87 protein-coding genes, 8 tRNA genes, 3 rRNA genes, 1 other RNA gene and 1 pseudogene (2 of these 100 running past the window's edge) are annotated in these 115,343 nt (G+C 23.1%); 21 read left to right on the plus strand and 79 right to left on the minus strand.

What is annotated here, in order from left to right:
• Positions 1 to 116: the 5' end (the start) of an IS3 family transposase gene (locus tag Q2306_RS01570; protein ID WP_323847559.1), read on the minus strand. 847 nt of this gene lie to the left of the window's left edge; only the first 116 of its 963 coding nucleotides appear in the window; its start codon is at positions 114 to 116; its stop codon lies off the left edge, out of view.
• A gap of 618 nt (positions 117 to 734) precedes the next feature.
• On the opposite strand from Q2306_RS01570, the gene infC reads away from it, so the two are divergent.
• The 8 genes from infC (at position 735) to Q2306_RS01610 (ending at position 7,037) form a co-directional block, all read left to right on the plus strand.
• Positions 735 to 1,235 (plus strand): translation initiation factor IF-3, encoded by a 501-nt coding sequence (infC, locus tag Q2306_RS01575; protein WP_323847560.1) that lies wholly within the window; start codon positions 735 to 737, stop codon positions 1,233 to 1,235.
• Between the two features lie 34 nt (positions 1,236 to 1,269).
• Positions 1,270 to 1,458, plus strand: a complete 189-nt coding sequence (gene rpmI / locus Q2306_RS01580) for a 50S ribosomal protein L35 (RefSeq protein WP_323847561.1) — start codon at positions 1,270 to 1,272, stop codon at positions 1,456 to 1,458.
• A gap of 34 nt (positions 1,459 to 1,492) precedes the next feature.
• Entirely contained in the window at positions 1,493 to 2,194 is a 702-nt protein-coding gene (rplT, locus tag Q2306_RS01585; protein WP_323847562.1) for a 50S ribosomal protein L20, read from the plus strand.
• A gap of 20 nt (positions 2,195 to 2,214) precedes the next feature.
• On the plus strand, positions 2,215 to 2,817 hold the full coding sequence (locus tag Q2306_RS01590; RefSeq protein ID WP_323847563.1) for a hypothetical protein: 603 nt from the start codon (positions 2,215 to 2,217) through the stop codon (positions 2,815 to 2,817).
• Positions 2,818 to 3,059: 242 nt separating this feature from the next.
• Positions 3,060 to 3,194, plus strand: coding sequence for a 50S ribosomal protein L34 (gene rpmH / locus Q2306_RS01595; RefSeq protein WP_323847564.1), 135 nt, complete (start codon positions 3,060 to 3,062; stop codon positions 3,192 to 3,194).
• Between the two features lie 295 nt (positions 3,195 to 3,489).
• Positions 3,490 to 3,825 carry a ribonuclease P protein component gene (rnpA, locus tag Q2306_RS01600; RefSeq protein WP_323847565.1) on the plus strand — a complete coding sequence of 112 codons (336 nt, stop codon included), beginning with the start codon at positions 3,490 to 3,492 and terminating at the stop codon, positions 3,823 to 3,825.
• A 21-nt stretch (positions 3,826 to 3,846) separates the two neighbouring features.
• Positions 3,847 to 5,436 (plus strand): YidC/Oxa1 family membrane protein insertase, encoded by a 1,590-nt coding sequence (locus tag Q2306_RS01605; protein WP_323847566.1) that lies wholly within the window; start codon positions 3,847 to 3,849, stop codon positions 5,434 to 5,436.
• Positions 5,437 to 5,666: 230 nt separating this feature from the next.
• A complete protein-coding gene (locus Q2306_RS01610; protein WP_323847567.1) occupies positions 5,667 to 7,037 on the plus strand; it encodes a 2-hydroxycarboxylate transporter family protein in 1,371 nt (456 codons plus the stop codon).
• Between the two features lie 3,241 nt (positions 7,038 to 10,278).
• Here the strand turns inward: Q2306_RS01610 and Q2306_RS01615 are convergent.
• The 6 genes from Q2306_RS01615 to Q2306_RS01640 form a co-directional block, all read right to left on the minus strand.
• Positions 10,279 to 11,277, minus strand: coding sequence for a Bax inhibitor-1/YccA family protein (locus Q2306_RS01615; RefSeq protein WP_323847568.1), 999 nt, complete (start codon positions 11,275 to 11,277; stop codon positions 10,279 to 10,281).
• 23 nt (positions 11,278 to 11,300) lie between these two features.
• Positions 11,301 to 12,494, minus strand: coding sequence for a hypothetical protein (locus Q2306_RS01620; protein WP_323847569.1), 1,194 nt, complete (start codon positions 12,492 to 12,494; stop codon positions 11,301 to 11,303).
• 981 nt (positions 12,495 to 13,475) lie between these two features.
• Positions 13,476 to 13,757 carry an effector protein gene (locus Q2306_RS01625; protein ID WP_323847570.1) on the minus strand — a complete coding sequence of 94 codons (282 nt, stop codon included), beginning with the start codon at positions 13,755 to 13,757 and terminating at the stop codon, positions 13,476 to 13,478.
• 1,586 nt (positions 13,758 to 15,343) lie between these two features.
• A complete protein-coding gene (locus Q2306_RS01630; RefSeq protein ID WP_323847571.1) occupies positions 15,344 to 15,724 on the minus strand; it encodes an SVM family protein in 381 nt (126 codons plus the stop codon).
• A 163-nt stretch (positions 15,725 to 15,887) separates the two neighbouring features.
• The gene (locus Q2306_RS01635; protein ID WP_323847572.1) at positions 15,888 to 16,241 is read right to left on the minus strand and encodes a hypothetical protein; all 354 of its coding nucleotides are present in this window, start codon (positions 16,239 to 16,241) and stop codon (positions 15,888 to 15,890) included.
• 124 nt (positions 16,242 to 16,365) lie between these two features.
• On the minus strand, positions 16,366 to 16,710 hold the full coding sequence (locus Q2306_RS01640; protein ID WP_323847573.1) for a hypothetical protein: 345 nt from the start codon (positions 16,708 to 16,710) through the stop codon (positions 16,366 to 16,368).
• Positions 16,711 to 17,420: 710 nt separating this feature from the next.
• Here Q2306_RS01640 and Q2306_RS01645 point away from each other — a divergent pair.
• From Q2306_RS01645 to Q2306_RS01655, 3 genes are all read left to right on the plus strand, one after another.
• Positions 17,421 to 18,008, plus strand: coding sequence for a hypothetical protein (locus Q2306_RS01645; protein ID WP_323847574.1), 588 nt, complete (start codon positions 17,421 to 17,423; stop codon positions 18,006 to 18,008).
• Positions 18,009 to 18,038: 30 nt separating this feature from the next.
• Complete coding sequence (locus tag Q2306_RS01650) at positions 18,039 to 18,302, plus strand: hypothetical protein (protein ID WP_323847575.1); 264 nt, start codon at positions 18,039 to 18,041, stop codon at positions 18,300 to 18,302.
• A gap of 276 nt (positions 18,303 to 18,578) precedes the next feature.
• On the plus strand, positions 18,579 to 18,902 hold the full coding sequence (locus Q2306_RS01655; protein WP_323847576.1) for an SVM family protein: 324 nt from the start codon (positions 18,579 to 18,581) through the stop codon (positions 18,900 to 18,902).
• Between the two features lie 871 nt (positions 18,903 to 19,773).
• Here Q2306_RS01655 and Q2306_RS01660 read toward each other — a convergent pair.
• The 19 genes from Q2306_RS01660 to pheS all read right to left on the minus strand — a co-directional run bounded on the left by Q2306_RS01660 (position 19,774) and on the right by pheS (position 39,951).
• Positions 19,774 to 20,325 carry an L-threonylcarbamoyladenylate synthase gene (locus tag Q2306_RS01660; protein ID WP_323847577.1) on the minus strand — a complete coding sequence of 184 codons (552 nt, stop codon included), beginning with the start codon at positions 20,323 to 20,325 and terminating at the stop codon, positions 19,774 to 19,776.
• Between the two features lie 2 nt (positions 20,326 to 20,327).
• Entirely contained in the window at positions 20,328 to 21,404 is a 1,077-nt protein-coding gene (gene prfA, locus Q2306_RS01665; RefSeq protein ID WP_323847949.1) for a peptide chain release factor 1, read from the minus strand.
• Between the two features lie 53 nt (positions 21,405 to 21,457).
• Positions 21,458 to 22,807, minus strand: coding sequence for a replicative DNA helicase (dnaB, locus tag Q2306_RS01670; RefSeq protein WP_323847578.1), 1,350 nt, complete (start codon positions 22,805 to 22,807; stop codon positions 21,458 to 21,460).
• Between the two features lie 62 nt (positions 22,808 to 22,869).
• A complete protein-coding gene (rplI, locus tag Q2306_RS01675; protein ID WP_323847579.1) occupies positions 22,870 to 23,319 on the minus strand; it encodes a 50S ribosomal protein L9 in 450 nt (149 codons plus the stop codon).
• A 252-nt stretch (positions 23,320 to 23,571) separates the two neighbouring features.
• The gene (gene rpsR, locus Q2306_RS01680) at positions 23,572 to 23,790 is read right to left on the minus strand and encodes a 30S ribosomal protein S18 (RefSeq protein ID WP_323847580.1); all 219 of its coding nucleotides are present in this window, start codon (positions 23,788 to 23,790) and stop codon (positions 23,572 to 23,574) included.
• 26 nt (positions 23,791 to 23,816) lie between these two features.
• Entirely contained in the window at positions 23,817 to 24,260 is a 444-nt protein-coding gene (ssb, locus tag Q2306_RS01685; protein ID WP_323847581.1) for a single-stranded DNA-binding protein, read from the minus strand.
• 12 nt (positions 24,261 to 24,272) lie between these two features.
• Positions 24,273 to 24,554, minus strand: a complete 282-nt coding sequence (gene rpsF, locus Q2306_RS01690; RefSeq protein WP_323847582.1) for a 30S ribosomal protein S6 — start codon at positions 24,552 to 24,554, stop codon at positions 24,273 to 24,275.
• A gap of 203 nt (positions 24,555 to 24,757) precedes the next feature.
• Positions 24,758 to 25,681, minus strand: coding sequence for a rhodanese-related sulfurtransferase (locus tag Q2306_RS01695; protein ID WP_323847583.1), 924 nt, complete (start codon positions 25,679 to 25,681; stop codon positions 24,758 to 24,760).
• A gap of 150 nt (positions 25,682 to 25,831) precedes the next feature.
• Entirely contained in the window at positions 25,832 to 26,542 is a 711-nt protein-coding gene (locus Q2306_RS01700; RefSeq protein WP_323847584.1) for a hypothetical protein, read from the minus strand.
• An 856-nt stretch (positions 26,543 to 27,398) separates the two neighbouring features.
• The gene (locus Q2306_RS01705) at positions 27,399 to 28,607 is read right to left on the minus strand and encodes an aminotransferase class V-fold PLP-dependent enzyme (RefSeq protein WP_323847585.1); all 1,209 of its coding nucleotides are present in this window, start codon (positions 28,605 to 28,607) and stop codon (positions 27,399 to 27,401) included.
• Positions 28,608 to 28,660: 53 nt separating this feature from the next.
• Positions 28,661 to 29,374 (minus strand): hypothetical protein, encoded by a 714-nt coding sequence (locus Q2306_RS01710; RefSeq protein WP_323847586.1) that lies wholly within the window; start codon positions 29,372 to 29,374, stop codon positions 28,661 to 28,663.
• Positions 29,375 to 29,503: 129 nt separating this feature from the next.
• Positions 29,504 to 30,670 (minus strand): extracellular solute-binding protein, encoded by a 1,167-nt coding sequence (locus Q2306_RS01715; protein WP_323847587.1) that lies wholly within the window; start codon positions 30,668 to 30,670, stop codon positions 29,504 to 29,506.
• Positions 30,667 to 31,464 carry an ABC transporter permease gene (locus tag Q2306_RS01720; RefSeq protein ID WP_323847588.1) on the minus strand — a complete coding sequence of 266 codons (798 nt, stop codon included), beginning with the start codon at positions 31,462 to 31,464 and terminating at the stop codon, positions 30,667 to 30,669. Before Q2306_RS01720 ends, Q2306_RS01715 begins: the two co-directional genes overlap by 4 nt.
• Positions 31,448 to 32,299 carry an ABC transporter permease subunit gene (locus Q2306_RS01725; RefSeq protein WP_323847589.1) on the minus strand — a complete coding sequence of 284 codons (852 nt, stop codon included), beginning with the start codon at positions 32,297 to 32,299 and terminating at the stop codon, positions 31,448 to 31,450. Before Q2306_RS01725 ends, Q2306_RS01720 begins: the two co-directional genes overlap by 17 nt.
• A gap of 5 nt (positions 32,300 to 32,304) precedes the next feature.
• Positions 32,305 to 33,621, minus strand: a complete 1,317-nt coding sequence (locus tag Q2306_RS01730; RefSeq protein WP_323847590.1) for an ABC transporter ATP-binding protein — start codon at positions 33,619 to 33,621, stop codon at positions 32,305 to 32,307.
• Positions 33,622 to 33,660: 39 nt separating this feature from the next.
• Complete coding sequence (gene lepA, locus Q2306_RS01735) at positions 33,661 to 35,484, minus strand: translation elongation factor 4 (protein ID WP_323847591.1); 1,824 nt, start codon at positions 35,482 to 35,484, stop codon at positions 33,661 to 33,663.
• A gap of 56 nt (positions 35,485 to 35,540) precedes the next feature.
• A complete protein-coding gene (gene rsgA / locus Q2306_RS01740) occupies positions 35,541 to 36,449 on the minus strand; it encodes a ribosome small subunit-dependent GTPase A (protein ID WP_323847592.1) in 909 nt (302 codons plus the stop codon).
• 30 nt (positions 36,450 to 36,479) lie between these two features.
• Positions 36,480 to 38,861: a phenylalanine--tRNA ligase subunit beta gene (gene pheT / locus Q2306_RS01745; protein ID WP_323847593.1), complete on the minus strand. Its 2,382-nt coding sequence runs from the start codon at positions 38,859 to 38,861 to the stop codon at positions 36,480 to 36,482.
• Between the two features lie 58 nt (positions 38,862 to 38,919).
• Positions 38,920 to 39,951, minus strand: coding sequence for a phenylalanine--tRNA ligase subunit alpha (pheS, locus tag Q2306_RS01750; protein WP_323847594.1), 1,032 nt, complete (start codon positions 39,949 to 39,951; stop codon positions 38,920 to 38,922).
• A gap of 696 nt (positions 39,952 to 40,647) precedes the next feature.
• On the opposite strand from pheS, the gene Q2306_RS01755 reads away from it, so the two are divergent.
• The 4 genes from Q2306_RS01755 to Q2306_RS01770 are packed head-to-tail and all read left to right on the plus strand — an operon-like array spanning position 40,648 to position 44,670.
• Positions 40,648 to 41,733, plus strand: coding sequence for a zinc ABC transporter substrate-binding protein (locus Q2306_RS01755; RefSeq protein ID WP_323847595.1), 1,086 nt, complete (start codon positions 40,648 to 40,650; stop codon positions 41,731 to 41,733).
• Positions 41,730 to 42,461, plus strand: a complete 732-nt coding sequence (locus Q2306_RS01760; protein ID WP_323847596.1) for a metal ABC transporter ATP-binding protein — start codon at positions 41,730 to 41,732, stop codon at positions 42,459 to 42,461. Before Q2306_RS01755 ends, Q2306_RS01760 begins: the two co-directional genes overlap by 4 nt.
• A gap of 35 nt (positions 42,462 to 42,496) precedes the next feature.
• Positions 42,497 to 43,567, plus strand: a complete 1,071-nt coding sequence (locus Q2306_RS01765; RefSeq protein WP_323847597.1) for a metal ABC transporter permease — start codon at positions 42,497 to 42,499, stop codon at positions 43,565 to 43,567.
• A 2-nt stretch (positions 43,568 to 43,569) separates the two neighbouring features.
• Positions 43,570 to 44,670: a metal ABC transporter permease gene (locus Q2306_RS01770; RefSeq protein WP_323847598.1), complete on the plus strand. Its 1,101-nt coding sequence runs from the start codon at positions 43,570 to 43,572 to the stop codon at positions 44,668 to 44,670.
• A 1,141-nt stretch (positions 44,671 to 45,811) separates the two neighbouring features.
• On the opposite strand, the gene Q2306_RS01775 is transcribed toward Q2306_RS01770, so the two are convergent.
• Complete coding sequence (locus Q2306_RS01775; protein ID WP_323847599.1) at positions 45,812 to 47,506, minus strand: DpnII family type II restriction endonuclease; 1,695 nt, start codon at positions 47,504 to 47,506, stop codon at positions 45,812 to 45,814.
• Between the two features lie 644 nt (positions 47,507 to 48,150).
• Between Q2306_RS01775 and Q2306_RS01780 the strand changes: the two genes are divergently transcribed.
• Positions 48,151 to 48,639 carry an SVM family protein gene (locus Q2306_RS01780; protein ID WP_323847600.1) on the plus strand — a complete coding sequence of 163 codons (489 nt, stop codon included), beginning with the start codon at positions 48,151 to 48,153 and terminating at the stop codon, positions 48,637 to 48,639.
• A 204-nt stretch (positions 48,640 to 48,843) separates the two neighbouring features.
• Here Q2306_RS01780 and Q2306_RS01785 read toward each other — a convergent pair whose 3' ends face one another.
• Positions 48,844 to 49,374, minus strand: a complete 531-nt coding sequence (locus Q2306_RS01785) for a hypothetical protein (RefSeq protein ID WP_323847601.1) — start codon at positions 49,372 to 49,374, stop codon at positions 48,844 to 48,846.
• 1,665 nt (positions 49,375 to 51,039) lie between these two features.
• Here Q2306_RS01785 and rnpB point away from each other — a divergent pair.
• From rnpB to Q2306_RS01810, 5 genes are all read left to right on the plus strand, one after another.
• An RNA gene (gene rnpB / locus Q2306_RS01790) (RNase P RNA component class B) lies at positions 51,040 to 51,453 on the plus strand.
• A gap of 274 nt (positions 51,454 to 51,727) precedes the next feature.
• Positions 51,728 to 53,215, plus strand: a complete 1,488-nt coding sequence (gene lysS, locus Q2306_RS01795) for a lysine--tRNA ligase (RefSeq protein ID WP_323847602.1) — start codon at positions 51,728 to 51,730, stop codon at positions 53,213 to 53,215.
• A 52-nt stretch (positions 53,216 to 53,267) separates the two neighbouring features.
• Positions 53,268 to 55,949 (plus strand): PHP domain-containing protein, encoded by a 2,682-nt coding sequence (locus Q2306_RS01800; protein WP_323847603.1) that lies wholly within the window; start codon positions 53,268 to 53,270, stop codon positions 55,947 to 55,949.
• Between the two features lie 49 nt (positions 55,950 to 55,998).
• Positions 55,999 to 56,448: a hypothetical protein gene (locus tag Q2306_RS01805; RefSeq protein ID WP_323847604.1), complete on the plus strand. Its 450-nt coding sequence runs from the start codon at positions 55,999 to 56,001 to the stop codon at positions 56,446 to 56,448.
• Between the two features lie 84 nt (positions 56,449 to 56,532).
• Positions 56,533 to 57,108 (plus strand): hypothetical protein, encoded by a 576-nt coding sequence (locus Q2306_RS01810; RefSeq protein ID WP_323847605.1) that lies wholly within the window; start codon positions 56,533 to 56,535, stop codon positions 57,106 to 57,108.
• Between the two features lie 245 nt (positions 57,109 to 57,353).
• Here Q2306_RS01810 and Q2306_RS01815 read toward each other — a convergent pair whose 3' ends face one another.
• The 51 genes and pseudogenes from Q2306_RS01815 to Q2306_RS02065 all read right to left on the minus strand — a co-directional run.
• A complete protein-coding gene (locus tag Q2306_RS01815; RefSeq protein ID WP_323847606.1) occupies positions 57,354 to 57,779 on the minus strand; it encodes a DUF2963 domain-containing protein in 426 nt (141 codons plus the stop codon).
• Between the two features lie 966 nt (positions 57,780 to 58,745).
• The gene (locus Q2306_RS01820) at positions 58,746 to 60,851 is read right to left on the minus strand and encodes a polyribonucleotide nucleotidyltransferase (protein ID WP_323847607.1); all 2,106 of its coding nucleotides are present in this window, start codon (positions 60,849 to 60,851) and stop codon (positions 58,746 to 58,748) included.
• 91 nt (positions 60,852 to 60,942) lie between these two features.
• Positions 60,943 to 61,018: transfer RNA gene (locus Q2306_RS01825), tRNA-Asn, on the minus strand.
• Positions 61,019 to 61,049: 31 nt separating this feature from the next.
• Positions 61,050 to 61,125 (minus strand) — tRNA-Val (locus tag Q2306_RS01830).
• Positions 61,126 to 61,132: 7 nt separating this feature from the next.
• Positions 61,133 to 61,247: ribosomal RNA gene (gene rrf, locus Q2306_RS01835) — 5S ribosomal RNA — on the minus strand.
• A gap of 44 nt (positions 61,248 to 61,291) precedes the next feature.
• Positions 61,292 to 64,156: ribosomal RNA gene (locus Q2306_RS01840) — 23S ribosomal RNA — on the minus strand.
• Between the two features lie 75 nt (positions 64,157 to 64,231).
• Positions 64,232 to 64,308, minus strand: a tRNA-Ile gene (locus Q2306_RS01845).
• Between the two features lie 80 nt (positions 64,309 to 64,388).
• Positions 64,389 to 65,922, minus strand: a 16S ribosomal RNA gene (locus Q2306_RS01850).
• The 16S, 23S and 5S rRNA genes sit together here with 3 tRNA genes alongside, the layout of an rRNA operon.
• A 176-nt stretch (positions 65,923 to 66,098) precedes the next feature.
• On the minus strand, positions 66,099 to 66,671 hold the full coding sequence (gene pth / locus Q2306_RS01855; protein WP_323847608.1) for an aminoacyl-tRNA hydrolase: 573 nt from the start codon (positions 66,669 to 66,671) through the stop codon (positions 66,099 to 66,101).
• Between the two features lie 95 nt (positions 66,672 to 66,766).
• Positions 66,767 to 69,547: a cation-transporting P-type ATPase gene (locus Q2306_RS01860; protein WP_323847609.1), complete on the minus strand. Its 2,781-nt coding sequence runs from the start codon at positions 69,545 to 69,547 to the stop codon at positions 66,767 to 66,769.
• A gap of 378 nt (positions 69,548 to 69,925) precedes the next feature.
• Positions 69,926 to 72,496 (minus strand): valine--tRNA ligase, encoded by a 2,571-nt coding sequence (locus Q2306_RS01865; protein ID WP_323847610.1) that lies wholly within the window; start codon positions 72,494 to 72,496, stop codon positions 69,926 to 69,928.
• A gap of 74 nt (positions 72,497 to 72,570) precedes the next feature.
• Positions 72,571 to 73,161, minus strand: a complete 591-nt coding sequence (gene yihA / locus Q2306_RS01870; RefSeq protein ID WP_323847611.1) for a ribosome biogenesis GTP-binding protein YihA/YsxC — start codon at positions 73,159 to 73,161, stop codon at positions 72,571 to 72,573.
• Positions 73,162 to 73,509: 348 nt separating this feature from the next.
• On the minus strand, positions 73,510 to 73,905 hold the full coding sequence (locus Q2306_RS01875) for a hypothetical protein (RefSeq protein ID WP_323847612.1): 396 nt from the start codon (positions 73,903 to 73,905) through the stop codon (positions 73,510 to 73,512).
• 342 nt (positions 73,906 to 74,247) lie between these two features.
• A tRNA-Ser gene (locus Q2306_RS01880) sits at positions 74,248 to 74,339 on the minus strand.
• A 70-nt stretch (positions 74,340 to 74,409) separates the two neighbouring features.
• Positions 74,410 to 77,109, minus strand: a complete 2,700-nt coding sequence (locus tag Q2306_RS01885; protein ID WP_323847613.1) for a cation-transporting P-type ATPase — start codon at positions 77,107 to 77,109, stop codon at positions 74,410 to 74,412.
• Positions 77,110 to 77,294: 185 nt separating this feature from the next.
• On the minus strand, positions 77,295 to 78,563 hold the full coding sequence (locus Q2306_RS01890) for a hemolysin family protein (protein WP_323847614.1): 1,269 nt from the start codon (positions 78,561 to 78,563) through the stop codon (positions 77,295 to 77,297).
• 245 nt (positions 78,564 to 78,808) lie between these two features.
• Positions 78,809 to 79,384, minus strand: a complete 576-nt coding sequence (efp, locus tag Q2306_RS01895; RefSeq protein WP_323847615.1) for an elongation factor P — start codon at positions 79,382 to 79,384, stop codon at positions 78,809 to 78,811.
• Positions 79,377 to 80,279 (minus strand): tRNA (adenosine(37)-N6)-dimethylallyltransferase MiaA, encoded by a 903-nt coding sequence (miaA, locus tag Q2306_RS01900; protein WP_323847616.1) that lies wholly within the window; start codon positions 80,277 to 80,279, stop codon positions 79,377 to 79,379. The genes efp and miaA overlap by 8 nt, the downstream gene beginning before the upstream one ends.
• Positions 80,280 to 80,531: 252 nt before the next feature.
• Positions 80,532 to 82,091 carry a ribonuclease Y gene (gene rny, locus Q2306_RS01905; protein ID WP_323847617.1) on the minus strand — a complete coding sequence of 520 codons (1,560 nt, stop codon included), beginning with the start codon at positions 82,089 to 82,091 and terminating at the stop codon, positions 80,532 to 80,534.
• A gap of 569 nt (positions 82,092 to 82,660) precedes the next feature.
• A complete protein-coding gene (locus Q2306_RS01910) occupies positions 82,661 to 82,831 on the minus strand; it encodes a hypothetical protein (RefSeq protein ID WP_323847618.1) in 171 nt (56 codons plus the stop codon).
• A gap of 774 nt (positions 82,832 to 83,605) precedes the next feature.
• Positions 83,606 to 83,881 (minus strand): hypothetical protein, encoded by a 276-nt coding sequence (locus Q2306_RS01915; protein ID WP_323847619.1) that lies wholly within the window; start codon positions 83,879 to 83,881, stop codon positions 83,606 to 83,608.
• A 396-nt stretch (positions 83,882 to 84,277) separates the two neighbouring features.
• On the minus strand, positions 84,278 to 85,465 hold the full coding sequence (tuf, locus tag Q2306_RS01920; protein WP_323847620.1) for an elongation factor Tu: 1,188 nt from the start codon (positions 85,463 to 85,465) through the stop codon (positions 84,278 to 84,280).
• 50 nt (positions 85,466 to 85,515) lie between these two features.
• Positions 85,516 to 87,585, minus strand: a complete 2,070-nt coding sequence (gene fusA / locus Q2306_RS01925; RefSeq protein ID WP_323847621.1) for an elongation factor G — start codon at positions 87,583 to 87,585, stop codon at positions 85,516 to 85,518.
• 31 nt (positions 87,586 to 87,616) lie between these two features.
• The gene (gene rpsG / locus Q2306_RS01930) at positions 87,617 to 88,087 is read right to left on the minus strand and encodes a 30S ribosomal protein S7 (protein ID WP_323847622.1); all 471 of its coding nucleotides are present in this window, start codon (positions 88,085 to 88,087) and stop codon (positions 87,617 to 87,619) included.
• A 43-nt stretch (positions 88,088 to 88,130) separates the two neighbouring features.
• Complete coding sequence (gene rpsL, locus Q2306_RS01935; RefSeq protein WP_323847623.1) at positions 88,131 to 88,550, minus strand: 30S ribosomal protein S12; 420 nt, start codon at positions 88,548 to 88,550, stop codon at positions 88,131 to 88,133.
• A 182-nt stretch (positions 88,551 to 88,732) separates the two neighbouring features.
• Entirely contained in the window at positions 88,733 to 92,839 is a 4,107-nt protein-coding gene (gene rpoC / locus Q2306_RS01940; protein ID WP_323847624.1) for a DNA-directed RNA polymerase subunit beta', read from the minus strand.
• 16 nt (positions 92,840 to 92,855) lie between these two features.
• A complete protein-coding gene (locus tag Q2306_RS01945) occupies positions 92,856 to 96,593 on the minus strand; it encodes a DNA-directed RNA polymerase subunit beta (RefSeq protein WP_323847625.1) in 3,738 nt (1,245 codons plus the stop codon).
• Between the two features lie 138 nt (positions 96,594 to 96,731).
• Positions 96,732 to 97,115, minus strand: a complete 384-nt coding sequence (rplL, locus tag Q2306_RS01950; protein WP_323847626.1) for a 50S ribosomal protein L7/L12 — start codon at positions 97,113 to 97,115, stop codon at positions 96,732 to 96,734.
• Between the two features lie 56 nt (positions 97,116 to 97,171).
• On the minus strand, positions 97,172 to 97,660 hold the full coding sequence (rplJ, locus tag Q2306_RS01955) for a 50S ribosomal protein L10 (RefSeq protein WP_323847627.1): 489 nt from the start codon (positions 97,658 to 97,660) through the stop codon (positions 97,172 to 97,174).
• Positions 97,661 to 97,690: 30 nt separating this feature from the next.
• The gene (rplA, locus tag Q2306_RS01960) at positions 97,691 to 98,377 is read right to left on the minus strand and encodes a 50S ribosomal protein L1 (protein WP_323847628.1); all 687 of its coding nucleotides are present in this window, start codon (positions 98,375 to 98,377) and stop codon (positions 97,691 to 97,693) included.
• Positions 98,378 to 98,420: 43 nt separating this feature from the next.
• Complete coding sequence (gene rplK, locus Q2306_RS01965; protein WP_323847950.1) at positions 98,421 to 98,846, minus strand: 50S ribosomal protein L11; 426 nt, start codon at positions 98,844 to 98,846, stop codon at positions 98,421 to 98,423.
• A 187-nt stretch (positions 98,847 to 99,033) separates the two neighbouring features.
• A complete protein-coding gene (nusG, locus tag Q2306_RS01970; RefSeq protein ID WP_323847629.1) occupies positions 99,034 to 99,642 on the minus strand; it encodes a transcription termination/antitermination protein NusG in 609 nt (202 codons plus the stop codon).
• 63 nt (positions 99,643 to 99,705) lie between these two features.
• Positions 99,706 to 100,095, minus strand: coding sequence for a hypothetical protein (locus tag Q2306_RS01975; RefSeq protein WP_323847630.1), 390 nt, complete (start codon positions 100,093 to 100,095; stop codon positions 99,706 to 99,708).
• Between the two features lie 21 nt (positions 100,096 to 100,116).
• On the minus strand, positions 100,117 to 100,257 hold the full coding sequence (gene rpmG, locus Q2306_RS01980) for a 50S ribosomal protein L33 (RefSeq protein ID WP_323847631.1): 141 nt from the start codon (positions 100,255 to 100,257) through the stop codon (positions 100,117 to 100,119).
• A gap of 105 nt (positions 100,258 to 100,362) precedes the next feature.
• Positions 100,363 to 101,076 carry a 23S rRNA (guanosine(2251)-2'-O)-methyltransferase RlmB gene (gene rlmB / locus Q2306_RS01985; protein ID WP_323847632.1) on the minus strand — a complete coding sequence of 238 codons (714 nt, stop codon included), beginning with the start codon at positions 101,074 to 101,076 and terminating at the stop codon, positions 100,363 to 100,365.
• A 56-nt stretch (positions 101,077 to 101,132) separates the two neighbouring features.
• Positions 101,133 to 103,430 (minus strand): HAD-IC family P-type ATPase, encoded by a 2,298-nt coding sequence (locus tag Q2306_RS01990; RefSeq protein ID WP_323847633.1) that lies wholly within the window; start codon positions 103,428 to 103,430, stop codon positions 101,133 to 101,135.
• 106 nt (positions 103,431 to 103,536) lie between these two features.
• Positions 103,537 to 104,853, minus strand: a complete 1,317-nt coding sequence (gene cysS / locus Q2306_RS01995) for a cysteine--tRNA ligase (protein WP_323847634.1) — start codon at positions 104,851 to 104,853, stop codon at positions 103,537 to 103,539.
• Positions 104,854 to 104,893: 40 nt separating this feature from the next.
• Complete coding sequence (gltX, locus tag Q2306_RS02000) at positions 104,894 to 106,231, minus strand: glutamate--tRNA ligase (RefSeq protein WP_323847635.1); 1,338 nt, start codon at positions 106,229 to 106,231, stop codon at positions 104,894 to 104,896.
• A 119-nt stretch (positions 106,232 to 106,350) separates the two neighbouring features.
• Entirely contained in the window at positions 106,351 to 106,743 is a 393-nt protein-coding gene (gene rpsI / locus Q2306_RS02005; protein ID WP_323847636.1) for a 30S ribosomal protein S9, read from the minus strand.
• A gap of 7 nt (positions 106,744 to 106,750) precedes the next feature.
• Positions 106,751 to 107,218: a 50S ribosomal protein L13 gene (rplM, locus tag Q2306_RS02010; RefSeq protein ID WP_323847951.1), complete on the minus strand. Its 468-nt coding sequence runs from the start codon at positions 107,216 to 107,218 to the stop codon at positions 106,751 to 106,753.
• A gap of 282 nt (positions 107,219 to 107,500) precedes the next feature.
• Positions 107,501 to 107,575 (minus strand) — tRNA-Gly (locus Q2306_RS02015).
• 13 nt (positions 107,576 to 107,588) lie between these two features.
• Positions 107,589 to 107,665 (minus strand) — tRNA-Pro (locus tag Q2306_RS02020).
• 22 nt (positions 107,666 to 107,687) lie between these two features.
• Positions 107,688 to 107,764: transfer RNA gene (locus Q2306_RS02025), tRNA-Arg, on the minus strand.
• 36 nt (positions 107,765 to 107,800) lie between these two features.
• Positions 107,801 to 107,876: transfer RNA gene (locus Q2306_RS02030), tRNA-Glu, on the minus strand.
• 293 nt (positions 107,877 to 108,169) lie between these two features.
• Complete coding sequence (locus Q2306_RS02035) at positions 108,170 to 110,392, minus strand: ATP-dependent helicase (RefSeq protein ID WP_323847637.1); 2,223 nt, start codon at positions 110,390 to 110,392, stop codon at positions 108,170 to 108,172.
• 39 nt (positions 110,393 to 110,431) lie between these two features.
• Complete coding sequence (gene tpiA, locus Q2306_RS02040) at positions 110,432 to 111,220, minus strand: triose-phosphate isomerase (RefSeq protein WP_323847638.1); 789 nt, start codon at positions 111,218 to 111,220, stop codon at positions 110,432 to 110,434.
• A 20-nt stretch (positions 111,221 to 111,240) separates the two neighbouring features.
• Positions 111,241 to 111,777 carry an XRE family transcriptional regulator gene (locus Q2306_RS02045; RefSeq protein WP_323847639.1) on the minus strand — a complete coding sequence of 179 codons (537 nt, stop codon included), beginning with the start codon at positions 111,775 to 111,777 and terminating at the stop codon, positions 111,241 to 111,243.
• Between the two features lie 889 nt (positions 111,778 to 112,666).
• Complete coding sequence (locus Q2306_RS02050; protein ID WP_323847640.1) at positions 112,667 to 112,879, minus strand: HNH endonuclease; 213 nt, start codon at positions 112,877 to 112,879, stop codon at positions 112,667 to 112,669.
• A gap of 447 nt (positions 112,880 to 113,326) precedes the next feature.
• A complete protein-coding gene (locus Q2306_RS02055; RefSeq protein WP_323847641.1) occupies positions 113,327 to 114,097 on the minus strand; it encodes an SVM family protein in 771 nt (256 codons plus the stop codon).
• A 960-nt stretch (positions 114,098 to 115,057) separates the two neighbouring features.
• A complete protein-coding gene (locus Q2306_RS02060) occupies positions 115,058 to 115,231 on the minus strand; it encodes a hypothetical protein (RefSeq protein WP_323847642.1) in 174 nt (57 codons plus the stop codon).
• A gap of 9 nt (positions 115,232 to 115,240) precedes the next feature.
• Positions 115,241 to 115,343 (minus strand): annotated as a pseudogene (locus Q2306_RS02065) (hypothetical protein); its annotated part runs 8 nt beyond the window's last position; the annotation flags it as partial.

Raw genomic sequence — 115,343 nt, forward strand, 5'->3', positions numbered from 1 at the left:
ATTAAAACAAAAATTAATTCTCTAAAATTAGGTTTTTGATAGTTAATAACTAATTGTAATAATTCAATTTCTTTTTGTCTTATAATTTCTTTTTTTTGTATTTCATATTTTTTCATATTTTTATTTTTCCTATTTTTAATTTGATTTTATAAAAAGAGAGAAAAATTTTGTAGAATTATTTTATATAAGTGAATATTATTTTGTAGAAAAAACTAAAAATAAATTTTATTGGGGATTTTTTTATTTTTGTTCGCATATATATAGTGAAAGATAATATTTCAATTGAATTATTTATTTAATTATATAAATTAATTATATTTTATTTTTTTATATAATTTTGAAAATTGAATATTTTTTTAATTATGTGGATGCAGTTCACATATATTTTTTGAATATAAAATATAATAAATTTTATTTTTTCATGTATAATAATGTAGTAATTTAAAAAAATAAAATTTATAAAATATAATAAAATGTGAAAAAGAAGAGTCTACTCTCCTCTACCTGAAAAATAATATTTTTATTCATTTTTAGGTCATATAGCACATAAAAAAATAATAAATCAAAAGATATTTATGAATAAAATTATCTTATCTTTATAATTTATTATATTCAGTAAAAGAGAGTGCTTATGTATAAGCGACTCTCTTTTTTATTAAAATTATTTGTTCAAAAGGAGTATATTTAATATTAAATACAACAAAACTAATAAAAAAGATTTAAAAATTAATGTTTTGTATAATGAGAGCATCCCACAAGGAGAATATTTAGTACTGGATGAAAACGGAGATAAATTAGGTATTTTAGAGAAAGACAAAATAGTTAAATTATCTGAAGAAAAAGAAACAGATGTAGTGTTGATTAATCCTAATTCTAATCCTAAAGTTGTTCGTTTAATGGATTATTCACAATTTTATTATAAGCATCAAAAAAAATTAAAAGAAATTAAAAAAAAACAATCAGTTGTAGTTTTAAAAGAAATTCGTATCAGTCCAACTATTGATGATCATGATTTAAATGTTAAAATAAAAAAAGCTTATAATTTTTTAAAACAAGGTGATAAAGTTAAAATTATTATGCGTTTTAAAGGTAGAATGATAACACATAGTAATTTAAGTAAAGGAACTTTTGATAAAATTTTATTTGATTTAAAAGATTTAGGTAATTTTGATATACCTCCAAAATTAGTATCTAATCAAATGATGACTCTCATATCACCTAAAAAAAATAAATAAAAATTTATAACTAAAAAGGAATTAATAAAACGCTATGATAAAGAAAAAAACTCATAAAGGTTTAAAAAAAAGACTTAAAATTACTGGTACTGGTAAATTCTTAAGAAGATACGCTTATAAAAATCATTTAGCTAGTTCCAAAACAACCAAACAAAATAGACAATTAAGAGGAATTACAAAAGTAGATATTTCTGATGTAAGAAGAATAAAATATCTTATTTAACATTTTTAAATAATATTAAGAAGGCAAAATAAATATGGTTAAAACAAGTTTTGTTAATGCGAGACATAAAAAACGTAAAAAAATATTAAAATTAGCCAAAGGTTATTTCGGTTCTAAAAGCAATCTTTATAAAACAGCTAATGAACAAGTAATGCGTTCATTACAATATGCTTATAGAGATAGAAGACAAAAAAAGAGAAATTTTAGAAAATTGTGGATCACAAGAATTAACGCTGCTTGTTTACAAAATAATATGCGTTATTCTAAATTTATACATGGTCTTTTATTGGCTAATATAGAAATTAATCGTAAAATGTTGTCTGATATGGCGTTTAATGAGCCTCATATGTTTGTTAATTATATAAATTTATCGCAAAAAGCTTTAAAACAAAAAGAAATAGAAAAACAAGAAAAACAAGAAAAACAAGAAAAACAAGAAAAACAAGAAAAACAAGAAAAACAAGAAAAACAAGAAAAACAAGAAAAACAAGAAAAACAAGAAAAACAAGAAAAACAAGAAAAACAAGAAAAACAAGAAAAACAAGAAAAACAAGAAAAACAAGAAAAACAAGAAAAACAAGAAAAACAAGAAAAACAAGAAGAAATGAAAGATAAAGAATTAAATAGCAAGTTAGTACCAGAATTAAGACAATTAGCGAAAAAAAATAAAATTCATAATTTTTCTAAATTAAAAAAATCTGAATTGATAGAATTGTTAAAAAAATTAAATTTTTGAGGAGCATAAATATATAAATTATGAAAAAAGAGATTACAAATAAAATTGTTTTGTTTTCATTGATTAAAACATTTTTTGTTTTAATAGTTGCTTTATCATGTTGGTTTCCTGATACATTTCAAATTTCTGGTGTACAACTTTATAAATCTTTATTAGGTTTTTTGGTTTTTTTTATTACTTATTTTTTGATATTTCCTAATTTTAAAAAAAATAAAAATGTTGCCAAAATTTTATTTTTTATTGAAACTTGTGTATTTATTTTAATTTCTTTAATACTGATTTTTCATTTTTGTATGCCACAAGAAGGAATTTTATTGAACATATCTAATTTAGATAATATTATTTTTTTAATTTGTATAATTCATAGTATTACGAAATTATATATTGAAACTATATTAGAAGATAAAAACAATATTTTATCTTTTTTTATCTTTTTTTTCTATATTTTTATATTAAGTACAAGTTGTTATTTATTAGGATTTCAAAGACAATTCGACCAATATATTAGAACTTCTTTAGCTATTATTTTTTCAATTATTTTTATATACTATATATATAGTAGTATGCATTCGATTTTGTTGTTGCAAAGCAAGAAAAATAGACAACAATATATTTCAGAATAAAAAATAAATTAAAAAGGTTCTCATTGTAATATTAGAGTTATTTGTTAAATAATTTTAAATTAATTTTGTAAAATAGTTATTTAATTATTTATATATTGAAATAATTATTATAATTTGAATATTTACGCTTTAATATTTTTTATTAATATAAACTATTCAAAAGTTCAATAAAATATATTTTATTTTCTTGAATAAAATAATTATAAAAGAATAAAACAAAATTGAAGAGGTTTTTGTTATTTATGAAAAGAACATATCAACCAAGTAAAATAAAAAGAGTTAGAACCCATGGTTTTAGAGCTAGAATATCTACTGTTGGAGGTCGTCGTGTACTTTCAGAAAGAAGAAGAAAAGGTCGTATAAAATTAACTGTTTAATTCTATCATAATTATTGAAATAAAATAGAAATGAATCAGTTATTTTTAAATATTTATAAAATTTTAAAAATATGTTTGTTACTCGATTGATAAAAAAATATTTTTAACAAAATTTTAAATTTATATTTTTTTATTTTATCAAATATTTTAATTCAAAATCCAATTAAAAAGGTTATTTTATATTCCTAGTTTTTATATAAATTTTTTTCATAAATTTATTGAATTTATATTAACTATTTTTCTTTGTCTAGTTATTATTTTTAATAAAATTTCAGGAATATATAAATTTTTAGATATGAAAAAAAAATTTATTTTAAAAAAAAAAAGTGAAATAGATTTTATTTTTAAATTTAAAAAAAATGTAAGAAGTTATTATTTTATTTTATATTATATTAAAAATGAAAATTTATCAAATTTTAAATTTGCTTTAAGCGTTGGCAAGAAATATGGAAAGGCTCATGAAAGAAATTTAATAAAAAGACGCTTAAGAATGATTATTCATAATAATGTCTTTTTAATAGATAATAATTTGTCTTTCGTTCTTGTTATTAAAGATGTTGCAAAGAAATTAAGTTTTTCTGATTTAGAAAAAAAATTTTTAATTTTAATAAAGAAATCCTATTTGGAATAATACAAAACAAGGTAATTAATTGTGAATAATATTAAAAATACAAATGAGAAGTTGTTTCAAAAATTTTTATTGATTTTTGTTTTAGTTGTTTTAGTCTATTTTCTTATAAAAAAATTTGGTCCTAACGAAGTTGTTCTTAATGAACGCGAAGAATTAAAAATTATTTTTAATAAAGATAAATTTGATGATAACAAAATAGATAACAAAATAGATGAAGAAAATGTTTTTAATTTTTTAAAAGAAAAAGATGCGGAAATATTCGATTCTAAAATCGATAAGAAATCAAAATCTATTATATTTGAACATTTAGATATATCTAAACCGATAGATGTTGAATTAAAAAAAAAAATTACAGAAGAAATTAATTTAATTTTAGAAGGTAACAAGATTTATTATTATTATTTAGATAAAGATAAATCTAATTTTAAAAAAGATTTCAAATCAAAAATTAAAGAATTTTTCACTATTAAAGTAGGCTCTAACATAGAATATTTTTTGGAAAAATATAAACAAGGCAATATAGAAAAAAATTTTTTAATAAAACTGGGTATTATAAAAAATAATAAAATAGAACCTTTGAATGAACTATCAATTCTTTCAGATCAAAAAGTTGATATAACAACATCATCGAGTAGCATATATAATCGCATTATTAGAGCAAGAAAGAATGAAGATAATATAAATAATTATTTTTATTTAAAATATAATAATGATGATTCTCTTAAATTAAAAATTTTTGTTGATGATTCAGGAGATTTACCTATTCAATGGCCTAATAAAAAAGAATGGAACTTTTTTTTAGGTTGGGGTTATATATGGAATGTTTTAATTGTTTTAATAGGTTCTTTTTTAGATTTTTTTTCAAATATATTTATTATTTCGGGTTCTAAAGGAGTTTTTTTTGGTAACCTAGGTTTAGGTATTATTTTAACTACTCTTTTGATAAGAACTTTATCATGGCCTATTTATACCAAAGCTAGTACTTTTAGCATGAATATGAGTTTAGCTCAACCAGAAATTAATAAAATACAAGAAAAATATATTTTGAAAAAAGATAAAGAAGACATTCAAAGAATGCAAATTGAGATTTTTAAAGTATATCGTAAACATAATTTTAGTGTTTTTAGTATTTTTATATCTTTTTTACAAATGCCTATTTTAATTGCGATGTATAGAGCATTAAATCGTTTTCGTATTCCTGGTGGTATTTTTAATGCTAAATATCATCAACCCTTTTTAGGATTTATAGAACTTGATTTATTTTCACCATCTTTTAATGAAACATTTCAAATTATTATTAGGATATTTTTATCTTTGATTGTTGCTGTAACTATGTTTTTTTTGAATAAAAATAATTTTAAAAAACCTTCTTATTTAAAAAATAATAGTTATAATTTAAGTATTGAACAAAAGTTAAAACAAAAAAATCAAGAAAAAACTATGAAAATAGTTAGTTATGTTACGATTGTTTTTATGTTTATAACTTCTTGTAAAGATTCGCTTTTGTCTTTATACTGGATAACAGGAAACATTTATACTTTATTTCAAATAAAAATTAATTTGAAAATGATGGAAAAAAAATATAATTCGTTAAAACAAAACAATTTGTAATATAATTTTTTGTTTATAACAAAATTTAAATAAACATATTTTTTTGATAAATAAAAAAAATATCAAAAATTAAATTTTTGATATTTTTAAGAAACAATTTAGTTTTTGTTATTATTATCGTAATAATTAACATATTATTATATTTTTAGTATAAAATAACAAAATGTTTGAGTTTATTTATTATAATAAATACTTGTAGTTGAAAGGTTTTCATAAAAATTTATGTTTTTATGTGGTTTGATAATATCAAGAAAATAAAAATTTGTAAATCACGTTTTTTAATATTTTTAATATTATTGTTGATCCTAGTTTTGAATATATATTTTATTGAAAAATATGATAATGAATTAGAAATAATTACAATATGGAATCCTTTTTTGATTTCGTTATTTTTCCTAATGGTGTTAGGCATGGGTTTAAATTTTGTTGGTAATAAAATTCCTTTTTTTAATAAATTAGGAATGGGTTTTTTTCTTTGTATCTTTGTTCCTTCTTATTTGGTATATAAACAAGTTATTATAACGCCTATAATATACAAACAATTAAAAATGTTTATTTCTCATTCGGATAATGGAATTAATTTTCCTAAGTTTTTTATTACTGTTGTTGTTGTAGGTGGAATATTAAATGTAGATCATAATTTATTAAAAAGATTTATTTTAAAATTTATTCCCTTAGCTTTATTAACTATTTTTTTCTCTTTTTGTTTTACAGGTTTATTAGGTTATGTAGTAGGATATTACACACCAGAATGTATTAATAATACTTCTACAAATTCTTTTAGAGATTCTATTTTTTTTATTTCTGTGCCTTTAACTAACGGCGGAACTAATTTAGGTATCAATGGTTTTTATAGCATTTATCAAAAATTTTTTGGTTCAGAAGAACAAAAAATAAAAAGCATTCTTTTAGCTCCTCTCCTTATAGCTAGATTTTTTAGTATTTTTTTATCTGGTTTATTATATTTGTTGTTAGATAAAACCGAATTAAGTGGCAAAGGAAAGTTGGAAAAAGATGCAAATAATTTTGTTAAAGAAATTAAAAATTCGGAATATACTTTAGATTATAATAATATTGGTATTGGTTTGTTAATTATTTTAGGTTTTTATTTCTTGGGAGTTGTTATTAATCAAAATATACCTTTTAGAATGGATGAAATGGTATATGTGATTATTTTATCTTTAATAGTTAAGATTTTTCGTTTGATTCCTGAAGAATATCAAAAGTATTCGGCACAAGTAGGTAAAATGATGGCTATGCATTTTACTGTTCCTATGATGGTTGCTTTAGGTTTAACTATTGATTTTCAAATTTTGATATCATATATGACTAATTACCAAACAATATTGTTAGTTTGCTCTTCGTTGCTGTTTTCTGTTTTTATCTCTTTTTGTTTAGCTTATTTATTTAATTTTTATCTATTTGAGTTTTCTTTAATTGTAGGTATTTCTTCTTATAGTATTGGAAGTACTGGAAATATTGGAGTTATGTCCGTAAGCAATAGAATGGAATTATTACCTTTTGCGATTATATCTACGCGAATTGTAGGCGCTTTAGTTTTTATTATAACTTCTTTTTCTTTTTGTAAAGTTTATCAATGAAAATTTTATTTTGTATTTTAATAATTAGTTCAAAATAATACTTTATGTGATGAATGATTTTCATTTTTTATAATTATAATATATTATTTAAATGTTTAATCATGTTTTTTATTTTTTTAATTTTTTTATTTAAATATTTTTTTCAATATTTTACCAAATTATAATAAAAATATTATATACTTTTTTTGTTTAATTAATTTTTGCTAATAAAATAAAATGTTGAAAATTAAAATGTTTGAATATAGGAAGTTAAATATAATTTATTAAAAAACTTTTAAGTTTTTTGGGAAATCAAATTGTATTTATAAGTACAACTACTATTAAAATTTTTTATTTTAACATTATGATTGAATTAAAAAATTAAAATTAAATTATTTACTAATTTTATAAAAACATTACAAATAATAAAATAAACTTTTTTATTTTTGAAATCTCCAAATCAAAATATTTATATTAAACTAAAAAAACAAGGAAATAACTTAAAAACAACTAATTTTAAGCATAATTACTTTTTTAGTTTAATATATTAATAAACTATTTATAATTATAGTAATTGATAGTTATCAAAATAATAAAAAATTTCTATTTGGATAACAGAGGTAATAATAATTTTTCATCTGTTAAAATCCTAAATAATTTTAAAATTAGAAAATGTAAGAAAAGATTTAGGAGAATGCTTTTTAATAAAGAAACATAACAATTAAATTCTTTTTTAAATCAAATAAAATTTGTACTGAGTTAAAAAATGTTTTATCAAACATATTTATCAAACATATTTATCAAACATATTTATCAAACATATTTATCAAACATATTTATCAAACATATTTATCAAACATATTTATCAAACATATTTATCAAACATATTTATCAAACATATTTATCAAACATATTTATCAAACATATTTATCAAACATATTTATCAAACATATTTATCAAACATATTTATCAAACATATTTATCAAACATATTTATCAAACATATTTATCAAACATATTTATCAAACATATTTATCAAACATATTTATCAAACATATTTATCAAACATATTTATCAAACATATTTATCAAACATATTTATCAAACATATTTATCAAACATATTTATCAAATGTCGAATTTTTATTCATATTTTTGTAATCAAAAATATATCTTAAAGATTCTAATTTAGTTAACTTTATGTTCTCTATTATTGCGTTCAGTTATTTTTTGTATAAAACAATATTATCATAAATTTTTTTAATTTAAATTTTTATTTAAACTTATTTTTATTAGTATTCATTAGCTAAGTATATAAAGTGATGTATTTATTTAATATGGTTTTATAAATCAGATAAAAATTTTTACCAATTTTTAGCTTCTAATGTATATTTTTCTTTAATTAAGTATTTAATGTTTTAATTTCTAAAGTTTATAGTTGTTATTGTTTTTGATTTATTCTTAATATCAAAATCTTTATTAAGATAAAATTGGTATTTTCTTTTTTTAAAGTCTTAAATAAAACTGTTTCAAAAGGATCATCAATATCATTTTTAACTCATTAAATTTATAAGAGTGTTAGAAGATAAATTATAATTATTAAAAAGGTTTTGCGGATATTGATAGAATATATTTTCTTTAAATATTTTCTCTGGATATTGATATTTATCAAGGCTGTTGAAAACGAAAGTTTTACATATATATCGAGAATATACTTTTCATTCTGACTATTTTTTTGATAAGATTTAATTTGTTTTCTTTGTATTTTTTATTTTCAAACCATTTTTTTATTGTTTTGATTTTATATAGGTAGCGAAAGGATCTCTATTTATGTTTTATTTCTCTTTGTCTAACTTGATTCATTGAGAAATTATGAGATAAAAAAACTAACAAAATAATTACGATAATATCATACTATTATTAAAATTTTTTCTTCTAATTTGATTTTTTTATTTTGTATAAATCGAATTAAGAGATAAAAACGAAAGCAAAAATAAATAATACTATCAATTATATACATTAACAAAAAATTTGTTAATGTATATATGCATTTGTGATAAACACTCCTTTGTTAAAATATAAAGTTATTTTAATATTTAATTTTTTAAATAACTTTATATTTTAACAAATTTCATTTTTATTATTAAAATTATAGATTTGATATAAATTTTCATATTCCACCTATAATTTGTGCATCTTTAAAACTGTTCTAATTTAATGAAATTATATTACAAACCTATGATTTTTGCTCTTTTAATTGTTTTAATTAGTAAGGTGAATATGCTTTTATATCTATTTTTTTGGAATATCACCAATTTTTTTATATTATATTAAGTGTATAATGTTTGTCTTCTTTATTTTCTTTGCTTTTTTTAAAACAATCGTTTGAAACTGTAATTTTATTTATTTATTCCAACATAAATTATTATTTTTTGCGAGATTATTAATGGTTCTATTTTTTTTGTGAGATACTATAAACTTAATTATGCTTTTCTTTAATGAGTTTTTAGGAGAATGACAGTTATTATTTTATTAACTATGTGTGAATTATTTAGTTATGAGTTTGGTGACTTTAAGTTTTAACCAATATTTTTACAATTGGGTATATTAACATCGTTTATAGCCTAAGGTAGTTCAAGAAAGTTGGTATTAAAATCAGAAATATTCTATTACTAAAATATAGATAATTAAATTAGACCAAAAACAAATTTAATTTATTCTTTTATGTTCGTTTCAGAGTTTATACATAGAATTTTATTATTCTTGTGATATCCTTTTTTTTGATAATAATTTCTCTTTAATTCTTCCGCTACTATTTATTTTCTGTTTTAATTTACTATTATTTCGTTTAAATGCGAACCTAGATAGTTATTGTTCTTCTTTTTTTGATTATCTTGTTTAGAGTTTGAACAATCAAATAAATAAAATAATTATATCGCTAATCATTAATATTAAAGTATTATAATTATTAATCTTTTTGTATATTTAGAGAAAAATTATTTAGACAATATTTTAGTTAAATGATTTTGTTCTATTTTCATTTATAAAAAAATAACTATTATATAAATAAATTTTATTTCTTTCATTTAAGATAATTTGCTGAATGATTATGATCCATTAAAAGCTCAATTTTCTAGAAATAACTTCGTTTTAAAAATATAATTTATAAAATAAAAAAATCTATCATGTCAACAAAATATGAGATTTTTGAACTATTGACTAAAATAAATAATTAATATTAACATTAAAAATTTGTATAGAGGTTTTATTTTTTATTTTTTTTTAGAAATATTTCATATAAATACCCATTCAAATACACCAAACCATAAAAAAGACCCAAAAGTATTTGTAAAAAAGATAAAAACAAAAGATAAACTAAAAGCCATTCGTATTTTTTAGGTATTTTCTCTTGAATAAAAGTATCAATGTCTTGCAAAGCCAAAACACAAATTAAAGAACCGAAAATTAAATGAAAAACAGCTGATATTAGATAAAAACCATACATCAAGTTTGTTATTGGTAAAGCGTATGCGCTGAAGATAAGTAACAATCCTAAAACAAAAGAAATCATATATAATATAATGATTAAATTACGATATTTTTCATTTATTTTAATTTTACGTGAATAATACAAAAAAGATAAAAAAATCATAATTAATAAAGTGATAAAAACAATAACAAATTCAAATAATACGAAATAATGTAAATATAATTTATATTCTTGTTTTATGAAGCAATAAGCTAAACCATGTAATAACCCATATGATATTCCAAAGACGAAAAAAAAAGCAGACAAAGCAAATTTAAAAATTGGATAATAACAATAAAGTCCTATATAGAATGGTATTGAAAAAATGAGCATAAAAATGAATCCTAAAGGATATATACTAAAAACGGCAATACCACGTTTTAAATTTTCTTCATAAGAAAATTTTAGCCAATCACATAATACATGGTTTATAATTTTAGAGTAAATGTCAAATTTTTGTTCAGTTTTTATTAAATAACATCCAATAAAAGAAGATATTATGAATATAGAAAATAAAACAGAAAACTTAATAAAAACACTTTTAGGAGTAATTAGTTTTAATTGGGTTTTAGATGATTCTATTTTTTTAATATTTTGGATTTTTTTTTTAATTTTTATTTTAGTTTTAATATTTGCTGCATTTTTATTTATAAAACGTTTTGCATTTTTACTAGGATTGAAAGGATATTCAACAAAATCTTTAAAAAAATTTTTAATATATTTAAATATTTTCATAATTTTCCTTTGTGTTACTTATTTTATTTTTTCATTTTACCATTATAAATAGATATGAATTCTGGATTACCATTGGATTTTTTTTTAGTTAAAATATCTATTAACATATGACTAGATTCAACAATATTTTCTTTTTGGATCAATAAAGAATATTCTTGCCCATTATCGTTATTTTTAATTTCATAAACTGCTGTTTCTTCTTCCGAAGGAAAATCAATACAAAAACCTATTGTTTTTTCATAACTATTGTTTTTGACATCAAAACTCATTTTTTTAACAATATATATTTCTGATTCGATTTTTTGTTCTGCTTTGTCAATTCCTATTTCGATCCCTGGCATAAAAATTTTACCAAAAGTATCACCGATAACTTTTTTAGTGGTTTTTTTCCAAACTTGTTTAGCTATTGTATGACCGACTTTTTTATTAATTTTTTTAACTATTTTGTCTTGTATTTGATTTTTAATCGATTTTAAAACTTGTTCAGATTTCACACCTAAAATACGTTTTAATTTTTCAATAAGAATATCTGTTTCAACATTTGCTTCTTCTTCGTTTAAGAATGATTCATCTGTTAAATTGTTTTTATTCTTTTCATTTTCTATGTTATTCCATAATTCTGAAGTAAAAACTTCGCTACTAGTGAATAAATCTTTAATTTGTTCTATTAAAGAATCTGAAGTAGTTGACATATTACATTTACAAAAGGTAATATTAAATTTTTTAATATTATTTAAATCGTAATTATTAAAAAAGAAAAATCCTCTGCCATGATTTAATTTTAAAGAATAACGAATCGCTTCATTGAACATCGCTATTTTATCGTTATTTTTTGGAAGGAAATCTTTTAACAAATAAGGTTTTACAAGATTCTTATAACCAAAATCATAAAATATTCCAGAGAAAGGAATAGGAATAAAATTAGAAGCTATAGATATACTATCCTCTGTTGCTTGTTGTTTATTCAACCATTCTTGATATGTTTTACAAGAAATCATCTGCACTCCTTTTATATTATAAAAAACTTTAGCATCAGAAGATAAAAAAGTTCCTTCTTCGTGTTTCCATTCTTCTCTGTTGTGATAAGAAGAAGAATCTTTTTCATAATTATTAGGATTAAAAGCATATACTAATGAATTTGATGAAAACAAAACAATTATGAAAAAAATAAATAAATAAAATAATTTAATTTTAAAATAAAAAGCAAATTTATTCATAAAACAACCTTAACTAATCCTATATTTTGAATATTTTAAAAAAATTTATTTTGATAACATAAATATATCTGGTTTATACATATTTTTCTTTCTAATTCATTTATTACTTAAATTTAAATAAAATTTAAATATTTTCTTGTAAAATATTTATTATTTTAATAATACGTTTTTTTTTTTTTTTTTTTTTTTTTTTTTTTTGTCAAGCGAAAGAAAAAAATACTTTTTTAATTAAAAAAAGTTTCTTTAGTTAAGTTGGGTATAAAAAAATAATTTAAGTAAGAGGATTAATTATATAAAAAGAAATTCTTTTTAATAATTGATTCTCTTAACTTTATTTATAGTAATAAATTATTATTTTTAATAAAGTTAAATGATTATTATAGTTTTATATTGATATTTAAATATTAAAATTTTTAAATATTGTAATTTTTTAAATTTTAATTATTTAAATTAAATTTCAAAATAAAAAATTTTTATAAATATTTATTTTTTATTAAAATTAATTTAAATATATAAACGCCTAACAATGGTAAATTATTAAAATTTTTTTGGTTCTTATAATGTATATTATGTAAACCATTATTTTATTTTAATAAAAAATATTAATAATTTAGATTATTTTTATTAAATTTTAAAAATTTTAATATTTAAATATCAATATAAAACTATAATAATCATTTAACTTTATTAAAAATAATAATTTATTACTATAAATAAAGTTAAGAGAATCAATTATTATTAAATAATATGGGATTATATAAATTAGGTGTTAATAATAAAATAAAGATGATATTTTTTTGTTAAACATAATAAAAGTTCCTTTATTTTTAAGGTTTTTGGGTAATAAAAAAAGACCCTAGAAAGAAGGTCTAAATAATTATGTAATATATTTAATATTTTAATTTCTTTTTATTATAGTTATTTAGTTAATTTTTGTTGTTTTGTCTTTTATGATTATATTTATTTCGTTCGGTTGATTATTTATTGATTTATAATTCGAATATTATCATAAATTATATCTAATCTTTCAGACATTTCATACATTCTACTTAAACGTGTTTGAGGATTTAAAGTTGTATCATTAAAAATGTTTGTTAATTGTTGTACCAAATTATTTTTTTCTTCTTCGATTTGGGTTTTTCTTATATCTAAATTTATTCCAGGGAATGAATATATTTTATTGTTAATAATAATTAAAAACAAAAATCCTAAAACAATAAATAAAAAAATTATTATTTTAAATTGATTATTTAATTTAAACATTTAAATTAAATCTCCTTTAATTTTTTATTATTCTTTTTTGGTATTATATTTCTCTTTGAAGATTGATAAAGTTTGGTGGATAGGAGAATTAAAGTAGAGATTGAATTTTTCGCGTTCAAATTTTAAATTATGTAATCTAGCACGACTAAGGTAGTATATTCTTTATCTTCTTCAAGGAAGTACATAAATTTGGACTTTTGGTATTTAAGAATGAGGTAAATTACCCTATTGGACCCCTTCGTGTTGTTGTTTTTTTGAAGTTAATGTAACGCCATAAATTTACTGTCGTCTTGTTTATAAAAATATGCGCTGTCGAAAACATTTAAAGTGGTAGTACGGTCATATGTTTTTTCCCATCTTTACCAACGATTGAAAGGGATGGAGGTCTTTGAGAAGTAAATAGCTAGGTTGTAAGATTCGGGTTGGGATTGGATATGGTTTTTTTATGTTATTTCTTTTATTATCAAATGATATTTTGTTTTCATTAAGATATTTATGGTCTATTTTATTAAATAAATCTTCACCGTAAGTAGTATTATAGTCAACCTCTTCTAGTTCATTTTTTAATTTAAAGGATTTCAAAAGGATTACTTTTTTAGTTTCTTGATCTATTTTTTGTTTTATTTGCGATATTTTTATCTCATGAATATCTAGTTTTTTTGATAATATCTAATCCTGTTTAATCCATCAAATTTATAATGGACTCGACCTTGTATATAATAATCTTAGCCGCTAAATTATTCTTCCCACTCTTTTTTTAATTCCTTTTCTGGTTTTTATTTAGGACAGGAATAGGAGATTTTTAGGGAGTTTAATAACTCCCGTTTTAGTTAAGATTATAAAACCAATAAAAACGATAATGATTAAAAAAATTATTAACAAAAACCATTTAAGTTTTTGTTTCATTTTAAACATGATTATTATTTTCTTTGGATAATATTTTTATATAAACCTATTTTAAAATATTTAATTAGCAAAAAGTCAATTAAAAATTTTTTTGAACCATGAAGTTGCTTGTGTAACTTGTCCGGGTTGTTTCTGATTTAATTTTATTATCAATCGGTTGAAAAGAACCTTTCCAATTTTTTTGACCTTCTATCGTTTCTTGCATTTTATCGTATCCAGTGATTTTGGTAGTTAAAAGTTTTTCTAATAAATCGTTTTTAGTTTGATCATTTTTCTTTTTTCTGTTTTTAATTTTTCTTTTAGTTTTTCGATTTCATGAAGGAGTTCAGCGATAAAATTAATTTTAAACTTTGTCAAGCTCAAATTTATAAATTTTTTAAAATTATCTTTAAAACAAACCTTTTATAGGCTAAAAAAATTAAAAAAATTTTTTAAAAACATTTGACAAGATTTTTAATTTTAATAATTTCAAAAAATAATTTATTTCTTAAAAAAAATAAATTTTATGTTATTATAAAATAATAATTAATAAAAAAATTTGATTTCTAAAAAATTACTTTTTAGAACAAAACGAGATTTCAGATTAGTTCAGTTTTTAAGAACACTTCAGTAAATAAAAAAAACCTGAAAAAAAGGTCTTATGAGTTAATGATTGGTTATTTAATTTCTTTTTAGTTATTTTAACGTCTTCGGCTATTAGTTCGATTTGATTGATTATGATTATTTTCGCGCGGCATAGCATTATGCAAAATAATTTGTTGAGCTGAAATACGTTGACTTAATTGCATATTTTGTCTTAAAAGATTATTAATAATTTCTTCAGAAGCATTATTACTCCTAGCATTAAAAATTTGTTGGACTATTCTAGCTTGTTCAAGGTTCATTTCTTGTAAAATGCGAGCTTGAGTTTCGAAATTATTATTATTATGATAACCATTATTTGGTGTCATATTACCATTATTCATCGCCATAATTTTATGATTATTCAAAAGAAAGACAAATCCTATAAAAGTAATTAAACAAAAATAAATTATGGTAAATTGTTTTTTTAACTGAACCATTAATTAAATCTCCTTTATTTTTTATTTTAAAAGAATTTTTTCATAATATTTTTTCATAATATAAAAAACAAATAAAATAAAAAAAACTTACTAATATAAATGCAGATATAAAAACATATTACTATCTATAAGTAATTTTTATTCACTTCTCTTTGTTGTATTTTTATCCCTCAGATGGGGTTATTTCATATAGGGATTTGATGGATTTTAAGTAGAATTGTTTGTCTTCTAATAATGTTTTATCATAATCGCGTTGTAATGAATCTCTTAGTTTAACAAAACTTGATAATGCTCTCTCGTAATATTCTTTTTTAGATTCTAATTTACCGATTTCAACCTTTATTTGACCTATTTGTTCAATTAGTTCAATACGTTCATTTTGGAATTTTAAGATGTTGTTATTAATTTGAGTTAATTCATCATTTTTATAAATTGATATACCTTGAGTTTGTAATTGTGTTTTTTTGTTTTGTCTTTCTAGTTTTAATTTACTTATTTTTTTATTTTTATCGGCCAATGCTTCTTCTTTTTGTTTTAGTTGTTCTTTTAATGGTGGGATTAGGTTTATTACTGAATCTTTTTGGGTGATTAAATCAATTTCATTGTCTTGTTTTTTGTTGATTTCTTTTTTATATTGTTTTCTATATTCTAAGTTTTTTTTTTTGCGAGTTCCTTATTTTTTCAATTGCGGTTATTTCTTGCGAAGAAAGATTGCTTAACGGTAAAATTTCATTTTCGTTTTCAGATAAAACATAATGTTTAATTTTATCAAAGTTTTCTTTAGTTATTTTAATTTTAGGTTTTAGCGGTTCTATTTCGCGCTTGGGTCTTGATAAGTAATTAGGTTGGGGATTATATTCTAACTCATTAGAATGATTTGCTAATGATTCTTGTTCTTTTTTAGTTTCAAAAAAACCTATAATAATAACTATACTAAAAATTAAAATAATCAAAATCACAATCCAATATTTTTTAAAAAAGTTCATTATTTCATTTCCTTTTCAATAATAGTAGTAATTTATATTATTTTTTAAAGAAATTAATTACTACTATTATACAATTTTATTTGTTTTAAATTTAAAGAAAAATTTTTTTAGGTCGTGATACGCGTTAATTCTGGAATTTTACCACAATGGCGTTTTTGTAATCTTTCTTAGAATTTGGCGTAATTTGGGGATTTTTGTTTTAATTCTTCTTTTATTACGTTGATTTATTTGTTTTTTATTTCTAATTGTTTTTCTAGGTCGATTTTAATATTTTCTAATTTATCAACATTAGAAACTTCTTTTCGTTTATCATATAACTCTTCAATAATCTTGTTATATTCTAAAATATATAATGTATCTTGTGTTTTAAATCCTCACAATTGGTTTTTATCTACTTTCACTTCATTTTTTAAATTATCGGTTTCTATACGTTTATTATATTCTTTTAGTTTCTTTTTGTAGTCTTTTTTGTCGGCGTCCAGTTTTTATAGGTCTCGGTCAATGTCTTTGGTATACATTTCTAAAGCTTCTTTGGTAATCATTAGAGGATGTTCTTTACCTTCTTGGATTGAATCATTAATAGTTACTTTTCTCATTCTTTGTGCGTATTTTTATTTAATATTCAAACAAATAAAATTGTATAATAGTAGTAATTAATTTCTTTAAAAAATAATATAAATTACTACTATTATCGAAAAGGAAATGAAATAATGAACTTTTTTAAAAATTATAAAGAAGCTATTCTCGTTATTGGTTTTGTTGTAATTTGTATTACAATTGGATTTATTTTAAGTAACAAAGAACCAAATCAACCTTCAGAAACTAAACGAGAAACAAGAAATCTCAAACCTAAAATTAAAATAACTAAAGAAAACTTTGATAAAATTAAACATTATGTTTTATCCGAAAACGAAAATGAAGTTTTATCAGTAGAAAATCTTTCTGAAGAAGAAAAAACCGAAATCAATAAAATAAAACAAAAATTAGTTAACAATATGATACATAGTAAAGATTATTGGAATCCTAAAATAAAAGAAAAACAAGAAAAAAGCAACCAATTAAAAAAACAAATTGAAGAAATCGAAAATAAAAAGAAATCACAAAATTTAAGTTCGAGAGAAATAGCCAATTTAGAAGTCGACAAAAAAATGTATGAAAATATGTTATATGGAATAGCAGGTTCTGAAAACTATAAAAAAGATTTAGAAAAATCTTTAAATAAAGATTTAGAACAAAATAAAAACAATGCCCTATCTTACCTCAACTCCCTCTATGAAATCACCTCCGCTGAGGAATAAAAAATAGTAAAAAGGATTAAATTAAAAATTATGAATTCATGCATTGGTTCAATATTAACTTTTTTTAAAGTTTTCGCAGCTGTTTGTTGTGGTTGCAATACAATAGATATATACAAAGAAGAAGTTAATAGATACTGGTATCCTGTAGAACAGGAAATAAAATTAAATTATCATAAAAATAAATTAAAAAATATATGTTTAAATATTTTAGATAACAAAGATAATAAAAATTATGAAATCGTATTTGAATATAATCAAATAAAAATTGACATACAACAAATAATAAAAGTATAGATAATTTAAATATTGAAAATATAATGAAGTTGAAGAAAAACATTATTAATTATTATCAAAATAAGGATCGGATATATTTTTTGAAAATATTATGTTAAAAGAGTATTTATTTAATATTTAAAATCAAAAATAATTTATTATCATTGAATATATTTTATTTACTTTTTAACATAACTACAATGAAGTCAAAAAGAAACCAAAATGAAAAGAACAATCCCTGGTTGGAAATAAAAAAACTAATTTTAAATATATTAAAAAATAAAGGAGTTTTAATTTGTGTTTCAATTAAAAAAACAATTTAAAATAATTTATCTTTGTTTAATAATTTTTATAGGATTATTATTTATAGTCAATAACAAAATATATGCTTTACCTGGAATAGATTTAGATATAAGAAAAGCCCAACTTGAAGAAGAAAAAAACAGTTTGATACAACGATTAACGAACAATTTTAATAATATAACTTTAGATTCAGAAACACGTTTAAATAGAATGCATGAAATTTCAACAAGAATAAATATAGTACAGAATAATATCGAAATTATAAATCAACAAATAATAATCAGAAATCAATATAATCAACAAAGACGAAATAACTAAAATTAACAAAAACTATAATAACAAAAAAATCAAATAATTAAAATTATCTAAAAAACTACAAAGACCCTTTATAAGGGAATAGATCAGTTTTTAAGAACACTCCACAGGTTAAAAATATTAGAGAGTCTCGTTTTGTTCTAAAAAATAATTTTTAGAAATCAAAATTTTTTATTAATTATTTTTATAATAACATAAAATTTATTTTTTTTAAGAAATAAATTATTTTTTTAAATTATTAAAATTAAAAATCTTGTCAAGTGTTTTTAAAAATTTTTTTAAATTTTTAGCCTATAAAAGGTTTTTTAGAGATAATTTAAAAAAATTTATAAATTTGATCTTAACAAAGTTTAAAATTAATTTTATAATTAAAATGAAAGTTTTTAAAAAATAATTTCTTTATTTTTCATACTTTTATTAGTTTAAAAATATCATTAATTAAATAATAAGATTTTAATGTTAACAAATCAAACATTAAAATCTTTTTTTATAAAAAAATCATGAAATATTTATAAAAATTTAATAAAATATTATGTATTTTAGAGATTTATTAAGATTAAATATGTATAAAATTAAAAAAAAGATAAAAATATCGCGGTGACTAAACCCTAAATCAATGATGTTTCTATAATTACTTTTTATAAGCGTGAGAAACCATTTTTATATCTTTCTTGGTTAAAAATTAAAAACCCTTTGTTTTAATTAAACACAAGAGGTTTTGTTATATATTTTTTATATTGATTATTTGATTTATTTTTTAAAATTTTAAATAAATTTGTTATGTTAAATAGAGTAGTTTTTATAAGGATTTCGAAGTGCACTTTATTATTGAAAATTAATTATCTTGAAACCCATTAAATAATTATGTAAAAAATTAATTTATAATTTCTTTTATCTTTGATAAAGAAATATTTCCTTCTCTAATTATCTTCCATTTAGATAAAGTAGTATCAATAACAGTGGAGCTTACATTAGATATAATTTGATCGTTAGGATAAACATAATCTACTTTATTTTGATATTTTTTTTTAATCTCTAAATAATCATTTATAGGTGCTGTTCCGCTTGGATTAACAGAAGTTGTTTTAAAAGGACCTTTATTTTGTAAAATTTCTAAAGCAAGAGGATGATTTGGAATTCTAATTCCAATTGTTTTTTCTTTTGTTATACTGTAATATTTTTTATTAGCAAAAACAATAATAGTTAAAGGACCGGGCCATAAACAAAGAGCTAATTTTTTAATTTTATTATCTATTAAAGCTATTTCTTGTATTTGTTCTAAGTTAAAACATAAAACACTTATTGGTTTTTTGGGATCTCTGTTTTTAATTTTATAAATGATTTTTAAACTTTTATAATCATAAACGGAACATCCTAAACCATAAACTGTATCAGTAGGAAAAATAATAATTTTATATGAATGCATAATTATATTTTTATTTTTTCTTCTAATTTTTTTTTATCATATTCATTAATTAAAGGTTCTATAATCAAATCTATTTTACCTTCCATAAAAAAATCTAATTTTTGTAAAGTTAAATTAATACGATGATCAGTAATTCTATTTTGAGAATAATTATAAGTTCTTATTTTAGCACTACGATCACCTTTACCAATTAATTGTTTTTTTATATTGTTTTGTTGTTTTTGTTCTTCGGAATTCATTCTATTAAAAATTTTATTTTTTAATAATTGAAAAGCTTTTTCTTTATTTTGATGTTGACTTTTAGCAATTTGACAAGCTACGCTATCACCAGTAGGTAAATAAGTTAAACGAACTGCTGATTTAGTTGTATTTACTGATTGACCTCCAGGACCACTAGAATTAAAGGTATCAATTCTAATATCGTTCCAATTTAAACTTATTTGTTTTTCTTCTGTATTCGGAGAAACTAAAATTTTTATTGTAGAAGTATGAACTCTTCCTCTTTTTTCTGTCTCAGGAACTCTTTGTACCCTGTGCACTCCTGATTCATATTGTAAAAAAGAATAAACATTATCACCGTTTATTATCATTTCTACAGAAAAAATACCACTTTTATTACTAGGAATTAAATTAATAATATCTACTTTCCATTTTTGGCTTTCAGCATATTTAAAATAAGCACGAAATAAATCGGCTACAAAAAGATTCGATTCGTTGCCACCAGCTGCTGCTTTAATTTCCATAAGAACACTTTTATCATTATCTATTTCTTTATGCGATAATATTTTGTGCAATTTTTCTAATTTGTTTTTGATTTTAATATCTAACATTTGTTGCTCTTCTTGTAATAAACAAATTAATTCTGTGTCCTTTGGTAGCATATTATTTGATGAAATAATATTTTTAATTTTATTATTTTCTTTTTCTAAATCAAGATATTCATCATAAATAAAAATAATTTTTTTTAATTCATTTATTTTTTTCAAGAATTCAATATTATTTAAATTTTTTGTATCTTCTGTTAATTTTTTTTGCCAAAATAAATATTTTTCTTTGATTAATTTAAGTTGTTTTAATATTTCCATCATAATCTTCCTCTATTAAAGTCACAAAATAAATGAATTTTATCAATTTAATCTATTTCCTTAAAAGAAAGACAGCTTAAATTAAAATGAAATTTTTTTATTCCTACTGAACCTTGTCTATTTTTAGAAATGATTAATTCAGTATAACCTAAATCTGATAATTGAGTTTGAGCTTCTTTATTATAATAATGTGGTCGATATAAAAACATAACAATATCAGCGTCTTGCTCAATGCTTCCAGAGTCTCTTAAATCCGACAAAATAGGTCTTTTATCTTCTCTTTTTTCCACTTCACGTGATAATTGTGATAAAGCAAGAACAGGAATTTTTAATTCTCTTGCCATTTGTTTTAAACTTTTAGAAATATCAGCAATTTCTTCTTGACGATTATAAAAAGATTTGAAATTTTGTTTATTAACTTTTCCAATTAATTGTAAATAATCAACAATAACAAATTCTAATTTATTTTGATTTTTCATTTTACGACATTGCGCTCTAATATCTAAAATACTAGCACTGGCAGAATCATTAAAAAAGATATTTAAATTATGTAAATTTTTAGAACTAGCCATTTTTAATATTTTTTTTTCTTCTTCATTTAAAAAACCTAATTGAATTTTTTTATGTGAAATTTGGCTTTCAGAACTTAACATTCTCGAACCTAATTGTTCATTAGACATTTCTAAACTAAAAATTACAACATGAGCTTTATTATTTCTTTTAGCTATATTTATTGCAATATTAGACATAAAAGTACTTTTTCCCATAGAAGGTCTTGCTGCTAAAATAATTAATTCTTCTGGTTTAAAACCTAAAGTGATATCATCTAAATTATTATAACCAGTACTTAAGCCAATAATTTTATTTTCTTTTTTATTATAAATAGTTTTATGTTCTATTTCTTTTAATAAATCCCGGATTTCAATAAGATTATTTGTTTTCTTTTTTTTAGATATTTGAAAAATTTTTTCTTCCGCAATATCTAAAAATTGTTTAAAATCAATATTATGATTACTAATACCTTCGTTGTAAATTTCTGATACAGTGGTTATTATTTCTCTTTTAAGAGAAGCATCGCGAATAAAATCAATATAAGTATCTAAATGATAAATAGAAGGAATATTATTACTTAATTGTAATAAATATTTTTTACCATCAGCTAACTTTTGCTTTTGTTGTTCTAAAATATTAAACACTGATAAATAATCAATATCTTTTTTTTCTTTAAATAAAGTTTTCATAGCTTCGTAAATATATTGATGTTCAATATTAAAAAAATCTTCTGTTGCCAATTTATCTATTAAAACTAAAATTTTTTTAGGATCTAAAAAAACAATACCTAAAATAGATTGTTCTGCTTCTAAAAAAAAAGGTAATTTTATATTTTTTTCATTCATTTACATTCAAATTTCGTTTCAATAATTTTATAAAAAAATCTAAAAAACTTGTTTATATCACTTTATTTTGCTACATCTTTAATGTTTATAAAAAAAGAAGCGATAATATCTTTTGTTAAAATAACATTTATTTTATATTGACCTAATGAATTAATTTCTTTTTCTAAAACAAGTTTCTTTTTATTAATTAATATATTATATTTAATATAAAATTCATCTATTATTTGCTGTGAAGTTATCTTCCCATACATTTTGCCTGTTGGACCAAAAGTAGTTATTATATCTATTTGTTTATTATCTATATTTTGTTTTAATTGATACATTAATAAATTATGTTTTTTAATTTCTTCTTCTTCCAAAGTTTGTTCTTTTTTTATTTTTGCAATATTCTTTTCAATAGCTAAAATCGCTTTCTTTTCTTTAATTAAAAAATTACCATAACCAGAATTTACTTTAATAATTTCGCGTTTTTTACCTTTATTCTTAATATCTTCTAATAAAATAATTTTCATATTTATTAAACTTTCTTTATGCTTTTTCACAAACAGAATATTTTTTTATTAAAAATATACCACCTAATTTTAATTATTATAATATATTTAATTTTTTAATAGATTATTTTTAATTGTTTTTAGCTTAAATAATAATTATAAGTATAATTATTATTTTTAATTTTAATAATTATACTTATAATTTTGATTTTAAATTATTTTATTTGTTATTTGTAAAAATAATGAAATTATTTTTAAATTCGTTGATTTTATTCAAATTATAGCCATAATACGAGCTAATTTTATGGCTTTAGATAAACGCTTTTGCCATTTAACTGTATTTTTATTAAATCTACTTGGTAAAATTTTACCTCTATCAGTGACAAATTTACTTAATAATTTTTCATCTTTAAAATCAATTCTTTCGAATTTATTTTCAGTAAAAAAACAAACTTTTCGACGTTTTTTAAAAAATTTTTTTGTTTTTTGCATCTTCTTAATTCCTTTATTTAAAAATTCTAAAAAGGTAAATCATCTTCGTTTCCGATAACTAATTGGTCATTAGATTCGTTATCATTAATATTTTTACTTGTTTCATTTTGATTTTGGAAATCACTATATTCATTATCATTTTTTAAATTATTTTTTTTGGAATCCAAAAATTGAACATTATCACAATATATTTCGGTCCAAAATTTTTTTTGATTATTATTTTCATAACTACTAATCCTAATGCTACCTTCAATGCCTAAAAGAGAACCTTTAACAACAAATTTAGCTAAGTTTTCTGCATTTTTATTCCATACAGAACAATTAATAAAATCAGTTTCTTTAATACCAGCTTTATTAGTAAACTTCCTATTTACAGCCAAAACAAATTTAACTAAAGGAATATCGCCGTTAATAAAATTTAACTCTGGATCTTTAGTAATGCGTCCTACTAAAATAACTTTATTTATCATATAATTATGTCTTCAATCTCTTCCGTATATAACATGTCTAATAATTTCTTCTGTAATATTAATTACGCGATTAAATTCCTTAACCATATCATTATTAGCTTCTACTAAAAAACCACTATAAAAACCTTGGCTGAACTTTTTGATAGGACGAGCTAAAGTTCTTAATTCTGGTTTAGAGTATTCTAAAATTTTGCCTTCGTTTTCAAAAATATTACTAATATTTTTATTGATCTCATCGATTTCTTTTTCGTTTAAAGTAGGTTTTAGAATATATAATATTTCATATTTTCTCATATTTTAAAATAATTCTCCTTTATAGGTTTTTCCCTTATTTTGTCTAAAATATTATAGACAAGAACTAAAAATTGTTTTTAAATTCCAAATGTATTATTATGTTTTACATACGAACTTTATTTTATATTATACTAACTTATTATACTAAATTTTAAAAATTTAATTTATATAATTATTGCAACGATATAATTTATTTTCATATCTTAATCATTAATTTTATTTTTTGTTAATAAATAACGATTTTTTTCGTTTATGCTACACTTTTTGGAACAGCTACCTAAATATTTATTTTCATTTGTTTCATTACATAAAATTTGTTTATTACAACTAGGATTACCACAATTAATATATCTTTCGCAAGGAGTTTGATCAAAAAAATCTTTACCAACTACAATGTGTTTTTTTTGATTTACTTTAGTCGTTATTCTTTGATCAAAAACATAAACTTGACCATCAAATAATTGACCTTGTGTTTCTGGATCTTGGCTATAATTAATGATACCCCCTTTTAACTGATATACTTCATTTATTTTTTTAGAACGTAATAAAATAGATACTTTTTCGCAACGAACTCCTCCGGTGCAATAAGTTAAAATTTTTTTATTTTTTAAAAAAGATAAATTTTTATCTAACCATTCAGGAAAATCACGAAAATTACTTATTTTTGGATTAATAGAATTTTGAAAATGACCTAAATTATATTCATAATCATTTCTAACATCTAAAACAATAACGTCTTTTTCTTTTAACATTTCGAAAAATTTTTTAGGTTCTAAATAATTATTTGAATTGTATTCCGGAAAAATATCTTGTTCTAATTTCAAATTTACTATTTCTTTTTTTAATTTAACAGATAATTTAGGAAAAACATGTTTATGATAAGTTGATATTTTGAAATCAATATCTTCAAAACTTTTTATTTTTTTTAAACATGTCATATATTCAGCAATATTTTTATTCGAACCTGACAAAGTACCATTAATACCTTCATAAGAAACAATAATTCGACCTAAAAGATTTAATTTTGAACAAATTTTAATTTGAAAATCTCTAAAACTGTTAGGATCTTCAATATGAATATATTTATAATATAAAATAATTAAATAAAGTTCTTTTTCTTTAGACATTATAAAATCACAAATTCCTTTTTAAATAAATCTTAAATTAATTCAAGAATATAAACTTCTGTTTTATATTTATAAAATGCATTTTATTTATGTATATTATATATAATAATTATAATATAAAAAGAATTTGAAATTTCAGAAATTTAAATTTTATAGCATTTTAGTTAAATTAATGTTCCGAATCCAAACAAAAAAATTTATAAATAAGTCAATAATATATTGTATTATAAAAATAATTATATTTAATATTTTAATAAAAAAATCTTTAATATATGCAAAAAAATTTATATATATGTCTTCCATGTTTATATTTTTTATTTTAGATGATGTTTCTTTAATTGTTTGTTTTAAATTTTCTTTTTCATTGATAATTTTTTTTTGATTATTTTCTAAAGTTTTTATGTCTGCATTTTTTTGTTTTAAAATATTATCCAAAATAATTTTTAATTCATCTAATTCTGTTTGTTTTTCTTTTATAGTTTTATCTTTTTTTTCTATAGTTGCATCTTTTTCTTTTATAGTTGCATCATGTTTTCTTATAATTATATCTTTTGCTCTTAGAAATGCATTTTGTTGACTTATAGTTTTTTCTGTTACTGTTGAAATACTTTTTAATTTATCTAATTCTATATCTTTTTGTTTTATAGAATTTTTTAAATCTTTTATGTTTGCATCTTGTGAAATCAAATGACCTCGGTATCTTTGTGCAATTTGATCTTTATCATATAATTTAGAATGTTTTTGTTTTAAAACTATTAAAAGTTTATCAACTAATATCGTTGCATCTTCTTCTGCTTTTCCTCCTAATTCTTCTTGAAATGGATCATATTGTTCTGGGATTGTTATTATTTCGTTTAACATTAATAAAATTTTCTGATGTTTTTTTTGATTAATTACCATTTTGGTATTAAATTTAAAAATTGAACTAAATATATATAAAATAAATAAAAAAATTATGAAAAAAATAATAATTTTTTCAAAACAAAAATATTTTTTTTTGTTTTTATTGAATTTATACATTATTTTTTTATAAATTATTTTTTTTTAAATTAACAAACTTAATCTTTGAATAAAAAAATAATTTATAATTTGCTTTCTAAATTAAAAACACTAAAAATAAAAACAAATAAAAAAATTATATTTTAATTAAATTTATTTGAATTAGTTTATTAAATTTGAATAATTAAAATATTTAATTCATTTTTATAATTTATTTTTTTAAATATTTTTTTATTAATGTTTTTAATAATTTTTCTTAATTTTATTTATTATTATTCAATATAATTATTAAAATATAAATATTATTTTTGAAATTTTTATTATTTCGTTTATAAATACAAATAAAAATATATAAAAAATATCAGAAATCTAAAAAAATTGTCCTCTTATATAAGTTATATTTCTGATATTTTTTATCAAATTATTATTTTTTATTATCTAAATATTTTTAAATTAAAAATATTTAGATAATAAAAAATATTTATTTTAAGCAAAATTATACCATACAAGCAAATAAATTATAACATAAATATATTGTTAAAAAACACAAAATAAAAAATTATTAATTTTATTTATTAAAAAAATAAAATCATATAAAGATAACAAAAATACAATTTTATTGTTTAATATGGATTTGAAAAAAATATTTTGGATAAATATTTTTGGTACTCGTTGCATAACAAAATCTACAAAATCAAAATTTCAAAAAAATATTCATTTATTTAAGAAAAAAATTATATACTTTTTTTAAACTATTAATTAATAAATCAACATCTTGTTCGTTATTATGAATTCCTACGGAAATTCTTATTGTATTGGTCGCCTTTATTTGATTCGAAGACAAATGAGAACAATGATGACCTGTTCTAACATAAATATTATCTTGGCTTAAAAAATTTTCTACATCGTGAGAATTTAAATTCAGAAAATTAAAATTAATTATATTTGTTATTTGTGAATTAAAAATTTTAATTCGAGGTATTTTGATTAATTTATGAAAAATTTGTTTAGTTATTTGGTTTTCGTATTTAAAAATATTATTTAAACCTATATCTTCCATAAATTCTAAAGACTTTTCCCAAGCTATAATACTGCCTATATTAGGGGTTCCGGGTGACCATTTATAAGGCAAATCATTAAAAATAAAATTCTTTTTTTCAATATTAACTTCTTTAACACTTCCACCGCCTACAAAAGGAGGTTTGCATTTTTTTAAAAATTTTTTTTTACCAAATAAAACGCCTAGACCAAAAGGACCATAAGCTTTATGAGTAGAAAAAGCCATAAAATCAATACCTAAATCTTTAACATCTAAAGGAATATGAGCTACGGATTGAGAAGCATCTAAAACAACTAAAGCTTTTTGTTTATGAGCTAAAGTAGTGATTTCTTTAATAGGTGTTATATGTCCTAAAACATTAGATATATGAGTTAAAACTACAATTTTGGTTTTATTTGATAAAATTGTTTGAAAATTATCAATCTTAATTTGATGATGTTGATCTAAAGGAATAAAAACTAAATTGGCTTTTTTTTGATTAGCAACTTCCAACCAAGGCAAAAAAGAAGAATTATGCTCTAAAGAAGAAACAATGATTTCGTCTTTTTGGTTAACAAGAGGATATAAAATTTGAGCAATAATATTCAAACTATCAGTTGCGCCTTTAGTAAAAATAATTTCTTCTAATTCTGCTTTTACAAAAGAGGCAGTTTTTTGTCTTATTCTTTCTAAAGTTTTTTCGTTTTGTAAATTTAAGGGATTTGTGCCTCTAATATTTAAACCGTTATTTTGATAAAAATCAGTCATAGTGTTAATCATTTTATAAGGTTTTAAAGAAGTGGCTGCGGTATCGAAATAAACTAATTGAGGATTTTTTTTAAAAATTGGGAAAGAAGAACGAAAATTGTATATTTTATCTTTTAACAAAATTTTTTTCCTCACTTATTTATTAAAAATAAATAAATATATTTTAAAAACATTTAAGATTTTTTAGACAAATTAATTTTATTTTTTAAAAAAAGAACACTATAAGATAACCAATAATAAATTATAGTTAAAATGATAATAGTTATAGTTAAATAACCATAACCTTGTCCGCCATCTCTCCATGTTATATTAAAAATACCCTTTTGTTTGGGATCGATAATATCATAAGGATAATATGAAGGTTGAAATAAATCAAAATAATTAGCAAATAAAAAAAAGAAAAAATAACACAAAGGATGAATGACACCCAAATAAGCTTTTTTAATATTTAAACCACGATTAGTTTTAAAAAAATAAAAAATAAGATATAAAATAGGAATAATAGTATGATGATAATGCTTAATATCTAAAAAAATTATTTTTTCTTTAATTTGTTCGAAAAAATAAAATTTTTCATTTGGATATATAAAAGAATGAACAAGGGTAAAAGTTAATAAAATATCAATCGCAGCAATAAACATTAAAACAGAAAATATCTTTTTAAATCGTAATGAAGTAAAAAAAAGAAACATCACTATTAAAATTAAAATATTACTTTGAGAAGTAAAATATTCTATTAAATCAACAAAAAACAATTTAAAAGAAACTAATTTATTAAATTTTTTGTAACAATTAATAATAAAAATGATTAAAGATATTAATGTTAAAAATATAGCATAAAGTTTAGTAAAATCATTATTTTTCTTTTTAGAAATATTTTTTTTCATATTATTTTTCCTTGAATATTTATAACAATTAAATTCTTTTTATTAATATATTTATTTTAACATAGAATAATATATTAATAATTAAATATATATATTATGCGTGAATATAACTTTTAATTAAAAAATCATCTATATATTAAAAAAAATATATATTAAAATAAATAAAATAAAAATTAATAAAAGTAAAATAATTAAATATTTATCTTTAGGATCAGGATATGAATAAACTTCATTCCAAGCATCATTAATTTGTTTTTTATACTTCGCGTTATATTTATATATTTTATCTTGGTCATTGATTTTAAATTCAATACCTTTTTTTACCTCTTCAATATCATCATAAGGTGAATCATAACCAATAAAATTATTATTTTGTTTTCTATTTTCTTGTTTTAACAAAAAATTAATAAAATCATAAGCACCTTTAGTTTGGCTACCTTTAGGTAAAACTATCCCGTCAAACCAAATATTAGTTCCTTCATCATCAAATTGATAATAACCCAAATTTGAATTTTGTTGCATTAAATATCTTGCGTCTCCAGAATAAACTAACGCAATATCATAATATTCTTTTTCTTTTATTTTCATTCTGTCTAATATTTGATCAGTAATAAAAGATAAATTATTATTTTGCTTTTTTAATTTTATCAACCATTCTTTAGCTTGTTTGATTTCTTCTTCTGATTTTTCAGAATTAACACTAATATCTCCATCAATAGATTTTAGTCCTACAAAAATGCCTTCAAAAGCATTATTATACAAAGCGATTTTATATTTAGGATTTTTTATTAACTCTGACCATTTCTTTGATGATAAATCTTCTTCCTTAATTTTATCTTTTCTATATAAAAAACCCAATTTACCCCAAACGTAAGGAATGGTATAACTAAATATTTCATCATTTTTTTTTTGATCGTTAAACTTCGTTTTAAATTTTTTAAAAGTTTCTGTGAATGTGTTTTGTTTTATTTTGTCTGTTAGTTGTATTTCTTCTAAATAATGATCTTTTAACTGTTGAATCGCATATTCGCTTAAAATAGCAATATCATATTGATTACCAGCTTTAATTTTATTAACAGCTAGTTCATTAGAAGAAAAAAAACTTTGTTTAACAACGAATTCTTTTGATTCTTCATTGTATTCTTTAATAAGGCTTGGATCAATATATTCCCCCCAATTAAACAAAACAATAACTGTTTTATTATCTGATATTTTCTTTATTTGAACTATACCATAAAAAGATAAAAACAAAATTGCCACAAAAATAATAATAATTAAATTTACTTTGTTTTTCATTTTCTTTTTAAATCTTTTCTTAATTTAATTAATCCAATTATTATTTTAGTTAAAACGATTAAAATTAAAACTGAAGATAAAGCATTAATAGTAGGGTTTATTGTACCTTTTAAACTATAAATATAAGCTGATATATTTTGGTAATCAGAACCACCTGCGAAATAAGAAATAATAAAATCATCAAAAGATAAAGCAAAAGCAATACCAGCGCTAACTAACATAACATCTTTTAATTGAGGTAAAATGATTTTAGTAAGAGTTTGGCAAGGAGTAGCTCCTAAATCATAAGCTGCCTCAATCAAATCTAGTTTTAAAGTTAAACATTTAGCATAAACAGAAATTAAAACATAAGGTATGCTAAAAGAAACATGAGCTAATAACATTCTCCAAAAGCTATTCTTTAAACCAATAGAACTAAATAAAACAAATAAAGCTAAAGCGTTTATAATTTCAGGTATAATAATTGAAATTTGATTAAAATTCATTATCATGTCTCGCCATTTTTTTTTATAATTCATTAAAGAAATGGCAGCCAAAGTTCCTAAAATAGTTGAAATAATAGTAGATAAACAAGCTATTTGAAAAGTAATAAATATAGAAGATTTAATAGCTGAATCTTCTAAAATTCTATAATACCATTTTAAACCAAATTTATGAAAATGAACTAAAGAAGAAATTCTTCCCTCAGTTTCATTAAAAGAAAAAAGAATCAAAGATATTATAGGCAAATAAATAAAAAGAAGAATCAAAAATAAATACAAAAAAGCTATTTTATTTTTATTTATTTTTAACATTTGAATTATACATTTTTTCCAATTGATTCTTCTTATAAAAAGTTAAAATAAAAATCATTAAAAAAGTTAAATTAACAGCAATAGCACAAGCACTTTTAATATCACCGTTTAAAAAAGTTGTATTTTCGATCAACTCACTAATAACAGTAATAGTTGTAGGGCCTAAATATTTAGGTACTACCATATTAGTTAAAATTTGTAAAGAAACTAAAATAATTCCTGTATTTAAACCAGGAATAGATAAAGGGAAAATAATTTTTTTAAAAATTTGTTTATCATTTGCGCCTAAATCCTTAGCAGAATCAATCAAGCTAGGATCTATTTTAGAAATACTAATAAATATAGATAAAAACATATAAGGAATAAATAAATAAATAAAACCTATTAACATTGCTAAATTAGTTTCTAATAATTTTATGTTGAAAAAAATTTCTATCAAAGAAAAAATTTGCATTAAAGATTGAGTTTTTAAAATCATATTAATCCACATAACGCCATTAATTAATAAAATTAAAATAGCTTGTATAGAGTAGCTGCATTGAGCAACGATATATGCAAGTGGATAAGCAATCATAACAAGAAAAAAAGTTGATATAATAGTTATTATAATAGAACGTAATAAAACATAAATAAAGACTTTTTTAGTATAAAAATTTTTATAATGTTTTAAAGTAAAAGAAAAATTAAAAAAATTATTAGTATGATTTTCTTGAATAGAATCTAAAAAAATAATACAAATAGGAATTAAAACAAATAAAATAAAAATAATAAAATACGGCAAGGCTAAATATTTATAAAACTTATTGCCTTTATCATTAGAACTATATGAAAGCAATTCGTTTACCACACTTCCATAATATGTAAATCTTCAGGATTAAAAAAAATACCTTTTTTAGTATTTAATTCAATAAAATCAGTTGTATGAATAATGTAATCACGATGACAAGTTTTAATATTTACTTCCCAATAAACACCTTTAAATAAAATATAATCAACAACACCTTTAAATAAACCTTTATCAGGCTCAACAATATCAATATCTTCAGGCCGAATTACAATATCTACTTTTTGATTTTTTAGAAATCCTGCATCTACACATTTTAATTCTTTATCATCGAAATAAACTACAAAATCTTCTTTCATAATGCCAGAAATTAAATTTGATTCGCCTATAAATTGAGCTATAAATTTATTAGCAGGTTCGTTATAAATATCTTGCGGAGTTCCTATTTGTTGAATTTCTCCCTGGTTAATAACAACTATTTTATCACTCATAGTTAACGCTTCTTCTTGATTATGAGTTACAAAAATAAAAGTAATGCCTGAATTTCTTTGAATTTCTTTTAATTCATATTGCATTTCTTGTCTTAATTTTAAATCTAATGCAGCTAAAGGTTCATCTAATAATAAAACTTTTGGTTTATTAATTAAAGCTCGTGCTATAGCTACCCTTTGTTGTTGACCTCCCGATAATTGCCTAATATCTCTGTTTTCTAATCCTTTTAAACCTACTAATTTTAAATAATGTAAAACTTTTTCTTCGATCAAAAGTTCTATTTGTTTAGGATTTAAAATTTTATTTTTTAATTGATTAATTTCTTTGTAATAATTTTCTTTTAAAGCTTTTTTGTTTATTTTTAATTCTTTTTTTAATTTAATTATTAAAGGGTTTTGTTCTTTTAAAAAAGATATTAAAATAGAAAAAAAAGATTGATATTTGTTTGTTCTTTTAGTAAGATTTATTTTTTTTATTTTTAGTTCATAATCTTTATCCATTTGTATTATTTGAGTTTTATATTGTATTTTTAATTTTTGTATTTTTTTTTCGTATTTTTCATTTAAATTTTTAATTCTTAATCCAAAAGCAACATTTTCGAAAACATTTAAATGCGGAAATAAAGCATATTTTTGAAAAACTGTATTAATCAATCTTTTATGAGAAGGAACTTTTATAATACTTTGGTTATTAAATAATATATCTCCAGAACTCATATTTTCTAAACCACCAATAATTTTTAAAATAGTAGTTTTTCCACATCCTGAAGGACCTAATAAAGTTACAAATTCATTTTCTTTAATTTCTAAATTAATATCATTTAAAATAATTTGATTATTGATAACTTTAGTAATGTTTTTTAATTCTATTAAATTTGTCATTTTTTTCTTTCCTTAAAACAAACTAAGTATTTTTTTAAATTATTTATTATCACTAGATAAAATAGCTAAAAAAGCTTTTTGAGGCAACATAACTTTACCTAAAGATTTCATTTTTTTTTTACCTTTTTTTTGTTTAGCTAATAATTTCTTTTTTCGAGTGACATCGCCGCCATAACATTTGTCGATCACATTTTTACGCATAGATTTAATATTTTCTCTTGTAATAATTTTTTTTCCTATAGCAGCTTGAATAACTATTTCAAACATTTGTTTAGGAATTACATCTTTTAATTTTTGACAAATGTTTTTAGATCTTTGATAGGAAAAATCTTCATGACTGATAAAAGATAAAGAATCAACTATTTCAGAATTTAACAAAATATCTACTTTTTTTAATTTACTTGGATAATATTTTTCTAATTGATATTCAAAAGAAGCATAACCTTGTGTCAAAGATTTTAATTTATCAAAATAATTATAAATAACTTCTGAAAGAGGTAATAAATATTTTAATACTACTCTACCATTAACTAAATATTGAATATCTTGTAACTGACCTCTTTTGCTTTGAGAAAGGTCCATAACTGCTCCGATATAAACCTCGGGACAAGTTAAAAAAGCTTCAATATAAGGTTCTTCAATACGTTCAATTAAATTATTAGTAGGCCATTTAGTTAAATTATCAACAATAATTTTTTTATTATTAGGTTGATAAATATGTAAAACAACTGAAGGCGCAGTTATAATAACTTCAATACCGAATTCTCTAATAATTCTTTCTTTAGTGATTTCCATATGTAAAAGTCCCAAAAAACCAATTCTAAAACCAACGCCTAATAATTTTGAACTTTCTTTTTCATAAGTCAAAGAAGAATCATTCAATCTTAATTTTTGTAAAGCTTCGTTTAAATGACCGTATTTTTTTAAATCAGTAGGATATAAACCACAAAAAACAACAGGATTTATAGTACGATAACCAGGTAAAGCTTCTACTTGAGTACAACGATTTAAAGTAATTGTGTCGCCAACTCGAACGTCATCAATATTTTTAATAAAAGCACTTAAATAACCAACATCACCAGCAGCTAAGAAATCTTTTTTTAAAGGTTTAGGAGTAAAAATACCTACTTCTATAACTTCATAAGTAGCTTTACTAGAAATAAAACGTATTTTATCCCCTTTTTTAATACAACCATTAACAACTCTAATAGAAGGAATAACGCCTTTATAAGCATTAAAAACAGAATCAAAAATTAAAGCTTGTAAGGGTTTTTCGATATCTCCTTGAGGAGGTTCAATATATTTCACAATGTTTTCTAAAATTTGTGACACTCCCAAACCTGTTTTACCACTTGCAACAACCATTTTATTAAGATCTAAATTTAATTTTTCTTGAACCTCTTTTTTAGTTTTCTCGATATCAGCTGTTGGTACATCAGCTTTATTTAAAACTGGAATAATTGTTAAATTATGTTCTAACGCTAAATAAACATTATTTAAAGTTTGAGCTTGAATACCTTGAGTTGCATCAATTACCAAAATTGCCCCTTCACAAGCGGCCAAAGAACGAGATACTTCGTAATTAAAATCTATATGCCCAGGAGTATCAATTAAATTCATAATATAGTTTTCATTATCTTCGCTTTTATAATGAATTTCAACTGTATTTAATTTAATGGTAATCCCTTTTTCTCTCTCTAAATCCATAGAATCTAAAATTTGATCTTTCATATCTCTTTTTTGAATCGTATTTGTAATTTCTAAAATTCTATCAGCTAAAGTAGATTTACCATGATCTATATGCGCTATAATAGAAAAATTACGAATTTTTTTTTTTCTTTTATTTATTGCCTCTAAATTCATATCCAAACCTTTTGATATTTTTTTAAATTAAAATCACCACATAAATTAAAAAAATTTTATTTTTTCTTTTTATTTACTTCTTGAACAAAAGATAAATAATTATGATAACGAATAGGAGAAATTAAACCTTCTTGATAAGCTTCTTTGACTTTGCATTTTTCTTCATTAATATGTAAACAACTATATCCAAAAAAACATCGATCAGCAAATCTTAAAAAATCGTCATAAAAATTTTTTATTTCTTCTGGTTGAAACTCTAACAAGTCTAATTTAGAAAATCCTGGAGTATCAGCGATATAACCTTCATGAAAAAAAAATAATTTAGAATTTTTAGTAGTATGTTTTCCTCTGTTTAAATATTGAGAAATTTCTTGAGTTTTTAAATTCAGAGAAGTTAAAGAATTTATTAAAGTAGATTTACCTACTCCTGTTTGTCCAGCTAAAATAGTTATTTCGTTAGTAAACAGACAATATAAAGCGTTAATGCCATTTCTATTTTTACTATCTACATAAAACATAGGAGCAATTTTTTTATAATAAGATATTTTTATTTGAAATAAATTCAACTCAACATCAGAAATTAAATCTATTTTAGTAAAAATTAAAATAATTTTTAAATTGAATTTTTTTAAAATTAATAAAAATTTATCTAATAATTTAAATTGAAATGCAGGTTGTACTAAAGAAAAAACCAAAAAAACTTGGGTAATATTGCTTATATTAGGTCTATTTAATGAATTAGAACGTGGCAAAATACTATCGATTAAAAATTTATCATCTTTTTTTTCGTATAAAACCAAATCACCAATTTTTATTTTTGAATAATCTAAACTATTATTTAGTTCTTTTTTAGAATTATGATATTTAATTTTTCCTTTAACTTCAGCCTGAATTTTCTGTTTTGTTTCTAAATTTATAATCGTATATTCTTTTATTAAAAATTCAATTACAATGCCTTTTTGCAAAAAGTTCTCTCCAAACTTGTATTAAATCAATTATCTTAATTTAACTTTATAAATTTTTATAATTTTATTTTCTATATTTTTCATAATTTGATTAACAACTTCTTTAGATAAACTTTGCTTTTTATCATTAAAAGTAAAGCGGAATGATAAAGAATGTTCTTCTAAAGATAATTTATTTTCTTCATAAAGATCTAATAATTCACATTTAATTAAAATATCTGGCGATTCCTCTTTTAAAGTTTTAAAAATTTCTTGAAAAGAGTATTTTTTTGAAACAAAAAAACTTAAATCTCTTTCAATAGAAGGTAATTTAGTAATTTCTTTGAAATTAATCTTTTTCGAATTATTTAAAAAATCACCGTCTAAAGTTATTTCTAAAAGAAAACTTTCTTTTAAATGATACAATTCTCTTAAAGAAGGATGTATTTCTCCAATAAAACCCATTTTTTTATCTTTATAAAAAATATCAGCTTGTTTACCAGGATGAAAATTTAAATAATTGGTAGTTTGACGTAAATCAAATCGATATCCTAATAATAAACCTATTTTATCTAAAACTCCTTTTAAAACAAAAAAAGAGCTAACTATATTTGGTTTAATCCAACCTAAAGAATTCAAATTACCGCTCAAACCTAAGGCTAAATGTAATTTTTCTTCTTGAAAATTATAAACTTTGCCGATTTCAAAAAAAGGATTATCATAATTATTATGCTTTTGATTATAACTTAAAGTTTCAATCATGTTACCGCTTAAATGTTGCCTTAAAATAGTATTTTCTTGAGAAATAGGTTTAGCAACTTCTATATAATCTTTATTATGTGGAAATAAATTTAAAATTTTTAAATCAACTAAACTATAAGTAATAATTTCATAAAATCCTAAATTTACTAATAAATCTTTTATTTTATACAATGTTTCTTGTTTTTTATCTCTTAAATTAGCTTTATTTTTTTTAACATCTGATGTTTTTAAACAACTGATTCCATATAATCTAATAATGTCAGAACAAACATCTTCAGGAATTGTAACATCATAACGTCTTGAAGGTGCTTTAACTTTTAACATATCGTTATCAATCATTTGAACTTCATATTCTAATCGTTTTAAATAAATTTCTATTTCATTCAAAGACAAATCAAATCCTATTTTGTTTTTGATAAATTCAACAGTTAATAATATTTCAGGATTTAACTTATTTTTTATTTTTTTAGAAACAATGTTAGAGGTAATAATTTCTTTATTTAATTGTTTTAAAAGATCTTGTGCTTTATTTAGAGCTACTACTGTTAAAGAATAGTCGATTCCTCTTGACCAACGTAAAATTTTTTCATTTTCTATTGTTGATTTTATATAATTTTTCAAAATATAAGAAGGATTTATATAAGATGAAATTATAATAATTTTATTAGTTTTTTTATTAATGTTTTCAGCAAAAGAATTAAAAACGCCAAAAACAGACAAAATATTTTGACCGCTCGAAACTATTAAATCTTCTTTATTTAAAGTAATTGTTTTATTATCATTAACATAAATTACTTCTTTATCAAAAGCATTTCTAATTTCGATTTTTTTGTCTTTTAATTCAGAAGCATCGAAAATGTCTAAAGGAATACCATATTCAATCAAAATTAAATTAGTGATATCAACAATATTATTCACAGGGGTTATGTTATGAGTAAAAAGAATACTTCTTAACCACAAAGGAGATTCTTGAATTTTAACATTTTCAATATAAAGGATGTTGTATTCCCAACAATTTTTGTTATTGATTTCAATTTGAAAAGGATTTTCTATTTTGGGCATTTGTGGATTTAAAAGAAATGAAAAATTTAATTGTTTTAATGCACAAACAGCCCTTAAATCTTTACAAAATCCTAAATAAGATAGAAGATCACCTCTATCTGGAGTAATACTTAATTTCAATGAAAATCCTTTTAAATTCAAATACTCCAAAGCATTATCACCTATAGGAGCATCATCGTCTAAAATTAAAATTCCTTGTTTTTCTTTTTCTGTTAAAAATGCTTCATTTAAATCTAATTCTCGAGCAGAACAAATCATTCCTTCAGATTCTTTACCTAAAATAAATTTTTTTTGAATATGAGTTTTAATTGATTTTAAATAAGCTCCGATAGTGGCTACTATTACTTTTTTACCTATTTCCAGATTAGAAGCACCACAAATAATTTGTAAATGTTTATTTTTAATATTAATAGTAACTAAAGAAAGTTTATCCGAATTAGTCATTTTATCAAATTTTATAATTTGTCCTATAATTAAATGATTATTAGGTTCAACAATTTCACATTTATCTATTTCAGTAATATGATTATTGATTAAAAATTGTAATTCATTTAAATTATATTTATCTACAGATAAATATTGTTTTAAAATTTTTTCGTTAATTATCATGATGTTTTATTATGTCCTTAATAAAATTATTGTCAATAATAAATAATTATTTAAGATATTAAATAAATTGACTTAAAAAACGAATATCATTATTATAAAAATTTCTAATATTTTTAATATTATATCTTAACATTGTAATTCTTTCAATTCCAATTCCGAAAGCTAAGCCATTAAATTTTTTGTTATCAAAGCCACAATTTTGTAATACTTGAGGATGAATTAAACCAGCTCCAAGTATTTCTAAATAAATTTTTTTTTGATTCTTATCCGTAATAACTAAATCTACTTCTAAACTTGGTTTAGTAAAAGGGAAATAAGAAGGCCTAAATCTTAATTCTTGTTTGTCTCCGAATAAATGTTTGATAAAAGATGTAAGAATTTCTTTTAAATCTATTAAATTGACTTTATTTCCGATAGAAAAGCCTTCTAATTGAGTAAATTGATGACTATGGGTATCATCGTCTTTATCTCTTCTATAAACCTTTCCTGAAGAAATAATTTTTAAAGGTTTATTTTTATTTTGCAACATTTTTTTGATTTGAACACCTGTAGTATGAGTTCTTAAAAGATTTTCTAGATTATGTTTTAAATAAAAAGAATCTTGCATGTCTCTTGAAGGATGTTCTTTAGTCATATTTAACATTTCAAAATTATATAAATCCGTTTCTATTTCGTTCTCTTCACAAATAGAATAACCTAGGCTTAAAAAAAAATTTTCCATTTCTTTAATTGTCTTATTTAAAGGATGTATACAGCCTTGTGGAAAATTAAAAGAAGGCAAACTAACATCTATTTTTTCTTTTATTAATTTTTTGTTTAAAATTTTATTCTCTAAAACAATTTTTTTATTTTTAATTAAAGCGTAATTTTTTGTTTTATTTATATAAATAATTTTTTTGAATTCTTTTTGTATTTCTGATTCAAAATTATTAACTTCTTTTAATATTTCAATAAAAAGACCTTTTTTACCAAAATATTTTATTTCTAAATCTAATATTGTTTTAAATTCAGTAATTTGTTGTAATTTTGCACTTAATTCATCATCTATTATATTTAGTATTTCATTTAATTCGATAATATTTTTGTACATAACAATATAATTTTCCTTTTGCATTAGATATTTGTTAAAAACAATTTATAAAATTTTGAAACAAAATTATATTTTTTTATTCTAAAAAAGCTAATTCGATATATAAATATATTATATATAATAATACTTAAAATAAAAAAATGTTTTCTATTGTTAATATAATTTAAAAAATTTAAAAAAATTATTTCTAAAATTGAATAATTAAAATTTTTTTAATTATTGTTTTTTTGATTTAAAAATGATATAATTAACTTAGTAAATTTTAAAACGGATTTTTTTAATTACTCTAATAGGAAAAATATTATATAATTTAGTTTTTTACAACTAATTATTTTTTCTTTCAAATTATAAAATTGAATAATAAGAATATTAATAACAAGAATATTATAAAAAAATTATTTTATAAAATAATTATATAATAAAAATAAATTTTTTCATAAAAACAGTAATAATATTCTAATAATGAAACTCTATTTTTATTTTGAAAAAATTATAAAATATTTTATTCATTGTTTTTTTAATTTTTATCGTGGAATTAATAATTTATAATAAAAAATATTTCTCTTTTATTAATATAATTAATTAATATATTATTTTAAAAAACTTTTATATTCAGACGATTCAGTTATTATACTCTATAAAAATATAATCAGCAAAATTATATCATCGAGAAATAAAGAAAGAAAAGATTACATAATGATCGAAATATTAAAAAAAAGATTTTGGAATTGGTTTATTATTTTACTTATTACTTTTGTTATTTTAATATTTCCTGTTTGTGCTATTTGTCAAAATTCAACAAAAAATACTTCTGATGATAAAAAAAAAATAATCACAACAACTACAATGTTGTACGATGCGGTACAACATTTATTAGGTAATGTAGACGCCGAAGAAAGCAAAGATTATAAAAAAATAGCAAATATTTTATGCGATAAACCTTTAATGGGCGTCGGAATAGATCCTCATAATTATAAAACTAAATTATCAGATCGTATGAAAATTAAAACAGCTGATTTAGTTATTATTAATGGTTTACATTTAGAAGCTAAAATGATTGAAGCTTTTGAACTATTAAAAACAAATGATCAATTATGGAAAGCTGGAGAAGAAAGTTTAACAGAAAAAGATAAAATCAAAGAAGAAAATTCCCAAGATTGCGATCCTCATATTTGGTTTGATATTGACTTATGGAAAAAAGTAGTTTTGAAATTAAAAGATAAATTAAAATCAATAATCGTTAAACAAACAGATAAAGCAAAATTAGAAGAAAATTGTAAATTATTTTTGGGTTCATTAGACAAATTAACAAAGTGCATTAATAAAGAAATGATATCTTTAAAAGAAGAAATAGAAAAAAAAAACAACAAACTAATTATAGTTACAACTCATGATGCCTTTTCTTATTGGCAAAAATTTTCTAAATATAAAGGAATCGATTTCGAATTAAAATCTATTCAAGGGGTTTCAACTCAAACAGAAGCGAGTATGAAAGATATCATAAACTTAGCAGAAGAATTAACTAGTAATAATGTTAAAACTATTTTTACAGAAAGTTCAATGCCAAAAGATTATTTACAAAGTTTAAAAGAAACAACTGATAAATTAAGACTAAAAAAAGGATTAAAGCCTATTAAAATCCCTTCAGATGTCGAATTATATTCTGATTCTCTAGGTTCAGATGATAAACAAGAAGAAATAGAAGGTTCTAAATATAAACATTCTACTTATGTAGGTGCTTTTTTAAATAATGTAAAAGTTATAAAAGGGAATTTATTATGACAAAAGAAATTTCAATTAAAATTAGAGATTTAACAGTTGCTTACCATTTAAAGCCAGTTTTGTGGGATATAGACATTGACATTTATAAAAGTTCTTTAACAGCTATTTTAGGTCCTAACGGAGCTGGAAAATCGACTTTAATAAAAACTTTAATAGAAATAACTCCTAAAATTTCGGGTCTAATTTTTTTTAACAATGAAAAATATAAAAAAATAAGAAAAAGAATATCTTATGTGCCGCAAAGAAATTCTGTAGATTGGAATTTTCCTGCTACCGTTTTTGATGTTGTTTTGATGGGTAGATATGGGCATTTAGGTTGGTTTAAAAGACCTACCGATCATGATAAAAAAATAGTTTTAGAATCTTTAGATAAATTAGGGATGCTTGAACTTAAAAACCGACAAATTTCAGAACTTTCTGGAGGTCAACAACAAAGAATTTTTATAGCTAGATCTTTAGCTCAAGAAAGTGATATTTATTTAATGGATGAGCCTTTTCAAGGGATCGATATTCAAACTGAAAAAAAAATTATAACTGTTTTAAAAGAATTACAAAAAAAACAAAAAACTATTTTAGTAGTTCATCATGATTTAGAAACTGTGAAACAATATTTTGATCATGTTGTTTTATTAAATATCCAAAAAATAGCTAGTGGAGAAACAGAACATATATTCACTTCAGAAAATATAAAAAAAACCTATAAAAATTATCAATTTAATAAAAAATAAAATTTCAAAAGAAAAGGAAATTAAAATTATAAAAAATGTTAAATTTAGAATCATTTTTTAACACATTAAATACTTATACAACATTAAAAATTTTTATAGGTTCTTTTTTATTAAGTATAACATCTGGTATTTTAGGTATTTTTATCAATTTTAAAAAAAAAACTTTAATAGGAGATGTTCTTTCACATTCTGTTTTACCTGGAATTGCTTTAGCATATATCTTTTTTCAGTCAACTAATGAATGGGTCATTTGGATAGGAGCCTTTGGGGCTTCTATAATATCTTTATTTCTAATAGAAATTATGAAAAGATATTCTACAATCAAATCAGATACTGTTTTATCCTTAATTCTAGCTTCTTTTTTTGGTTTAGGAAATGTTTTAATCGCTTATGCTCAAAAAAACACCCAGGATTGTTCTATCGCTATTTTAGAAAAATTTATTTTAGGCCAAATAGCTTTAATGTCAGAATATCATGTTGTTACCATTAGCATAATAACTTTTTTAACTCTTACAACAATCTTTTTGTTATGGAAAGAATTTAAAGTTTTTGCTTTTGATGAATTATTTGCTAAAAGTATGGGATTTAATAATATTATCTTAACAGTTATTTTGAATACATTATTAATAGGATTAATTATAATTAGTTTAAGAATAACAGGAATTATTTTAACTAGTGCTTTTTTAATTATGCCCGGAATTATTGCTCGCCATATAAGTAATAAATTATTAACAAATATTATAATTGTGTCTTTAATTTCTTTCTTATCTAGTTATATCGGAATAACAATTAATCTTCAAATAGATAATATGCCTACAGGTCCTATTATTATTATAGTTAATACTATTTTTATTTTTTTAACTTGTTTATTCGCACCTAGATACGGAGTTTTTAAAAAATTTTTAAAACAAAAAAAATACCAAAGAAAAATTAAAAAATTTAAACAATTAATTCATTTTTATCATAACAATAAAGCTCATGAAATGCAATCATTAGAAAGTTTTTTATTCGAAGAAAAATATTTATGTCAAAATACAAAGAACAAAATTAGAATTACTCCTAAAGGAAGTGATTTAGTTAAAAATTTAATAAATGGTGAAATTTAATTATGAATAATATATTTAATAAAATTTTAGAATCTTTTGAAAAAGATGTTTTTTTAATTCTAATTTTATGTTCTTTATCTTTGGCTAATTTAGGTGTTTTTTTGATTTTAAAAAAAGTTTCTATGGTGATAGATGCTATTAGTCATAGCGTTTTATTAGGAATTGTTATTGCTTATTTATTCGTAAAAAATTTAAATTCACCATTTTTAATATTTGGAGCAACTTTAGTTGGCATTTTAACAGTTTACTTAATAGAATTAATAAGCAAAAATAAGAAAATATCAAAAGATGCAGCTATCGGGATTATTTTTACTTTTTTCTTTTCTTTAGCTATTATTATCATCAGTATATATATTAGAGATATTCATATAGATACTGATGCAGTATTTTTAGGTAATATTGAATTAACTCATATCTCCCAATTATATAAAATAATTCCGATTTTAATATTGAATTTATGTTTTGTTATTATTTTCTTTAAAGAATTGAAAATTTTTATTTTTGATTCTCATTTAGCTAATGCTTTAGGTTTTTCTTCGCTTCTGATTAATTATTGTTTAATGACTTTGGTTTCTTTAACAGCTGTTATTTCTTTTGATATTGTTGGTTCAATAATGGCTATTGTTTGTATGATAGGTCCTGCAGCAACATCTATATTATTAACTAAAAAATTATTTAATTGTTGGTTGCTCTCTTTATGGTTATCTTTTGTTAGTACCAGTTTAGGTTATTACCTAGGAATTTATTTTGATCTTCCAGTATCAGGGTTAATTTCTGTAGTTATTTTAGTTATGTTTTTACTTGTCTTGTTGTTTGAACCTAGAAATGGTCTTATAGCTAAAATTATTAAAAATTATTTTCATAAAAAAACTTTTATGATAATTTTATTATTAATGCATTTAGAGAATCATTTAAAACAAAACATTAAAAATTACATTCATGATATTCAAAGTGATTTAAAATGGTCTTCAGAACGTTATCAAAAATGTTTAAAAAAAGCTATAAGAGAAAAATATATAATAAAAAAAAATCAAGAATTAATTATTACTGATGCTGGCAGAAATTATTTATACCAAAAAAATACAAGTTTTGGTTTGCATTAAGAACAAAAAAATATTTAAAATAAAACCTTATTTGCATACAATTAAATTTAACAAAATATAAAGAATCTTTTTTTGAGGTTCTTTTTTTGTTGAAAATTAATTAATTAGAAGAGCAAAAATTTTATTTTATAAAAATAACAAAAGCAAACAAACATTATTTTTTAAAAAAATATTTTAATTTTAAAAAAGTAGCAATTTGAAATTTTTTACAATAAAGGATATTCAAAATAATTTAATAATTAAATTTTAGCTATAAAAACTGAAATGTTTTAAAACTTTAAACTCTTTTTATTTTTGAAAAATTCTAAATAAATTAATTACGAGTTTCTAAATTCTTTTTGTTTTTAAAAACGCTTTAAATAATTTTTTTCTTAACATTTCATTCCTTTCAAAAATATTTTTTTGAAAAGATATAAAAATTATTTAGTCTTGATTAAAAAAAAGAATAAATTAATAGTTAGTCTTAAGGAACTTTTAGAAAAGTTGAGTTCCAAAAAACTGAACTGTCAGAGAGTCACTAATTAAGTCAAATTGTTTATTAAAAAAAATAAACAGTTTGACTTTTTTCTTTTGCCGGAAATTATTTTTAAAAAATAATTTAGTTAAAAAAATTTTTTTAGATAGAAACTAAATTAAAAAGGTTTGAATATTTTCCTTTTTAATTTAGTTTGTGTGTAAAAGGATTTACACAAAAAAGGGAGTAACGAATATGAGAATGCGTACTGAAAAATATCCTAATGGCAACAAAAAGAAAGTAATTATTTTTTTGATCAACTGAACTGTTCCGTTTGTTTAGACAACTTTTGTCTCTAAAATTGTTCTTTAAAACTGAAAATTAAGTAGATAATTTCATATCTTTTCAAAACAAGGAAATATTTTTTAAAAATAAAAAGTGTCTAAAATTTTTTTAAGGGTACTAAAGAGGCCTTATTAACAACAATTTAACGAATTATAATTTGTGATAATCACATACTTCATATTCTTGGTTTTCGGAACGAAAGAATCGAAGGATATGAACTACGCAATTATTACGCGTTGCAGTTCGTTAATCTGCTATTGATAAGGCTTCTTTGGCGCCCAAAAGACTCTCATTATAAAAGTCTTAGTTATTAAATTTTTTTGAAGCTTTTATTAAATTATTTTAAAGATTATTTGTTTTAAATTTAATAAAATTCTCAAATCTTTGAAGATTATAAAAATGTTCTATATTTTCTAATGCAACTTTTAAAAGATTGCTTGTACTTGTTAATCCTTTTCCGTCAACAACATAAATAAATTCTTTGTCTTTAAATTGTTTAATTGTTTTATTTAACTCTATAAAACGAGACAATTCACTGTTTATTTTAGAACCAGCAACATTAAAAAAACTACATTCTAATAAAAAAATAGTTTTTTGTATTTTAAAAACAAAATCTATTTTTTTAGTTTCTTTTAATTCAGCATTTGAAAAAATTTCTTTTAATGTTACTTCAGTTTGAAATTCAATATGATTTTTTTTTAATATTTCGGCAATAATAAACATCATCATTTTACCAGTTTTATTTTTATTCATATTTGGAGTTAAACCAATTTTTATGCCTAATAACAAAGATTGTATATTATTAATTTTTGAATTTAAAAAAATATTTTGTAATAAACCAGATTCTTCAACAAAATTTAAAATAGATTTCAAAGAAGTAAAATCAATTTCAATTTCTTGATTTTCTTTATTTAAAAAAATTAATTGTTCTTCTTGCGAATGTTTTTTTGCAATTAAAAAAGGCAAAATACTAAAACATTCAGTTTTTTTATTTTTAAACAAATATTCAATTTTATTTTTAAATTCAGTTATTGTAGAAGAAAATAAAGTATTTAATTCATTTATTTCAGCATTATATATTGTTAAAAAAGTATCAATTTTATTCCAATTAATATAAGAATTTAAATTATAAGTAGTAATTCGTAATTCTTTTTTAAAACTTAAACAATTTAATTCTAAAAGTTTATTTTTTGTAATCGGATAATTAGTAATAATTGTTTCATAATTATTGTTTTTGCGTTTTGAAGCATCAGAATTAATAAAACGAGAAACAGAAATTTTATTTAAATAAAAACCAGAATATAATTTATCGATATAAGATGTGTTATGATTTGTTAAAATCCATTTAACTCCTCTATTATGTGCATTTTGTAAAGTTTCAAATAATCGTCTTTGTCCTTCTTTGCCGAAAGGTATGTTAGTATAAGCGTCAAAAGAATCATTATCTGAATCATAAGGGGGATCAACAAAAAGAAAATCATCTTTTTGTGCTCGATCGATTATTGTTTGGTAATCATCACAAAAAAAATGAATATTTGAATTGTTTTTGAAGTAAAAAATAATTTTTTTAATATTTTCAACATCAATTAAAGATGATAATAAAAGGTTTGTTTTTTTATTAAAAGGCACATTAAATTCATTTTTTCTATTAACGCGATAAATACCATTAAAACAAGTTTTATTTAAAAAAATAAAAAGAGCAGTTTTTCTAACATTCGCGAAAGATTGATTATATTCGTTTCTAATTTGCCAATAAAAAGATTCACCATCTTTTTTGAGTTGTTCATTTAATCCATTTAATATTTTAATAATTTGTTGAGAATGTTTTATTAAATTTTGCCATACTAAAATCAAATCTGAATTAATATCATTAAGAATCGCTTTATTGGGTTGTAAATGCAAAAAAAGAGCACCACCGCCTAAAAAGGGTTCATAATAAGTATTAAATTCTGATGGAATAACTATATCTAAAAAAGGTAATAATTGAGTTTTACCACCAATCCATTTAATAAAAGGTTTTAAAGTTGTTTTTTTCATATTTTTAATCACTTTCATTTATTAAAATTAATTATAACACAAACAAATTTGTGAAATAATTTTTTTTAATTTTTTTTCATTAAAGTTTGTAATAATTTATTTCTTAAAAAAAATAAATTTTATGTTACTATAAAAATAATTAATAAACAATTTTGATTTCTAAAAAATTATTTTTTAGAAAAAAAGAGACTCTCTAATAGATCAGTTTTTAAGAACACTCCAAGAAACCAAGAAAGACTTTCTAAAAAACTTCATGGCAAAATAACAGAATTAATATCACTTACAAATAAATACAAATTAATTAATACATAAAAATTTTTATTCAACATTAAACAAATAATATTATATAATAGTAATAATCTTTCTTTAAAAGATAATATAATTTAATACTATTATCGAAAAGGATATTAAAGAATGAATTGAATGAATTTTTTAAAAAACACAAAATAACTATTTTACAATTAGAATCTAAACAACAAATGTACAAATCAAATTTATCTAACGACATTTAAATTAAGAATTTTATTACAACGTGATTATGATAAATCAAAAAAAATAGTTATGAAAATCCGTTAGAACATTTGAAACTCTGCAAAATCCATATCCTCATTCGAGGAATAAAAATAAAGGAGATTTAATAAATAATGTTTAAATTAAAAAATAAATTTAAAACAATTTATTTTTGTTTAATAACTTTTATAGGTTTATTATTTGTTTTTAATAATCATAAAGTTGTGGCAATGCATAATCAAAACAATAATTCATTTGAAGAAGATTTATTAAAAAATAGAATTTGCGAAGTTTTATCACAAAAACAAAATTTATCTAATAAAATTTTACAATGTGATAGACTTAATCTAAATACTATTAATTTAAAAAAACAATTAAAAATTTTAGATGTAAAAAAACAAAATATTTATCGACAACTTGGCGTATATAATACATTAAATGAAATAAATAAACAAATTTGGGATTATTCAAATAATAAACAACAATTATTTATAAAAATCATAAATTCTTCTAATCAAGAACAAAATTTAAAAGAACTTAATGATAATTACAAACAAATAATTGAAAAAAATAATAATTTACAAAAAAAATATCAAATGTTAATTAAAACATTAAAATTATAATAATGACAATTTATAAACCCTTATAAAAGGTCTTTTTTTATTTAATGGAGTGTTCCTAAAAACGGAACCGTCAAAGAGCGCACTGAACCCTATTTTTTCTAGAAAATTTTAAACTTTAAAGAGATACTTGTAAATAAAAAAGTATAAAAAAATAACAATCACACTGGTTTTGGGTTAAATTCTTATGTTTTAATTAAGTATTTATCAAGATATTAACATATTAGAAAAAAAAGAAATTATTTTAATCATGTTTAATTGATTAGTTTTTAATTTATTACTTTTATTTAATTTCATAAAATGATGTTTATACCAATCAAATAGCTTATTATAAGATTCTAAATCTAATTTAAAAATTGGATTTAGACTACTTTTGAAAAACTTTATTGCAATTTCAAACCATGATAAATTACTTTTGTAAGGAACAAAATTTTTAATATTCCATTGTATACAACATTCTAAAATTAAAAAAACATTTGTTTTTATTTTTAAGTATTTGTTATTTTTAGCATAAAAATAATGAAAAGTATTTACATAATGTTTACGTTTTTTCATTTCATCAACCCATTTGTTTATTAACAAATTAAAATAATTTCGATCTAAATCCAAAAAAGGTTGCATTCCTTTATTTCTGATGCCGTTATTTAAACAATAATCATACATTCCAAACTCTTTTCTTAAAGCGCATAAAGATAAATCAGGTGCATATTTATACAATTCATAAGGTAATATTCGCATTTTTAACTCATTATTTTTATTTTGTAAAATTTTTCTATTAAATATTATTTAATCTATTTATCTAAAACTTTTTTCAATTTTAGAAACAAATATCATAATTAATTTTAACATATAAAAATAATAAAAAAACTTATTATGAAGGTTAATTTGTTTTATAATAAGGATTATAAAATCTGAGAATAGTGATATAAATACTAAAAATATTAATCAAAATTAACATTTTTAGTATTTATAATTACAATAATTGAAAAATCCAAAAAATCGATATGAAGAATTTAAAACTTAAAAAATTAGCTTATTATGCAAATGCTAATAATTTAGTAAAACACCAAAAACTATTATTTAACTAACATTTTAAAGCTTATTTATGTTGGGGGGTACTATTTTAGATTGAATTTTATTTTTATTTTAGAAATCATAAACACGAGCAAATTAAAAAACCCATATAGCAATAATAATAACTCAAAATTAAGAATAAAAATAATCTATTTATAATATTTTAAAATTATATTAATCTTACAGAAAATGAATTAAGTATAAAAACACATAATGAAGATTCTTGGATTTAAGAATTTGAAGATGATTTAGTTTATGAGAAGTAAAATTTTATATAGATAATCAAAATATTTTAGAATATTATTATAAAAAAACACCTACATAATGAGGTTTTAGAAAGTAAATTTCAGTTTTCTTTCTAAATTTATTACAATAGAATTTTTAAAAGTAGTATAATTTATTTTATTAAATTTTTCTTCTAGAAAAATTATAAAATTTTTAAGTTATTTAACTCCTTATTTGCAAATATACTTAGGATAAATTGCATTTAATTTAAGCAAAAACCTCTTTTAAAATTCGATATGAATGCCCACGTTATAATTTAATTGCTTCAGAAAAAATAATTCAAACTAAAAATCAAGAACTTATTTTTAAAACAACATAAAGAAATATTTATCAAATAAAAATTTTTGAACAAGAAAGATTTGTTTTTTTAAATATAGAATATTTTGTATGCCTATTACCTTTGATTTTCAGAACACAAAATATATCATAATAATTAAATTTAGATAAAAGTACAGTGTTTCTTTTTTATTTTAAAATTCCAAAATCAAAATAACTAAAATTATTAATCAATTTAATTCTTTTTGGAACCAAAAATAGTTATTAACTAAATTAAAATATTTCACCTTTTCAATATTATCAATATTTTAAATAATTCATTTAGGAATATTGTTTTAAAATTAGATTTTTTTAATATCAAATCTTAAAAAAGGTACCTTTATTAAGCATTTTTTCGATAAAATTATGCAATTATAAAAATTAATTTTTTTTTATTTTGTGCACGATTTTTTAACTTTTTTTACCTAACTATATATCTAAGGAATAAAATATTAAAAAAATATCTTTTAAAACTAGCGAAATATAAAAAACTTTAGACACTTTGTTAAATAAAAAATATATTTTTTGTAATTTTAAAAAAAATATTAAATTATAAGATTAATTTTAATTCTTAAAGAACAATTTTAAAGACAAAAGTTGTATTAAAACAAGGAACAGTGAAAAACTTCAATCTAAATTATTTATTAAAAAAAATAAATAGTTGATAATTTTTTAAGATTTATTATATTTTTTATATAAATTTTTGTTAAAATACTAATGTTGAAAAATAACACAGTGGTGATCGAGGTTTAATTTTATTTTTAGAAATAAAATTAGATTTAGGAAAGTCCATGTTAGCACATGTTTTTAGGGAAGCATGTAGTGATTGTGCTTAAGAAAAAAATAACTTAAGGTACTTAAATTTTTAAGTAACGGCTTTTTAGATTCTAAGGATTATATTTATAATCTATGAAAATAAAAAATAAAGTGTCACAGAGACGAGTTAATTAGAAATAATTAAGTGAAACGCGGTAAACCCCTCAAGCTAGCAATCCAAAATATGGTAGGAGCATATAAAAATCAATTTTTCCTAATTAAAATATTTATAATTGGTTTTTATACTGTTTTTAGAAATAAAAACAGAGATAAATGGTCACGCTTGTTTTTATTTAAAAAAACAAGAACAGAACATGGCTTATTCGTGTTATTTTTTAAATAGAATCTTTTATTCAAAAGATTCTTTTTTTATTTATGTATAAACTACTTTAAAATCATTATTATTTATAATATGTTATAATTATTAGTAAATGAATTGAAGTTATGATTTCTTTATATTATTGATTTATTTTTTTGATATATTTAATTTAAAATAAAATCAAAATAATTGAGAATACCAGAATAATAAGAAATAAAAAAATATTTTTAAAATAAATATTATTTTTTAATAAAAATAAAAAGGTTATGATGTAAAAAAATTATGATTAAAAAAAAGATAATTGAACAATCTATTATTAGAAGAAACAAAATTGAAGAATTAAAAAAATTACAATTAGAGCCCTTTCGTAATTATTTTATTGTTGATACTAGTGTTTCAGATATATTACATAATTATGCATCTTTAAACGGTGATGAATTAGAATTAAAAAAAATCAAAGTTAATATTGCAGGTAGAATTATTAATAATAGAATCCAAGGTAAAGCCGGTTTTTTGAATTTACAAGATTTCGATCATTCTATTCAAATCTATTTAAATAAAACATTGATTTCTGAAAAAGCTTTTCAAATTTATCAAAAAGCTGATTTAGGAGATATTATAGGTGTTTATGGTTATTTATTTAAAACTAAAACACAAGTTTTAACTGTGAAAACTTTAGATATAGTTCATTTGAGCAAAAGTTTAATGCCTTTGCCTGATAAATATAAAGGGTTAAAAAATAAAGAATATATTCGAAAAAAAAGATATATCGATCTTATTATTAATTCAGAAACTAGAAAAACATTTCTTTTAAGAAGTAAAATTATTAAAATTATTCGAAATTTTTTTGATAATAAAGGTTTTTTAGAAGTGGAAACACCTATTTTACATTCTGTATTTGGAGGAGCTGCTGCTAAACCTTTTATTACTTATCATAACGCTTTAGAATCTAATTTTTATTTAAGAATAGCAACAGAAATACCATTAAAAAAATTAATAATTGGTGGCATGAGAGCTGTTTACGAAATAGGAAGAGTTTTTCGAAATGAAGGTATTGATGCCACTCATAACCCAGAATTTACAACAATAGAAGCGTATTTAGCTTATGCTAATATGAAAGATATAATGCAGTTAACAGAAGATTGTTTAAAAGAAATTTGTATGAAAACTTTAGGTGATTTAAGTTTTAATTATCAAGAACATTTGATTGATTTTAATAAATTTTATAAATATGATATGATTCAGATAATTAAAGATAAAACGGATGTGGATTTTAGCAATAAAATGGATTTTGAACAATGTAAAAAAATAGCTCAAGAACACAACATAGAAGTAAAACCTTTTTATACTAAAGGTCACATTATAGTAGCTTTTTTTGAAAATTTTGTAGAAAAAACTTTGATTCAACCGACTTTTATTTATAATTATCCTTATGAAACGAGTCCTTTAGCACAAAAAAATATGAAAAACGAAGAATTTGTTGATAGATTTGAATTATTTATAACTGGTAAAGAATTAGTGAATGCTTTTGCTGAATTGAATGATCCTATTGAACAACATAAACGTTTCACAGAACAATTATTACAAAAAAAATTAGGTAATGATGAAGCCGAAGAATTAGATCAAGATTTTATTGAAGCATTAGAGTATGGTATGCCGCCTACAGGAGGTTTGGGTATAGGAATAGATCGGTTAGTAATGTTTTTGACTAACACCACTAATATTCGAGATGTTATTTTATTTCCTCATTTTGCTAATAATAAAAAATAATTATTTTTTATTTTAAAATCATGATTAATATCATTTTAATAGAGGTTTATTAATGATAGGTGTTTTTTATCTACAAAGTTATTATAGTATTATGGAAAGTATTAATTCAATAGAAGCTCTAATCAAAAAAGCTAAAGAAAATAATTATTGTTTTGTTGCTTTAAGTGATAATGAAAATTTACACGGAATGGTTGAATTTTTATATACTTGCCAGAAATACAAAATTAAACCTATTTTAGGTATTAAAATAAATTTATCATTAAACATAATTATTAAAAAAAATAAAAAAATTGGACTTTTGATTTATGCTTTAAATGATATTGGTATTAATAATTTAATTCGGATTTCAAATTTAATAAAAACCCAAAAACAAAATATTACTTTAGAAATTTTAAAACAATCTCAAAAAGGACTTTTTTTTATTTTAAGTAATATAGATTTTGTTTTCTCTGAAATTTCAGACTTAAACTCAATAGAAAAAATTTTTTCTCAATTGAAAGATAATTTAGATTTGGTTTTTTTTGGTTTGTCTTTGCAATCGGATAATTTAGAATTATTCGCTAATAATATTTTAGCTGTTTTAGTTGAAAAATTAAAAATTTCAGTAGTAGTTGTTCATAAAACTAATTTTTTAGAAACTTCCGAAAAAGAAGCTCATAATTTATTACTTAAATTAATGTATCCTTCCAAAGATTTTCACATGTCTTTTCAATTTTTAAATCAAAAAGAAATTTATGATAAATATCAAAGTTATTATGACGATTATAAAACATCTTTTTTAGATTTGGATACTTTTATAAAATCAATTAAATATTTTAAAATTTTTCCTTCTAATATAGGATTACCTAAATTTCAACAAAAATCACAAGAATCTTCTACTGCTTATTTAGAAAAAATAACATACTCTTCTTTGAAAGAAAAAATTCCGATTTCATCTTCTAAATTTTCTGTTTATACAGAAAGATTAAAAAAAGAATTAAAAATCATCAAAGATATGCATTATGAAGATTATTTTTTAATTGTTTTTGATTTGATGAAATACGCTAGAGATGAAGGAATTTTATTAGGAGTTGGCAGAGGTTCTTCGGCTGGTTCTTTAGTTTGTTTCTGTTTAGGAATTACAGAAGCAGATCCTTTGGTTTATAATCTTCTTTTTGAAAGATTTTTAAATCCAAAAAGAAATAAAAAACCAGATATTGATCTAGATTTTCCAGATAATAAAATAAGCATTATTTTAAAATATATTTATGATAAATATGGTTCGGAATATACATCTAATATCATTACTTTTAACACTTTAACTATCAAATCTTTTCTTCGAAACGCTAATTATATTAAATATCAAAAAGAAGTTTTAAAAATATCCAAACCTGATAACAAACAAATAAAAATTTTAGGCCAATTAGAAGGGTTGCCACAATTTACTGGTACCCATCCAGCTGGGATTATTATTAGCAATAATAATTTATTCAAACATTTTCCTGTTCAAAGTAATCCACAAAGCAATACTCCTTTTAAATATCAAACTCAAATAGAAGCCCAATATTTAGAAAAGATAGGTTTACCTAAAATAGATTTTTTAAGTTTAAAAAGTTTGACTTTAGTTGATAAAATTCTGAGAGAAATAAATATTAGTAGCAAAGAAAAAATAAATTGGCAACAATTTCCCTTAGATGATAACTTAACTTATCAATTATTACAAAGAGGCGATACAGAATATATTTTTCAATTAGAATCGCCAACAGCTAAAAAGGTATTACAAAAAGTGGAACCACAAAAAATAGAAGATTTGGTTGCTGTTTTAGCTTTAAATAGACCAGGACAAATTAATTATATTGATTATTATTGTCGTAATAAAAAAGAGAATAAAAATTTTTTAGTTGAAACAGATATTTATAAATATTTAAAAGATATTTTGAAAAATACATACGGTATTATTCTGTATCAAGAACAAATTATGGAAACAGCTTTTACTTTTGCTGGCTATGATTTTAGTGAAGCTGAAATATTTATGAAATATATAATTAAAAAATCTGATGTCATCGATAAAAAAACAAATTTAATTAAAACAGAATTTATTAAACGTAGCGAAAGAAAAGGACATTCTAAAAAATTAGCGTCTCGTGTTTATGATTATATTTTAAAATTTTCTAATTATAGCTTTAACAAAAGTCATAGTGTTTCTTATTCTTTAATCAGTTATCGGATGGCTTATTTAAAAACTCATTATTTTGTTATTTTTTTAAAAGTTCTTTTAGAAGAATATCAAAAAGTACCTTCTGAAACAGAAAATTTATTGCTTAAAATTCAAAAGAAGCATGAGACTAAAATTATAATACCCAATATTTTTAAAAGTGGTATTCAGTATGAATTATCAAAAGGAAAATTATTATTGCCTTTGACTTTGATTCGAAATGTTAGCGAAGAAATAGCTGAGTTCATTATTAAAGAAAGACAAATCAAGAGATTTGTTGATTTTTATGATTTTAAAAAGAGATGTCAAAAAATTTTAAATAATAATTTATTAAGAGATTTAATCTTAGCAGGTGTTTTTAATGAATTTGGTCTTAATAAAAACACTTTATTAAATGAATCTGATTTAGAATATTTAGAACATGAAGAATATTTATTAGATGATAAAAAACAAATTTTTTTAGAAGAATTACCAAAAGAATATTTAGAACAAGAAATGAATAAAATTTTTGGTTTTCATTTAAGTGCTTTGCTTTTATGAAATATCATTTTATAATGATATAATAAAGTTACAGGGATGGGTGATAAATATGATAAAAATGAAATTATGCAAAAAAATGAGTTTATTTTATCAAGAAACATTGATGACTTATTGTTCTCGTAGTAATAGATATTTTCGTTGGTTTATCATTATTTTAGGATTTATTTCACTTTGTTTTGTTTCTGCTTATAAAGTGAGGCAAAGAGATGTTTGGAAAAAACAATTACATACAATTAATGATGTCTTTGATAAAGATGAAATTAATAATTATTATTTGAACTCTGATCGAACAGATACAGAAAAAACTTTCATTTATCTTAAAGGAATGATTATTTTAATTATTATTGGAATAATTTTTTTAGGTTTGAAAAAAGGATTAATGGGGATTAGTTTAGGTACTTTTATAGGTTCTTGTCTTGGTATTTGGATTTCTATTTGTTTTCCTTCAATTATTTATTTTTTAGAATTTATTTTTTCTGGTAAAATATTTTCAAATTAGTTAATTCAATTAAAAATTATATATTTTTAAAAATTAAGAAATAGGAAAATTTAAAAAAGTGTATTCTTTTGTAAAATTTTGGTCATGAAAAAAACTTTTTTGCAAAAAATTATTATTATTTCTCTTTTTATTGCTATAACGATGATAATTGATTTTGTTTTAAGTCCGTATATTAAACCATTAAAATTACCTTTAGTTATTATTTGTATAGCAGGTTGTTCATTAGGTTTTCCTAGTGTTTTTATTATCTGCTGTTTTTATACTTTTATTCATTTGACTAGAAGTTTTTATCATTGGAAAAGTATTATGGACATTTTACAATTAAATTATTTTCAAATTTGTTTTTCTGTTATTTTAGATTATATATTTCCTGATCTGATTATTAGTCTGTCTGGTTTTTGTTTTGATAAACAAAAGAAATTTTTTAGCAATACAAGATTATTTTCTTTTTTTTTGTTAATTAATTGTTTAAGATTATTATCTTTTTTTTTATCTAGTTTGTTAATTTACGCTAATAAAAATAATAATTTAAAAGAAAATATTTTTATTATTGCTTTTATATATAATTTACTTCCTTTCTTTTTAAATTTATTTGTAGGTGGTATTTTATTTTTTTACTTAAAAAGTAAATTAAAAAATATTTTTGGCAAAAAAGAGTGAAAAATATTTTTTTAATTAATATAAAAAAATGTTTTTTTTTTTTTTTTTTTTGCAGTTTTATATTAATAATAAATAATTTGAATTTATTTTGTGTGAAATAAATTAATATTGAATTTAATTTTAGTTCAAATATATATGAGTACTACAATATGCCTAAAGATAAGTAATTTTTTTAATTATTTCATTTTAAGATTTTTAAATATTAGCGAATTTTTCTAAAAAAAATATTTTTTTATTACTATTATTTATATATTTGAAAACAGTTTATCTAATACTTTTCCATTTTCATCATAATATATTGTTTCGAGATAATTGCCGTTATTATCATATTCCAAAATAGTTTCCAAAGAACCATCTTTATAAAATTCAATTTCTTTAATAGGATAACCGTTTTCAGGATTATATTGAAAAATTTTTGCAATAGTTTGACCATCTTCAAAAAATATAATTCTTTTAGCTTTTCTTTCGTTATTACCATATTCAGTAATAGAACTAATAATTCTATTATATTTACGAAAATAAGTTACTTTAGTTCTTATTTCGTTATCATTATATTCTATAATTGAAGCAATATGTGGTTCATCTAACCAAAACCTTGTTTGTTTAATTAATTTACCATTTGCATTAAATTCGAACATTTCATGACTATTTTTAATGATTTTATTTTTCATAACTTGAATTCCTTTTCTTTATTATTATATTAATTTTTTGTTAAAATGAATATATTTTTTCAAGACTTAAATTTTAAACAAATATGTTTTCATCTTTATAATATTAAACATTGTTTTAATTGTTTCAAATATACAATTCATATCTAAAAAATAATAATTCAGCAAATCATCTCTTTTTAATTTAAAAAATAAATATTAAATTCTTACAAAAGAATTATTTAATTTTTAACCAAATTAATTATTTTGAATTAATTATATAAAATAAGTTATGATCTTCCGAAAATTTTTTAATTTAAATTTCAAAAAAATAATAAGCCAAAATATTTTTTAAATATTTTGGCTTTAATTTATATTTAATTTGAATTAATTTTTTTAAAAATTCATATCATTTTTATATTTACATAATAAAAAAATATACTGGAGAATAAATGAATAGTTAATTTAAAGAAAATTTACAATCTATAACAAAATGATTTTCATTAAAAGTATAAAAAAATATTTTATCGAAATTATTCGTTTCAAATTTCATTGTATTTGTTTGTTTTCTTTTTTTAATTTTATTTTTGTAAAACATATTAATATTTTATAATTTATTTTTTCTAACATAATATTTTTTTTAAAACATCATTTATAATCAGTGTATTTTGACTTTGTTTATAAATGTTAATACAAAAAAGTAATCCCGCGTGCATGTCTTAATCAAATAATATTTTATTAAAACTATTTTTTATAACCCTTATTTAGTATTTTTTAAAGAGAAAAATTACTAAAATATTAAAATTTAAAGATTTATTTATTTATAATTTTTATAAATATTATTCGATTTTACAAAAAAATATTAATTGAAAACATTTTTTTAAAGTATCTAGAAACCTGAAAATGTTTTAATTATTTAAAAATTAAAAACGATTTTCAAATGTTGAAAAATTAAAATTACAAAAATTTAAAAATTATATTTTCTTTTGATTAAATATCTTTTAAAGATAAAAATATTTTGCCTTTATTATTAATTTCGATACATTTAGCTAAAACTTTATTACCTACATTCAAAACATCTTCAACAAATTCTGTTCTTGTATTAGATAACTGACTAACATGTATAAAACCTTCAACATTAGGAAATATTTCAACTAATGCTGCAAAAGATTGACCTTTATTATTAGTTAAAATTTTTACAACAGTTACTTGATAAACTTGGTTTATCTCAATTTCTTTAACTAAATTTAAAATATGATTAGCTGTTTTTTTAACAATGTCAATGTTTACATGAGTTATAAATATCTTACCATCTTGTTTAATATCTATTTTAACATTATCATGTTTCTCGATAATACGAGAGATAATTTTACCACCAACACCTATAATATCTCTTATTTTCTCTATTTTAACTTTAATAACTTGAACTTTTGGAGCATAAATAGAAACTTCTTTTTTATGTGTAGAAATAACTTGATTCATTTTTTTTAAAATTTCTAACCTAGCAAAGCGTGATTTATTCAATAATAATTTCAAAATATCAAAATTAATATTTTTTCTTTTAGTATCCATTTGTAAAGCAGTTATTCCTATTTCAGTTCCAGCTACTTTAAAATCCATATCTCCTTCATAATCTTCTAAACCTTGAATATCAGTTAAAACAACACACTCGTTGTCATCGCAAAACAAACCCATAGCTACTCCTGCTACAGCCTTTTTTAAAGGAACGCCAGCATCCATTAAAGCCATTGAAGCAGCACAAATAGTAGCTTGCGAAGAGGAACCATTAGATTCTAAAATTTCTGAAACTGCTCTAATAGAATAAGGAAAATCATCTTCTGAAGGCAAAAGATGAAATAATGATTTTTCCGCTAAGATACCGTGTCCAATTTCTCTTCTAGAAGGCGCCATATAACGACCTATTTCTCCAACAGAAAAAGCAGGAAAATTATAATGTAAAATGAAAATTTTTTCTTCTTCTTCTGTTAAATCATCAACCATTTTGCTTTCTTTTAAAGTGCCCAAAGTGACAACTACTAAACTTTGTGTTTGACCTCTAGTAAAAAGAGCTGAACCATGAGCTCTAGGTAATAAACCTACTTGATTCTCAATTGTTCTAATTTCATCTAATTTTCTACCATCGATTCTCTTTTTATCTTCGATAACCATTTTTCTAAATGCTTGACTTAATAAATTACTAAAAATATTGTCTATTTCTGTAGATAAAATATTATCATCATCATTATATTCTAACAATAATTCTTCTTTTAATTTACTAATCTCATTTTTAAATATTTTTACATCTTTTTTTTGTTGTGAACTTATATCTAAAATATTTTTTATTTGATTTTTATATTTGTCTGTAATTTTATTAAATAATTCTTCATTAATTTCTAGTTGTGTAAAAAGTTGTTTTTGAGGATTTATTTTATCTCTAATTTCATCTTGAAACATGCAAAGTTTTTTTATTATATCATGTCCATAAACCATAGCTTCTAGTAATTCTTCTTCTTTTGTTTCTGTTGCAATAGCTTCAATCATATTTATACTTTGTTTAGTTCCTGATAAAGTTAATAAAAAATCTGATTTATTTCTTTTATCTGAACTTGGATTAATAATTAATTTGTTATTTATTCTACCTATACAAACACCCGCTACAGAATCTGTAAAAGGGATATCTGACACAAGTAAAGATAAAGAACTAGCAAAAATAGCTAATATCTCATTATTGCAATCATAATCACTACTTAAAATAGTATTTATTATTTGGATTTCTTTATTAAATTTTGTAGGAAAAAGAGGTCTTAAAGTTCTATCTATTAATCGAGAATTTAAAATCTCATGATCAGAAGATTTTCCTTCTCTTTTAGTAAAACTTCCAGGTATTTTGCCTACAGCATAAAGTTTCTCTTGATAAATAACTGTCAAAGGGAAATAATTTAAAGTATTATACTTTTTACTTGCAATTGATACAGTTAAAATAACACTATCTTTGTAACGAAGTAATACAGAAGAATTAGCTTGCTTAGCTAAATTATTTATTTCTACGCTTAATAAATTATTTTCAAAAATAGTTTTAAATATTTTTAAAGCCACTTTAGTTTTCCTTTTTCTAAAAAATGCAAAACTACTTTTAAAAATAAAAATTAATTTTTACAAAGACGTTTGTATATTTTTTATTATTATATGGCGCCTATACTAGGACTCGAACCTAGGACCCTCTGATTAACAGTCAGATGCTCTACCAACTGAGCTATATAGGCCTTTTCATTGTTATTGTTGTTGTTAAGATATTGGTAGAGGATGAGGGACTTGAACCCCCGACATTCTGCTTGTAAGGCAGACGCTCTCCCAACTGAGCTAATCCTCTAAAGTTGACCTTGGCTAATCCTATTTTTGCTTTTGTAAACAAAAACTATCGTCAGGTTAAAAGGACTTAACTACTGTATTCGGAATGGGAACAGGTGTTTCCCCTTTTATAAATAACCAAGGATCTTTCAAAACTAGATAAATATAACTTTTTTAATTCTTTTATAAAATCAAAGTCAATGGATCTATTAGTATCAGTCAGCTTAAAAGATCACTCTTCTTACACCTCTGACCTATCAACCTGATAGTCTTTCAGGGATCTCATAGGGAAATCTCATCTTAAAGGAGGCTTCACACTTAGATGCTTTCAGTGTTTATCCTTTCCATACATAGCTACTCAGCTGTGGTCCTGGCGAACCAACTGAAACACCAGAGGTACATCCATCCCGGTCTTCTCATACTAGGGACAGCTCTTTTCAAATTTCCAACGCCCACGACGGATAGAGACCGAACTGTCTCACGACGTTCTGAACCCAGCTCGCGTTCCGCTTTAATGGGCGAACAGCCCAACCCTTGGAACCTTCTCCAGCTCCAGGATGCGATGAGCCGACATCGAGGTGCCAAACCGCTTCGTCGCTGTGAACGCTCGGAAGCGATAAGCCTGTTATCCCCAGGGTAGCTTTTATCCGTTGAGTTACGACCCTTCCATACGGTATCGTAAGATCACTAAGTCCGACTTTCGTCTCTGCTCGACTTGTAGGTCTCGCAGTCAAGCTCCCTTATGCCTTTACGCTCTCTAAATGATTTCCGACCATTTTGAGGGAACCTTATGAACGCCTCCGTTACTCTTTAGGAGGCGACCGCCCCAGTCAAACTGCCCACCAAACACTGTCCCTCGTAATACACTTACGCAGGTTAGAACATAAAAAATCAAAGGGTGGTATCCCAAAGGTGACTCCCTCTAAACTGGCGTCTAAAGTTCTCCGTCTCCCACCTATGCTGTACATCGATTTCTCAAATTCAATATTAAGCTACAGTAAAGCTCCATGGGGTCTTTTCGTCCTGTCGCGGGTAATCGGCATTTTCACCGATAATTTGATTTCACCGAGACTCTTGTTGAGACAGCGCCCAAATCGTTATGCCTTTCGTGCGGGTCGGAATTTACCCGACAAGGAATTTCGCTACCTTAGGACCGTTATAGTTACGGCCGCCGTTCACTGGGACTTCAATTCAATGCTTTGGTTTAACCCGAACATCCCCTCTTAATCTTCCAGCACCGGGCAGGCATCAGCCCCTATACATCACCTTACGGTTTAGCAGAGACCTATGTTTTTGATAAACAGTCGCTTGGGCTTCTTTTCTGTGACTTTTACTTTTTACGCAAAAGTTCTCCTTATCCCTAAGTTACGGAGCAATTTTGCCGAGTTCCTTAACAAGAGTTTTCTCGCGCGTCTTAGTATACTCTACCATCCCACCTGTGTCGGTTTACGGTACAGGTAAAAAAACAATTAACCCTAGAAGCTTTTCTTGAAAGTATGACTTCGGTCATCTTACCTTCGAATCTCATTTTTTGGAATAAGAAAACGGATTTACCTGTCTTCTCAAACTCGATCCTTCAACCCTAATCCATATAAAGGGCATGCCTAGCCTGCTTTGTCCCTCCATCAGTTGTTTTTTTAGTGCAGGAATTTTCGCCTGCTTGCCATCGACTACGTATTTCTACCTCGCCTTAGGACCTGACTAACCCAGGGCGGACGAACCTGCCCCTGGAAACCTTGGGTTTTCGACGGATAGGATTCTCGCCTATCTTTTCGTTACTTACACCGGCATTCTCACTTCTGATTTCTCCACCACTGCTTCCGCTATGGCTTCACTGACATCAGAACGCTTCCCCTACCATATCTAACATTAAAGTTAGTATCCGTAGCTTCGGTATAATGTTTGAGCCCCGATAAATTTTCGGTGCGAAGTCATTAGACTAGTGAGCTATTACGCACTCTTTAAAAGATGGCTGCTTCTAAGCCAACTTCCTAGCTGTTTTAACGTCTCCACTTCCTTTTCCACTTAACATTAATTTGGGGACCTTAGCTGACGGTCTGGGCTCTTTCCCTTTTGACCATGGACCTTATCACCCACAGTCTGACTGCTGATTATTTTTCATGACATTCGGAGTTTAATTGAGTTCAGTACCCCGAGATGAAGCCATCACTCATTTAGTGCTCTACCTTCATGAAAATTTTAAAATCAACGCTAGCCCTAAAGCTATTTCGGGGAGAACCAGCTATCTCTGAGTTCGATTGGAATTTCACCCCTAGCCACAAGTCATCCAAATACTTTTCAACGTATCCTGGTTCGGTCCTCCATGTGAGATTAATCACACTTCAACCTGCTCATGGCTAGCTCACTTCAGTTTCGGGTCTATGACATACAACTAAACGCCCTTTTAAGACTCGCTTTCGCTATGGCTCCGTTCCTTCAAACTTAACCTTGCTCTATATCATAACTCGCCGGTTCATTCTGCAAAAGGCAAGCCATCACTCCTTAACGAGCTCTGACTAATTGTAGGCATACAGTTTCAGGATCTATTTCACTCCCCTCCCGGGGTTCTTTTCACCTTTCCCTCACGGTACTAGTTCACTATCGGTCACTAAGAAGTATTTAGCCTTGGGAGATGGTCCTCCCGTCTTCCAACCAGATTTCTCGTGTCTTGCCGTACTTTATAGGATACTCTAGATAAAAAACTTTCCCTTACAGGACTATCACCTTCTATGGTGTTTCTTTCCAAAAACTTCAAGTTGTTTTTTATTTTGTAACTAGTAATTAGTATCCAAGGCTGTTCCATGTTCGCTCGTCGCTACTGACGGAATCGTTATTACTTTCTTTTCCTGCAGTTACTTAGATATTTCAGTTCACTGCGTTCCCTTTTTGATAATTAAATCAAAAAACTACAAGTTTATTGTAGTAGGTTGCCCCATTCGGAAACCCATGGATCTCCATTTATTTACAACTCCCCATGGTGTATCGCCGTTAATTGCGTCCTTCATCGGCTCTTAGTGCCAAGGCATCCACTGTACGCCCTTACTTTCTTCAATTTTATTAAGAATTATAGAGTTATATTTATCTACTTTTCAAAGAACTTTCTTTTAAGCAGGACCTGTTTTTAATCATGGTGGGCCTAAATGGACTTGAACCACCGACCTCACGCTTATCAGGCGTGTGCTCTAACCAACTGAGCTATAGGCCCTTTGGCGCTTAAAAAAAGAAAAACTTAACAATTTAAGTCTTTCAAAACTGAAGATGATGATTTTTATTTATTATCCTTAGAAAGGAGGTGATCCATCCCCACCTTCCGGTAGGGATACCTTGTTACGACTTAACCCCAATCATCAACCCTACCTTAGACAGCTCCCTCTTCTTTCGAAGTTAAGCCACTGCTTTCGAGTATTGCTAACTTTCGTGGTTTGACGGGCGGTGTGTACAAACCCCGAGAACGTATTCACCGCGACATGCTGATTCGCGATTACTAGCGATTCCAACTTCATGAAGTCGAGTTACAGACTTCAATCCGAACTGAGACTGCTTTTTTGAGATTTGCTAAAAACTCGCGCTTCAGCTGCTCTTTGTAACAGCCATTGTATCACGTTTGTAGCCCAGATCATAAGGGGCATGATGATTTGACGTAATCCTCACCTTCCTCCAATTTTTAATTGGCAGTCTCGCTAAAGTCCCCACCATTACGTGCTGGCAATTAACGACAAGGGTTGCGTTCGTTTTAGGACTTAACCTAACATCTCACGACACGAACTGACGACAACCATGCACCACCTGTGTCCCTGATAACCTCCACTATATTTCTATAGCTTTGCAGAGCATGTCAAGACCTGGTAAGATTTTTCGTGTATCTTCGAATTAAACAACATGATCCACCGCTTGTGCGGAGTCCCGTCAATTCCTTTAAGTTTCATACTTGCGTACGTACTACTCAGGCGGAGTACTTAATGTGTTAACTTCAGTACCGAGTTTTATCCCGACACTTAGTACTCATCGTTTACGGCGTGGACTACCAGGGTATCTAATCCTGTTTGCTACCCACGCTTTCGTGCCTCAGCGTCAGTCAAGACCCAGCAAGCCGCCTACGCTTCTGGTGTTCCTCCATATATTTACACATTTTACCGCTACACATGGAATTCCGCTTGCCTCTATCTGACTCTAGTCAAGGTAGTTTCTATAACAAGACAGCGTTAAGCACTGAAATTAAATTATAGACTTTCCTAACCGCCTACGCACCCTTTACGCCCAATAATTCCGGATAACGCTCGCCCCCTATGTCTTACCGCGGCTGCTGGCACATAGTTAGCCGGGGCTTATTCATTGAATAACGTCAAGATAATTTTTCCATTATTTTTTCTTCTTCAATAAAAGAACTTTACATACCGAAATACTTCATCATTCACGCGGCGTTGCTCGGTCAGAGTTTCCTCCATTGCCGAAAATTCCCTACTGCTGCCTCCCGTAGGAGTTTGGGCCGTGTCTCAGTCCCAATGTGGCTGTTCAACCTCTCAGTCCAGCTACACATCATCGTCTTGGTAGGCCATTACCCTACCAACTAACTAATGTGGCGCAAGCCCATCTTTAAGCATACCTTCGAAGAAGGTCTTTTAAAAACAAAAAGATGCCTTTCTGTTTCCTATCCAGTCTTAGCAACCGTTTCCAGTTGTTATCCTCGTCTTAAAGGTAGGTTACTTACGTGTTACTCACCCGTTCGCCACTAAAACCTTTTGAGGGGTTTCCGTTCGACTTGCATGTATTAGGCACGCCGCCAGCGTTCATCCTGAGCCAGGATCAAACTCTTCGTTTTATTTTTAATTTCATATTAAATGAAATTAAAATGTTTAATTAAAATTTTTTATAAAATATCATCTTCAGTTTTCAAAGAAATAAATCAGAAAAATAAATTTAAAAAATTTATTTTCTCAATTGTCAAAATTAATAACACATTATTATAACATATAAAAAATCTAATTTTAACAAATATTATTTATTTTTATTTAATAAATTTAAAATATTTTCTATTGTTAGATCGTTAATAAAATATAATAATATATCTATAAACAAAGGAAATTTATTAAAAATATTTTCTTTAATTTTTTTATCCAAATTACCTAAAACATATTTATCCAAAGGAATTGAATAATTATTATCTACACCTATCTTTAATCTTTTAAATTGATTAGTTTCTAAAATATCTATAATATTTCTTATTCCATTATGTCCGCCATGACCACTTTTATTTTTCAATTTAAAAACACCAGCTTTTAAATAAATATCATCATACAACACTAAAATATCTTTTATATTAATCTTATATTTTTGCATAATTTTTTTTATAGCTATTCCTGATAGATTCATATAAGTTTGTGGTTTTAATAATATAATTTTTTTTTCATTGATTTGTACTTGATAAACAAAATCAAGCATTTCTGTTTTAATTTTATAATTTTGTTTTTGTAAATAATTTAAAAAAAAATCAATCATCATAAAACCTATATTATGCGGAGTATTATTATAAATATAACCTGGATTACCTAAACCAACAATAAGCTTCATTGTTTTTTATTTCCTCTACAAAATAAAAAAATTATTAAAATAAAATATTTTACCTCAATAATTTTTTATATAAAAATAAATAAAAAAATGTGAATTTAATTTTTTGCAATTTTTGTTTTATTATTAAAATATTTATAAATACAATCGAAAAATAATATTGTAAAAATACAAGAAATTAAATAAATATAATGCATCCAACTGATTTTGGTTGTTCCAAAAAAATTATTTAATGTATCAAAATTTTGCGAAATAAGAATAAATAAAATTAATTCACATAAAACACCTAAAAATAAAAGAACATTCTTTTTTTTAGCAGTTTTCCAAAAATAAAGTTTATCAGACCTACAAGCGAAAACATTACCTATTTGAGCAAAAATAACAGCTCCAAAAGCCATAGTAGAAGCTGTTTTAAATTCAGAAGTTTTAGCTGATACTAATCCTTGTGTTAAATTATCAAAGCCATAACAACATACAAAAAAAATTAAAGCTAAAGTTCCTTCGATTATCCCTAAAAAAAAATAACTTCGTTTTAATAATTTTTTATCTAATAAACGATCATCTTTAGAAATAGGTTTTTTGTCTAATAATTCTTTTTTAGGCTCTTCTGCACCTAGAGCTATAGCTGGTATCAAATCCGTTATTAAATCTATAGCTAAAATTTGCATAACTGTTAAATAAAGAGGAATATTAAATAAAGCCATAAAAATCACAGGGAAAATTTGGGGAATATTAGAACTAAATACATAAGTTATAAATTTTTTGATATTATCGTAAATACCACGAGCTTCTAATACTGCTTTTGGAATAGTTGAAAAATTATCATCTAATAAGATCATATCAGCTACATTACGAGCGATATCTTTACCAGATTTACCCATAGCAATACTAATATGAGCAGCTTTCATAGCTAAAATATCATTCACTCCATCACCGATAACTCCAACTATTTCTTCATTAGAACGATAAGCTTCTATAATTCTTAATTTATGTTTAGGCGTTGTACGAGAAAAAATGATTGGTTTAGAAGTTTTTAAATTATTTTGTAAGTCATCTTGAGACATCTTATCTATTTGTGATCCATCTATATTAAGATATTGATCGTCTTTAATAATTCCTACTTGTTTTCCGATAGCTATAGCTGTTTTACCATAATCTCCTGTAATAACAGTGACTTTCAAACCAGCTTTATATAATTGTTCGATCGAGTCGCGTACTTCAATTTTAGGAGGATCATAATTAACTAAAAGTCCTAAAAATACCATATCTTTTTCTTCAGATTGTTTTTGATCTGATTCTAATTTTTTATAAGTAATTGCTAATAAACGGTAACCTTGACTAGCTAATTCTTCATTTTGTTTTACAAAAAAATCTTTATCTTTTTGACTGAACTCCATTACTTTTTTGTTTTTATATTGAAATTTACATTCTTCCAACAAGACACTAGGAGCTCCTTTAATAAATAAATATCTTTCATTAATATCATAATTATCTTGAGATAAATTTTTAACTAAAACACTCATTTTTTTGGTTTCTGAAGAAAAAGGATTTGTTTGTTCTATTTCAAAATTATTTCTTATTTGATCAACATTAAGACCATATTTATTAGCGGCAATTAAAAAAGAACCTTCCGTAGGACTTCCTACTATTTGAAAATCTTTTTTATTTAAAGGATCATCGATTAAATTAGCTTCAGAACATATTACAGAAGAAATGAATAATTTTTGCAAAATCTTATCATTTTGTTTTTTATCAAAATCTTTAAATTCACCTTTTTTATTCAAACCATTACCTGTAATATTAACATAACCCCCAGGAAAAAGTATTTTATGACAAGTCAATTTATTTTCTGTTAAAGTACCAGTTTTATCTGTGCAAATAACACTAACAGAATTTAATGTTTCAACCGAAAACAATTGTTTAATTAAAGCTTTTTGCTTAGCCATTCTTTGTGAACCAATTGCTAAACTTAAATTAATAGTCGGCAATAATCCTTCTGGGATATTAGCAACTAACATTCCTAAAGCAACAGTAATAGATACCTTGAATGCATCCGAAGTAAATGGATTTTGAGAACGCCATAAACAAATACAAAACACAATTACAGCTAATGTTGAAGCAATAATACTAATTACTTTAATAACTTTATGAATTTCTTTTTCTAGTGTACTTATACCTTTATCAATATTTTGAACTAAATTAGATACTTCTCCGATTTGGGTATTCTTAGCAATAGAATAAACAATAGCTTTAGCACTACCTTGAGTTACTGTTGTTCCTGCATATACTAAATTTGGAATTTCAGAAACAGTTTCAATATTATCTTTATTTGCCCCACAAATTTTATTTAAAGGAACGGTTTCGCCTGTTAACATAGAATTGTCAACATAAAAATTATTAGTTTCGACTAATCTTGCATCAGCAGGAATAGTAACTCCTATATCTAAAAAAATTAAATCTCCAATTGTTAAATTAATTGCGTCAATAAATTCTACTTTACCATTACGATAAACTTTGATTTTATTAGGAATCATATCTCCTAAAGAAGATAAAATTTTGTCAGTCTTTAGCTCTTGACAAAAAGAGAAAAAACCATTAACAATTACAACTGTTAAAATAGCTATTCCTACGGCGTATTCCTTTATTAAAAAAGATAAACCACTTGACAAAATCAATAAAAGCGCAAACATAGAAATAAATTGTTTAATAAATCTTTTAAATACACTTATTTTTTTATCAGTTTTGATGATATTCAAGCCATACAAATTATTTCTTTTTTTTACTTCTTTAATACTTAAACCATTGGGGTTAGTATCAAAATGTTGAAAAACTTCTTCTAAAGTTAAACTACTTATTTTTAATAAATCCTTATTTTTCATATTGTTTCGTAATTACCTCTTCTATAAAACATAAAATTTTATAAATATTCATTTATTTGTCTTCGGAAATATTATTTATATAAATAAAAATCCAAAATATAACAAAAATTTGTCTTGAATATTATATTAAAAAAAATATAAAACAATAATTTTATGAAATAGATAAAATAAATTATTTAAAACTTTTAACAGTTATATAATAAAGACATTACATTAATTTTAAATTATAAATATATTCATCATCATTTTCTTTTTCAAAAAATATTAAATAAAAAATAATTATTTCTTGTTTTATACAAAATTAAAAATTTTATAAAAACATCTGACTGATTTGATTTTTTTTGAAGCGAAAATAGTTTATAAATTTATATAATATATTTAATCTTTGTTTTGTTTTAATTTGTGATATTCATTTAAATATCTTTTATATTTTTCTTTTTCTTCTTTGATCTTTTTTGGGTTCGCTTTTGAGATAAAAAATTTATTATTTAAAATTTTTTCGCTTCTTTTAATTTCTACTAAAAGAATTTCTTGTTGTCGAATTAAATTGTTTTTAATTTCACGATCATGAATATTTACCCACATTTTTTTATCTATCCAAATAGATATATTTTTTTCAGAAAACAAAAAAAAATATTTATCATATAAAACAGTATGAACAATTTCTATTTCATTAATTTGAAACAAATTCTTTAAAACTAAATTAAAACAATTTAATTCTTTAGCATCTTGAAAAGGTACTTCGATGTATAATTTGAATTTCTTTTTATCGATAGAATAAGATTGTTTCCAATGACGGAATTTAACAATTAAATTTTTTAAATTTTGAAATTTATCTAAAGCTTTAATATTCGAATAAGTAATGTTGGGCCATGCAGAATGAACAATAGATTCTCCTAAAGTTAATTCTTCGTAAATGGCATCGGTTACAAAAGGTATAAAAGGATGTAATAATTTTAAAATATTCTTTAAAATAAAAAGTAAAAATTTTTGAGTATTTAAATATTCCTTTTTATCTTCTTTCAAAAAAATTTTTAAAAATTCTAAAAACCAATTACTAAAATCTTCCCAAATAAAACGATACAACGTTTCACCTATTATATGAAATTCATATTGTTCATACAAAGAATCAACTTTTTGCACCAATTGTGAAAATTTAGATAATAAAGCTTGTTCAGGAAATAATAAAAATTCGTCTTGGAAATTTGTTTCTAAAGTCCGAAGATTTAATTTAATCAAACGACTTGTATTCCAAAGTTTATTAATAAAATTCCAACTATTTAGTATTTTGTGTTCATCATAGTACAAATCAGAACCATTAGAAACACTTGTAGTCAAAAACAATCTTAAAGCATCAGCGCCATATTTATTAATAATTTCTTCAGGTAAAATTCCGTTACCTTTAGATTTAGACATTTTTTGTCCTTCAGAATCCCTAACTAAACCATGTAATAAAACAGTTTTAAAAGGTTGTTTATTCGTTAAATAAAAACTTTGCATAACCATTTTAGTTACCCAAAAGGTTAAAATATCATAACCAGTAACTAAAACATCGACAGGAAAACGTCTTTTTAATAAAGATTCTTTTTCTTGTAAATATCCTAAGGTGCTAATTGGCCATAAAGAAGAAGAAAACCAAGTATCTAAAACATCTTGATCTTGAATAAAACCATCGCCTGGATTTTCTACTTGAACTTTTATTTCTTTATCTTTATACCAAACAGGAATCGAATGCCCCCACCATAATTGACGAGAAATACACCAATCTTCAACTTTTTCTAACCAATTATTAAAAATTTTAACAAATCTTTGAGGAACGAAATCAATTTTATGTTTTTGTAAAGCGAATTCAGATAATTTTTTCGTTTTAAGAAACCATTGTAAAGATAATCTTGGTTCTATCATAGATCCTGAAATACTAGAAAAACCTAACATGTGATTATAATCTTTTATCTTAGTCACTAAATTATCTTTTTGTAAATCTTGAATTAATTCTTTTCGACAATCTAAAATACTTAAGTTTTGATATTTTTTAGCTTTTTCATTCATAGTTCCATTTTTATTAAAACACGATTCAATCTTTAAATTATTTTTTTTTCCTATTTGAAAATCATTTTCATCATGAGCTGGAGTTATTTTGAGTACTCCTGAACCAAATTGAATATCAACAAAATCATCACCAATTATAGGAATTTCTGAATTTGTAAAAGGTGTTAAAACTTTTTTTCCAATCAAATGTTGATATCTAAAATCTGTGGGATTGACAGCTAAAGCTTGATCAACAAAAATAGTTTCAGGTCTTGTAGTAGCAACTTCTAAAAAGAAATTAGAATCGTTTGACACAAAATATTTTAAATAAAAAAGTTTTCCTTTAACTTCTTGGTAATTCACTTCTATATTAGATAGAGTTGTTTCAATTGAAGGATCCCAATTAATAATTTTATAATCTTGATAAATTAAATTTTCTTTATATAATTGAATAAAAACTTTGTTAACTAATTCATTCAACTCAGGATCTAAAGTAAATTTTTCGTATTTATAATCTAAAAATAATCCTAATAAAGACCATTGTTGACGAATAATTTCAGAATAATCTTCTTTCCATAAATAAGCATATTTTAAAAAAATTTCTTTAGTTAAATTTTTTTCTTCCTGACCTTCTTCTCTTAATTTTTGTTTAATTTTATTTTGAGTAGCTATCCCTGCATGATCCATCCCGGGAAGAAAAAGAATATCATAACCTAACATTTTTTGTCTACGAATCAAAATATCTTGTAAAGTATTATTCCATGCGTGGCCTAAATGCAGTTTTCCTGTAATATTTGGTGGCGGAATGATAATAGTAAAAGTCTTTTTATTTAAATTATTTTCTGTTTTAAAATAATCTTTATTTAACCAATTTTGATATCTATTTTTTTCTACTAATTTAAATGAATATTTAGATTCCATAATATTTTTTATCCTTAAAAGTTAACTCCGTATTTGAAATTATTTAACAATATAAGAATATAATTAATTCATAATTATATAAGAAGCATAGAATAAATAAAGTCGACAATATTATTCAATCCTTCTTTGGTTTTACAAGATATTAAATACATAGGTATGTCTGTATAACCTAATTCATGAAAAATTTTTTTAATTTTTTCTAATCTATTTTTCATATGATTTAATAAAACTTTATCTTTTTTATTAAAAATAATAATAGGATTGAATTTAGATTTTTTTAATATTTGATATATATCTAAATCTAACAAAGTTGGTCCTATTTTGAAATCCATAATATGAAATAATATTTTAATATAATTATTATATTGTAAAAAATTATTAATTATTTTAATAACGCTTTTTTTAATTTGCAAACTTTTCTTCATGTAACCATAACCAGGAGAATCTACCAAATAAAAAGAATCATTTAATAAAAAATAATTTAAAGTAATTGTTTTCCCTGGAACATTAGAAACTAATGCCATTTTTTTATTATTAACCAAACTATTAATAAAAGAACTCTTACCAACATTACTTCTACCCATTAAAAAAATTTCTGATAATAGCGGTGAAGGACGATATTTTAAATCAGTAATACTTTTTGTAAAAACAGATTTGAAAATCATATTTTATTTACCTTATTTAATTATTTAGCTTGTTTATAAATTTAATAATTTGCATATTTATTAATTAAATTTTCCAATATCAATAATTATATATAAATCATTATATAAATTAATTATAATTAATTTATAATAAAAATACAAATATTATTTATTTTTTTAATAAATTAAATAAATGGGTTAATATTTGATTTATTAAAAAAATAAATTAATAATCAGTGTCACAAAAAAATATTATTTATTACAATAATTTTGTTTTAATCCTAATCCATATTATTCAATTTTATAATTATTATATGTTTCATCTAGAAATTAGTCGACTATTCATTTATTTACCTTTTATTAATTGTCTTATGACAATGGTACATTAGGATTTTGGCTTGAATCTGAATTTTGGTAATATAAACTTTCCACAATTTTATCAAGTTTATCATTCAATTCCTTAATTTTTTGACTTTGTTCTTCTAGACTTTTATTAATCGAAGCAATTTTAGCATTTTTTAATTCCAATTTAGTCTTTTTTAATTCAATTTTTGTTTTTTCTAACTCTTCGTTTTTTGCACTTAAAACAGTTTTAATTTGTTCTAAAGAATTTTTAATAATTAAAAGATGCTCTTTACCTGAGTCATCTGATGAACCAATTATATATTTTGGCTTCTTACTTATTTCTAAATAAAAAAATATACAACAACAAAAAACAATCAAAAAAAACAAAACAACATATTGAATTTTTATTTTAATATTCATAATAATTTACTTTAAACTTTTCTAATAGAAATTTAATTTTTATTATATATAAAAATAATGGAAAAAATATACATAACAAAAAATAATCAAAAAAATAAAATTATTGATAAAAATAAAATTTTTTTGATTAAATTACAAATAAAAAAATACTTTTATTAAAAACAATTAAATCGTTGAATAAATCTTTTTATTTAAAAAAATATTGTAAAAATTTTATTGACTGGTTGTTTTTATAAACAAAATAATTTATTTTATTTTAAAAATAAAATAATTTCTTTTTTCATTAAAAAAATATTTTTTATATTCTGAGATAAAATTAAAATCAAAATTTTTTTATTCAAATGGCGGAGCAGAAGGGATTCGAACCCTTGCACCATATTAATGGACTACGTCCTTAGCAGGGACGCCTCTTTAACCAACTTGAGTACTACTCCTGAAATAATTATATACTATTATAGTATAATATAAATATTTAAAAAATAAAAATAATTTTTGAAATTATTTTTATTTAATTAATTTTAATTTAATTATCATTTTTTTAATTTCTATAATGAATAAAGGTACAATAGACAATAACAAAATAATTATAATATCTTGAATAGATAAAGAAGATAATCTAAAATTATCTCTAAAAAAAGGTACTAATAAAATAGTTATTTGTAAAAAAAAACTAATAAAAAAACAAAATATTAAAGCCCAATTAGTTTTTAAATTAAAAAGAGATTTTTGAAAACTTCTAAAATTAAAAACATGAATTAATTGAGATAAAGATAAAACCATAAAGGCAAAAGTTTGTCCATATTGATCTGATTGATTATTTTTATGCAATTGAAAACCTATAAAAGCAGCTATAAAAGTTAAAAGACCGATCATCATACCTTCAATTAAAATTTTTTTAATTATATCTTTATTTAATAAAGAATTGTGAATAAGACGAGGTTTTCTTTTCATAATATCTTCTTCGGGATATTCTAATCCTAAAGCAATAGCTACTAAAGAATCGGTCACTAAATTAACCCAAAGAATTTGTAAAGCACTTAAGATAACAAAATTTGAATTAAAACAAAAATATCCTAACAAAGTATTCAATAAAATAACAAAAATTTCACCAATATTACAACTTAACAAAAAAATAATACTTTTTTTAATATTATCAAAAAGTTTTCTACCTTCTTGAATAGCATTTGGAATAGTATTAAAATTATCATCAATTAAAATAATATCTGATGTTTTTTTAGTAATATCAGTTCCTATGATGCCCATAGAAATACCAATATCTGATTTTTTAATACTTGGAGCATCATTGACGCCGTCACCTATCATGCCTACAATTTTACCTTTTTTTTGCCAAGCTTGAATAATTTTTAATTTATGTTCAGGAGTAGTTCTAGCATAAACCTTAATGCAAGGTAATTTCAAATTAAATTCCTCTTCACTTAAAAGATCTAAAGTTTCACCATTTATCGCTAAATCTTCGAAAGAATTAAAAATATTAGAATCCGAAGCTATTTTAATAGCTGTTTGAAGATGATCGCCAGTTATCATAATAACATCAATAAAAGCTTTTTTGCATTTTTGAATAGCATGAATGATATCAGGTCGCAAAGGATCTTCTATCCCAAAAGCTCCTAAAAAAATAGTTTCAGAATTTATTGCATAAAATATTTTCTCAAAATCAAAATTATCAATATTATCTTCTAAAGAATTCAGTTTTATATAAGAAATACCTAAAACTTTATAACCTTCTGAAGACATTAAATCTAAATCTTTTTCTATTTTTGAAATATTGTCTTTATTTTTTAAAATGATTTCGTCTTGATATTCAACATATCGAGATAATTTAAATACAATTTCAGCAGCCCCTTTTATTATTAAAAATTTTTCATTTTCTTTTTGATGAATCGTCATCATAATTTTTTTATTATTATCAAAAGGAAATTCTTTTATTTTTTTATTTTCTTTTTGAATTTGTTGAATATCTAATTTATATAAATTTCCTAAATCTATAAAAGATTGATCTACAGGGTCAAATAAAAAAGTTTCATTATCTTGGCAATTTACATTCTCAGAAGATGAATAAATATTATTACATAAAATACCATAAATAAGTAATTTATTAATAGTTCGATCCATTGTTAACTCAGAGTTAGTTTGGATTTTATCATAATTAAAATATAATTGTCGAACATTCATTTTATTTTGAGTCAAAGTACCTGTTTTATCAGTACAAATAATATTAATAGCTCCTAAAGTTTCCAAAGTTTTTAAATTTTTAACAATAGCTTTTTTTTTTATTAATCTTTGGATACCTGATGCCAAAATAATAGTTATTATAGCTAATAAGCCCTCCGGAATAACAGCAACAGCTAAAATAATAGAAGATAAAAAAATTGATTTAATTGTGGCGAAATATATTTGTCCTTGTAACAAATAATTTTTTATCAAATCTAAAATAAAATTTATAATAATAAGAATAAAAATAATAAAAATTAAAATTTTAGACAATTGTTGGATATTTTTTTCTAAAGGCGTTTTCTCTTTTTTTTGTGTTATGATCAATTTAGCTATTTGACCTATTTGTGTATCCATTCCTGTTTTAATAACAACACCTTGAGCACGTCCAGACATAACGGTAGTATCCATGAAAACTAAATTAGGGGAATCGATTAAAATAAATTTATCTTGAATCATATAGCTATTTTTAGCAATAGATAATAATGTTTCACCTGTCAAAATAGATTCATTAACTTTCAAATGATGAGTCTCGATTAATCTTAAATCAGCAGGTATAATATCTCCAGCTTCTAAAAAAACAATATCTCCTAAAACTATTTCTTCCCTTAAAATAAATCTTAATGTTTTATTTCTTAAAACTTTAGTATAAGGTTTTGTATTGTTTTGGATCAATAAAACACAAAATTCTTTACGATTTTCATAAAAAAAACCTAAGCAAGCATTACTAAAAATAATTATTAAAATCAAAATACTTTCAACTAATTCTTCTTTTTTAGATTCAACGATACCTATACAAAAAGTTATCAAACAAATAACTAATAAAATATAAATAAAATAATCTTTAAATTGAGAAAAAAATTTTGTATAAAAACTCTTTGGAGGCGTTTCTTTTATTTTATTAAGTCCATATGTCAAAATTCTTTGTTCTGCTTCTTGTTGTGTTAAACCTGTTTTAAAATTAGTTTTCAATTCCTTCTCTAATAATGTCAAAGAGGATTGTGGAAATAGAGTATCCAATTTTTTCAATCTTTCTAATTTAAATTTTATTAAAAATTTAAAAAGCCAAAAAAAAATTTCTTGAAAAAAGAATATTATTTAAAATAATATTTTTCATAAGAAATTTTTTAATAATTTATAAATTTTATAACAAAAAATTATAATTTGGTAATACGAACCTTATGAATAACTAATCCGTCATATTTTAAACCTTCAAATTGCCAATCATGATAAGAAATTTTAATTCTTTCATTTTTATCAGGCATTCTTTTTAATTGACCTAAAATAAAACCACTTAAAGTTTCGTAATCTTCTATAGGCAAATCAGCTTTTAAATGTTCTTCTGTTTCATGTAAATGCATTGTTCCTCGAATAATATATTCTTTATCTGAAACTTTTAAAATTTCATGAATTTGTTTATCATATTCATCTTCGATATCGCCTAAAATTTCTTCAATTACATCTTCAATAGTTACAATACCAGCTGTTCCACCATATTCATCAACAACAATAGCTATATGATTTTGTTTTATTTGCATTTCTTTAAATAATTCGCTAATATTTTGAAATTCAATAACAAAATGAGCTTTGCGCAAAATTTTCTTAATATCAAAAGAATTCTTGTTTTTATCATCTAATAAAAATTTAAAAACATCTTTAACATGAGCAATTCCAATTATTCTGTCTATATTTTCTTCATATACAGGAAATCTTGTATATTTTTCACGAGAAATAAAATCTATAATTTCTTCTCTATTAATGTCAGATTTAACAGCTATAATTTCTGTTCTGTGCTTCATAATATCAGAAACTGTTGTTCCGTCAAAATCAAAAACATTTTGAATCATATTTTTTCTACTATTATTACTTTCGCCAGTTTTATAAGACGAAGTTATTAAAAATCTTAATTCATCATCATTTACAACGTCTTTTTTAACACTCGTGTCAATTCTAAAAATAAATAAAACAAAATTACTGATTTGATTAAAAATCCAAACTAAAGGTTTTGTAACAAAACAAATTAGATTAAAACTGCCAATCCAAAAATAGGCTGTTTGTTGTGGATAAGCTAAAGCAATTCTTTTAGGCACTAATTCGCCTAAAACAATAGAAGATATAACTACTAATATTTCAATAATATGTTTATAATATACAGAATAATTATAATGTTGAGTAGTCGCAATATTTATTAATATTCCTTGAGTAAATGTTACAATATGAATTATTATTTGAATAACTGATAAAAAAAAATTGGGGGTTTCTTTTATTTTTTTTATTTTACAAGCTTTTTTTACACCCTTTTTAACTTCTAAATCAATTTTATTTTGACTTAAAGAAACCAAAGCTATTTCGATAGAAGAAAAAAAAGCATTCAATGAAATTAAAAAACAAATAATTATAAAAATCCCAAGTATTGGTAAATCCACTTTTATTTTATAACCTCTTTTTCATTAATGAAAAAAATTAGACTATAAATTATTTTAAGATGATAATCAACTAGATCACTATGTTCCATAATTTATAAATTTATTAAATCTCCTTATTGATTGTAAATTATTTTATTTATCCTACTAATTGGATATAACTACTATAATTTTAACATATTAATAAAAAAAATTCAAATTATTATTTTGTTCAAATTTGAATTACAAAAGAATTAAATTTTTTATTATCACTTTTTAATATCTCTAGAAACATAAATACCTGTTTCTGTATTGATAATAATTTCTTCTCCTTGTTCGATAAAAACAGGGACTTTGATAACTAAACCTGTTTCTAAAGTAGCATCTTTATAAGAAGTTGTTGAACGTGAATTATTAGTTGTTTTGAAAGAATCAGTTCGAATTACTTTTAAAGAAATTTTATCAGGAAGTGAAACACCTAAAATATCTTGTTTATCATCAAACATTACTTCTACTATCATAGATTCTTTTAAATATTGCATTATTTTTAATAATTTATCTTTAGAAATTTCAAATTCTTCATAAGTATGAGTATCTAAAAAAACATATTTATCTGATAAAACATAAGAAAATTTTAATTTCATTTTATTGACTAATGCTTTTTCAATTTTAATACCAGCATTAAAAATATGTTCAATAACATAATCATTTTTTAAATTTTTTAATTTGCTTCTCACAAAAGCTGCACCTTTTCCAGGTTTAACATGTAAAAAATGAATAATTTGATAAATATCATTATTAAGTTTAATAGTTTGTCCTATTTTAAAATCATTGGTATTAATCATTGTTAAATTTTTCTCCATTATCTGTTAAAAATTTTTCTATTATTCGAAATGTATTTTGTTTCCAATTTTTGCTCAAGGGATTTATAATTTGTAAAGAATAAATTTGATTTTTAAACCAAGTTTTTTGTCTTTTAGCATATTTTAAAGAATTTCTAATAATTAAATTTTTAGCATCTATTAAATTTATTTTGTTCTCTAAAAAAGCTTTGATTTCTCGATAACCTATAATATTAAAATTTGCTTTAGGATAATTATAGATCAAATACTTAACTTCTTCGATAAATCCTTTTTGTAACATATGTTCTAATCTAATAAAAATTCTTTCTTTTAAAAAATCTTTAGAGATATCTAAATAAAAAAATAAAATTTCAAATAAAGGTACATTTTTACCTTTTTTTTCAGATCTTAAACTATTTTGAATAATTTGTTTATAAGCACTTATAATTCGGCAAGAGTTTTTCTCATCTATAATTAAATCAGGATCCTTTTTACGAATTGTCTTCAACATTTTATCTAAATCTAAATTTTCTTTATTTATTTTATTATTTAAAAATTTATCTTCTGATGATAATTCATAATTAAAAAGAGCTGCTTTAATGTATAAGCCGCTTCCGCCTACTAAAAAAGGTAATTTTATATTAGGAATTAATCGTCTAACATCTTTTTGAAAATTATAAATATTGTAATTATCTTCTGGTTTAACTTTGCTTAATAAATGATGTTTTACTTGTTGAGTTTCTTCGATAGTAACTTTAGCTGAACCGATATCAAAATTTTTATAAATTTGCACCGAATCGGCATTAATAATTTCTCCTTTAAAAAAATGCGCTAATTCAATAGATAAACGTGTTTTTCCAGATGCTGTCGGTCCAGAGATAACTATAACTTTTTTCATATAATTCCATTCAAATAAAATTTTAATGAATAATACTCTATTTTATTTTAATCATTAATTAAAATTTTATTTATTTAAAAAATTAATTTTAATTAAAATTTTGACTAATTATTTTGTATTATAATTTTTCTTTTTATATATCCACAATCAAAATTATCAATTAATAAAAGCATATTTGCTAAAAATTATTTTGTATATTAAATAATTAAAAAATGTTTCAATACAAATATAATATTTTCCGATTTATAGATTTTAACTATTAATTTCGGCCACATCAATTACTCTTAATTCTCTCAAAACAGTAATTTTAATAGAACCATTATAATGAATATTATCTTGAATTTTTTTCTTAATTTTTTTAGCTATAATAAAAACATGTAAATCGTCAACTTCTTCAGTATTTACAATAACTCTAAGTTCTCTTCCAGACCTAATTGCATAAGCTTTGTTTACTCCTTGAATACTATCAGCAATATTTTCTAATTGAGTTATCCTTTGAATATAATTATCAATCGATTCTCTTCTAGCTCCTGGACGTGTAGAACTGATTGTATCTGCGATCGAAACCAAAACAGCTATTAAAGTAGTGGGTTCTTGTTCTTCATGATGAGAAGCAATAGCGTCGATCACTTCTAAAGGTTCTTTATATTTAACAGCTAAATCTATTCCAATTTTAACATGGCTGCCTTCTATATGATGATCTAAAGCTTTACCAATATCATGTAAAAGTCCAGCTCTTCTAGCGATAACTTCGTTTTCGCCTATTTCAGCAGCTAAAATTCCAGATAAAAAAGATACTTCTAAAGAATGACTTAAAACATTTTGACCATAACTAGTTCTAAAGTGTAATTTACCTAATAATGATACCAATTCTTCTTCAATCATTCCTATTTTAGCTTCATAAACTGTTTCTTCACCTATTTCTTGAATAAAATCATCAATCTCTAAAGATATTTTAGCAAATATTTTTTCGATGCTTGCAGGTGTAATTCTTCCGTCAGCGATTAAACTTTCTAAAGTTCTCTTAGCTATTTCTCTTCTAATAGGATCAAAACAACTTAACATAACTATATTCGGGTTATCATCTATTATCAAGTCAACTCCTGTAACAAGTTCAAAAGATTTTATATTACGTCCTTCTTTACCAATAATTCTGCCTTTTAATTCATCTTGTTCTAAAAATACTATACTCACATTATGTTCGCTAACAACTTCTCTTGATAATTTTTGCATTGTAGAAACTAATAAATTTTTGGCTTTATTTTTTATTTTAAATTTATATTCTCTTTCTTGTTCCTTTTCATAAGCCATCATTTCTGTATAAGAATTTTCTTTTACTTGTTTAAAAATAATTTCTTGGGCTTCTTTTCGAGTTAAATTAGAAATTTTTTCTAATTTAACTTGTTGTTTCGTTATTATTTGTTCGATTTTATTTTTAAGTTCTTCTAAATATTTTTGATTAATTTTAATTTTTTGTTCTTTAGTATATAAAAATTCTTCTTTTTCATTTAAATATTTAAACCTTGAAACCAGCAAATCTTCTTTGTGAATGATTTTTTCTTCTAAATTAATAATTATTTTTCTTCTTTGGTTTAAATCGTCTTCAGCTTCTTTTTTTAATAAAGAGATTTTTTTTTCAGTATCTGAAATGATTTTTTCTGCAATAAATTGAGATTTTAATAATTTTCTTTCAATATTTTCATCTGTTTCTCGTATTTTTTTATTTATTTTTGTTTTAAACAACAAATAAATAAAAAAAACTAAAAAAACAAATAAAAAACATATAAATATTATATTAGTATTATTATTCATTTATATTTATGGTTTATAACAAACAATGCTTTCCTTTCTTTTATTATTTTTGATACAAATTAATGTTTTCCTTTATATAATTTTTTTATTTTCAAAATACAAATTCTATAATCTTTTGTATTTTAATTGATGTTTTAGTTCTTTTTAAAAACTTTTTTAAAAAGCGAATCTTAAACCAAAAGATTTTTTGGAAATTTTGATTCAATTATTTTTATGAAAATTAATTCTTTAATTGAAACATTATTTTATTTAAATATATAATTCTTTTAAACACAATGTACTGAGATTTTAAAAAATTATATATTTAAAATATATTATATTATATTTTTATATATTATTTGAATTAATATTTAAATTTATTTACAAAAAAACCGAAATATCATTAATAAAAAGAAAAAACTAAAAATTTATAAATAAAATTTTTAGTTTCGTAAAATTATTTTTTAGATATTTTAAAAAATACTTCGTTATCCAAATTAATATTTATTTTTTTTAAAATAAATTCTTTTTAAAGAATAAATCGAAAAACTTATTTATTCAATGACATTCTAAATTTAAAAAATCTTTTATTACTTAATTTTGCGAAACAACGGAGCTTTTGGCAAAATTTTGATTTTAGAAAAACTATTCATCACTTTATCTACCCCCTTTTTCAAAATTTTGTCTCCTGATTTATACAATGCACCAGAAACTGCACCAGAAACTTTCTTAAAAGCATTGGATTCTGAAATTTTTTTCAATAAATTTTGAGAATTTTGATCATCTGTTGCAACATCTTCTTCATGCGAATAGAAAATATCATTATTTTTTATTTTTATAAATTTAAAATTCTATAAAAATATTTTTTTGATAAAAACCCTCGCCCAAACCGCACGGGCATATTCCTATGCATACGGCTTTCCAAGTTCATTTATAAAAATTTTAGTAATTTTTATTAAACTAGAAAAAAATAAATTTTTTTCTCTCTGCTTTCCTTCCCCTTGTGATAGTTATTAACTTCTCCTAGGCAAAATATATAAATATTTTACGAGTACTATGAAAGCTCTGCAAGCATACAAAATTATATCAATTATTAAATAATTTAATTTTGTTTAGCTCTTCCAAGGTAGCTATTTAATTTGGGTAAATATTAAATTTTGCAAGGATACTTTTTATAAAATAATTTTTTTGTTAGACAAATAATTTTTTTATAAAATTAAGTAATTTTAAAAATTAAGGATAATTTGATTATTCGATAAAGATAATAATCAAAGACTTAATTGAATAAATTTGTTTAAAATAAAATTATTTTATCCAAAAACAAATTTAATATTATATAAAATATTTTCGATTATTTTATTATATCTTCAATTCATCAGAACTTCATGCTTTTTTTAATTTCATTTCGCAATCTTTAATACATTTGAATGCTTTTTGGATATGCTATTTTCCCTTATCGAATTTTCATTCTCAGGTTAATCCAATAATGTGATATATTATCCCTCAATATCAAAGGAACCCTTAAAAAATATCCTCTAGATTAAACGCTCGAACTTGCGCACTTTATCAATAATAGACGTTGGTGTTTCTTGTTCTTCCACATCAGTATCTGCAATTTCAGAATTAATTTCAGAATTAATTTCAGAATTAATTTCTGGATTTATTTCTAAATTACTGTCTGAATCATTTGTATCTGATGTTTCTGTACTTGGTATTAAGAAAAAGATCAAAAAAACAAAAATAGATATTAAAAAAATACAACCAAAAACAAAAATAACAATGCTTTTTGTATAATTAAATATCATTTTCATTTTTTATAAACATCTTTCTTTTTGAAGAATAAAAACCATTTATTGATTTATTCATTATATATTTATTCAATTAATTATTTATATATTTTATTTTTATCAAAAGTAAAAATCCTAACAAATATAAACTAAAAATAAATTTTAAACATTATATTTATTTACATATTATATAATTTTTTTGAATATTTATATTTTATTAAATATATAAATATCAAAATTATTATACAATATTATTGTATACAAAACATAAATAAAATAAAGATAATGCTTATTATCATACCCAAATTATATAAAAATTTATTTTTCAAAAAATAAAGACCAAATTGTTATTTACTATAAAATAAACAATTTGGCTTTTTATTTAATATAATCCTGATAATATTTTATTTGAATATTTAATTATTCAATTATTTTAACAACCGTTCCAGCTCCAATAGTTCTGCCGCCTTCGCGTACAGAAAAACTTGTACCTTCTTCTATTGCAACTGGATGAATTAAAGTAACAATAAGTTCAACTAAATCACCTGGATTTACTATTTTCATATCATCTTTTAATTGAATTACACCAGTAATATCTGCGGTTCTTACATAAAATTGTGGACGATAATTATCTCTAAAAAAAGTAGTTCTTCCGCCTTCTTTAGCTGTAAGAATATAAATTTTAGCTATAAATTTAGAATGAGGTTTCACAGAGCCAGGTTTTACTATAACTTGACCACGTTGAATATCTTTATAATTGATACCACGTAATAAAATACCAATGTTATCTCCAGCATAAGCTCCTTCTTTATCTAAATTTTTATGAAACATTTGTAAACCAGTTACTATGGATTTTTGTGTTTCTTTAATTCCTACAATTTCTACTTCTTCAGAAAGTTTAATTTGTCCTCTTTCTACACGACCTGTTGCAACAGTACCTCTTCCTTTGACATTAATAACACCTTCTATAGGCATTAAAAAAGGTTTATCTAAATCACGTATAGGATCTTCAACATATGTATCTAAAGCATTAAGTAACGCTTCTATACTTTTAACATATTTTTCTTCGCCTTCAATAGCTTTTAAAGCTGAGCCTCTAATGATAGGCATGTTATCAGCGTCAAAACCATTAGAAGATAAAATATCTCTGATTTCTAATTCTATTAATTCAAAAATTTCTTCATCATCAACCATATCACATTTATTTAAAAAAACTAATAATTTAGGAACTCCTACCTGTTTAGCAAGTAAAATATGTTCTTTTGTTTGAGGCATAACACCATCTACAGCAGAAACTACTAAAATACCAGCATCCATTTGAGCAGCTCCAGTAATCATATTTTTAATATAATCTGCATGTCCAGGACAATCTACATGAGCATAATGTCTTTTAGATGTTTGATACTCTACATGAGAAGTACTAATTGTAATACCACGTTCTTTTTCTTCAGGTGCTTTATCTATTTGATCGTAATTTTGTTTTTTTGCTAAACCTTGAGTAGATAAATAAGAAGTTATTGCGGCAGTTAAAGTAGTTTTACCATGATCTACATGACCAATAGTTCCTACATTTACATGAACTTTATCTCTTGAAAATATTTCAGCCATTTTAAAAGGCCTCCTTTTTGATTTTTTATTTTTTTTTAAAATTTTAAATATCAAGTACGTTCTTTAATAATATTTTCGGCAATATTATTCGGCGTCTTTGCATATCTATCAAATTGCATAACAAAACTAGCTCTGCCTTGTGTATTAGAACGTAAACTAGTAACATATCCAAACATTTCAGATAAAGGGACTAACGATTTAATGACAACTGTATTTCCACGGTTTTCTTGATTTTCTAATTTTCCTCTTCTAGATGTTAAATCACTAATTACATTTCCTACATAATCATTCGGTGTTACAACTTCTACATTCATAATAGGTTCTAAAATAATCAAACCACCGTTACGTTTTGTATCTTTTAAAGCTATGGAAGCAGCAATTTTGAAAGCAATCTCTGATGAATCTACATCATGATAAGAACCATCAAACAAAATAGCTTTTACATCTATAAAAGGAAAACCAGCAATAATACCATTGGCTAAAGATTCTTCCAAACCTTTTTTTATAGCTGGTATATATTCACGTGGAATAGTACCACCAACAATTTTATTTACAAATTCAAATCCTTTTCCTTCGTTAGGTTCAAAACGGATACAAACATGACCATATTGACCTCTTCCTCCAGATTGACGTATAAATTTGCCTTCTGTTTCTGCAACTTGAGTCAAAGTTTCTCTATAAGCAACTTGTGGTTGAGCAACATTAGCTTGAATCTTGAATTCTCTTCTTAAACGATCCATAATAATATCAAGATGCAATTCTCCCATTCCTGCGATAATTGTTTGTCCTGTTTCGTGATTGATAGAAACTTTAAAGGTCGGATCTTCTTCAGCTAATTTACTTAAAGCAATAGCGATTTTATCTTGATCGTTTTTAGTTTTTGGTTCAACTGCGATTTCTATAACTGGCTCTGGAAAATTCATAGATTCTAAAATGATATAATCGTTTTCCGAAGCTAAAGTATTTCCAGTAGTAGTATTTTTTAACCCTATAACAGCAACAATATCACAAGCATTAGCTTCTTGTATTTCTTCTCTTTTGTTTGCATGCATTTGTAATAAACGTCCTATACGTTCTTTAACGTTCTTAGAAACATTTTTAACATAAGTGCTTGTTTTTAAAACACCTGAATAAATTCTTAAAAAAGTTAAGCGTCCTACAAAAGGATCAGTCATAATTTTAAAAGCCAAAGCTGTAAAAGGTTCATCATCAAAAGGTTTACGAATTATTTCTTTTCCGTTAATATCTAAACCTATAATAGAAGGAACTTCGATAGGAGATGGAAGAAAATCTATCATAGCATCTAAAATTTTCAAAACCCCTTTATTTTTAAAAGCAGAACCACATAAAACAGGAAAAAAATCAACAGTCAAAGTAGCTTTTCTAATAACTTTTTTTAAAAATTCAGCATTAATTTCTCTATTTTGAAAAAATAATTCCATTAGTTCATCATCGAAATCAGATAATACTTCGATTAATTCTTGTCTTTTAAGATTAGCTATTTCTAATAAATCTCGAGGAATATCTATAACTTTACCACTTTCGTTAAAAGAATTATTATCATATTGAAAAGCAGTCATTTCTAACAAATCAATAATACCAATAAAATTACTTTCTTTGCCGATAGGCCATTGAATAGCAGCCACTTTAACACATAATCTTTGTTTTAAAGTATTAATAGAATATTCAAAATCTGCACCTATTTTATCCATTTTATTGACAAAAACAATCCTTGGCACTTTATATTCTGTTGCTTGGCGCCAAACTGTTTCTGTCTGAGGTTCTACACCTGCTTGAGCATCGATAACAACTACTGCACCATCTAAAACTCTTAAAGAACGGGAAACTTCAACTGTAAAATCTACATGGCCAGGAGTATCAATTATTTGAATTTTATGATTTTTCCAAAAAATAGTTGTAGCCGCAGAGGTAATTGTGATTCCTCTTTCTTGCTCCTGCTCCATCCAATCCATTTGTGAAGCTCCTTCATGAGTTTCACCTATTTTATGTATTTTACCACTATGAAATAAAATTCTTTCTGTAGTAGTTGTTTTTCCTGCATCAATATGTGCCATAATACCAATATTACGAATTTTATCAATTTTAAATTGGCGAGCCATAAATATTACTCCTTAATAATTTGCAAAAATTTTACCAGCGATAATGAGCAAAAGCTTTATTAGCTTCGGCCATACGATGTGTATCTTCTCTTTTTTTAACGGTTATACCTGTTTTATTTGCGGCATCAATAATTTCTTTCGCTAATTTTTCTTTCATAGTTTTTTCGCTTCTTTTTTGAGCATATTGAATTAACCATCTCATGCCTAAAGACTGGCGTCTTTCTGGACGAACTTCAGAAGGAACTTGATAATTTTGACTTCCTATAGCACGTGTACGAACCTCTAAAATGGGCATAACATTATTTAAAGCTTCATTAAAAACTTCTATAGGTTCTTTTTTTGTTATCTCTTTAACTATCTCTAAAGCGCCGTATAAAATAGTCTTAGCGACTTCTTTTTTACCATCTTGCATAATAGTATTTATAATTTTAGTTATTAATTTAGAATTATAAATAGGATCTGGTAATATATTTTTTTTATAAACACGTTTTTTACGAGACATTTTTAAAAATCTACTTTCTTAAAAATTTTACAATTTTATATTTTTATTTTTTACTAACAGTTCTTTTGGTACCGTATTTAGAACGCCCTTGTTTTCTATTATTTACCCCGGTAGCATCTAAAGTACCTCTGACTATATGATAACGTACACCAGGTAAATCTTTAACTCTTCCACCACGAATTAAAACTACACTATGTTCTTGTAAAGAATGATCTATACCAGGAATATAAGCAGTAACCTCTGTTTTATTACTTAATCTAACTCTAGCAAATTTTCTCAAAGCTGAATTAGGTTTTTTAGGGGTCATAGTCGAAACTTTAATACAAACTCCAGATTTTTGAGGAGAATCATATTTTTTAATTCTTTTTTTTAAATTATTAAAACTATATCTTAAAGCTGGTGATTTACTTTTATAAACTTTATCAACTCTATTTTTTTTGATCAATTGAGGAAGAGTCGGCATTTTAATATAAACTCCTTTTAATATTATTTATTTATTAAACTAATTTTAATAACTATTTTGCTTATATAATATATAAATTATAAAATAAATTATAATCGCTTTTCATACATATAATTATAACTTTTTTTATAATAAAAAACAATCAAATTAAATATTTTAAAACATGTTAAATACAAAAAATATTATTCTAAATTCTTTGTTTTATTGTTATAAGGATATTTAAACATTGCAGATTCTAAAATACCTGTACCAGCAGGAATTAAACCGCCTACAATAACGTTTTCTTTTAAACCATATAAATAATCTGATTGACCTTTAATAGCGGCATCAATTAAAATTTTAGTAGTTTCTTGGAAAGAAGCGGCAGATAAAAAAGAATCACTTTTTAAAGAAGCCCTTGTGATTCCTAATAAAACAGGATATCCTACAGCTAATGTTTTATTTTGTTTTATCATTTCTAAGTTAACTTTTTTAAACTTTTTCATAGAAACTTCTGTTCCTGGCAAAAAAACAGTATCTCCTTCGTAAACAATTAAAATTTGTTTAAACATTTGATGTATAATTATTTCTACGTGTTTATCGTTAATAGTAACACTTTGAGATTGATATACCTTTTGAACTTCTTCTAAGATATACTTTTGTGTTTCTTCTACGCTAGAAACTCTTAATAATTCTCTCAAATCAATAGAACCTGTTGTTAATTTTTGACCACTACGAACACGCATATTTTGTTTTATTAGAATTTCTGAATTAGAATAAACATCATAAATGCATTTTATATTTTGATCGTAATCAGGAGTAATAATGATTTGAGGAGAATTATAATTTATATTTTTTATTTCTTTTACAACGCCATCATATTCACTAATAATAGCTTTTCCTTTAGGAGTTCTAGCTTCAAATAATTCTTGAATTCTTGGCAAACCTTGAGTAATATCAGAAACCGCTAAAACTCCACCTGTATGAAAAGTTCTCATAGTCAACTGTGTACCTGGTTCACCGATAGACTGAGCAGCTATTACTCCAACAGCTTCGCCTATTTCAACATTTTTATTATTAGCTAAATTCAACCCATAACATTTAGCACAAATACCATGTTCTGCATCACAAGTTAAAACACTTCTAATTTTAACTTCTTCTATTCCTAAAGAAATAATTTGTTTGATAACATCTTTATCAATCATTTCGTTCTTTTTAATTAATATTTGATTTGTTTTAGGATCTAAAACATCCTCAGCAGAAAAACGACTAAAAATTCTTTGTCCTAACGAAATAATTTCTTTATCATCTCTTTGAATCGATTTAACATAAATTCCTTTATCACTAAAACAATCTTCCGTAGTAATAATATTATCTTGCGCTACATCAACTAATCTTCTAGTTAAATAACCTGATTCTGCGGTTTTTAAAGCTGTATCGGTAGACACCTTACGTGCTCCGTGAGTAGAAATAAAGAATTCTGAAACCGTCAAACCTTCTTTAAAAGAAGTTTTTACAGGAATTTCCAAAACCCCTCCTTTAGGACTGTTCATTAATCCTCTCATTCCTGATAATTGAGAAAAATTAGAAGTATTTCCGCGCGCACCACTATCACTTATCATAAACAAATTATTATCTTTAACAAATTCTTTAATCAAACCTTCTTGAATTTGATCACGAACAGTTTTCCATTCTTGAATAACTAAATTTTTCTTCTCTGTAATTGTTAAAAACCCATTATCATAAAATTGTTCTATTTCTATTATTTTATTTTCAACTTTATCTAATAATTCTTCTTTTTTAGAATAAACATTAATATCACTATGAGAAATAGTTATTCCAGAAATAGTAGAATATTTAAATCCTAAATCTTTAATATTATCTAACATTTTAGATGTTTCGGTGATATTACTTTTCTTAAAAACACGATCTATAATCATAGATATAAATCTTTTTTTGAAAGGTTCGATATATAAGGATTCAGATAACATTTTACGAGGGTCAACGCCTTTAGGCATAAAATAACAATCTGGCGTTCTAACTTCTAAATTAAACAGAGTTGGCTCTTGAATATAAGGAAAATCAAAAGGTAATATATTATTAAAAATTAATTTACCTAAAGTCGTCATTAAATACTTTTCTTTTTGTTCTTTAGTAAAAAAAGAATTAACATTCTTTGTTTGAATTAAAATTTTGGTATGAAGATGAATTTCTTTATTATAAAAAGCTAATTCTGCTTCTGTTAAATCAGAAAATATTTTACCTTCATTACGATGTTTATATTTATGATGCTGAATTTTAGATTTATCATTGATTCCTTCTATAATACTGTCTTTTTTTTCTTCAATAGTTAAATAATAATTTCCTAAAACCATATCTTGAGAAGGAGATAAAACTGGATTACCATTTTTAGGATCTAAAATATTATTAGACACCATCATCAACAAACGAGCTTCAGCTTGCGCTTCTAAAGAAAGAGGTACATAAACAGCCATTTGATCGCCATCAAAATCAGCATTAAATGCTGGAGTTACTAAAGGATGTAATTTAATTGCTTTTCCATCAATCAGTTTAGGTTCGAAAGCTTGAATCCCTAAACGATGTAAAGTAGGGGCTCTATTCAACAAAATAGGATGTTCTTTAACTACTTCTTCTAAAACTTCAAAAACATAATCATTCATCTTTTCGTATAAAGCTGCGGCGCTTCTTCTATCGACGCCTTTTACTTCTTGTAATTTATTTAAAATAAAAGGTTTGAATAAAATAACAGCCATAATTCTTGGCAGTCCACATTGATGAATTTTTAATTCAGGACCAACAATAATAACTGATCTACCAGAATAATCAACTCTTTTGCCTAAAATATTTTGTCTGAAACGTCCTTTTTTTCCTCTTAAAACTTCTGATAAAGATTTTAAGGTTTTATTTTTTTCCATATTGGAAACATTTTTTTTGTTTACTTTAACATTATCAAATAAAACATCCACAGCTTCTTGCAACATTCTTTTTTCGTTTTTAATAATTAATCTAGGAGCTTTTTGTTTAATTTGTTTTTTTAAACGATTATTACGATTTAAAATTCTTCTGTATAAATCATTTATATCAGTAGTTGCGAAACGTCCACCATCTAAAGGAACAATAGGTCTTAGATCAGCCGGAAGAATAGGAAGAACATCCAAAACCATCCATTCAGGTTTATTATCTGATTGATTAAAAGATATAAGGATTTCTAATCTCTTAATAATATTATCTCTTTTTTGTTTCGAAATACTTTTCAAAATTTTCTTTAATTCTGATATTGTTTCGTCTAAATCTAATTTTTCTAACATTTTTTTAATAGCTGCCGCGCCTGTTAAAGCTACAAAATTGCTGCTATTTTCTAAATAATTACCATATTGCATTTCTGATATAATCTGATCTTTTTCTAAATTTGTATCCCCAGGCGACATAACAATATAAGAAGCGTAATAAACTATTTCTAATAATTCTTTGGCTTTAATCCCTAAAAGGATAGCTAATCTACTAGGAGAGCTATTTAAATACCAAGTATGAACTACAGGAGAAGCTAATTCAATATGCGCCATTCTTTCACGACGCACTTTTTGTTCTGTTATTTCAACTCCACATTTAAGACAAAATTTAGATGATTTAGATACTTTTTTTTTTAAACAAGCACATTGTAAATCTTTAGAAGGACCAAAAATTTTTGGACAAAAAAGTCCACCTATTTCTGGTTTAGCAGTGCGATAATTAATAGTTTCATAATTAACAATTTCACCATAAGACCATTGTCGAATTTCTTCAGGCGAAGCTAAACGGATTTTAAAATATTCATATTCACGACTTCCATATTTTTTTTCAAAACCATTTTTTTTATGAAATGTTTCAGTTGATTCATTCTTTATTTCTAAATTTATTTCTTTTTTAAAATCGGATTCTCTTCGGAAATCACATTTATATAAAATAAATAACTCTTCAATATTAGCTAAATAAGAAAGTTTTTCATTTTTAAACAAATGGCGTAAAAATTTATGATCAACCTCAAAAAGTTCGCGACAATTATTAATATTATTATTACGCAAAATTAAAATAACATTATCTATTAAATTTAAATTTTCTAAATTTTCAGGCAAATAATTTTGTTTTAAAATAGGAGTGATTTCTTCAAAACATTTTTTGTCTAATAAATTCATTAAATCATTCAAAGTATAGGAATTAAAATCTTTTAAAAAATTAATTCCAATTGATTTTAATGATTGTATATTTACTTCAGACAAATTAAATTCTTCAATTTTAACTTTTAATTCCATAATTAATTAATGGTGTTTACTCCTTATTATTATTAACTAAAGATTGATGAACTTTATTCTCTTTAGTACCAGCTTCGATAAGCTCTACATGTAAACCTAAAGATTGTAATTCTTTCGAAAACACCCTAAAACTTTCAGGAATAGAAGGTTTTGGCAAAGGTAATCCATTAACTATAGCATTATAAGTTTTATTACGCCCTATTATATCATCGCTTTTAACAGTTAAAAACTCTTGTAAAGTATGAGCAGCTCCATAACCATATAAACTCCATACTTCCATTTCGCCAATTCTTTGGCCCCCAGGACCACTACTTCCTTGACCACGAGTAGCTTGATTTGTTATTAAAGTATAAGGACCTACATTTCTAGCATGCAGCTTATCATCTACCATATGAGATAATTTAATCATATATAGTATACCAACAGAAATAGGCTTATCGTAAGGTTCTCCTGTTCTACCATCGTATAAAGTCATTTTGCCATCTAAAGACAAATTAGCTTCTCCCATAATATCTTTTAAATCTTGGTTATCAACACCATCAAAAACTGGAGTAGCAACTTTAATACCTAATTTTTTGGCAGCTAATCCTAAATGCATTTCCAAAATTTGTCCAATATTCATCCTACTAGGTACACCTAAGGGATTTAACATGATATCAATAGTTGTTCCGTCTTCCATATAAGGCAAATCTTCTTTAGATAAAATACGAGAAATTACACCTTTATTACCGTGTCTACCTGCTATTTTATCACCTGCTTTAATTTTTCGTTTTTTAGCGATATAAATTCTAACACTTTGATTAATTCCTGGTGTAGATAAAACATCTCCATTAGCAACAGATAAATATTCTACACTTTGTACAACACCCGCTTCGCCAAAAGGAACTCTTAAAGAAGCATCTTTATAATCGCGTGCTTTTTCTCCAATAATAGTATGAATTAATTTTTCATAAGGCAAAGGTTCGAACACGCCTTGAGGAATAATTTTACCTACTAAAATATCACCTTCTTTAACATGAGAACCAGGAATAATAATGCCTCTATCGTCTAAATTTTTAATAGCGTCAACACTTACATTAGGTACTTCACGAGTAATTTCTTCTTTTCCAGCTCCTTTTTTTAATTCTCTTGCAAAAATTTCATATTTAGTAATATGAATAGATGTATAAACATCATATTTAACTAAATCTTCAGACATAATAATAGCATCTTCATAGTTATAACCGTCCCAAGTCATAAAAGCTACAGTTACGTTTTTTCCTAAAGCTAATTCGCCTTTATCAGTAGCAGGACCATCAGCTATAATATCGCCTTTTTTAACATGTTCATTTTTTTTAACAAGGGGTTTATGTAATATCAAAGTATTTTGATTAGATTTAGCAAATTTAGTTAATTTATGAGTTTTTTCTTGTTGATCTTTATCGCTTTTAATAATAATTTTTTGAGAATCAACATAAGAAACAATACCGTCTTCTTCAGATAAAACTAAACAACCTGAATCTTTAACTACTCTATGTTCTATACCTGTCCCTACAATAGGCGATTCTGTAATAAGCAAAGGTAAAGCTTGACGTTGCATATTTGTTCCCATTAAAGCTCTGGAAGCATCATTATGTTCCAAAAAAGGAATAGTAGAAGTAGCCACTGAAACTATTTGTTTCGGCGAAACATCTATATAATTTAATTTTTCAATATCATAAAGTCCAGTTTCACCATTTTTTCGAGCAATAACTTTATTTTTGCTAAAAGTATTATCTTCATTCAAAATAGAATCCGCCGAAGCAATTACTTGATCTTCTTCTCGAATAGCCGTTAAATATTCAAATTTTTCAGATACTTTATATAAACCATTAACATTAGAAACTTTAAAAAAAGGTGTTTGAATAAAACCATATTTATCTACTTGAGCATAAGTAGACAAAGAAGATATTAAACCAATAGAAGGTCCTTCTGGTGTTTCGATGGGGCATAGTCTCCCATAATAAGAATTATGTACATCTCTTACTTCAACTCCAGCACGATCACGATCAATACCTCCGGTTCCTAAAGCAGAAATTCTTCTTTTTTGAGTTAATTCAGCCAATGGATTAATTTGATCCATGAAATGAGATAAACGAGAACTACCAAAAAAACTTTTAATAACCATTGTTAAAGAAGAAAAATTAACTAAACTACTAGTACTAATTGTATCAAATTTACTAATAGACATTCTATCTTTGATATTTTTTTCAGATCTAGTTAATCCAATACGAAATTGATTTTTTAATAATTCTCCTACTAATCTTAATCTTCTATTTCCTAAATAATCGATATCATCTTTTTGTCCTATACCGTCATATAAATTAAGATAATAACTAATACTAGCTATGATGTCGGATAAAAAAATATTTTTCCCTTTTTCCTCTTGATCATTACCAATAACTTTAATAAAATGTTTATTGTTATGATCATCTAAAACATAAACAACTAGAACTTCATTTAAAATATTTTTATTAATATTTTCATCTTTAGAACCACTTAAATTATTGTTGTCTAAAAAAAAATCTATAATATGTTCTTCTAAATTGTCTCTATTTTCTTCTAACATTTCTATAATTTCATTATTTAATAAAGTATCTGACTCTACTAAAATTTCTCCAGTTAAAATGTTACAAATATTTTCTTTTATATATAAAAGACTATCTGAATCGTTTTTAGAATAAGTTAAAACGTTATCGTCATTACTACTGATTTCACTTTCCAAATTAATTTTTGACTTAATTAATTCTTTTGTAAAATGTTGTCTTTTATTTTTTAATTCTTCGATAACATCTTTTGTTAATAAAGTATCTTTGGAAAATAAAATTTCATCTGTATTAATATCTTTTAAATCATAAGCTAAATAAGTCTTTTCAACTCTATTTAAAATATCTAATGTTTTATTTAATTTATATCTACCAACGGATGATAAATCATATTTTTTACGATCAAATAATCTTTTACTAATGAATTCACGCGCAGATTTGACAGAAACTTTTTCACCTTGATTTAATTTAGAATAAAGTTCTACAGTAGCTTCATCAATACTTGATTCACCATCTTTATTAAAACTTAGTTCTAAAAATTTATTTTGTCCAAAAACAGATTCGATTTCTTCTCTAGTATCAAATCCTAAAACATGAATAAATTTAGTTAAAGGTATTTTTTTAGAACGATCTAATTTAGCATATAAAATATCTTTATTGCTTTGTTCATATTCGATCCAAGCCCCTCTTGTAGGAATAATTTGCGCTTCATAACGAACTTGATTAAATTTGGCATCTAACTTCTCAGTAAAATAAGTTCCAGAAGAACGTATAATTTGAGATATAATTACTCTTTCTGTTCCATTAATTATAAAAGTACCTGAAGGGGTCATCAAAGGTAAATCAGTCATTAAAACACGGCTATTTTTGATTTCTCCAGTAGAAACGTTTTCTAATCTTACATTAACAAATAATTCTGAACAATAACTAAAATCTCTTTTTTTTGCTTCTTTAATGTCTAATTTAGGTTCTTTTAAGTAAAAATCATCAAAATATAATTTTAAATTACCATTATAACTTTGTATAGGAGAAATATCATTCAAAGACTCTTGAATTCCTTTTTTCAAAAATAACTCAAAAGAATCCATTTGAGTTTTTATTAAATTAGGCAAATCAAAATCATAATTCATTTTTGAATAATTACGACGTTCTGATTTAGTACCATATTTGATATTACGATATCTTTTCATTTTTTAAAAACTCCACACCATATAATAAATTATTAATTTTAAAAATTCAAAATACAAAAGAAAAAAACATAAGAAAATTAAAACCTAAGAAAAATTATATCTTAGGTTTTAAATAGAAAAATACTTAAATTAAAAAAATTATTTTAGCTCAACAGTAGCTCCTAATTCTTCCAATGTTTTCTTTATATCTTCTGCTTCCGCTTTATTAATATCTTTTTTTATAACAGGTCCTTCTGTATTTTCTGCTAATTGTTTAGCTTCCAATATTCCCAAATTAGTAATTTGACGAATCGTTTTAATTATTGCAACTTTATTAGCAGTTCCTAAACTTTTCATAATAACTGAAAATTTAGTCTGTTCGGGTTGTTCGTTTGTATTATCAGTTTTGTTACCAGCAGAAACCATAACACTAGAAGGATCGACGCCAAATTCTTCTTTGATTCCGTCTACTAATTCTTTAATTTCTAATAAAGTCATGCTTTTTAAAGCTTCTATAAAAGCCTCTTTAGTTAATTTAGCCATTTTTAAATTTCTCTCTATCAATTAAATTTTTAAAATAAATAATTTTACGCTAAATATTATTTATTAACCAACATATTTAAAGCAATTGTTAATGTTTTTAAGGAAAACATCATGCCTGATGATAACATCGCTAACAAATGTTCTTTTGAAGGTAAAATAGCTAATGAGCTAATATCATCATAAGAGCATATTTTATTATCTATAATACCTTGGTAAATTTTAAAACATTCATTTTGTTTAGCGAATTCAAACAAAACTTTAATAGGAGCAATAGAATCTTTTGAACCAAATAATAAAGCTTTAGAATATGTAGACGAATTAACTAATTCATTATAACTAGTCAAACTAAAAGCTCTTTTTAATATATTATTAGGATATATTTGAATTCTACTATTAATTTTTCTTAACTCAATACGTAACTCGGTTAAATCGCTTACTTTTGCTCCTTGATATTCGAATAAAACAACTAATTCAGACTTTTTAATATTTTGAATTAATACTTCTACATCTTCTTTTTTTTGTTCAATAATAGTCCGATTTGTCATAACAATAATAATCCTTATTATTCTTTATTTTTAAATAGAGGTAAAATCAACTTTAATACCTGGTGCCATTGTTGAAGAAATAGTTATAGATTTAATAAAATTATTTTTAACTGTTTTAGGTTTAACAGATAATAAATGTTCATAAAAAAACTTAAAATTATCTAATAAATGTTCTTCTGCAAAAGATAATTTACCTAAAATAGTATGTAAATTACCATTTTTATCTATTCTATATTCTATTCGTCCTTTTTTAATATCTTGGACCAATTGAAAAATATTATCCGTTACAGTTCCTAATTTTAAATTAGGCATTAAACGACGAGGACCCAAGATACTTCCTAATTTAGAAACTAAGGGCATCATATCTTTAGTAGTTATTAAAACATCAAAATCTAACCAATTTTTCGATATACGATCAATTAAATCTTGATCACCTACATGATCAGCTCCAGCTTCTTCAGCTTCTTTTATTTGAGAACCTTTAGCTATTACAGCAATTTTTAATTTTTTTCCAGTACCATTAGGCAAAATTAAAGCTTCTCGCAAATTATGTTCTACTTTTTTAGGATCTAATTTCAAAGATAAATTACATTCTACAGTAGAATCAAATTTAGTTACTTTAGTTTTTTTTATTAATTGAAAAACTTCTTCAATTGGATAAAATTTATTAAAATCTATTAATTTACTAACATTTAAATATTTTTTACTTCTTTTCATAATCTAAACACTTCATTAAAAAATATTAATTCTTTCTAAAAAATTAATCAATTACTTCAATACCCATACTAGAAGCAGTACCTTTTATTATTTTACAAGCCTGTTCCAATTCATAAGAATTTAAATCAGTAAATTTATCTTTAGCAATCGATTCTATTTGTTTATATGTTAAAGTAGCTACTTTATCTTTTTTAGAATTAGATGAACCTTTTTGGATATTAGCAGCTTTTTTTAAAAGGTCACTAGCCAAAGGAGATTTAACAAAAAAATCAAAAGTTCTATCATCATAAACACAAATTTTAATAGGAAGTATAAAACCTATTTTATCTTTAGTTTCTTCGTTAAATCTAGAACAAAACAAAGGTATATTAACTTGTGCTTGACCTAAAGCCGGACCTACTGGCGGAGAAGGATTAGCTTTTCCTGCAGGAATTTGCAATTCAATAGTTTTCACAACTTTTTTTGTTATTTTTGCCATTATAGTAATTAAAAACCTCATTTAGATTAATTTATTAAATTTTATTTCATTTTATAATTTTTGTATACATTCTATAAAATTTCTATAAAAAAATTTTAAAGAAAATATAAAAAAATAAGTCTTTGAAATTATAACATAATTATATAATATTTTTTAATATACAATATACTAAAAAATATTATATAATTTCTTTAAAAGAAGAAAGAGAAATTTCTATCGGAGTATTTCTTCCAAATAAATCTATTTCTACTATCATAATATTTTTGCTATTATCTATAAAAGAAACTACACCACTTTTGCCTGCAAAAGAACCATTAATAATTTCTACTTTTTTATTAATTAAATGATCATAACTTGGTTTCTCTATAATGCCTGTTTTAATTAAAATAGGTTTTATTTCACTATCATGTAAAGGAACTGGTTTAGAATTACTACCTTTGGAAGAACCTAAAAAATTAGTAACTTTGGGTAAATTACCAACTATAAACCAAGAATAATCAGTTAAAATCATTTTTATGAAAACATAACCCGAAAACATTTTTCTTTCTTTTTCTTGTTTAGTGCCATCAGATTTAATTTTAAAATATTTTTCTTTAGGACAAATAACTTCAAATATTAAATTAGACATTTGAGAACCACTACTATTAACAAGTTTTAATAAATCTTCTTTGACAGAATTTTCATAACCTGAATAAGTTTGGATAATATACCATTTAGCCTCAATATTAGATTGTGAATTTTCATTGGAAAAATCTTCTTTATGATTTATATATTCTTTATTTTTCATTTAACACTTACTTTAATAACACCTTATTTTAAATATTTTTTTATTAAAACTTTTTTACATAATTTATTGCTGCGAACGAACTATCGGATCTATTATCGAATATAAGTACTTAAAACAAAAAATCATACATATTAAAATAATAACAAAAAAAATAACATTTATTATTTTAATAATAATTTCGTTAAAAGAGGGCCATATAATAAAACCAATTTCTTTTATAAGTTTTTTAACAAAAGGATAAACACCGATAGCAAAAATAAAACAAAAAAAAACATTCAAAACATAAAATATGTTTTTATTTTCTATAATTTCGTTAAAATGTAAAGTCCTAGATAAACCGATCGAACATATAGAAAAAATAACAAAAAAAATATTTTTTAATCCGTATTCTTTTCTAATAATGTCTAATAAAGGACCAAAATTTTCTTTTTCTGTTGTTTTTTTTATTAACATAAATAATTTAGCTTTCTTTTTTTACTTTGATTCTTCATGCAAAACATGTTTTTTACAATGAGAACAATATTTTTTTAAAAGTAAACGTTTATTACGATTATTTTCGTTAATATGATAATTACGATTTAAACATTGTTCACAAATTAATATATTTTTTTTCATTCTTATTTATAAACATTTATCTTTCTTAAAATAATAATTATGAAAACTACAAAAAATTAATTTTAAATATTATAACATAAAAAAATATTTAAATACCTCAATTTTTTAATTTTGTAATGTGTACATTAACAAAGCAGCGGCCACACTTACATTTAAAGAATTGATGTGCCCTTGCATAGGTATCTTAACTAAACAATCACAATTTTTTTTTAATAAAGGACGTATACCTTTACCTTCATTACCTAAAATAACAGCCAGAGAGCGATTTTTATCTACTTCGCTTAAAGTTAATGTAGCATTGTTTGAATCAGCACCAATAATAAAAATATTTTTTTGTTGCAATTTTATAATAGTTTTATGTAAATTATCTACTAAAAAAATATTAACATATTCTAATGCTCCGCTGGAAGCTTTAGCTACTGCTCCATTTAACAACACTTGATTTTTTTTAGATATAATAATTCCTTTAAATTTAGTAGTTTCTATAGTTCTTACAATAGCTCCAAAATTATGAGAATCATGGATTTCATCCAAAATTAAAAATTTGTTTAATTGTTCAAATTTAAATTCATTAGATTTTAAAAAAAAAGATAAGTCTTGATAAACATAATTTTTAACTTCAGCTACTACCCCTTGATGTTCAAAACTTTTAGATTTTTCATTTAATTGATGTTTATCTAAAAATGTATATTTAATATTGTTTTGATTTAAAAAATTTAAGAAAATTAAATCTTTCATCTTATGGTCTATATATAATGTATAAATAGGCCTTTTATTTTTAATAACTTCTTTAATTACATTTTTACCGTAAACTATCATTTTACAAAACTTTCTTTAGAATAATAATTCAAAAAAGTAAATCTATTTAATAAAATTTAAATTCCCAATGTTGTTTTACATACAACAGCAATAATAAAACCTGATAAAACTGAAATAATTAATATTTTTTTCCATTTATTAAAAGGAATACAAATATCAACCAAAAGAACAAAAAAGATAAAAGCACTAAATAAATGGACTAAATTTGAAATTTTTACTTCATTATAAGTTGGATAAGCGCATAATAAAAAAACATAAAATAAAAATATCAACGAAGAATAAAAAAAAGTTTTTGGCAAAACACTTTTAAAAAAAGATTTACTGATTTTTTTGTTATTCATTTCTAATGTTAAAAAGAAAGCAGGAATACCGATAAAAAAAATATCAATTAAATTAAATTGTAAAGGATTTAATGGGAATTTAATATTTTTACCATTATCCCCCCCTCTTAAAAAATAATATAAATTAAAAAATATACAAGAAAATGCTAATAAAAAAGATAAAATGGTTTTTGTTAAAAATAAAACAGAAATTTTTTTTAAATTATTAACAACTCGTCTACCTTCAGCAACTACTTTAGGTAAAGAACTGAATTGTGAATCAAGTAAAATCAAATTAGCAGCATTTTTACTTGCTTCATTTCCTGAAGACATAGCAATAGATACATTTGATTCTTTAAAAGCTAAAATATCATTAACACCATCACCTATCATTGCCACATTATAATTTTGTTTTCTTAAACTTTGAATAATGGTTTTCTTTTGTTTTGGAGTAGCTCTTCCAAACACATTATATTTAGAAGAATTTTTTTTTAATACTTCATCATCGATATTAACTAAACTAATTGATTCTTTTGAGGATTTAATAATTTTTAATTTTTGTGCAATACAATTTATTGTATCTGTATTATCACCTGAAATAATTTTTACATTAATACCATTTTGCATAAAATAATTAATAGTTTCTAAAGTATTTTCTTTTATTTGATCTTCTAAAGAAATCAAGCATATAATTTTATAATTAGTATCGTCATTGATATTTTCTAATGAATCATCAGTTTGTACTAAAATTAAAACTCTTAATCCTAATTCCGTTTGTTGTCGAAACACTTTTTGAATTTGAGTAAATTGTTGTTTTAAAATAAATTCGGGAGCGCCTAAAATAAATGTTCCTTTTTTATCTATTTCCACTGCACTATATTTTTTAATACTAGAAAAAGGTTGAATATTTAAAATTTTATAACTGTTTTCATTTAAATCGTTAAATACTTTAGAATTACAAAATTTTCGATATAAAGCTTTTTGTGTTGGATTATTATTAGGAAAAGCATTAATAATTGTAGCGATGACATTATCTGAAACTAAATTAAAATTTGGATATTTTAAAACTCTTTTTACTATCATTTCACCTGTTGTAATAGTCCCTGTTTTGTCCAAACATAAAACATCTATTTGAGATAACATTTCCATTCCAAAAAGATCTTTAACATAAGCGTTTTGTTTAGCTAGTTTAATAAAACCTATAAATAAGGTAGTACTTGTTAATAAAAACAATCCAGAAGGTATCATAGCTATAATACAACCGCATATTTTTAAAACAGATTCGTGATCGTCAAATTTAATTCGTTCAGGAAACAAACACAAAGTTAAAATTGTAGGAATAGATAAACAACAAATTAAACAAACCAATAAATATGAACTTCTCAATAAAGGAGTTTCAATTTTTTTATATTTTTTAGCTTCTTTAGTTAATTTAGAAATATACATTTCTGAGCCTACACAAAAAACCTCAGCGCAAGCATTGCCGCTAACAACATAACTACCGGAATATAAAATATCTCCTTCTTTTTTAAAAATTGGTTTTGATTCCCCTGTTAAAAAAGATTCGTCAACTTCTAAAATTCCTTTTTTAATTTTAGAATCAGCAGTAATTTGAGAACCTAATTCTAAAAAAAGAATATCATTCATAACAATATTATCAATAGGAATTTCTATTATATTAAAATTTCTAATAACTTTTGTTTTATTTAATTGTAATATAGAAATTTTATCTAAAGTTATTTTAGCTTTAATTTCTTGAAAAATATTAATAGACAAATTAATTCCGTTTATTACTAAAAAAAATAATTGTTCGAATCGTCCTATATAAATAATAATACAAATAACTATAAACAACAACAAATTAAAAAAAGTAAAAATATTAGATAAAATAATACCTAAAAAAGTTTTATTAATATTATGTATAATTGCATTATTTTGTTTATTTTGTATTTTTTGTTTTACTTCTTCCGTAGTTAAACCTTTTATGCCAAATGCTAAATTATTTTTTTCTAATTTTATCTTTTTTTCGTTCATATTATCAATTATATACTATATTTATTTTAATTATTTATCAAATGCAACAAAAATTTTATAAATTAAAATGTTTTAATTATATGCATATTCAACAAATAAATTATTTTCAAATTAACATTTCTCTTTTTAAAATTTTTCTTAAACGATCAGATACCGTAAAATCTTTTTTATTTTGTGCTTCCTGCCATAAATTATAAATTTTAATTTTTTCATCAGTAATACTTTTTAAATGAATATCAATACTTAAATAGGTGAATAATATTATTAATGTGTTTTGTAATTTAGATAATTTTTCTAATTCAACAGTTTTATTTATCTGTTTCAATAATTCTTCAATCAAAGTTAAAACATTTGGAGTATCAAAATCATTCGACATCAAAGAATGAAATTTTTGAATATAAACATATTCGATTTCTTGATTATTCATTTTATTTAAAAAAAACTTAAAATTATTTTTATTTAAAATATAAATTATTCTATTATATTTTAATTCAGTATCTTTTATTATTTGCTCGCTATAATGAATAGGTTGTAAATAATGATAAGTTAAAAAAAACATTTTAATAACATTTGGATGAAATTTTTTTAATAAATCTTTTGCTAAAATACAATTCCCTAAAGATTTACTCATTTTAGTTTTATTATAATCAACATGTCCTGAATGCATAAAAAAATTAGCTAATTTTTTTTGTTCTGTTGCCCAAAATTGAGCTTGTTCATTGGTATGATGTGGAAATTTTAAATCAATTCCACCGCCGTGAATATCTATAGTATTGTTAAAAAGATTCTTAATCATTACAACACATTCTGTATGCCATCCTGGTCTACCAGGAAACCAAGGGCTTTCATATTTGACCCCTATTTTAGTTTTTTTCCACAAAATAAAATCTTCTGTTTTTTGTTTTTGCACATCTAATGTTTTTCTAACATTTTTTTTTAATTTGGTTAAATTTTGAAAACTAAGCAAATTATAATGAGAAACTAAATCGGTTTTAAAATAAATACCTTCATTTGTAGTATAAGTATACCCTTTATCAATTAATTGCTGTATGTAAGATATAATTTCAGGAATATAATCAGTTACTAAGGGTAATTTATCAATTGTTTTAATTTCTAATTTAGACAATAAATTTAAAAAATAGTCGATATAGATACGAGATATGTGTGTTTCTGACATCTCATTATCTAATGCTTTTTGAATAATTTTATCATCAATATCAGTAATATTAACTACCAAAAATACTTTTTTTTCTAAAGAAGAAAAATATTTTTTTAAAAGATCAAAAAAAATTAAATTTCTTATGTTTCCGATGTGCAAATGATCATAAACTGTAGGTCCGCAAACATAAATATTAATTTGGTTTTGTTCTAAAGAATAAAAACTTTCTTTTTTAGAAGTTAAAGAATTATAAAATTTCAACATAAAATCCTTTTTTATTCCATGATATTTATAATAAAATGAATCATTGTATAGATAAATTTAATATTTTATCAATATTGTTTAAAATTTTTTTTTTGCCTAATAATTCTAAATAAGTTAATAAATGAGGACCATTTAATTTTCCTGTACAAGATATTCTTACGATCAAAAAAAGTTTTTTAGCTTTTAAATTAGTTATTTCGCTGAATTGTTTAATTATTTGATCAATAAAAGATGATTGAAAATCTTCTAATTTTAAAAATAATTTTTTTAAAACTTTAATCGCAGAAAACATTTCATTTTCTTTAACAAAAGAAATAATTTCATTATCTATCTCTTCGTTTTTAACAAAAAAATCTAAATATAAACTTACTATTTGTTGAATATAATTAGACCTATCTCTTAATAAAATAACTATTTTGGTTAAATATTCTTTTTCTAAAAAAATATTTTCTCTTTGCAAAAACATTTGAGTTATTTCGACTAATTCTTTTAAAGGTATTTTTTTTAAATATTGATTATTAATAAAAAATAATTTTTGTTCATCAAATATAGCCGGAGCTTTTACAAGTTTTTGTACATCAAACAAAGAAATAATTTCTTCTGGCGACAAAATAGTTTTATTAGTATTAGGAGCAAATCCTAAAAGGGATAAAAAATTAAACAAAGCGTTGGGCAAATAACCTAAATCAATATATTTTTCAATAAATTGAACTACATCAAGATCTCTTTTGCTTAATTTTTTTTTATTTTTATTCAAAATCAAAGACATATGAATGAAAATAGGAATATTCCAATCAAAAGCCTTATAAATCATTATTTGTTTTGGTGTATTAGTAATGTGTTCTTCTCCTCTTAAAACATGAGATATTTGCATCAAATGATCATCAATAGCAACGGCAAAATTATAAGTGGGGAACCCATTAGACTTCATTATAATCCAATCTTCTATTTGATCACTCTCAAAACACAATTTACCTCTTATTAAATCATCAAATTCATATAAAACTCCTGCTGTAACTTTAAAACGAACTACAAATTTATCACTTTTTATTTGATATTCTTTGTAGGCTAATTTTTTATCTAATAAGATTTGACTATATTTTTGATAAATAGACAATCTTTCAGATTGTCTATAAGGTCCTAATTGTCCTTGTATATCAGGACCTTCGTCCCATTCAAGACCTAACCATTTTAATTGTTCTAACTGAGTAACTTCACTATGAGTTACATTGCGTTCTAAATCAGTATCTTCGATTCTAATAATAAATTTACCTTTAAAACGGCGAGCAAATAAATAATTAAATAAAGCGGTCCTAGCATTGCCAATATGTAAAAAACCAGTAGGACTTGGAGCATAACGAACTCTTATATCTTTCATTTGTATAACAACTTTCAAAAATAGAATGATTCAATATTATCTAAACAATAACAAAAAGAGTCTTTTTCAAATATAAAAAAAAGACTCTTTAAAAATTTATTCATAAAATATATAAAAAATTAACGTTTAGAAAATTGAGGAGCACGACGAGCTTTTTTTAAACCGTATTTTTTACGTTCTACACAACGTGAATCTCTTGTTAATAATTTAGCTTTTTTTAAAATAGTTCTTGAACCAGGTTCTGCTTCTAATAAAGATCTAGAAATCCCTAATCGAATAGCTCCTGCTTGAGATGATTTTCCTCCACCGTAAACATTAGCAATAACATCATATTTTTTTAAATTTTGAGTTAATGTTAAAGGCATAAGAGTTTCTAAACGAATTTCTTTTGAAGAAATATAATCATTGAAATCTTTTTTATTTATTTTAATAACACCCGAACCTAAAACTAATATAACTCTTGCAACTGAGCTTTTTCTTCTGCCTAAACCCAAATACTTATTTTTATTCATTTTAATATTATACCTCTAAAATTTGTGGTTTTTGTGATTCGTGTCTATGAGATTCATTAGGATAAACAAATAATTTTTTACGCATTTGATCACCTAATTTAGTATGCGGTAACATACCAAAAATAGCTTTTTCAACAATACGAATAGGAAATTTTTTAATCATCTCCTCAGCAGTCATTTTGGATAAACCACCTGGATAACCTGAATGTTTATAATAAATTTTCTTTTTCCATTTTTTACCCGTTAATTTAATTTTAGAAGCATTAATAATGGCTACATAATCACCATTATCAATATGTGGAGTGTAATTTATTTTAGTTTTACCTTTTAAAATACTAGCTATTTTCGTAGCACATCTACCTAGCACTTTATCTTTAACATCTATTAAATACCACTTTTTAACTATTTGTTGTTTATTAACAGAAAAAGTTTTATTTCCGGATTTTAATTTTTCTCTTTGATTTACAGCATCCATCATGGATATACAACACTTTCTACTTAAGACGTTCTAAATATATTTATATTTAAAATTATAATTATTAATTTTAATATACTTATTATAATTAAAAAAATGAATAATTAAATCTAGTTAAAATTAAGGCAATTATTATATTAAATCTATAGTATTATTATATAATAATAACATTAGAATGTCAATTATAATTTATCAAACTTATATTAGACACAAAAAAAATATAATTTAAATAAAAAAATATAACATTAGTTTATTTAAATTATATTTTTTTGAATATTTATATGGAGCGAATGATGGGAATCGAACCCACATCTTTAGCTTGGAAGGCTAAGGTAATGGCCATTATACCACATTCGCTTATTTAACATAATGGTCGGGAAGACAGGATTTGAACCCGCGACCTCCTGGTCCCAAACCAGGCGCTATACCAAGCTAAGCTACTTCCCGTTTTCATTAATTATTAAAAAAATGGCACACCCAAGAGGAGTCGAACCCCTAACCTTCTGATCCGTAGTCAGATGCTCTATCCAATTAAGCTATGGGTGTTTTTTAAATTATTATTAATACTATTTATATATTGCTTGGTGACCCGTACGGGATTCGAACCCGTGAATGCATGCGTGAAAGGCATGTGAGTTAACCGTTTCTCCAACGGGCCTAATTTTATATATAATCACAAAATCTATAAAATAAAAACAACAAAATATTATCAAAATAAAATAAAGTAATTACTAATCAAACCAAACAGAATTAATAATTACAATATTTTCATTTAATAATTAAAAAACAATATTATTTTGTTTACTTATGATTAATAAATAAAATATAAATTAAAAAAATATATAGATTATAATTACACATGAATAATTTTAACATAATTTAATATAAAATCATTAAAATAAATATTATAAAATTTTGAATAATAAAAACAAACGATACTTATGCAAAAAATTAAATTTTCTTCCAAGAACGATGATGCATAAGAATTTTTTTTATTCCATGAGGTTTAGCAAAAACAATAGTTAAAATTTCTTTATTAATAGAAAGGATGGTACCTTTACCAAAAATTTCATGCATAATTTTATCACCTATTCTATATAATACTTGATTTGTAACTTTATTATTTGAAATGTTTTTGTCCTGTTTAAATTTAGATAAAATATTATCATTAAACACAAAAGAATTATCAGTAATTAATTTCATTTCTTTTAAAAAGGAGACTGGCTCGGATAATTCTTTTTCTCTTAAGAAAAATCTAATTTTAGCACTTGTTAGATATAATAATTCTTTAGCTCTTGTTATTGCCACATAAGCAATACGTCTTTCTTCTTTAAATAAATCACTATCATTATCATGCTTGCCATCTTTAAAGATATTAGCGTCCCAACCTACAGAAAAAACAATTTTAAATTCTAAACCTTTGACTTTATGAATAGAAGACAAAAGAACTTGTGGTATCTCATCATCACTTTCTTTTTCATTTGACAAAGTTATTTTATTTAATAACAAACTTAATTTTTCTAAAAAAGTATTGTTTGTTTGTTTTTGATCTTCTGCAATAAAAATTTTTTTTAATTCAGATAAATTTTTTTTAATTTTTTCATTATCATTTTTAGCAAAACGATCTTTATCTTTATCTAAAATTTCTGAATATTTAATGTTTTCATCAATTAAAGAAAGAACATTAGATAAATTACATTTTTGTTCATCGTAAAAAACATCTGAAAGTTTATTAAAAATTTTTTTCAAATTATTAATTTTTATTTTAATATTATCGTCATCAGATATATGATCCATAGCCTCGAACAAAGACATTTGTTTTTGTATAGCTATTTGTTCTAACTTCATTATTGTTTTGTATCCTATTTGGCGTCGCGGAACATTAATAATTCTTTTAAAATAAAAATCATTTTTATTAAAAAGAAGTACTTTTAAATAAGCTACAAAATCTTTAATTTCTTTTCTTTGAAACAAAGTAATAGAACCTCTAATAAAATAAGGAATATTATGAATAAATAAACTATTTTCGATTTCTTTAGATAATGCATTTAACCTGAATAAAATAGCTATATCTTTGTAACTATAATTTTGATTATTTACTAAATCTCTAATTTTATTTGAAATAAACTTGGCTTCTTTGGAAGCATCAGAAAATCTTTTATAAACGACTTTTTCTCCAAAAAAATTATTACTTTTAAGATTGATTTGAAAACGATTATCATCCTTATTATAATTATTTTTGATTAAAAGATTAGCTTTATCTAAAATATTTTTAGTTGAACGATAATTTCGAGTTAAAGCTAACTTTTGAACGCTAAAATCTTGTAAAAATAAGTCATTACAACTTGAATCTGAACCTCTAAAACTATATATATTTTGGTTTGAATCACCTACTGCAAAAATAAAATTATCCTCTCCTATTAGTTTAATTATTTGATATTGTATTAAATCAATATCTTGAAACTCATCTATCAAAATGTGAGAAAATTTCTTTTGATAAAAATAAGCCAAAGAAGAATTATTTTTTAATAATTGATAAGTATAAATAATTAAATCATCAAAATCTAACAAATTATTTTTTTCTAAATATTTATTATAAAAATCAAAAATTCGATTTTCTTCTTCAGAAAAGAATAATTTTAAGTTTTTATTTGTATGGCAATATATATTACCCAAATTTATTTCACTCAAAATTTGTTTTTTAATCTTATCATTTTTCATTTGCAAAATTTTTTTTTGTAATTTTTGAGCATTATACTTATTTTTATCTAAGTTTAAAACATTTATTTGTTCTCTAATAATTTTATTAGCTTCACGTTCGTCAATAATAACAAACAAAGAATTGAATTTTAAATTAAATTTGTGAATATTTTTTTTTAAAAAAGAATAACCAAAAGCATGAAAAGTAGAAATTGTCAAATAAGGAAAAGTTTGCGAAGGAATCATTTGTTTTAAACGTTCTTTCATTTCTTTAGCAGCATTATTAGTAAAAGTAATTGCTAAAATATTCTCGCCTTTTATATTAAACTCATTTATATAATGAATAATTTTGTTTGTTAAAGTAGTTGTTTTACCTGTTCCAGCCCCGGCTTGAAGATAAATTTTTTTTTCGTTTGAAATAATTGCTTTTATTTGTTCTTCGTTTAAATTATTTAACCATTTTCGTGTTTCCATCTTTTTTTAGAAACTTTCTTTTATTTAAATTTATTTAAATTATTCTAATTTTTCAGGATATTTAGAATTATATATCTGTAAACCTATTTTAGCAAAAAATAAAAAATTTTCAACTTGCAAAGAACTATTACCTATTAAAACACCATCAATTTCTTTTTGTCTTAAAACAATTTCTATGTTATCAACGTTAACAGAACCACCATAAATAATTCTTATTTGATTAGCTATTTCTTGAGTAAATAATGAAGCTATTTTTTGACGAATATTTTTAATAATTCCATTAGCCTCTTCAGGTTGAAGACTTTTACCTGTTCCGATCGCCCAAAAAGGTTCATAAGCTAATATTATTTTAGATATAGAATCGTGTGGAATATCTTTTAAAAGAGTTTCTAATTGATTATCTAAAAATATTTTTCTATTATTAGCTTGTTTAACAACGTTATCTTCGCCTATACAAAGAATAGGATAAATATTTGCATTTAAAAGAGCTAAAAGTTTTAATTTTACTTCTGTTTCTGTTTCGCCGAAAAGAGTTCTTCTTTCACAATGACCAACTAAAGAATATTTAATACCTAAAGAGTAGATATTTTTAGGAGAAACTTCACCTGTATAAGAGCCTTCATTTTTATGAAAAATATTTTGTGCTCCGATTCTTAAATTCTTGCCTTCTATTTGAGTCAATGTATATAATAAAGTTGTTTGCGGAAAAATAATAGTTTCTACTTTTTTTCTATCAGGCATTTTATTATTAATTTGATAAATAAAATTTAAAGCCGAGTCTTTGCATTTATTCATCTTCCAATTACCAGCAATAACAATTTTTTTCATTTAAATAAAACTCCTTTAGTTCATTTCGATAGTGAAATAATTTTTAATATTTTTGCTATCTCTTCGTTCTGATTTAATAAATAATATTTCTTATCAGTTAATAAATAAAAAGTATCTCCTTTTTTTAAAAAGTATCTTAATTTATTCAAAATTAAAACAACTTCTCCTTCTACAACAAAACCAAAGACATCTCCTTTTATATTATTATTCATAGTTGTTTGACCTTTAGGCTCGATCTCAATAATGACCGGTTCTATTTGATATCTATTTATAGAAGGAAAAAGATAATAAGTAGTATTTTTTAAATTTGGTTCTGTAATAGCTAAAAAATCATCTTTTTTATGAATTAATTCTATATGTTTTTTCTGTTGAAAAAAATCTGAAGCCGATATTTTAAAAACTTTAAATAAAGAGAATAAAATTTTTAAAGAAGGGGAAATTAAATTATTTTCAATTTGTGAAATATATCCGCTGGTGACATTGATTTTATTAGCTAGTTCTTTTTGAGTTATTTTTCGATTTAATCTTAAATTCCTAATTTGGAGTCCTATATTCAATATTTAATTTCCTTTGCAAAATAAGATACATTTTTTTTGAAAGATAATTTATTATCACAAAAATATTTCTAACAATAAATTATAAATCAAAGACGAAGAAAAAGACAAAATTTATTATGTGTACATATTATATTATATAACATTTAAAAAAATTAAAAAATTTTAATTCAGTTGATTTCTCTTAAAAATTAACCTTGGAGCTTGACATTATATATAATAAAAAATGTAAATAATAAAAAATTAAAGAAATTTGAAATACAAAAAGAAAATGCAAAAAGAATATAAAATAAGTATTTAGATTAAACTCGGGATAATATTAGATTTATTTTTTAGTAAATGTTTATTATTAATTTTATGCGTTGTGTTAACTTTAAGGTGCTTTTGAAAATAATGAAGCATTTGCAATTTTGTTAATATTAAATATTAATTCATTAATTAAAATTTGGAATGGAAAAGCTAGTAGTAATAATTCGAATAATAGTTGGTATTATAGAGCACTATTAATAAATATTATTTACCTTTCCTTTTATCTGGTATTTGAATTTTAATAGAGAAATGTTAATAAATTGAGTACTCTTTTAAAAAAATATTAATTAAGAGATTCAAATGAATCCAAATTAATAACTTCTTTTTTACGATTGGTAAAATAAAAATTAATTAATTTTAATTCTCTTTAATTTTATATATTTGAAAATTCATTAAATATATTTTAAGGTTGTTTTAGTTTAACAATTAACAATTTATTTGGATTTTAAAATTATCGGGATAGATTAGATGCGTTTCAGAGATTACTCCTTATTACAAACTAGCCTCCCACACCACGGAACGAGCAAGTTTCCAAGCATTCCGCGGTTATAATATTTCTAGTTTTTGACGATTTAAATTTATTTTATTTGGATAATTTGTTCGTTTTTTGTGTTTTGTTGACCCATACAAACGATTTTATTTGTTGGTTCGTTATTTTACGATGACAATCTTTACAAAGTGCTTTTGTTTCTTTGTTTCTGATACTTTGCCAGTTCTTGTTTCGTATTGTCTTAGTGTGATGAATTTCAAGTTGTTTTCCATCTTTTCGACAATTTTCACATTTAACAGCTTGCAATCTATCCGTTAATTTGGTTTTAGTTTTATAGCTATTTGCATTAAGGGTTAGGTTTATCTTTTGATATTTCCTTAATCTGAAGTGTTCTATTTAACGGAATTATTACGAGGTCTCAATTTTTTCTAAAAAAAATAATTTTTTAGAAAAAACGAGACTCTCTAATAGATCAGTTTTTACGAACACTCCATTAGAAAAAACGAGACTATCTAATAGATCAGTTTTTAGGAACACTTCATGAAAAGAAAAAAGACTAACTTAATAATTAGTCTTAAAGATTTTTTAAAAGATAAAAAAGTGCTTAAGTTTTGGAACACCACAATTTTTCAATCATTTAAATATTTTATATTTTTTAACTTTTTTCATGATTTTTAAAAAAATTAATTCTGTCACATTTTTTAATATTTGAGTAAGATTATCGTTTTTAAAAAATAGATTTTATAAGTTATTTTATAAAATATTACAACAGCAACCAGATGTTTTAATATTATTTTGTAATTGAGTTATTTTTATATCTTTTGGTGTTATTTCTTGAGAATTATTTCTTTGATTAATTACTTTTTGTAATGATAATAAAAATTCTTTTTTTGTCATTTTGTGTTTTTCTAATAATTCATCAGCTAGCGGTAATAAAATTTCTTCATATTGTTTAAGAATTTCTTGAGTTTTTGTTTGTGCAATATTTTTAATTTTATTTTTGCGCATTTCTAAAGAATCTGTTGGTAAATAAAAATCACCTAAAAACCATCCTCTCTCTATAATATGTTGAATTATGTTTTCGATATCTTTTTCATCATCATCACCCTTATATTTAAAATCTCCTATCGACATTGTAATTCTTTTTTCTACTTCTGGGCCTCCTAAAAACACAGATAATGAAAATAAATAACCATATTCTGATTTATTAAAAGAAAAGTCTACACTACCTTTTATAGTTTCTTCATTATCTGTTTTTAATTCTATTGCTTTAAGTTTTATAAGATCGAATTCAGATTGTATTTTACTTAATTCATAAGCTACTACTGCATGTCCTATTTCATGTAAAGCGCAAAATTTTTGCATACTTATCATAATTTCTTCAGTTTCTTCAGTTTCTTCAGTTATTTCATTAGCTAAATTATCCATCGCTATTACTTGATGATTATTAAAAAGAAATAATAATACTATAAAGATTATTAAACAAAAATAAATTATTTTAAATTGGTTTTTTAATTTAAACATTAATTAAATTTCCTTTATTTTAATTCCTCGGCCGAAGGAGGTATGATTTCGTAGAAGGAGTTGAGACGATATAATATGCTGCTATTTTTAAATTTCAATTCAACATCTTTATATCGTTTTTATAATATTTTTTTTATTCTTCGGCACGACGAGGAGCGTGTTATTTAACCCTTTCGATTTCAAATTCATCTTTTGATAAATCAAGCATATTTTTTTGTTTTATCAAATTCACATTCATTGTAGAGTTCTTTGATACTGTTTTGCTCTTTATTTAATATAAATCTAAATTTTGTTTCTAACTGTTTTTGATTTTTTCAATTGTGGTTATTTCTTCTTCGGTAAGATTACTTAGAAATAAAACTATATTTTCGTTTTCGGGTTAAAAATAAGCTTTTTTTAAAAATCTTTCGAAGTTATTTGTTTTGTTAGTTTAGAAGTATCTATTTTTTATTTGGGTTTTGATGAGTAATTAGGTTGGTGATTATATTCTAACTCATTAGAATTATTTGATTTCTTGTTTGAAGTCACAGATATCTTCAAAAACACCAATTAATAAAGGATATCCTTAAAATGTTAATAATCGAAATCGCAATCCAATATTTTTTCACAAAATTCATTCTTTAATATCCTTTCGATAATAGCAACAAATTATATCATTTTTTAAAGAAATTAATTACCAATATTATACAATATTATTTAGTTAATTTTAAAGAAAAAGAGGTTTAATTTGAAAGTGTATGTTCATTCAGGGAATTTTGTTTGAGTCATAGTTAATTACCTCATTTGAGCTTTGAATTAATGGCCTAAATCCCACTTTTGTATGTGTTAAATAAAAAAACCCTGTAAAGGGTCCAAATAATGAAAAAAAATCTAAATTTATTATATAACAAATCACTAATAAAAATATAATTTTAATATATCTAAAACTTAATATTTTAATTAAAAAAAGATTTTTATTTTTTAAAAATTTATTTTAATCTTTATAAAGATTATTTTGATAATTATTTTGTCAATAAATAATTTAAATAAATTTTGTTGTTTAAAATCTTTATTCATAGGCATTTCATCATTATTATTTTCTTCATTTGTATTATTATTTATTATTTTAATTTCTTCGTTTTTTAAATTTTCCATCGCCATTACTCGATGATTATTAAAAATAAATAATAATAATGTAGAAATTATTAAACAAAGATAAATTATGTTAATTTGATTTTTTAATTTAACTATGAATTCAATCTCCTTT

Origin of the sequence: Phytoplasma sp., assembly GCF_035187685.1 — a bacterium.
In the GTDB taxonomy this organism is placed as follows: Bacteria; Bacillota_I; Bacilli_A; order Acholeplasmatales; family Acholeplasmataceae; genus Phytoplasma.

Excerpts from the sequence above, each read along its gene's own strand:
- Q2306_RS01865 (WP_323847610.1), bottom strand. The coding sequence starts at position 72,496 with ATGGAATCTAAATATTCATTTAAATTAGTAGAAAAAAATAGATATCAA.
- Q2306_RS01915 (WP_323847619.1), bottom strand. The coding sequence starts at position 83,881 with ATGAAAATGATATTTAATTATACAAAAAGCATTGTTATTTTTGTTTTT.
- Q2306_RS01700 (WP_323847584.1), bottom strand. The coding sequence starts at position 26,542 with ATGTTAAACGAAATAATAACAATCCCAGAACAATATGATCCATTTCAA.
- rlmB (WP_323847632.1), bottom strand. The coding sequence starts at position 101,076 with ATGATAGTTTACGGTAAAAATGTAATTAAAGAAGTTATTAAAAATAAA.
- Q2306_RS01630 (WP_323847571.1), bottom strand. The coding sequence starts at position 15,724 with ATGGTTCAGTTAAAAAAACAATTTACCATAATTTATTTTTGTTTAATT.
- rpsI (WP_323847636.1), bottom strand. The coding sequence starts at position 106,743 with ATGAATAAAAATAAGTATTTGGGTTTAGGCAGAAGAAAAAGCTCAGTT.
- Q2306_RS01975 (WP_323847630.1), bottom strand. The coding sequence starts at position 100,095 with ATGTTAATAAAAAAAACAACAGAAAAAGAAAATTTTGGTCCTTTATTA.
- Q2306_RS01780 (WP_323847600.1), top strand. The coding sequence starts at position 48,151 with ATGTTTAAATTAAAAAATAAATTTAAAACAATTTATTTTTGTTTAATA.
- Q2306_RS01710 (WP_323847586.1), bottom strand. The coding sequence starts at position 29,374 with ATGAAAAAAAATATTTCTAAAAAGAAAAATAATGATTTTACTAAACTT.
- Q2306_RS01860 (WP_323847609.1), bottom strand. The coding sequence starts at position 69,547 with ATGAAAAATAAGGATTTATTAAAAATAAGTAGTTTAACTTTAGAAGAA.
- Q2306_RS01730 (WP_323847590.1), bottom strand. The coding sequence starts at position 33,621 with ATGACAAATTTAATAGAATTAAAAAACATTACTAAAGTTATCAATAAT.
- rpsL (WP_323847623.1), bottom strand. The coding sequence starts at position 88,550 with ATGCCGACTCTTCCTCAATTGATCAAAAAAAATAGAGTTGATAAAGTT.
- rplT (WP_323847562.1), top strand. The coding sequence starts at position 1,493 with ATGGTTAAAACAAGTTTTGTTAATGCGAGACATAAAAAACGTAAAAAA.
- Q2306_RS01770 (WP_323847598.1), top strand. The coding sequence starts at position 43,570 with ATGAATAATATATTTAATAAAATTTTAGAATCTTTTGAAAAAGATGTT.
- lysS (WP_323847602.1), top strand. The coding sequence starts at position 51,728 with ATGATTAAAAAAAAGATAATTGAACAATCTATTATTAGAAGAAACAAA.
- Q2306_RS02055 (WP_323847641.1), bottom strand. The coding sequence starts at position 114,097 with ATGTTTAAATTAAAAAACCAATTTAAAATAATTTATTTTTGTTTAATA.
- efp (WP_323847615.1), bottom strand. The coding sequence starts at position 79,384 with ATGATTAATACCAATGATTTTAAAATAGGACAAACTATTAAACTTAAT.
- pheT (WP_323847593.1), bottom strand. The coding sequence starts at position 38,861 with ATGATAATTAACGAAAAAATTTTAAAACAATATTTATCTGTAGATAAA.
- Q2306_RS01785 (WP_323847601.1), bottom strand. The coding sequence starts at position 49,374 with ATGCGAATATTACCTTATGAATTGTATAAATATGCACCTGATTTATCT.
- Q2306_RS02060 (WP_323847642.1), bottom strand. The coding sequence starts at position 115,231 with ATGGAAAATTTAAAAAACGAAGAAATTAAAATAATAAATAATAATACA.
- Q2306_RS01805 (WP_323847604.1), top strand. The coding sequence starts at position 55,999 with ATGATAAAAATGAAATTATGCAAAAAAATGAGTTTATTTTATCAAGAA.
- Q2306_RS01610 (WP_323847567.1), top strand. The coding sequence starts at position 5,667 with ATGTGGTTTGATAATATCAAGAAAATAAAAATTTGTAAATCACGTTTT.
- rpmI (WP_323847561.1), top strand. The coding sequence starts at position 1,270 with ATGATAAAGAAAAAAACTCATAAAGGTTTAAAAAAAAGACTTAAAATT.
- Q2306_RS01875 (WP_323847612.1), bottom strand. The coding sequence starts at position 73,905 with ATGAATATTAAAATAAAAATTCAATATGTTGTTTTGTTTTTTTTGATT.
- Q2306_RS01755 (WP_323847595.1), top strand. The coding sequence starts at position 40,648 with ATGATCGAAATATTAAAAAAAAGATTTTGGAATTGGTTTATTATTTTA.
- Q2306_RS01620 (WP_323847569.1), bottom strand. The coding sequence starts at position 12,494 with ATGAATAAATTTGCTTTTTATTTTAAAATTAAATTATTTTATTTATTT.
- Q2306_RS01760 (WP_323847596.1), top strand. The coding sequence starts at position 41,730 with ATGACAAAAGAAATTTCAATTAAAATTAGAGATTTAACAGTTGCTTAC.
- fusA (WP_323847621.1), bottom strand. The coding sequence starts at position 87,585 with ATGGCTCGCCAATTTAAAATTGATAAAATTCGTAATATTGGTATTATG.
- Q2306_RS02035 (WP_323847637.1), bottom strand. The coding sequence starts at position 110,392 with ATGGAAACACGAAAATGGTTAAATAATTTAAACGAAGAACAAATAAAA.
- Q2306_RS01945 (WP_323847625.1), bottom strand. The coding sequence starts at position 96,593 with ATGAAAAGATATCGTAATATCAAATATGGTACTAAATCAGAACGTCGT.
- rplA (WP_323847628.1), bottom strand. The coding sequence starts at position 98,377 with ATGAAAAGAAGTAAAAAATATTTAAATGTTAGTAAATTAATAGATTTT.
- rplI (WP_323847579.1), bottom strand. The coding sequence starts at position 23,319 with ATGAAAATTATTTTATTAGAAGATATTAAGAATAAAGGTAAAAAACGC.
- yihA (WP_323847611.1), bottom strand. The coding sequence starts at position 73,161 with ATGATTTTCAAATCTGTTTTTACAAAAAGTATTACTGATTTAAAATAT.
- gltX (WP_323847635.1), bottom strand. The coding sequence starts at position 106,231 with ATGAAAGATATAAGAGTTCGTTATGCTCCAAGTCCTACTGGTTTTTTA.
- rpoC (WP_323847624.1), bottom strand. The coding sequence starts at position 92,839 with ATGGAATTAAAAGTTAAAATTGAAGAATTTAATTTGTCTGAAGTAAAT.
- Q2306_RS01650 (WP_323847575.1), top strand. The coding sequence starts at position 18,039 with ATGAATTCATGCATTGGTTCAATATTAACTTTTTTTAAAGTTTTCGCA.
- Q2306_RS01615 (WP_323847568.1), bottom strand. The coding sequence starts at position 11,277 with ATGAAAATATTTAAATATATTAAAAATTTTTTTAAAGATTTTGTTGAA.
- Q2306_RS01625 (WP_323847570.1), bottom strand. The coding sequence starts at position 13,757 with ATGTTTAAATTAAATAATCAATTTAAAATAATAATTTTTTTATTTATT.
- Q2306_RS01990 (WP_323847633.1), bottom strand. The coding sequence starts at position 103,430 with ATGAACGAAAAAAAGATAAAATTAGAAAAAAATAATTTAGCATTTGGC.
- tuf (WP_323847620.1), bottom strand. The coding sequence starts at position 85,465 with ATGGCTGAAATATTTTCAAGAGATAAAGTTCATGTAAATGTAGGAACT.
- Q2306_RS01800 (WP_323847603.1), top strand. The coding sequence starts at position 53,268 with ATGATAGGTGTTTTTTATCTACAAAGTTATTATAGTATTATGGAAAGT.
- rpsF (WP_323847582.1), bottom strand. The coding sequence starts at position 24,554 with ATGAGAAAATATGAAATATTATATATTCTAAAACCTACTTTAAACGAA.
- Q2306_RS01810 (WP_323847605.1), top strand. The coding sequence starts at position 56,533 with ATGAAAAAAACTTTTTTGCAAAAAATTATTATTATTTCTCTTTTTATT.
- dnaB (WP_323847578.1), bottom strand. The coding sequence starts at position 22,807 with ATGAATGAAAAAAATATAAAATTACCTTTTTTTTTAGAAGCAGAACAA.
- Q2306_RS01815 (WP_323847606.1), bottom strand. The coding sequence starts at position 57,779 with ATGAAAAATAAAATCATTAAAAATAGTCATGAAATGTTCGAATTTAAT.
- lepA (WP_323847591.1), bottom strand. The coding sequence starts at position 35,484 with ATGAATTTAGAGGCAATAAATAAAAGAAAAAAAAAAATTCGTAATTTT.
- Q2306_RS01765 (WP_323847597.1), top strand. The coding sequence starts at position 42,497 with ATGTTAAATTTAGAATCATTTTTTAACACATTAAATACTTATACAACA.
- rny (WP_323847617.1), bottom strand. The coding sequence starts at position 82,091 with ATGAATAATAATACTAATATAATATTTATATGTTTTTTATTTGTTTTT.
- ssb (WP_323847581.1), bottom strand. The coding sequence starts at position 24,260 with ATGATAAATAAAGTTATTTTAGTAGGACGCATTACTAAAGATCCAGAG.
- rpmH (WP_323847564.1), top strand. The coding sequence starts at position 3,060 with ATGAAAAGAACATATCAACCAAGTAAAATAAAAAGAGTTAGAACCCAT.
- rpsG (WP_323847622.1), bottom strand. The coding sequence starts at position 88,087 with ATGTCTCGTAAAAAACGTGTTTATAAAAAAAATATATTACCAGATCCT.
- Q2306_RS01715 (WP_323847587.1), bottom strand. The coding sequence starts at position 30,670 with ATGAAAAACAAAGTAAATTTAATTATTATTATTTTTGTGGCAATTTTG.
- pth (WP_323847608.1), bottom strand. The coding sequence starts at position 66,671 with ATGAAGCTTATTGTTGGTTTAGGTAATCCAGGTTATATTTATAATAAT.
- Q2306_RS01695 (WP_323847583.1), bottom strand. The coding sequence starts at position 25,681 with ATGTCTAAAGAAAAAGAACTTTATTTAATTATTTTATATTATAAATAT.
- Q2306_RS01590 (WP_323847563.1), top strand. The coding sequence starts at position 2,215 with ATGAAAAAAGAGATTACAAATAAAATTGTTTTGTTTTCATTGATTAAA.
- rplL (WP_323847626.1), bottom strand. The coding sequence starts at position 97,115 with ATGGCTAAATTAACTAAAGAGGCTTTTATAGAAGCTTTAAAAAGCATG.
- cysS (WP_323847634.1), bottom strand. The coding sequence starts at position 104,853 with ATGTTGAAATTTTATAATTCTTTAACTTCTAAAAAAGAAAGTTTTTAT.
- miaA (WP_323847616.1), bottom strand. The coding sequence starts at position 80,279 with ATGAAAAAAGTTATAGTTATCTCTGGACCGACAGCATCTGGAAAAACA.
- Q2306_RS01660 (WP_323847577.1), bottom strand. The coding sequence starts at position 20,325 with ATGCATTCATATAAAATTATTATTTTTCCTACTGATACAGTTTATGGT.
- Q2306_RS01640 (WP_323847573.1), bottom strand. The coding sequence starts at position 16,710 with ATGAACTTTTTTAAAAAATATTGGATTGTGATTTTGATTATTTTAATT.
- rpsR (WP_323847580.1), bottom strand. The coding sequence starts at position 23,790 with ATGCAAAAAACAAAAAAATTTTTTAAAAAACGTCGAAAAGTTTGTTTT.
- nusG (WP_323847629.1), bottom strand. The coding sequence starts at position 99,642 with ATGAAAAATAAAGAATATATAAATCATAAAGAAGATTTTTCCAATGAA.
- pheS (WP_323847594.1), bottom strand. The coding sequence starts at position 39,951 with ATGTACAAAAATATTATCGAATTAAATGAAATACTAAATATAATAGAT.
- rplM (WP_323847951.1), bottom strand. The coding sequence starts at position 107,218 with ATGGATGCTGTAAATCAAAGAGAAAAATTAAAATCCGGAAATAAAACT.
- tpiA (WP_323847638.1), bottom strand. The coding sequence starts at position 111,220 with ATGAAAAAAATTGTTATTGCTGGTAATTGGAAGATGAATAAATGCAAA.
- rpmG (WP_323847631.1), bottom strand. The coding sequence starts at position 100,257 with ATGAAAAAAAATATATTAATTTGTGAACAATGTTTAAATCGTAATTAT.
- Q2306_RS01720 (WP_323847588.1), bottom strand. The coding sequence starts at position 31,464 with ATGTTAAAAATAAATAAAAATAAAATAGCTTTTTTGTATTTATTTTTG.
- Q2306_RS01645 (WP_323847574.1), top strand. The coding sequence starts at position 17,421 with ATGAACTTTTTTAAAAATTATAAAGAAGCTATTCTCGTTATTGGTTTT.
- Q2306_RS01775 (WP_323847599.1), bottom strand. The coding sequence starts at position 47,506 with ATGAAAAAAACAACTTTAAAACCTTTTATTAAATGGATTGGTGGTAAA.
- rnpA (WP_323847565.1), top strand. The coding sequence starts at position 3,490 with ATGAAAAAAAAATTTATTTTAAAAAAAAAAAGTGAAATAGATTTTATT.
- rplJ (WP_323847627.1), bottom strand. The coding sequence starts at position 97,660 with ATGACAAATCGGACTATTATTGAACAAAAAAAAGAAGATGTAGAAGTA.